This window comes from Rhizobium sp. 01L419, from assembly GCF_056400025.1.
This window is the reverse complement of sequence record NZ_JBFTSM010000008.1, coordinates 1-108,233: the sequence shown is the minus strand read 5'-3', so window position 1 is coordinate 108,233 and position 108,233 is coordinate 1. Positions and strand designations below refer to the sequence as shown.

Here is a 108,233-nt window from a genome sequence, read left to right as displayed (position 1 = left end):
CCACTCGCACCGGCGCCGTGAAATTATCCCGGAGCAGGTGAATGGCATCTGCCACGCGCCGCGTCTGGCTGCCGGGCAGCGCCAGCTTGCAGACCTCGCTGCCATTCTCGCCTGACAGCAGCCAGAAGCTGATCTCGCGCAGGATCGCCTGTCGCAGGATCGGGATAGATTTCGGTGTGTTCAGCATACGCATCAGCCGCAGGATGCAATCCTGCAATTCCGAGCCGAATTGCTGCACAAAAACACCGGGACCGCCTTCGCCCGAAGGCTTCGGCGGAGTTTCCATCGCCTCAAGAACGTCGCGCAAAATGGTGACATCGAGTTCCAGCGTCAGCGCGATCATCGGCCGTTCCACGCTTGCCTCGATCACCTGGCCGAAGGCCGGCATTTCTACGCTGATAACCAGCGCCTGCATGGTTGTATAGGTATAGAGCCGCGCTCCGAACATGATCTGCTTGGCGCCGTCGATGATGATGCAGAGCGCCGGCCGGTAGATCGCCGGCTTCGGCATGGTAAGCGTGGAAGCGCGCATCAGGTAGAAGCCGGGCAGGGCAGTTGTAAACAACCCGTCGCCGCCGCCATGGCTGTCCATGTACTGGTTAAGCACGGTCTTGATTTCATTGGACATCATCATTCTCCGGGTGGCGGCCTTTGCCCGCCATCTTACTCCGTGGAGCGGAGGCGACAACCTATCTGGAGGAATAGGCAAGAAGTTCGAGGCTTTCGGCATTCGAGAAAAGGGGTGTCAGGACCTAGATTCCGGTCATCCAACAAGGAGTAACCGAGATGACCGACCAGAATGCAAATTCCAAGATCGCAATCGTCACCGGCGGCAGCCGCGGCCTAGGCCGCAACACCGTCGTCAGCCTCGCCCGTGATGGCGTTGACGTGATCTTCACTTACAATTCCAAGCGCGCCGAAGCCGATAAGGTCGTTGCGGAGGTTGAAGCGCTCGGCCGCAAGGCGGCCGCCCTGCAGCTCGACACCGGCAATGTCGCGGCCTTCGACGCTTTCGTGGACAATGTCCGCTCGGCGCTGAAGGGCTGGAGCCGCGAGCACTTCAACTTTCTCGTCAACAATGCCGGCACCAGTTACCACGCCTCGATCCTTGAAACGACCGAGGAGGAAATGGACAAGCTCTACAACATCCATTTCAAGGGTGTCTTCTTCCTGACGCAGAAGCTTCTGCCCGTCATTGCCGACGGCGGCCGCATCGTCAATCTCTCCAGCGGCCTTGCCCGCGTTGCCCTGCCAGGCTCCTCGGCCTACGGCTCGCTCAAGGGCGCGGTCGAGGTCCTGACGCGCTATATGGCCAACGAACTCGGTGCGCGCGGCATCGCCGTCAATACGGTCGCACCAGGCGCTATCGAGACCGATTTCAGCGGCGGCATGGTGCGTGACAATCCGGAAATCAACCGCAGGGTCGCTTCGATGACGGCGCTTGGCCGCGCCGGCGTGCCCGATGATATCGGCCCGATGATCGCCTCGCTGCTGACGGAGGCCAACCGCTGGGTCAACGCCCAGCGCATCGAGGTCTCCGGCGGCATGGCGCTCTGAGTTCCTGCTGGGCGGAGGAGAGGGATTGGCGAGCTGAACTTAGGCGTTTGCCGCCAGTGGCTTCTCTGTCCAGCTCTCGGTCCAAAGCGTGCGTAGGCCGTCGCCTTCCCCCTTGAAGAAGACTTCGGTTTCGGCACAGGCCTCCACCCGGTCGCCGCGGAAATTGCGGATGGCCTGCCTGAGTTCGCACCAGGCAACGATATTGGCAGTCTGCGAATAGTAGATCAGCGCGATCGGGCGGATCATCCGCTCGGTCGCGCGTCCCATTTCGTCGCGATAGGAAAGGGTGAGCTTGCGTTCGTCGCGGATCGCCCGTCGCACGATGGCAAGGTCCACGCCTGCGGGCGCGGGGGCGATCGTGCCCCAGGCAAACAGCGCCTTGTTCTCCATCGCCTGTCGAAGGGGCGGCGGCACTGCGCCGGCAAGCTTCTGATTGACGCGCCGCGCTGCAAGCTTCAGTTCTTCGTCGCCGGTGCGCTCCAGCAGTGCCAGCGACAGCACGATCGCTTCCGTTTCCTCGATCGAAAACATCAGCGGCGGCAGATCGAAGCCTGGCCGCATGATGTAACCAATGCCGCGCCCGCCCTCGATCGGCACGCGCATCGACTGCAGCGCGGCGATATCGCGGTAGATCGAGCGCACCGTCACTTCCAGCCTTTCGGCCATAAGGGCGGCTGTCATCGGCTTCTTCGCCAGCCGCAATATCTGTATGATTTCGAAAAGCCTGGAGGCCTTGCGCATTTGACGCCCTTTCTCCAACGCTCCTGACAATACACTGTCAGTTGGTCTCTCGTATAGAGCCACCTATCGAATTGAAATTCAACGGGCTCTGCGAAAAACGCGCTCCAACGAGGGATGGACAACTGACATGAATTACCACGAAAGCCTCTGGCTCTATTTCACTCTTCTCTTCGGTATCATCATCGTGCCGGGCATGGATATGCTCTTCGTGCTCGCCAACTCATTGACGGGCGGCACCAAACGCGGGCTGGCCGCCACCAGCGGCATTATGCTCGGCGGGGCGGTGCATTCGGCCTATGGTGCGGCGGGAGTGGGTATCCTGGTCGCCATGCTGCCGCAGCTCTTCAACCTGCTGCTCTTTGCCGGCGTCGCCTACATGATCTGGATCGGCATTTCCCTGATGAAGAGCTCGATCAAGGTCGAGGCGGTCGGCCCCGGCACGGCTCGCTCCACCTGGAAGGCCTTCCGGCAGGGTGCGGTCACCTGCCTCGTCAATCCCAAGGCCTATATCTTCGTGCTCGCCGTCTATCCGCAGTTCATCAAGCCGGAATACGGGCCGATCTGGCTGCAGGGTCTGATCATGGGCATCATGACCGTGCTGACGCAGCTTGCCGTCTACGGCACGCTTGCCATGACCGCCGGCCGCAGCCGCGATCTCCTGATTTCCAACCCGAACACCACTGCCGTCATCGGCCGTCTTGCCGGCCTGCTGCTGGTCGTCATCTCCGCGATCAGCCTCTGGCAGGGGTGGAAGACAGCGTGATCCTGCCTATTCTTATCACATTGTTTTTATGAGGATCCGGCTAAACGTGACTATGCGACCACATGGATTTTGTCATGATCCCGGTGCAAATTGCCCTCGACCGGCTTCGCCGGTAGAACAATGGAGAGAGAATCATGAATTGGAAAACAGTTGCGGCGGCTGTTGCGTTCGCCGGCATTGCCCTCGGTTCGGTCATCGCCGCCGACGGCACGCATGACGCACGCGTTGGAATGATGAAGCAGATCGGCGGCGCAGCAGGCGCGCTGTCCGCCATCGCCAAGGGCACAAAGCCCTATGATGCTGAAGCCGTGAAGACGGCACTGACGACGATCGCCGCAACGGCGAAGGCTTTCCCGGACCAGTTCAAGCCGGGCACCGAGACGGGCGACGAGGAAGCAAGCCCGAAGATCTGGGAAAACATGGATGACTTCAAGGCACGCGCCGCGAAGCTGTCTACCGACGCCGAAACCGTTCTCGCCCAGCTTCCAGCCGATGCCGCCGGCGTCGGCGCTGCGCTGAATACGCTCGGCGGCAATTGCGGTGGCTGTCATCAGCTCTATCGCATCAAGAAGGACTAGGCGATAGAGCGAACCTGCACGATCCCGTTATCCGCACCGGCCCTTGCCGTCGGTGCGGATCGCCTTATTCTCCTCCGGCACCGGGGCCGGGGAATGCCCTTGATATCGATAGTAAGGAGAGGCGGCGCATGGTCCGCAGGTTCATCCGCTTTGTGCTCTGTCTCATCGGCGTCATCGTGATCGGCGGCGCGGTCTTCTATTTCGTCACGGCGCCCGATCCGCTGCCGGAAAGCCACTGGGCCAGTCTCGGCGCGCCCGACGTTGCGAACGGCGAGAAGGTGTTCTGGGCTGGCGGCTGCGTCAGCTGTCATGCTGCGCCCGGTGCGAAAGACGATGCCAAGCTGACGCTGACCGGCGGTCTCGCCCTGACGAGTCCCTTCGGCACCTTCCATGTGCCCAACATTTCTCCGGATGAACAGGCTGGCATCGGCCGCTGGACGCTGGCCCAGTTCGGCAATGCCATGAAGCGCGGCGTCGGCCCCAATGGGCAGCATCTCTACCCATCCTTCCCCTACGGCTCCTATACGCGCATGAGCGACAAGGACGTCAACGACCTTTTCGCCTATCTGAAAACGCTGCCGAAGAGCAGCAACGTTGCCCCGCCGCACGAATTGCCGTTTCCCTTCAACATCCGGCTGGCGCTGGGCGGCTGGAAGCTACTCTATTTCAACGAGCAGCCGCGCGTCGTGCTCGTTAACGCCGACGAAAAGCTCAAGCGCGGCCAGTATCTGGTCGAAGGCCTCGGCCATTGTGGCGAATGCCATACCCCGCGCGATTTCCTCGGCGGCTTCGTTCGCGACCAGTGGCTCGCCGGCGCGCCGAACCCGGAAGGCAAGGGCCGCATACCCGATATCACGCCGGGCTCGAAGAGCGTCGGCTCCTGGAGCGAGGCCGACATAACCAACTACCTGCAGACCGGCTTCACCCCCGATTTCGACTCCGCCGGCGGCCAGATGGTCGACGTGCAGCAGAACATCGCCCATCTGCCGCAGTCCGATATCGAAGCGATCTCAGCCTATTTGAAGGCCGTACCGAGCAAGTAACGTCTGCTTGGGGCAAGCGCCGCAGACTAGGTTGGTGCTATGAAGCATCCGTCTCTTGAGGAAACCGACGCCGCGATCGCCCGCATGAGGGAGCGGCTTGGTGCGCGCAACGCCGCTCTTGCGCTCTGGTTCGCTGATACAATCGCTGTCATGGAGGCGAAGATTGCCAGCCGCCTCGATGATCCCAACGATATTGCCCAGGCGCGGGCCGCGGCCTTCCTCTTCGTCAAGGCCGCACTTCACCAGTGGGCCATACGGCCAGCACATGAGGTGGCGGTGAAGACCAGCCCGGAAAAAGAGATGCCGACACGGCGACTCGGTATACGCTAGGCCTCAATCACTGGAACGGACGGGTGGCCTTGAAACGGCACGACTGGCAGATCGAAGCGCGTGAATATGCCCGTCAGGAAGAACGCCGTGGCCGGCGTTTCGCGTTCACGCATCTGGCGCCGGAAAGAACCGCGCTCGTCATCGTTGACATGATCCCCTTCTTCGTCACGCCGGGCAGTTATGCCGAAGGCATCGTTCCGAACATTCAGGCGCTTGTTGCTGCGGTGCGCGCCTGCGGCGGGCTGATTGTCTGGGTGGTGCCGGCGCCGAGGCAGACTCATCCGGAGCTGGCGCGCGAATTCTTCGGGGAGGCGATCGCAGAGCTCTACCGCACGTCAGGCGGCGTAGGGCCGATCGAAAGCAGGCTTGCGCCGGATTTCGTCCCGGAACCGCAGGATCTATTGATCGAGAAAACTTCCTACAGCGCCTTTCATCCGGAAAGCGCGCCACTTGCTGCATTTTGAAGGCTCGCGGTGTCGATACGGCTCTCATTACCGGCACGCTCAGCAATATCTGCTGTGAATCCTCGGCCCGCGATGCCTGCAGCAGCGGCTTTCGCGTCGTCATGCTGGCCGATGCAAATGCCGCTCGCCGCGATATAGATCATAACATGGCGCTCTATTCGGTCTATCGCAGCTTCGGCGACGTGCGCACGACAGCCGAGGTTATCGGCCTGCTAGGCGAGGCTCAGGCCGCCTTCGGCTGATGTTCGGCGCCGAGGATCTGCACATAGGTATCGAGTTCTTCACTGCCGAAGCCGAGCGCCCTGTAGATCTCCGCCGTAAACGTGATCGGCGCCGAACCGGACGCAGTCACGATCATGCCTGATCGCACCGCCTGCGGACCGTCACGATAATGCGCCTGGCCGCGATAGCCATCGGCGCCGGCAATGAAATCGGGCGCGTTGCTGGTGTGGGCAATGTCATCGAGCGCACCGGCGCGCGCCAGCGCCAGCGTGCCGCCGCAGATCGCGGCAGTGACCTTGCCTCGCGCGATGAAGTCGTTGATGACGGGCGAAAGGTCGGGCGCCCTCTCTGTTTCCCAGATCGTCCCGCCGCAAATGACCAGTGCATCGAAGGCGTCGCCATGCAGGTTCTCGGCCACTGTATCGGGAGCCACCCGCATGCCGCCCATGGAGCGCACTCCCGCTCCGCCCGGGCTTGCGGTCACGACATCAAAGCCGAAATGGGTGCGGGCGGAGGCAGCAAGCTGCCCCACTTCCCAGTCCGCGAAGCCTTCGGTCAGTACCACCGCCAGTCGGGTCATACTCTTCTCCCTTGCAAGACGCCCAAGCGGCTGGAGCCACTCACGACAGGGACTGCATATAGCGCATGCCGGTGACCGGACGAGGGGTGAAGTCCATCTGTTCGTAGAAGCGGTGAGCCTTCAGGTTGCCGGTTGCGGCGCTGACGGAGAGGTAATCGCAGCCTGCAATGCGTGCGGTTTCGCGGGCGCGGTCGACGAGAAGCTGGCCGGTGCCATGGCCGCGATGACCGTCGCGCACGAAAAGGTGATGCAGGTCCATGCCGCGCTTGCCTTCCTGCGCCCTGTAGAGCGGAACGAGAATGGCATAGCCGATCAGGCCTTCGCTGCCATCGGCGACAATAGCCGAAATCCACGGCGTCGGCCCGAAGAGATCGCGCTCGAGCTGTTCCGGTGTCGAGGCCGAAATATCGCCGTGATGGGTGGCAAGAAGACCGATCATCTCGTGGAGTTCGAGAATGTCACGCGGCTTTGCGGCGCGGATCGTCATGACCGGCGGGCGCATCAGCGAAATTTCGCTGTCTTCGATTTCAAGCATGATCTTCGCGTCCTTTTCGAAGTTTATGCCGTCAGGACGCTGCCGATACAACAAAGCCGCCTGACGGCGGCTTGTTGACATTATGATCTGTCTCGGCCGCCCTTTACAGGTACAGCCAAAAATACGAGCGGTTGTGGTGCGCGTTCTCGATCATGCAGAGATCAATCCTCCGAAACCGCTCGTTTGTCAATGGCGGCTCCGGCAAGATCAGGCCGCATCCGCAGGAGCAGCACAAGCTCCATCGGCGCAGCCGTCGATCTTATCAGCAGGCATTGTTGCCGGAAGGGGAGCGGCCAGCGCCATGCCGATGCGTGCGCCGACCGCAATATCGTCCTCGACGCCAAAGGCATGATGCAGGATCGCCCCGTCACGGCCGATCAGTACGGAGGAGGGCGTTCCCCTGAAACCATAGTGGCGCATTGTCATTGGTATGTCGGACTGCCCGTCGGCCTGATCGACACCGATGGGCGAGGTCAGTCGATATTCATGGATGAAAGCCTTGAGCACAGTCGGCGTCATCGCTTCGTGATGCTCGAAGACCGTGTGCAGGCCGATGACCTGGAGATCCGTGTTGGCGAAGATGCGCTCGATGCGGCGCACTTGCGGCAGGCTTTCGGCCACGCAGCCGGGGCAGAGCAGCTGGAAGCTGTGCAGGTAAATCACCTTGCCACGCAATCCGGCGATGGAGAGCGGTTGAGGCGTGTTGAACCATTCGCTGACGGAAAGTTCCGGTGCGAGTGTCAGATCGGACATGTCGAAATCCTTGGTCGTTGGGCAGGCGCTTGCTTCGCCCGTTGCATCCGGGGCGCAATGGGATAATCCTGCCTGGTGTTTTCTCTTCTCTATTTGCCTGGAGAGAGGAAAGAGCCGGTCCGGCGATGGCAGTCGACGGACCGGCGACCCGCTCACTTTGCAGGCATGACCTTGCCCGGCAGGCTGAGATTGCCGGATGCGACCTTGAAGACATTGTCGACGCAGAGCAGCGGCGCATGCAGGTTGCCGTTGATCTTCAGCCCTGCCGTCACGCCATCATAGGAAGCGCCGACCAGGCCGCCGAGCAGCGACAGCGGAATGGTGACATCGACGCGATCGCCCTTGAGCGCGGTCGGATAGTCGGGGCTGTCGATCAGCAGCGGAACGCCCGGCCAAGTGGCGGGGAGCTTCGGCTTGGCGCCATCGGGAATATCGGTCACCTTCAACCCGCCGGCGCAGGCCTTGTCCTCGTTAAGCACGACCCAGTGCGGATGCCAGACGTCACGGTTCTTGCCCTTATAGGCGGCATCGTCGAAATCGGGATGGAAGGTAACGGCAAGTGCGACGATGCCCTGGTTCTTGTCGAAGCCGATATCGCCACTGTTGAGCGAGGTCGGCCAGACATAGGCATAGACGCCGGAGCCTTCGAATTTACCTGTGACCGCTGGCTTCTCAGCGCCGGCCTCGCCGCGCACGCGGGTTGAGAAGACCGCCTTGTCGCCCTTGGTGACGATCTCAGTTTCGATGATATCGAACGGGGCTTTCACAACGACAGACGGTTCTGCCGTGACGGGATGCGCCATGGCTGAGCCCAGCCAAAGGGATAGCGCTCCGGCGATGGCCGCGCCGGTGATAAATTGTCTCAACATTTTGAATTTCCTTCTCTTTCTAAGTTGCCTGGAGAGTGCGCCTATCCTTTTTCGAAGGCATCCCAGGTGGCAGCCCGGGTTGCCGGATCGGCGGTTTCATGGTCGCGGCAATCGATGCGCAGTTCATTGCTGCCGAAGGCCGCGTTCACGAAATCACAATGGTGCGGCTTGGCAGCACCAGAATGCTGATAAGGGCGGAAATAGCGACAGCTCGCACACATCCGCTGGATCGGTATTGCGTCTGCCTCCTGCAGATGCCGGATCATCTTGACGAGCGACAGCAGCAGGCCTTCCTGCTCGCCGGGAGAAAGCGACCGGGCCGCCTCCATCGCCGCTGTCTCTATCGGCGAAACCGAGCCAAGCGCCGCCAGCCCCTCGGGCGTGATGCGGATTGCCGTTGAGCGCTTGTCATCGGCGACGCTTGCCTTGATGACAAAGCCCTTGCGCTCGAGCGCCCCAATCGAATCCGTCGCCGTCGGCTGCGAGACGCCGAGATGTGCCGCAATCTCTTTCACCCGCGCACCGTTTCGCCCGGCAAGGAAATCGAGGATCGCAAGCTGCGTCGGCTTCAGCCCGGCCTTTTCGGCCTTCGACCATTCATCACTGCGCATCGCGATCGCGATCCGCGAAAGGCCTTCGCTGATGCGGTTGTCGATCGGAGTGGGATCTTTAGGCGTTTCCATGCTCTTAATATATAGGAGTCCTATGTAATTTCAAGAGCGACTGCGCTGCTTCGCCGCTTTCGTTTTTTAGAAAGGCAATATAGGGTACCCCCCTATACTAAATTCGAGATCTCTATGTCCCACACCACCCATCAGAAGAAGAAGCTCATCGCCCGCGTCAGCCGCCTCCGCGGGCAGCTCGAGGCGGTCGAGCGCGCGCTGGAGGCCGAGCGCCCCTGCGGTGAGATCCTCCAGCTTTTGGCCTCCGTGCGCGGTGCGCTGACGGGTCTGACGGGCGAGGTGCTGGACGAGCATCTGCACGAACATGTGCTGCATGCCGCCGACGAAAAGGCGAGGGCGGAAGCGGTCGAGGAAATATCGGAAGTATTGAGAACCTATATCCGCTGAGCCGGATCGATAAGGAGATGGCGATGATATCAGGAACGAATAGCCATGGACATGATCATGTCTTCCTGGGGCAGGACCATGCCCGGAACGAACGTCGCATCTGGTTGGTGATCGCGCTGACGGCAGTCATGATGGTGGTCGAAATCGCCGCTGGTACGGTCTACGGCTCAATGGCTCTGGTGGCCGACGGCTGGCACATGTCCACCCATGCGAGCGCGCTGCTGATTTCGGCGCTTGCCTATCTCTTCGCCCGCAAGCAGGCCCGCAACCCGCGTTTCACATTCGGTACCGGCAAGCTCGGCGATCTCGCCGGCTTCGCGAGTGCCATCATTCTGGCGATGATTGCCCTGCTGATGGGTTGGGAAAGTTTCCTGCGCATCACGTCGCCGGTGCCGATCAGCTTCAGCCAGGCGATTGCCGTCGCCGTCATCGGCCTTGCCGTCAACCTCGTCAGCGCCTGGATGTTGAGCGGTAGCAGCGGTCACCATCATGGACACGGGCATGATCACCATCACGGCCACGATCATGGCCACCATGGTCATGCGGATAACAATATCCGCTCCGCCTATATGCACGTCATCGCCGATGCGCTGACCTCGGTGCTCGCCATTGCTGCGCTCACTTTCGGCAGTCTCTATGGCTGGCTCTGGCTCGATCCGCTGATGGGCATTGTCGGCGCTCTCATCATTGCGCAATGGTCCTGGGGGCTGATGAAATCGTCAGGCGCCGTCCTGCTCGATGTGCTCTCCGAAGGGGAAACGCTGCCGGATGAGATCCGGGGTGCTATCGAGGGCGATGGCGACCGCATCACCGATCTCCATGTCTGGCAGGTCGGCCCCGGCCATCATGCGGCAATCGTCGCCGTGCTCACGCCGCAGCCGCGCGACACGGCCTTCTACAAGGAGAGACTATCGAGCCTGGACGAGTTGTCGCATGTGACGGTGGAGGTCACGCGCGCCGCCTGATCCTGGCCTTAAAGCCGAGATGCCGCCGCAATCAGCCCTTACGCCTGTGTTCCTGATTCCCCGGAGGTCTCTATGAATCACAGCTTCACCCGCCGCAGCTTCATGGGTTCCGCCTTGCTGTTGCCTGCGCTGGGCTTTGCGCCTCGCGTGTACGCTGCGCAGCAGGATGACGATATCGACAAGCGGCTTGCAGCACTTGAAACGCGCATCGGCGGGCGCCTTGGGGTCTCTGTTCTCGACAGCGACACGAATGTCTCCTTCGGCTATCGCGGCAGCGAGCCCTTCGCCATGTGCAGCACCTTCAAGGTTCTGGCCGCCGGCCTCGTTCTCGCCCGTGTCGACAAGGGCGATGAAAAGCTCGACCGGCGCGTCACCTACGGCAAGGACAAGCTCGTCACCTATTCGCCCGAGACCGAAAAGCACGCCGGCGGCGAGGGTATGACGATGGCCGAGATCTGCAAGGCCGGCATTACGCTGAGCGACAACACGGCCGGCAATCTCATGCTGGAAAGTTTTGGCGGCCCGGCTGGATTGACCGACTGGCTGCGTTCCGTCGGCGACGGTACGACAAGGCTCGACCGCATGGAAACCGCGCTGAACGAGGCGACGAAAGGCGATCCGCGCGACACCACGACGCCCGATGCCATGCTCGATACGCTCGGCAACATCGCCCTTGGCTCGGTCCTGGCGGAAGATTCGGCCAATCAGCTTGTCGACTGGATGGTGGCCAATACGACCGGCGGCGCGCGCCTACGTGCAGGCCTGCCCTCCGGCTGGAAGATCGGCGACAAGACCGGCACGGGCGACAACGGTTCGGCCGGCGATATCGCCATCATCTGGCCGCCGAATCGCGGCCCCATCGTTGCCGCAGTCTATATGGCGGAAATGACCGTGAAGATGGACGAGTTCAATCCCGTCTTCGCCGAAATAGGCAAGATGATTACGGAGATTGTGTAGAGGGTTCCCGCCTGGTTTTCTGCGAGTTCATCCGCCACGCTAATTGAAAAGCCGCGATGCAGCATCGCTACTCCGCGGCTCTTCGGATGAAACCTCAGATCAGGCGGCCGAATTTTCGTCCGTGGACTGTGTGGGCGCGGATTGCGCAGTCGTTTGATCCTTGCTGCCGTCTCCGTCGTCTTCGATGCCGGCAAGCTCACGCTTGATCTGCTCGGCGATTTCCTTTTCGATCGCCTCGCGCTGGTCGGCGGGCATGGATTTGAGGTCGTCTTCGGTCAGACCGTGTGCTTCCAGGTATCGGGCACGGATGAATTCGGCCGGGTCCATATTGCTCCATTCAGAGAATTGGTCGACCAGGCTGTCGTGCGCCGCCTTGGCGGCGGCCTCTGCGTCGGAAGGCGGGTTGATGTAGGTCTCGTTGCCGGCCTGCACTGCCCACATCGTATTGGCGATGGACGGCGGGGTCGTGCTCGGCTGCAGCCCGGCGCCGGACTGGTTGCGCGCGCTACCACTGAATTCGTCGGTCTGCTTGTTCTTGGATTTGCCCTGCTCGAAAAGCGAGCCGAGGCCTGAATAAATTGAAAGGCTGCTACCGATTTCCATGAAAAAATCCCCCTGAAAAATCGATAGCAGTATGCTGGGGCAATCCTGCCCCGAGCTTGTGTATCGCTCAGCTGGCACTACGGCAGCGTGTAGGCGATGACGTAGTCGCCCGGTTTGGTGCCGACCGAACCGTGCCCGCCGGCGACCATGACGACATATTGCTTGTTGTCGCCAGTCGTATAGGTCATCGGCGTCGCCTGTCCGCCGGCCGGAAGCCGGGCCTCCCACAGCTGACGTCCGTTCGTCACGTCGTAGGCGCGCAGGTAATTATCGACGGCAGCACCGAGAAAGGCGACGCCCCCCTTGGTCATGACAGGCCCGCCGATGCCGGGCACGCCTATCTTGAAGGGCAGGGGCAGGGGCGTCATGTCATGCACCGTGCCGTTCTTGTGCATATAGGCGATGCGCCCGGTGCGCAGGTCGACGCCAGCGACATAGCCCCATGGCGGCGCCTGGCAGGGGATCTGCAACGGCCCGAGGAACGGACCCATGAAGACGCCGTAGGGTGCCCCGTCATTGCGGTTTAGCCCCTGTTCGCTGCCCTTTTCATCCTGTCCGCGTGGCGGAATATCGGCCGCCGGCACCAGGCGCGAAGTGAAGGCAAGATAGGTCGGCATGCCGAACATCACCTGCCGCTCCGGATCGACTGCGACCGAGCCCCAGTTGAACGTGCCGAAATTGCCGGGATAGACGATCGTTCCCTCCAGCGATGGCGGCGTATAGCGGCCCTCGTACTTGTAGCGATGGAAATCGATGCGGCAGGCAAGCTGGTCGAACAGCGAGACACCCCACATGTCCTTCTCCTGCAGCGGTTCCGGCGAGAAGGTGAGGTCCGAGATTGGCTGTGTCGGCGCCGTACGATCTTCGGGGATCGCCCCATCAGGCGCGGGGATTTCCTTGAAGGGAATGATGGGCTGCCCGGTGCGCCGGTCCAGCACATAGATATCGCCCTGCTTTGTGGAAGCCACCAGTGCCGGAACCGCCGTTCCGTCCTGCTTTGTCAGGTCGAGCAGCACCGGCTGCGCGGGTACGTCCATATCCCAGAGATCGTGATGGACGAACTGCTGCACCCAGCGAAGCTGCCCGGTATTGATATCCAGCGCCACAACGGATGAGGAGAATTTCTCGACATTCTCGCTGCGGTTCATGCCGAGCTGGTCCGGCACCTGATTGCCGAGCGGGATATAGACCATGCCGAGCTGGTCGTCGACGCTGAAGACCGACCAGCTATTCGGCGAATTCGTCGTATAGTGCTGTCCCTCCGGCAACGGCGTCGTCTGGTCCGGATTGCCGGAATCCCAGTTCCAGATCAGCGCGCCGCTGTTGATGTCATAGGCGCGGATGACGCCGGACTGTTCCTGTGTGGAATAATTGTCGTTAACCGCCCCGCCGATGATGATCTTGCCCGCAACGGCAACCGGCGGTGAGGTCGAGTAGTAATAGCCTGCCGGATTGTACTGCATGCCCGTCTGCAGATGCAGCACGCCCTGTTCCGCAAAGCCGGTGCAGACCTGCCCGTTGCTTGCATCGAGCGCAATCAACCGCGCGTCTGAGGTCGGCAGGTAGACGCGCTCCTTGCAGGGCTGGCCGGCCGGTGTCGCCTCATCGCTGTAATAGGTGACGCCGCGGCAGGTCTGGTGCTGACGGTCCGGATTCATGCCGGAATTGGCGTCATACTTCCATTTCTGCTGCCCGTTCCTTGCATCGAGCGCGATCGCCCAATTGTGCGGCGTGCAGAGATAGAGCGTATCGCCCACCTTCAGCGGCGTCACCTGATAGGTTGTTTCGCCGACGTCGTCAGGCCGCTTCACGTCGCCGGTCTGGTAGCGCCAAGCCTCTTTCAGCGTGGAAACATTCTGAACGGTGATCTGGTCGAGCGGTGAATAACGCTGGCCGAACGGTGTGCGCCCGTACTGATGCCATTCGCCACCGGGCACATTGCCGCCGAAGGCCGGCGTGGCGGCAACTGTCTGCGTCGGCAGGTCACCCGCAAGATCGTGCGGATCGGTCGTCATCGAATATACGGCGACAATGATGGCGGCGATGACCGGAATGGCGAGCGGCCAGGGATTGGCGCCGTAATGGGTGCCGGTCGGGCTGCGGAAGCCGAGTGGCCGTCGGATCCAGGGCGTCAGCAGCCAGATCCCGAAGAGGATAATGAGGCCACCGCGCGGGCCTAGCTGCCACCAGTCGAACCCAACCTCCCAGATCGCCCAGGCGAGTGCCACAACCACCAGCACCGCGTACACCCAGAGCGCCACTGCCTTGCGCATGAGCAACAGGCCTGCCGTCAGCAGGAACATCAGCCCCGCGAAGAGATAGAAGACGCTGCCGCCGAGCGTGACGAGCCAGAGCCCGCCGCTGCCGAGCGCCAGTCCGAAAATGATGAAGAGGATGGAGGTAATGACGATTGCCATAAGGCAGTCTCCCGCTGGTTAGCCGGATCGGAGAATGGCGAAAAATATACGCCGATCAGACAGATAGAGCGGGAGGGTTACCTTTCAACCGCCACAATTGGCCGCGGTTGCGGTCGTCGTGTCAGGCTTTTGCAAGCTCGCGGTCGATCGCCGAGACAAGGCGATTGTCGTCAGCCGTCACATCAGGGGCGAATCGGGCAACGACCTTGCCGTTGCGGCTGACGAGGAATTTTTCGAAATTCCAGAGCACTTCGCTGTCGTCAGCCGCGAGACCGGCGCCCTTCAGCCGCTCGCGCATCGGCCCTTCGCCGGTCGTTTCCATGCCGGACCCTGTCAGGTTCTTGTAGAGCGGGTGCTTTTCCGGCCCCTTGACCGAGATCTTGGAGAACATCGGGAAGTCGACGCCGAAGGTGCTGGTGCAGAAATCGAGGATTTCCGCATCCGTGCCCGGCTCCTGTCCCTTGAAATCGTTGGCCGGAAAGCCGGCAATGACGAAGCCTTTCTCGCGCTTGTCGGCATAGAGCTTTTCAAGCCCTTCATACTGCACCGTCAAGCCGCATTTGGAGGCGACGTTGACGATGAGCAGCACCTGGCCGCGATATTCGTTGAGCGTCGTTTCACGCCCCTGAACGGTCTTGACGGGGATGTCGAGAAGGTCGGTCATCACTATCTCCGGTTAATATGGGTCGGTTGATATGGAATTGGCTGAAATCAGGTTCCGCAGAAGGTCTGCAACACCCGCTCTTCGGGCTTCGGCGGGTCCATATAGGCCGCGAATGCCGGCTGCTCGTCATAGGGATGAGAAAGCACGGATAGAAGTGCTTCGAACAGCGAGAAATCGCCATCCTCTACGGCCGCCTCAATCGCCTGCTCGATACGGTGATTGCGCGGAATGAAGGCCGGGTTGACCAGCTTCATGGCTGCGGCTCGCTCGGTGGGCGCCTGTGGATCGCGCAAAAGCCTGTCGCGCCAGCGCCCCAGCCATTCGGCGGCGGCAGTCGGTTCGCGGAAGGTCGATGCGAAGGCGGCCTCGGCCGTTTCGTCGCCCGCAAGCGCCGAAAGCCGCCGGAAGGTCAGCGTGAAATCCGCGCCCTCGGCCTGCATCAGCGCCAGCAGCGCCTGAATGAGATCGAGATCGCCGTCCTCTGCGGAGATCAGGCCGATCTTGCCGCGCATGCCCTGCAGCCAATGGGCGTGGAAGCGCTCGCCATAGGCCTTGATGATGGCATTGGCATGCTCGATCGCCTTGTCTTTGTCGGCATCAACAAGCGGCAGCAGCGCTTCGCCGAGCCGCGCCAGGTTCCATTGCCCGATGCCCGGCTGATTGGCATAGGCGTAACGGCCATGCTGGTCGATCGACGAAAAGACCTTCATCGGATCATAGATATCGATGAAGGCACATGGGCCGAAATCGATCGTTTCGCCCGAGATCGTCATATTGTCGGTGTTCATCACCCCATGGATGAAACCGACCTGCAGCCACCGCGCGATCAGCGCTGCCTGCCGGTCGCAGACGGCCTCATAAAGCGCCAGATAGGGGTTCTCCGTCGCCTTCAGCTCGGGATAGTGCCGTTCGATCACATGGTCGGCGAGCGTCTTGATGCCTTCATCGTCGCCACCAGCGGCAAGATACTGGAAGGTGCCGACGCGGATATGGCTTGCGGCGACGCGCGTGAAGACCGCGCCCGGCAAGATGTCCTCGCGCCGCACGCCTTCGCCTGAAAGCACGGCGGCTAGCGCCCTTGTGGCGGGAATGCCGAGCGCAAACATTGCCTCGCTGACGATATATTCGCGCAGCACCGGGCCGAGCGCGGCCCGCCCGTCGCCCCGGCGCGAAAAGGGCGTCTGCCCTGCGCCCTTGAGCTGGATATCACGGCGCTGCCCGTTGCGGTCGATCACCTCGCCGAGCAGGATTGCTCGCCCGTCGCCGAGCAGCTGCACGAAATGCCCGAACTGGTGGCCGGCATAGGCCATCGCCAGAGGCTCGGCGCCTTCAGGCACGAGATTACCGGAAAAGATCGCCGCACCGTCACGCTTCAGGGCTTCGACATCGAGTCCCAATTCTTCGGCCAGCGGTTCGTTGAGCTTGATCAGCCAGGGTTCCGAAACCTGCGTCGGCGCTTGCGCCGCAAAGAAACGCTGCGGCAACCGCGCGTAGCTGTTGTTGAACGAAAAGGCCGTGTCCGGCCGGTTTTTCTGCAGGGCGGAGGTCATGGCTAATAGGTAGGGCTGCAAGTGCTGTCACGCAAGCCGATTTTGACCCCGGACCATTCCTTCACGAAGGGCAAAAAAGTGCAAGGAATGGTGATCTGCGTTTACCTCTCGGCAAAGCAGCTTTGCCATAAAAGACATAGCGCCGCCATGATTGCAGGCGTATAGCAAATCATCTCCCCTTGGCATCTTTGCCATGTCATCCCCCGCGGCCCTGTCGCCCCGTGTGCTCCGCTGCGCCACTGTGAGTGATCCCTGACGATGTCGGATCAGATTTATCATGCGCCGTTGGCTCGGCGTGCAGCACCCAATTTCCGGGTGATCGCGATGATTGTCGCGAGTGCCATGCTCATGGAAAACGTCGATGCAACCGTGCTGGCGACCGCGCTGCCGACGATGGCACGCGATTTCGGTGTCGACGCCCCGGCCATGTCGATCGCTTTGACCTCCTATCTGCTCAGCCTCGCGATCTTCATTCCCGCCAGCGGCCGCATGGCAGACAGTTTCGGTTCGCGCACCGTCTTCCGCTCGGCGATCGCCGTTTTCGTGATCGGCTCCATCCTCTGTGCCTTCGCGCCGACCTTGCCATTCCTGGTTCTCGCCCGCCTGCTGCAGGGCATCGGCGGCGCCATGATGATGCCCGTCGGCCGCCTCGTCCTGATGCGCAGCGTCGACCGCAAGGATATGGTCAGCGCCATGTCCTGGCTTTTGGTGCCGGCGCTGATCGGCCCGATCGTCGGCCCGCCGCTCGGCGGCTTCATCGTCACCTATCTCGACTGGCGCTGGATCTTCTACATCAATGTGCCGATCGGCATCATCGGCATGATTTTCGTCTCGATCTATATCGACGAGGTGAAGGGAAAGGCCGCCGGCCCCTTCGATACGATCGGCTTCATCCTCTCGGGCATCTCGCTCGGTTCGCTTCTCTTCGGCTTCGAACTGTCGAGCCATGAAGGACAGGCTTCGTTCGCGATCTTCCTGATCGCCATCGGCATGCTTTTCGGCATCGCTTATCTCCGCCATGCCCGCAATCACCCTTCGCCGATCATGGATTTCTCCTTGATGAAGGTGCCGAGCTTCGGCACCTCGGTCATCGCCGGCTCGCTGACGCGCATCACGCAGGGCGCGCAGCCTTTCCTGCTGCCGCTCCTCTTTCAGATCGGCTTCGGTCTTTCGGCCGCTGCTGCGGGCCAGATCGTCATTTCCACCGCGCTCGGGGCGCTTTTCATGAAGCCGCTTGCGCGCGCCGTGTTCCGCCGCGTCGGCTTCCGCAGGAGCCTTGTTATCAACGGCATTCTCGGCACGATCGGTTACGGTCTCTGCGCCGCCTTCCGGCCGGATTGGCCGATGCCGCTGATCTTCATCGCCCTGGTGCTCAGCGCCTTCTTCATGTCGTTCCAGTTCACGGCCTATAATACCATCGCTTATGACGAGATCGGCCAGGATCGAATGAGCTCGGCCACGAGCTTCTACACCACCTTCCAGCAGCTCATGCTGTCGCTCGGCATCTGCATCGGCGCGCTGGCGCTGCATGGATCCATGGCTTTCAACGGTGTCAAAACGCCCGAGCTTGGTGATTTCTCGATCGCTTTCATCGTGGTTGCGATCATTTCGATCACTGCCACCATCTGGAACCTGCGCTTTTCGCCGACCGCCGGCGAAGAAATCAGCGGCTACAGGGGCAAGCAGACGAAAGGCGCCGCAGCCAAAAGCTGAGGCGCCTTCCTCTTCGTCAGAGGCCGACAGGCTCCCGCAATCGCCCGCGCCGCGATGGACGCCCCTTGCGTTGGTCCGCCTGGAGCCCGTAGGCCATGCGGCCGTCGAGGCCCTCGAAAGCTGCAAGATCCATATCCTGCAACGCCACCTCTTCGGCCGACTCCAATTCGGCTTGCGCCTCCTGCCGCCCTGCAATCGCAAGCCACAGATCGCGCCAGCTGTGCTGGCGCATTATTGCCCCAACCATCGTCACTGTCATGCCCTCCAACTGACCCTGTCACGCCGCCTGCGGCAAGCATGCCTCGCAGATCGCCGCGACGTGCCGGTGGTCGGTGCCGCAGCAGCCGCCGAGCACGCGCAGTTGCGGCATGCGGCGAACGAGTTCGCGGTAACGACGGCCGAGATCTTCGGGGTCGCCCGCATCCAGTGTCTCGCTGTTATCAAGCTGCTCGTGGCTCAGGGTCGAGGCATTGGCGCGGATGCCGCCAATGCGCTTCACCCAGGTGCCGCCATGATCGAGTGCTCCTTCGAAATGCGTCGGATGGGCGCAGTTGATCATGTAATAGGCCGGAGATCCGCCGGTCGCCGCATCCGTCGTCTCGATGGCGTCCTGAATGCTGCGGCCGGTCACCAGCCTGCCGTCCGTCTCGAGCGTGAAGGAGATGGCGCAGGGCATGCCGAGCATTTTTGCCGCACGGGCGATGCCGATCGCCTCATCGACGTTGGTCAGCGTGAACGCGGCGACCATATCGGCTTCCGTGCCGGCGAAAGTGCCGATCTGGACGGCGTGGTAGTCCTCCGCCTCGTCGGCACTCATCGCACCCGCCTTGTAGCCGTCGCCGCGCGGGCCGATGGCGCCGCTGATGACGACCGGCTGTTCCGGCTGCTCATAGGCGCGACGCAAGCCCACCAGCAGGTCGACAGCTTCCTCGTTTGCCGCCTGCAGGGCTTCGGTTGTGTATCCGAGCTTCTGGCCCCAGTCGGGATTGGCACGCCACGTGACGGTGTCGAGCACGAAGCCCGTGCCGTGCCGCCGGGCGATATCCAGATAGCGGCGATAGTATCTTTTCGTGCGCTCCCGCCCGTCCTCGGAAGCCAGCAATACGAAGGAGGCGAAATGTGGAAGCTCGATGCCTTCATGAAAGATCATCGTGGTTTCCATACCACCATCGCTAATGAACGTGCCGCCCTTTAGCTGCGGCAGCTCATGCCTGTACTTTGCCATTGCGAAACCTCTCCTGTCGCGGCGCCTGAAATGGCTGCCGTCGATGGATGATGTTCTGACGTTTAAGTTGATGCTAAACTAGGCGACTTACGGTATACTACAGGCGGTTTCGAACTTTTCGGATTGAAATCAATCCCTTGCATGGACCGATGCTGCCGGGGGCGGAGGCGGGCCTGATGTTGCGGAACTGAAAACTGTACCACGAGTACAGGAGGGGAACATGCGAAAGGGCGAGGAAACGCGGAATCGCATCCTTGATGTGGCAGAAGCGGCGGTCTTGCAGAAGGGGTTCGGCGGCACTTCCATCGAGGAGCTGATCGCCGAGACGGGCATCACCAAGAGCGGCTTTTTCTACCACTTCAAGGACAAGAACGAGCTCGCGAAGGCGTTGCTCAACCGCTACATTGAAAATGACGAACGCATCTACGACGAGATCTTCAGCCGTGCGCGCGATCTGATGGACGATCCGCTGCAATCCTTCCTGCTTGGCCTGAAGCTTTTGTCCGAATTGCTCTCCGATCTGCCGAATGGCCATCCCGGCTGCCTCGTGGCGACCGTCTGCTATTACGAGCGGCTGTTCGACCACGAGATACAGGATACCAACCGCAACGCCGTCCTCGCCTGGCGCCGCCGCTTCGGCCGTATGTTCCGCGAGATTATGGCGGTCTATTCTCCGCGCGAGCCAGTCGATGTCGACCAGCTTGCCGACATGGTCTCCTCGGTCCTCGAGGGCGGGATCGTTCTCTCCAAGACGCTGAAGGAGCCGAACACGCTTGCCGAACAGGTGCTGATGTTGCGCATCTTCGTGAAGATGCTCTTCCTGCCGGCAATCGAGTCGCCGCTTGTTGCCGTCAGGCACGACCAGATCTATGGCGCAGCCGGCGGCGGCGGCGGCCGGCTATAGGCGCTACCACGACGTTTTCTCCCTGCAGGGAACCGATAGGTGCCCGCACTGTTATGCCCGCAGTGTAAATCGCAGGGAGAACAGGCAATGGACAGCCCGAGCAGCAACAGCAAGACGATCCATGATCCGCGCGGCAAGTTTCCGAAGCCACCCTTTCCCTCGCAGACCCAGCCCTTTCCGGGGCTCGCCCGCGATATGGAGCCGAAGCCGGACCATGGCGAGACGAGCTATCAGGGCAGCAGTCGCCTTGCGGGCCGAAAGGCGCTGATTACCGGCGGCGATTCAGGCATGGGCCGCGCGGCGGCAATCGCCTATGCGCGCGAAGGGGCCGATGTCGCGATCAGTTACCTGCCGGATGAAGAGCCGGATGCCCGCGAGGTCATCGAACTGATCGAAAGGGAAGGGCGCATCGGCGTGGCACTGCCCGGCGATCTCAGGGATGAAGAAATCTGCCGGAAGATCGTGGCAGACGCGGTGCGCCAGCTCGGTGGACTTGATATTCTCGTCAACAATGCCGGACGCCAGCAGCAGCGCCAGTCGCTTTCGGATATTTCCAGCGAGGATTTCGACGCGACGATGAAGACCAACATTTATGCGATGTTCTGGCTGACGAAGGCGGCATTGCCGTACCTGCGCGAAGGCTCGGCCATTATCCAGACGACGTCGGAACAGGCTTATGATCCTTCCGCCAATCTGGTCGATTACGCCATGACCAAGGCGGCGATGATGAATTTCACCAAATCGATGGCCAAGCAGCTTGGTCCGAAAGGCATCCGGGTGAACGGCGTCGCCCCCGGACCGATCTGGACGCCATTGCAGGTGAGTGGCGGCGCGACACAGGAAAAGCTGGTCGAGTTCGGCGGCAATACGCCACTCGGACGTCCCGGCCAGCCAGCCGAACTTGCCTCGATCTACGTGCAGCTTGCCGCTGCCGATGCGAGTTACGCCACCGGTCAGGTCTATGGTGCAGCGGGCGGAGGTGGACAGCCATAAGCAATTGCAGCAAATGGGTGCAGCGGTTTTGCGTAAAAGGCAAAGTGCTGCAGCATACCAGATACTCTAGCTTTCACCGGCCTCCAGATCTGCCGCCATTTCTGCAAGCTTTCGCACGGTGTTGAGGTTGCGGGATGTCCCCGGCTTCAACGCCGGAAGCTTGAGTTTCGAGCGGCCGGAACCATTTGGATAATGCACATAGATCTCACGGCCGGCGAGCTTCGCCTCCTCGCCATCCGGCGCAACCATCTTTTCCAGCGCATCGGAAGCGGTTGCTTCGGGCAGGAAATAGACCAACAGAAAATTGGGCTTGGCCTGGGGAAAGGGCACATTGGCGACGATGGCATCAAGCTCCTTACGACTGCGCACCATCACGCCCGGCCGCTTGCCCATCGTCCGCCCGAGAGCCGCATCGAGCTTTTCCTCGACCACCTTTTCTGCCTCATCCGAGCGGAAGAGAACATTGCCGCTCTGGATGTAGGTCTTCGCATCGGCAAAGCCGAGCTCTTCGCAGATTGCCTTCAATTCGGTCATGGGGAGAGAGCCGGTGCCGCCGACATTCACGGCTCTCAGCAGCGCGACATAGACGGCCATTTCTCCCTCCATTGATTGTGTGGCGTTCACAGGAACGCCACACCCGATCTTACATCTTGCCTGCCACCTTGATCGCAAACGCATATTCGAATGCGATTTCCTCAAGCCGCTGGAAGCGGCCGGACGCACCGCCGTGGCCGGCATCCATGTTGGTCTTGAGCAGGATGGGCGAGGAACCCGTCGTCTTGTCGCGCAGCCGCGCGACCCATTTTGTCGGCTCCCAATAGGTGACGCGCGGGTCGGTCAGGCCACCGAGAGCCAGGATCGGCGGATAGGCCTTCGCGCCGACATTGTCATAGGGCGAATAGGCGGCGATCTGCTCGTATTCTTCCTTGCTTTCGATCGGATTGCCCCATTCGGGCCATTCCGGCGGGGTGAGCGGTAGGGTGTCGTCGAGCATGGTGTTCAACACGTCGACGAAGGGCACGGCAGCGATCAGGCCGGCGAATTTCTCCGGCGCCATGTTGGCGACTGCGCCCATCAGCATGCCGCCGGCCGATCCGCCCTCGGCGATGATACCAGCGTAGGACGTGAACTTCTCCTGATTCAGATAGTCAGCGGCAGCGATGAAGTCCTTGAAGGTGTTGGTCTTCTTGTCCATCTTGCCGTCTTCGTACCAGGCAAAGCCCTTGTCCTTGCCGCCGCGGATATGGGCGATGGCGTAGACGAAGCCGCGGTCGGCGAGCGACAGGCAGTTGGTGTTGAAGCCGGCGGGGATGGTGATGCCGTAGGCACCGTAGCCATAGAGCAGGCAGGGCGCTGTGCCATCGAGCGGTGTGTCTTTGCGATAGAGCAGGGTGACCGGTACCTGCTCGCCGTCCCAGGCCGGCGCGAAGACGCGGCGGGTGACGTAGTCATCCGGATTATGGCCCGATGGCACTTCCTGCGTCTTGAGCAGCGTGCGCTCGCGGGTGACCATGTTGTAGTCGTAAAGCTGCGAGGGCGTCGTCATCGAGGAATAGGAGAAACGGATGACGTCGGTCTCGTATTCCGCAGCACCGGAAAGACCGAGCGAATAGGCCTCTTCATCGAAAGCGATCGCATGCTCCTCGCCGGTGCGGCGGTCGCGGATCATGATCTGCGGCAGGCCGTCCTTGCGCTCCAGCCACAGCAGGTGGCGGGCATAGGCCATATGACTGATGATGAGGGTACCAGGCTTATGCGGCACGACCTCGCGCCAGTTTTCCTTGCCCGGTCTGTCAACCGGCGCCTCCATGATCTTGAAATCCTTGGCGCCGCCGTCATTGGTCAGGATGTAGAAGACATCACCGCCCTCCGTCAGCGAATATTCGATGCCTTCTTCGCGCGCGGCGACCAGCTTCGGTTCCGCGGTCAGGTCCTTGGTCGAAAGCAGCCGGTATTCGCTGGTCTCATGGTCGTGGATATCGATATAGATGAAGTCGTCGAGCAGCGAGCCGCCGACGCCCATGAAGAAGCCGGCATCCTCTTCCTCGTAGACCAGACGATCTTCGCTCTGCGGCGTGCCGAGAATATGGTGGAAAACCTTCGAGGGGCGGTGGTTCTCGTCGAGCGCCGAATAGAAGAAGCTCTTGCCGTCGGGCGCCCAAACACCGCCGCCGCCCGTGTTCTCGATCACATCGGACAGATCTTCGCCGGTCGCCAGATCGCGAACCCGGAGCGTGAAGAACTCGGAACCCTTGTCGTCATAGCCCCAGATGCCGCGGCTATGGTCCGTGCTGTGATCAATACCGGCGAGACGGAAATAGGCCTTGCCACCCGCTTCCTTGTCGCCATCGAGCAGGATGACGCGAAGCGTCTCGTCCTTCACGTCTCCGTCGCGCGGAATGCGGAAATAGCGCGGCTGCTCGCCGCCGGTGACAAAGGCGGTGCCGTAGGCATAGGCGCCGTCCTTCATCGGCACGGAGCTGTCGTCTTCCTTGATGCGGCCGCGCATCTCGGCAAACAGCACCTTCTGCAGCGGCTTGGTATCTTCCATGGCCGCATTCATATAGCCGTTCTCGGCCTCCAGATGACTACGGATATCAGGGTCGAGGATGGAAGGATCCTTGAACATGGCCTGCCAGTTGTCGGCCCTTAGCCAGGCGTATTCGTCCGTGCGCGTAATGCCGTGGCGCGTGTCGGAGACAGGCCTTTTTTCGGCAGCGGGAGAGGCGGGCAGATTGTTGAAAGCGGACAAGGAAGGCTCCGTGAGGGCGATGTCGGTGGGCAAGAGATAGAGACGCGGCAGGTCGGGATCAAGCGCTTAAGCAATGAAGCGTCTCGAGACACGATGGCCGGCGCGTTGCCTTGATGTCACCACAATATTTAAGAAAGTCCGCTAGCGCCGCGCGAAAATTACACCTTCGTCAGGCCCCGGCATGCTGTCGGCGGCAGTATGAAGAATGCATAACAGTAAAGGTTTCCCCGCAATGCCGAAACGTCTGGTTCTGCTTATGTCGCTCATCGGCCTTGCGGCTTCCTCCGCCTTTGCGGTTGATCCTGCCATCAAGAAGCAGCTCGAAAAGCTCGATCCCGCCACCCGCCTCGAACAGAGCTGCGACACCGAAGCGATGAGCCGCATCAACAAGGACGGCACCGGTTTCCGGCCGGACAAGGTGATTGCCTACACTTTCAAGGATCCGATTCCGAGCGACGACCGGCTGGAAGCCCCCGGCGCCGTCTTCCGCAGCAAGGGCGACTGGTACCACCTTGCCTATACCTGCATCACCGGCCCGCAGCACATCAATGTGCGTGACCTGAAGTACAAGATCGGTGACAAGGTGCCGAAGGATAAGTGGACGAAATATTACCTCTACGATTGAGCGTCACTCTCCCATATTTCCTGATGGGATTTGTGTCTCTCTCGCCCAAAGATCCGGCGCCGTTATCTTGTGTCGGGCACAGGAATGCGGGGAGATTGAGACCCTTCCATTCCTCTGCAGGCGGCATCAGGCCACATGGCTTGGTCTGCCGCTTTGCTTTAAGTTTCACTAGAACATCAACTGCATCTGATTCTTTATGAACCGTATTCTTCTCGCACCCGCGCTGCTGCTTGCTGCCGTCTCGTCGGCATTTGCTGTGGAAACATCTCCGGTCGTACCTGAGCATCCGCCCGGAACGGCAGGTCCGAAGCTGGTGGAGCCGCATCTGCACATCGCCCGTTCCAACATATCAGGCCATGCCCGCGTCGCGCTCACCTTCGATGCCTGCATGGGTGAGGCCGATGAGCGCATTCTGTCCACACTCGTCAATGAGCGCATTCCCGCGACGATTTTCGTGACCGCGCGCTGGCTGAAGCGCAATCCGAAGGCGGTTGCCGCCTTCCTGCAGAATCCCGATCTCTTCGAACTGGAAAATCACGGCGAGAGGCACATTCCGGCGATCGACAAGCCGGTGCTGGTCTATGGCATCGCATCTGCCGGTTCGCCCGAGGCCGTCAGGCAGGAGGTGGAGGGCGGTGCTGCTGCCATGGTCGCTTCGGGCATTCCCGCACCGCGCTGGTTTCGTGGTTCGACCGCCAAATACGATCTCTCGGCCATCGGCCAGATCCGCGCCATGGGTTATCGCATCGCTGGCTATTCCGTGAATGGCGACGGGGGCTCGCTGCTTGGTGCTGCGGTAACGGAAAAGCGCATCTCCTCGGCAAAGGACGGCGACGTCGTCATTTCCCACATCAACCAGCCGACCCACGCGGCCGGTGAAGGCGTCGCCAAGGCGCTCGTCGATCTCAAGGCCAAGGGCACGGAGTTCGTCCGCCTGCAGGATGTTGCCGATACCGGTGACGACAAAACGACTGAGTAGGGGCGGGGCTTACCTCAGCTCTTCCCCAGCACGCACCGAATTCGCCACAAAACTCCGCATAGCCGGCGCATCCCGATCGAGCGCGAAATCCTCGAACCATTCGCGTTGCGTTCCGGCCAGCGTCGCGCCGATCATCTGTGCTGCGAGGTAGGAGAAGGTGATACCGTTTCCGCCATAGCCATAGGCGGCATAGACACCTGCCATGCCAGGCACCGGGCCGATCAGCGGCAGGCCGTCCGCCGTCTCCCCGAAGGTGCCGCACCAGGCATGCTCGACCCGCGTATCGGCTTTCGGCCACAGGCGCTTCAGTTTCTCCCGGATCGCCACGGTCTTCGCGGGTAACTTGCGGTCGCGCTCTTCGGGATCGATTGTGTCGTCATCCTCGCCGCCGGCGATGATGCGGTTATCATCGGTGGTGCGCAGGTAGAGATAAGGATGGCTGTCTTCCCAGAGCAGCGTTCCGTCGCGCCAGAGGTCGTCAGGTTTCTGCGGCACGGTGGCGAGCGCCCAGCTGGAACTCGTGCGGTGCAGCTTCGGCATGTCGAGGCCGGGCATGGAATAGCCGGTCGCCAGCACCACATGCCGCGCCTCGATCACATAGGGGCCATCTGTCACCGCGCTCACATGCCTGCCTTCGCTGTTAAGCGCGGTCACCGAGGCATTGATCAGCCGCGCACCGCGTGAAATCGAGATCTGCAGCAGAGCCCAGGTAAGAAGCAAGGGATCGGCCTCGGCGGAGCCGGGCGAAAGGATCGCCGCATCCCGATCGAACTCATATTGGGTGAAGAGATCGGGATGCTCGAGATAATGCCCCGGCAACCCCGCCCACCGGCGCAATTGCCACTCGTCCAGCAATTCGCGCGCGCCTTCATGATTGTTGGCGAGATAGAGCGTGTTGCGCGGCCGGAAACCGCAGACGATGCCGTGGGCGCCGACCAGCTTGGCAAGCCCCGCGACGGAAGCGGCGCTGCGGCGGTAGATGGCGGCGGCCCGCTCGAAACCATAGAGGATTTCCAGCTCGCCGAGTGTGCGGTCGATCTCCCATTGCAGCATCGCTGTGCTTGCTGCCGTGCTGCCGAACCCCGGCTGCTCGCGGTCGATGACGACGACGGAGAAACCGCGCGCCGTCAGATGTTCCGCCACAAGCGCGCCGGTGATGCCACCGCCAATGATTGCGATGTCCGTCTTGAAGCTCTGTTTCAGCGGATAACAGGTCGGGCGCTTGCCATTCCTGCCCCAGAGCGAGCTGCCGCCCACGAGGTCGTCGTGGTTGACTTCGTTGAGATCGAGATCGGATGGCATCGGCATATCCCGTCGCTATCGATTACTTCGGCAGTTGTGGCTGCGGTTTTTCCTCGATCACGAGTTCCTCGATGATGGTCATGACGATCAGGGAGAGCGGCAGAGCCAGCATCGCGCCGACGGCGCCCCACATCCATGTCCAGAAAATGATCGCGAGGAAGACGACGAACGGATTGATTTCCAGCCGCCGGCCCATGACGGCGGGAAAGATCAGGTTCTCCATGACGAGGTGCACGGTGAAGAAGGCAGCCGCCGGAATGAGGCCGATAATGATGCCGTCATGGGACATGATCCCGGCGATGGCCACGGCAAAGGTCATCATCGTGATGCCGAGATAAGGAATGAAGCTCGAAAGAAAGGCAAAGAAGCCCCACAGCACGGGCATGGACAATCCGCCGGCATAGGCGATGACAGTCATGACGACGCCGAGCGCCACATAGATCAGCGAGGCAGTGGCGAAATAAAAGCCGAGTGCCTGTTCCACCGCATTGATGACTCGGATGGCGGCAAGCCTCTGGGAGCGGCTGCGGAAAGTCATGATGATCGTCTTGCGCAGGTTCGCGCGGCTGGCGAGGAAGAGCAGAAGCGCTGCGAAGAAGATCAGTCCCTGCACGAGCGCCGGCGTCAGGTTCGTCGTCACGACATGAAGCACATTGCCGGTATTTTCCAGGAGCGCATCGATCGACATCGGCCCGCTCTGGAAGGTTGCGGGCGTGATGTGCAGCCATTCGATCCGCTCCAGATAGGGCATGATGCGTTGAGTGGTGCTCTCGATGAAATCAGGCGCTTCATTGGCAATCGTCGACAGGGGGCCGGCAAGCGAATTGACCACCAGAACGATGACGAGCGCGACGGAGAAAGAAAGAATCGCCGCGTTGGCCAGCCGCGGCACACCCAGCTTTGAAAGCTTTTCTGCCGCCATGCCGAGGATCATGCCGACGACCACGGCGAGCGTGATCGGGATCAGGATCAGCGACATCATGTAGACGGCGGCAAGCCCAAGGATGCCGAAGATGCCGATGATGGCCCAGGCCATGCTGACATCGAGCCCGTCCTTCTCGACGCGTCGAACCGGTACCGGCGGCGGTGGGAGCTCCTCTGTAGCTTCCTGCAGCGTTCGTGCCCATGCGCTGGTATGGCGTTCGCCGAGGCGGATCTTGTTTGCCTGTTTCCGGATTCCGTTGGCGATACCCATGTGCGATAAGTCCCAGAAGCCCCATTGCTTCGGCAATCAACGCGCAAGGGTTGCTGCCGGTTCCGCCGGGGGATCGAGGCCTCTAGGCAACCCGCTGCCGGCCGATGAAATCCACGAAGGCGCGCAGCGGCGGCGGCATCTGGCGCCGGCTCGGATAATAGAGATGGAAGCCGGGGAAGGGCGGTGTCCAGTCGTCGAGCATGCTCACCAGCCGGCCGGCGGTGATATGTTCCGCCACGTGATAATCGAAGAGATAGCCGATGCCGATGCCATCGAGCACGGCCCGCAGCATCAGGTCGTTGTCTGTGGTGCTGAGTGGCCCCGAGACGGCCACTTCGAGCTTCTCGTCGCCGCGCTCGAATTCCCAGTGATAGAGGCTGCCATCCGTCGGCCAGCGGGAGACTACGCAAGAGTGGTCGCGCAGGTCTCGCGGCGTGTCCGGCAGGCCGTGGCGCGCGATGTAGCTGGGCGAGGCGACCACGATGAGCCGCATCTCGCCGCCGAGTTTTACGCTCACCATGTCCTTTTCCACCATCTCGCCCAGCCGAATACCGGCATCGAAACGGTCGGCAACGATATCGGAGAGCTTGTCATCCACGATGATGTCGATGACGATATCGGGATAGGCGGCGTGGAAGGGGGCAATCAGCGGTGCCAGCCTGTGTACGATCGCAACGCGCGGCGCATTGATGCGCAACAACCCGGCCGGCGTATCGCGTAGCGTCGAAATATCTGCCACCGCCTGGTCGAGATCGGCGAGCGCCGGCAACAGCCGGGTTAATAGCCGCCGGCCCGCCTCGCTCGGTGCCACACTCCGGGTCGTGCGGTTGAGCAGCCGGATACCCATCCGCTCCTCGAGCGTGCGGATCGTCTGGCTGAGCGCCGACGCTGATATGCCAAGTCGGGCAGCCGCACGGGCAAAATTACCGTGCTCGGCCACAGCGGCAAAAGCCCTGAGTTCCGCATAGTCGCTGCCGCGCATTATGCTCTATTTTCTAAAGAAGCCATGCCAATAATGTAGCATTGTTGCCAGTATCGGCAAGGCGCATCTTCTGTCTGCAACACAGGAGATTTATTCATGACCAACAGACTATCCCTTGACCGCTATCGTCTCCTCGGCCGTTCCGGCCTGCGCGTTTCGCCTCTGTCGCTCGGCGCCATGACCTTCGGAACCGACTGGGGCTGGGGCGCGGATGAAGAGGAGGCGCGCCGTATGTTCGACGCCTATGTCGATCGCGGCGGCAATTTCATCGACACCGCCAACCAATATACGGGCGGCACGTCCGAAACCCTCGTCGGCCGCTTTGCCGAAGGCCGCCGCGACGAGCTTGTCATCGCCACCAAATATACGATTACCTCGCGCCCCAGGGATCCGAACTCCGGCGGCAATCACCGCCGCAGCATGGTCCGTTCGGTGGAAGACAGCCTGAAGCGGCTGAATACCGATTACATCGATCTCTTCTACCTGCACGCCTGGGACTTCACGACCTCGGTCGAAGAGGTCATGCGCGGGCTGGACGATCTCGTCACCGCCGGCAAGATCGTTTATGCCGGCATTTCCGATACGCCGGCCTGGCAGGTCGCGCGCATGCAGACGCTGGCCGACCTTCGCGGTTGGGCGCCGCTGGTGGCTCTGCAGATCGAATACAGCCTGATCGAACGTACGGTGGAGCGCGAACTGATCCCTATGGCCGCTGAACTCGGCCTCGGCGTCATCCCCTGGTCGCCGCTCGGCATGGGTGTCCTCACCGGCAAATATAGTCGTGCCGACCTCGAGATCGGCGGTGGCACCGCAAGTGCCGTCGGCACCCGCAAGAATGTCGCTGCCGGCAACGGTTCGCTGACCGAGCGCAGCCTCGGCATCGCCGAGGTCGTGAAGGAAATCGCTGCCGAGATCGGCAAGACGCCCGCGCAGGTGGCGATCGCCTGGACGCTCACCAACCCGGCCGTAACGTCGCCGATCATGGGCGTGAAGACGATGGCCCAGCTCGAAGACAATCTCGGTGCGCTCGATGTTGTCCTGTCGGATGATCACCGCACCCGGCTGGCCGAAGCAAGCGCCATCGTTCTCGGCTTCCCGCATGATTTCCTCGCCAAACCACTGACGCGCGGCGTCATGTTCGGCGAGGTGACCATCGAGCCCCGTCGCTAAAGTCTGAGGCGTGCAAATGATAAAATGACGCCGGATACGGCGCCATTTGTCGTCTGGATGTTTTGCTTCGAAAGCGCAGCCCCTGCGCGTTCCGATCGCCGTTCGTGCCGCTCCGAAGTTACCGCCCAAGCGCGATCGAAAGCGGGACGGCAATGTAGCCTGACGGCGGTGCCGTCTCCCCTCCGGCCGGAGCGAGTACCGGCGGCGGCAGATTTTCATCTATTTTCGCCGGGCCGATACGGTTCCAGTCGTAGAGGAAGATCTCCTCGTAGAATTTGGCGATTTCGGCATCATAGAAGATCAGGCTCGCATCCCGGTTGAAGCCGGTGCCGGCCGTCGTCCAGTTGTGGCTGCCCATCAGCACGGCTTCGCTGTCGATGATGATTCCCTTGGTATGGCAGTTCTTCTGCTTGCGGATCTTGTTGGTATCGAAGCCGTAATCCTTGGCGTTGCTGATGATGTCGCGGTCCTCGGAGCCGAAGCTGCGGAAGATGATGCGCACGTCGAGCCCGCCTTTCTGCTTTTCGAGCAGCGCATCCAGCAGCCGGCGATAATTGTCGCCCACCGTCCTGGTGTTGAAGCTCTGGTTCTGGAAATAGATCCGGCTCTTGGCCGATTGAATGAACGGCAATACCACGTCGATATAGTTGTCGGGGGTCAGGATCGGCTGCACGTCGATTGTGCGCTCGCCGGTCAGCGGTTGGAAATAGCGCGGCTTTTGAGGCGCTTCGAGCGTGTCCATGGCGAGGTTGGCAGGCAGGAAGACCAGTTGTTCCGACACGATGCCGGCCTCCGTCACCGTCTTGGCCTCTTCCAGATCGCGCAGAATATGATCCTCGTAGAGTTTGCTGAGCTCAGCGTTTTCAAGGATGGCATGCCATTCGCGATTGTAGAGCCGGAGCGCCGATGGAGCGTCATCCTTGTTTGTCAAAGGCGCCACGTTGGGCTGGTTGGAGCTCTGCCAGTTGCCGCTCGAAAGCCACATGGCATTGTGGTCGCGCACGGCGACCTTGATATGGTAGGCGGAATCGAAGATGCCGTTCGTCCCGACGCTCGCCGGCGCGAAATCGAACTTGTTACCCTTTGCATCGCGGATCTGCGCGACCGCTTCGGCATCCGTCAGATCGCCATCGTGCACCTTGCCGCCCATCTGCAGCACCATGGAGATGGTTTCTGCCTGGCCCTTGACAGCATCCAGCACGCCATTGGCGACATTTGTCGCACCGAAATCGTACATGGCAACGACCAGCGACTTGCGGGTCTTCGACAGGAATGGGCCAAGCTGCGGCCAGCTCGCATCGGGTCCGGTATGGATGACGAATTTGCCATTGACCGGGCGCCGGGTCAGCGGCAGATCGGGACGCGGCTTGTAATTCGTATGCCAGCTCGGCTGCGCGGCCTCGTCCATGTCAATGCCGAAGAGATCCTGCGCCGAGGCAACGGTGATGTCGGTGCGCACGCCGTCAATATAATCAGGTAGTTTCGTGCGGCCGCGCGCTTCCAGGGCGCCCAGCTCGAGCTTGCGATTGACCGCGATCACAACGGCGCGCTGATCGGTGATCTCGCCATTCTCGAAGCGATAGCCCGGCTTGATGGCTACAACGTCGTCACGATTGGCAAGCTGAGATCTTGCGCTGCGGACCGCTGTAAATACCTGCTCCTTGGTCGGCATCGGAATCGGCGAGGGGGACGGCGGGTTGGGGCCGGAACCGGTCGTGCTCATGACGATGGACGGCCCCGACGGCGCGTTCGCCGGTCCGCCTGCGAGCGAGGATTGCAACGCCGCAGTGTCCAGTTCGACGGTAATCTTCAGCGGCACCGTGAATGTCACTTTGCTGCCGCTGCCGCTTCCACTTCCATCGCTATTGATCACGGCAATTTCCTCTTTCGGTGGCGGTTGGAGCAATCCTTGGGCACGCTGCAGGCAGCGCCGCAGAACGGCCGCCGGCACCGCGTCATTCTCGATGAATTCGGTTCCGCTGTAGTGAAGCCCCATCACCCTGCCGGTGCCGATGTCGAGCAACGGAGAGCCGGAATTGCCGCCGAGGGTGGAGCAGGAATGGGTGACACGGTTCTCGTCGGCTGCCAGCAGGTTGCCGACGGCGAGCCGCTTCTTGGTGAAGACGCCGCCAAAAATCTTTTCGGCGAGCCTCTGATCGGAGAAGCGGGAATCGCTGGCGGGATAGCCGATTGCGGCAACCGGCAGGTTGCGCACCGGCACCTCGGAGGCAAGGTCGAGCTTCAGACGGCCGACCGGCGAGGATTTCTGTTCCAGCTTCAGGAAGGCAACATCGGGTCCGTTTTCAGGCGCCACCCAGACGACGCGTTCGATCTTCACTTCGTCGCTGGCGGCGTTACCGAATTCCTCCAGGAAATCGATATTGACACCGATCTCGCGGCGCGCGTCGAAGCCGATCTTGAACTTGAAACCGGTGCCGCTTGCTTCCGCAAAAAGGTTGGCCACATGGCGGTTGGTGACGACAAGACCGTCATCGATCACCCATGCCGTTCCGGCATAGTCGCGGTCGGCATTGGTGACGTCGACACGGCCGATCGAAACCATCGCCCGGTCCACGTTCGCAGCGTTGTCCGTGAGGATGCGGCGCCAGGCCTTCGCTTCCTCTCGGGCGCTGTCAATGTCGACGGCATTGTTCCTGACAAGGAAAACCGGCGTACCCACGGCAAAGACGATCGTCTCCAAGTCGCCGACTGGAGGTGGGTCGATATCGACCCCTTCTTCGACTGGCTGATCTCGGTTCATCAATGCGCGTACGCCGCCGTAACGGACGTTCATGGCGCGGCCGGCTTCATCGAGCCAGCCAGGCTTTTGCGCGCTGCTCATCAGCGCGTTGATATCTGCCCGAACATCCGGCGGGCTGGCGGCTGCAACCTGCTCCGCTACCTGCCGGACGCGCTGAGAGTCCTCCACTGTCATTCTGCCTCCTCCGTCCGATGGCGGACGTCTCGTCGGTGTACGATGGGGATTGGCTGCGAAATCTATTGATGGTTGTAAACTGGAACGATACGTCCAGATTATTACAGCGGGATGATGGCGTCGAGCCCTGCGCTTGCGGTCGTCCTGAAAGCAAATATCGGCAAATATGCCGGGACTGTTTTGGAAATTACCTCAAAACAAAAGGACCGTTTCGGCAAAATACCAAAACGGTCCTCTCCAAGTGCCTTAAAAGTTATTCCTTCAGGCCGAGAGCGTCAGCCCGATGCCCCATGGATCTCTCAGGAAGACGCCGCCGTCGCGCTTCTCGCTCCTGATCTCCAGTTCGTCGAGCTTGGCAACGGCCTTGTCGAGCGTTTCCTTGTCGTTGAAACGGATCTTGTAGTCGGAAAGGCCGGTCATGTGGTCGGCGCGCGTGCCGGCGCCGCGGCTGTTCCAGATATTGGCTGCGAGATGGTGGTGATAGCCGCCGCTCGCAAAGAAGCTCGCGCTCGGATAACGCGCCATTACCTTCAGGCCAAGCACGTCGCGATAGAAGGCATCCGCCTGCGGAATGTCGCCGACCTGCAGATGGATGTGACCGATCGCGGTGCCGTCAGCCATGCCGGTCCAGGTATCGTCGGGCGCGCTGTTGTAGAGCGCCTGCAGGTCGAGCCGCAGCGTTGCCATTTCCACCATGCCGTCCGGATGGAACTTCCAGCTCTCATGCGGCCGGTCTGCATAGATTTCGATGCCGTTGCCCTCCGGATCGGAAAGGTAGATCGCCTCGCTGACCAGATGGTCGGACGCGCCTTCCAGCGTGACGTTGTTGTGCGCGGCATGGCGCAGCCAGCGGGCAAGTTCGGTGCGGCTTGGCATCAGGAAAGCGGTGTGGAAGAGGCCGGCGGCATTGCGGGGCGCCTCGCGCGCATTGCTGTCCGTCGTCAGCGTCAGCAACGGCAGGCCGGCGACGCCAAGGACTTCGCCGCTTGCGGTCTTTTCGAGCACCGAAAGGCCAAGCATCTTCTGATAGAAACCGGAAACCGCGGCCAGGTCTTTCACGACCAGATGCGACTGGTCGATATAGGCAGGGCGCGTCAGCGCATAGGAAGTTTCTGATGACGTCACGGAATGATCTCCTGCCCTGGAATTGAAAGGCGTACCGGCGGTGGTGGCAAATGTGCCGCCCGTAGCGAGCGCGAGGAATTTTCGCCGGTCCATTTGCCTGTAAGCTCCCCTCGGCTGCTGTACTTGATGCCTATATGATCTATTTGCATTGTTCACAGAAGGCCAGTTTTTGACGATGAAGCGTTCTGCAAACGTTGACGATCGCTTGGCCCCCACTTGATATCAGTCAATGCGCTTTATCTATCCGAGTAGGAAGTTGACCACGAAGAGCAACACCTCGAGGAGGATCGCATGTACAAGAAGATCATCGTTCCGATTGAAATCGGCAGCATCGATAAGGGCGAGAAGATTTTCCGCAACGCGGCAAAGCTGCTCGACAATGGCGGCGAGATCATCCTCCTCAATGTCGTCGAGGATATTCCGACCTATGTCGCCATCGAGCTGCCGGGAAACATCGTCGAAGATGCCATGAGGGAAGGCCGCGACCGGCTGGATGGCCTCGTCGCCAAGACCGGCATTCCGGCCGCCGTCGAAGTCCGCAACGGCCCGCCAGCCAACGGCATTCTTGCCGCGGCGGACAGCCACGGCGCCGACCTCATCATGATCGCCTCGCATATCCCCGATATCTATAACTACTTCATCGGCGCCACCGCCGACCGCGTGGTGCGCCACGCCAAGTGCTCGGTACTGGTGGATCGGTAGGACGTGAAACCATGGACACGAAACTTCAGGAAAAGATCCTGCGCGACCGCTGGCACGAGCTGACTGCGCGCCTGCGCAAGATCGATACGGACCTCGGCCGCACCAAGGCGGCCGATGACGAAGACCGCGCCATCGAGAACGAGAATGACGAGGTACTGGAAGGGCTCGGCCAGGCCGGTGAGGACGAGTTGCGCGCCATTGACGCCGCTCTCGAACGCATCGCCAAGGGCACCTATGGCACCTGCGCCCGTTGCGGCGCCGAGATATCCGAGGCCCGCCTTGCAGTGCTGCCGCAGACGCCGCTCTGCGAGGATTGTGCGGCAGGCAAGTAAGCGCGTCATCAAAAACGAGCATGGCTCGTCACAAAGATTTAACCTGACGCCACCGGGCGTCAGGTTGCGCCTTTACGAATTCAATGCGACCATCGCATCGCTATGAGTAAGGGTGCGTGCATGGCCGAAATCAACGGCATTCGCTGGGCTTACGACAGATATGAGCTGATCGCCGACGGCATCGTCCACGGCGTCGGTTTGTTCTTTGCCCTGATCGGCGTGACCGTGCTGATCTTCTACGCCACCCTCTGGAGCCCCGCCGGTGCGCTCGCTGCCGCCTGGGTTTACGGTGTCGGGCTGGTGCTGACGCTGGGCATTTCCTTTTCTTATAACATCTGGCCGGTTTCGCGCACCAAATGGTATCTGCGCCGGCTTGACCACTCGGCGATATTCATCCTGATCGCCGCCACCTATACGCCCTTTCTGGAGCGCGGCGCCGACGATCCGCTGCTCCTGGGCATGCTGATCGTCATCTGGGCGATCGCTGCCTTCGGCATTTTCGTCAAATGTGTCTTTCCGGGCAAATACGACAGGCTGGCGATCCTGCTTTATCTCGCCATGGGCTGGAGCGGCGTGCTGGTTGCCGAACCCGTCGCCTCGCGCATTCCCTATGCTTCCATGCTGCTGATCATCATCGGCGGCATCATCTATTCGCTGGGGGTCATCTTCCACGTCTGGGAGAGGCTGCGCTTCCAGAATGCCATCTGGCATGGCTTCGTTGTGGCCGCGGCTGCAGTGCATTATTCGGCCGTGCTGACCTGCTTCAGCCTCTCGGTTCCCGCCTTCTGATCTCTTGCTGATATCTGGCGTTTACATCGGCCCGCGCCCGGCGTATGCCCCGGCAGAAGACCATTCCGAACCGGGCCTGCCATATGACCGATACCGTTCTCATCCGGGACGCCGCCGAAGTCGATCTTGCTGCTATCCGTGATATCTACAATCACGCTGTCGAGCACACGACGGCGATCTGGAACGAAACGCTCGTCGATCTCGACAACCGGCTGGAATGGTTCAAGGCTCGCAAGGGCAGGGGCTTTCCGGTCATCGTCGCCGAAATGAACGGCGAGGTCGCCGGCTACGCCTCTTACGGCGACTGGCGCGCCTTTGACGGCTACCGTCACACGGTCGAGCATTCCGTCTATGTCGATAAGGACTGCCGCGGTGCGGGCATTGGCGAAAAGCTGATGCGCGAATTGATCGCGCGGGCGGGCGCCGGAAATATCCACGTCATGATCGCCGGCATCGAGGCAGAAAATGCCGCCTCCATCAAACTGCACGAGAAACTCGGCTTCCGCATTGCCGGCACATTTTCCGAAGTCGGCATCAAGTTTGGCCGCTGGCTCGATCTGACCTGCATGGAACTGCGCGTGCCGAAGACCTGACGGGAACTTCGAGAGATTGATTGCCGGCAAGGACTAACCATATTTTTATCGTAGTCTGCGCCTTGTAGAAATCTCTGGTAGCGCGACTCGCGGAGGAGAGGTTGATGTTTGGACGCTCGGTGCTCGGTCTTTCGGCTTTCTTGGCCATAACCGCCTATTCGCTGCCCGTTATGGCGGCCAGTTGCGGCAGCACGGCTTCGCCCGAGCTCGACTGGCAGGAGTGCAACAAGAAGAACCTGATGCTGCAGGGCAGCGACCTCCAGGGCGCCAATCTGGCCGGCACGGATTTCTCGCTGACCGATCTCGGCGGCGCCAATCTCAAATCCGTCAATGCCGAAAAGGCGACCCTTGTGCGCGCCTCGCTTGAAGGCGCTACCGCGCAGGGCGCGAACTTCGGAAAAATCGAAGCCTATCGATCGACGTTTGCCAGGGCCATCGCCGATGGTGCAAGCTTTGCCGGTGCGGAGTTGCAGCGGGCCGATTTCACCGGGGCGCAGCTGACGAAGGCCAACTTCGAGAAGGCCGAGCTGGGTCGGGCCAATTTCGACCAGGCGGTGCTGACAGGCGTCAGCTTCGCACTCGCCAATCTCTCCCGCGCCGATCTGACGAGCGCAAGCTTTGAAGGTCCGATCAGTTTCGACCGAGCCTTCATGTTTCTGACCCGCATCGAGGGGCTGGATCTTTCCGCCGCTACCGGCCTGCAACAGGCGCAGATCGACCTCGCCTGCGGCGATTCCTCCACCAAGCTGCCTTCGGGGCTCTCTGTCCCTTCGACCTGGCCTTGCCCGCAGGAGCAGGACTAGAGCAATTGCAGCAAAAAATGCACTACGGTTTGCGTCCGGAATTGCGTGAAAACAAAGAGATAGAGCCTTTCGTGCTCAGGCGAGACGACCGACCGGAATGATCTCGCGCGCCTGCGCATGAAAGGGGCTCCCCTCCCAGTCGCCGTACCAGGCGTCGACGGTCAGCCCGGCATCGCGCATCAAGCCGGAGAGCTTGTCGCGCGACGTATAGAGGATTTTCGAGCGTCCGGAGAAGTGCTCGCCGGTCGAGAGCACGCGATAACCGTTCTCATAGGAAAGAATGCCGGTCGCCTCATCGTAATGCGACCTGTCGGAGGCCTCGATCGCACCGAGGTCTGCATGTTCGAGCTGGCGCACGCTGCCATGGCGTACATCGCGCTTCCCGCGGAAACCGGGATTACGCGTATCGAACACGAACCGGCCGGCCGGGCCGAGATGTGCGGCGATCGTCGCAAGGGCGGCGCGCTGGTCCTCTTCCGTCAGGAAGACCTGGAAGGCGTGCCCCGTCAGCACGATGAGATCGTAACTCTTTCCGAGGCGAACGGTGCGGGCGTCACCCTCGACCCATTCCACCTTATCGCCACCCGCCCGCGACTTGCCGATATCGAGCATCGCTACAGCAGGATCGACGCCGGTGACGATACGCGTCGCGGCAAGGGCGGCCGTCAGTTCGCCGGTGCCGCAGCCGAGGTCGAGCGCAGACTGCGCGCCTTCCGCCAGCTTCATGCAGAAATCGAAATCCGGGCCCCAGCGATTGGCGGTATCGTAGAACTGTGCGAGCGCGGGGTCTCGATAGAGAGGATCATCGGAAATCTTGCTCATTCGCCTGAATTCTTCTCGCTGATGTAGAGATAGCGTTCCACTGTTTCGCCGGCCGCGTTCTGCTTGCTGAAGATCTCCCGTCGCTGATGCACCCGCCCGGCGACCTTCTGCGAGGGGAGATTTTCCAGGCTGACGATACTGACGAGGCGCGACAATCCCATGACTGAGAAGGCATGGTCACGACAGGCAAGGGCGGCTTCCGTGGCATAGCCCTTGCCCCAGTAATCCGGCCAGAGATGATAGCCGAGCTCCGGCTCCATTCCGCGCGATGTCTCCTGCAGCGTGATCCCGCAGTCGCCGAGCAGATCGCCGCTCTTGCGATCGATCATCGCCCAGAGGCCAAAACCATTCTTCTCGTAGCTTCCAAAGGCGAGCCTGTTGAAGAAATCGCGGGTTGCCGCGGCATCCTTCACTGAAGGATAGTACCGCATGCACAGCGGGTCGCCGAAGATGCGTTCAAGCGCCGGCAGGTCCGCAACGGTGATTTCGCGCAACATCAGCCGATCGCTGCGCAGGATTTCCCGGATGATGGCCATTGTTTCATCCCTCTGTCATGGAGCGCGCCTAAGCCGCGCCCACTTCTTCAGTTCGCTTTATACGAGAGGTCCCGCCATGGCATCCGCAAAGATAAGCGTCATCGTCGTCGGCGCCGGCATTGTCGGCGCATCGCTCGCCTTCCATTTCGCCCGCCGCGGGGCCGCCGTCCACGTGGTGGAAGAGGGCGCGCAGGCGGGCAGCGGCGTGACGGCGCGCGCCTTCGGCTGGGTGAATATCATCAACATCGCTCCGGGAGCGGTCAATTACCGCCTGGTGCAGGAGGCGCTCGCCGACTATGCCCGCCTGCAGGCCGATCTGCCGGATGCTTTTGTCGCCGCACGTCCCGGCTCGCTGTTCTGGCTTGGAGGTGCTGCCGAGACCGAGGCCTTCGCCGCAGCCCATCGCGCTGAAGGGACCGATGTCGAACTGGTAAATGCCGCGACCATCACCGCATGGGAGCCCAATCTACGCCAGCCTCCAGCCTGCGCCATGTTCTCGCCTCGCGATCTCGCGCTCGATCCTGCAAGGCTGGCGCGGGACCTGATCGATGCGTCCGGTGCGACTGCCACGTTCGGCCGCAAGGTCGAAAACCTCATCCTTTCGGGTGACAGAGTGAGCGGTGTACGCTTCGCCGATGGCGGCATGGTCGAAGCCGATCTTGTGATCCTGGCAGGTGGAACCGCCGTTGACAAACTGGCAGAAAGCGTCGGCTTCCGCAGCGCCGTCGAAGCCTCGCCCTCGATCATCCTGCGCTATAGTTGCGCCGCGCCCGTCGTAAACCGTATCCTCCGCGGCCCCGGCCTGGAAATCCGCCAGTCGGGGGATAACATACTGCATGTCGCCAAGGGCTATATCGACGATACGGCAGAGAATGCGCCGAAGAGGATTGGCGAACGGATACTCAAAGTGATGCACGAGCGCCTGCACCTGCCGGATGGCGTGGCGCTCGTCGAGGCTGCCGCAGGCTATCGGCCCTTCTTTTCCGACGGAATGCCGCGGCTTGGTTTCCTGCCCGGCATTGAGGGCGCCTATGTCGCCGTCGGCCATCCGGGCGTCATCCTGGCACCGCTACTGGGGCGGCTCGCCGCAGAGCATGTGCTGGACGGGCAGCGTTCGCCGCTCGTTGCTGCCGGCCTGATATGAAAAAGCGGACCCGGCGGGGTCCGCTTTTTCTTTATTTGCCGGGTTCGAAAACCATGGAATGCCCGTTGATGCAGTAGCGCAGGCCGGTCGGCGGCGGCCCGTCCGGGAAGACGTGGCCGAGATGGGCCTCGCAGGTGCCGCAGCGGATTTCCGTGCGCACCATGCCATAGGTGCTGTCGCGATGCTCGGTCACCGAGTCAGGGGAAACCGGCTCGAAATAGCTCGGCCAGCCGCATCCGGCATCGAACTTGGTGTCCGAGCGGAAGAGCGGCGCATTGCAGCCGACGCAGCGGTAGAGGCCGGTCTCGAAGGAATCCCAGTAGGGACCGGTAAAGGCGCGTTCGGTGCCGTGCTCGCGCGTGATGCGGTACTGCTCGGGGGTCAGCAGTTCCTTCCATTCGGCATCGGTCTTGTGAACTTTCGGTGTGGTGGTCGTTTCGGCCATGGAGTGCTCCTTTCGCCGATGGGGGCAATCTCTTTCGTGCGCAAATGTGGTGCGCTGAGCGCGATTGATCAAGTCTGGGATCGGGCCTCGGGATCAAACCGTGCCGTCTCACCGCCCAATTCGCCATCTACTCAATTTGGGGGAAGACGACGAATCACCCGTGCTTTATCTTTAATGTGCCATTAAGCTTAATACTGCGTGTTTCGGGGACAAACGGTGTTTCACACTCTGATTATTGTTCTATACGGCGCAGTCGCCGCGATCGCCTTGGGCATGAGCCTGCTGGAAGGCTGGGTCAATCATGATCGCTGGACGGTGCACCGCATTGCCGGGCTGATCGCCTGCCTTTTCTGGCCGCTGCCGCTTGTTTTCTTCGTCCTGCACGGTTCCGTTTCCCGTCTCGCGACGCGTTTTTCCTGAACGTCAAACCTGCGAACACAGCCGCCTGCATCCATTGCGGGTTGCCGAAATCGCTTGAGGCTATCAGCCGATTCACCTAAGCCTTGGAAAAAGCCGGTTTTGCCGGCCTTCATCCGTGCTGCAGGGAGGGGACATGGCCGATGTCACGGCTCTGACATTTTTGGCCCTGTGTCTGCCGCTGATCGGTGCTCTCGCCGCTCCCTTCATCATCCGCGTCTTGGGCGCAGGCGGCGCCTGGGTGCTCGCTGTCGCCCCTTTGCTCGCCTTCCTGCATTTCCTGCGTCTCGTGCCGCAGATCGCGCGCGGCGAAATCGTAATCGGCGGTTATGACTGGGTGCCGGGCCTGGGCGTCCGCTTTTCCTGGTTCCTCGACGGATTGTCGCTCACCTTTGCTCTGTTGATTACCGGCATCGGCACGCTGATCGTGCTCTATGCCGGCGGATATCTCAAAGGCCATCCGGATCAGGGCCGGTTCTTCTCCTTCATCTTTCTCTTCATGGGCGCGATGCTGGGCGTCGTGATCTCCGACAGCTTCCTGATGTTCTTCATTTTCTGGGAGCTCACCTCGATCACCTCCTTCCTGCTGATTGGTTTCGATCATGAACGAGAAGCGGCACGACGCGCAGCGCTCCAGGCGCTGGTCGTGACAGGCGGGGGAGGGCTGCTGCTGCTCGCCGGCTTGCTCATCCTCTGGGACATGACCGGCGTCGCGCAGCTATCCGACCTGCTGCAGTTCGGCGACGTCGTCAGGGGCAGCCCGCTCTACTTGGCGGCGCTGCTGCTGGTGCTCGGCGGCGCTTTCACCAAGTCGGCACAGTTTCCCTTCCATTTCTGGCTGCCGAACGCCATGGAAGCGCCGACTCCCGTTTCCGCCTATCTGCATTCCGCCACCATGGTGAAGGCCGGCGTCTATCTGCTGATGCGGCTGAACCCGGTCATGGGCGCGACGCCAGCATGGGAGGTCCTGCTGCCCGTCTTCGGTGGCCTGACGCTCGTTGTGGGCTCCGTGCTCGCCATACGCCAGACGGATCTGAAGCTGAAGCTTGCCTATACGACCGTTTCGTCCCTTGGCCTGCTGGTGATGCTGACCGGCTTCGGCTCGGCCTATGCCGTCGAAGCGGCGGTGCTTTATCTGGTGGCGCATTCGCTCTTCAAGGGAGCGCTCTTCATGGTCGCGGGTATCATTGACCATGAGACCGGCACGCGGAACATCACGCGACTTCGGGGCCTGAGAAAGGCCATGCCACTGACCTTCGCGATCGCCATGACCGCCGGAATGTCCATGGCCGGCCTGCCACCTTTCTTCGGCTTCCTGGCCAAGGAGGAAATCTATGCGGCACTTGCCGGTGGCGATCCCTATTCCATCCTCGCCACCGCAGTCGCCATTTTCGGCAATGCGCTGATGTTCGCGATCGCCTTTGCCGTGGCGCTGAGACCCTTCTTCGGCCCGCCGGTCGAGACACCGAAACATCCGCACGAGGCGCCGATCCTGCTCTGGTTCGGCCCGGCCGTTCTTGCTCTGGCAGGTCCGCTTGCCGCACTCTTTTCCGGCGTCACGAATCGCATGATTTCCTCGCCAATGGCTTCCGCCGTGGCGGGCTGGCCCATGGCAGTCTCCATTTCGCTTGTCCCCCATGTCGGCGTGCCGCTTGCCCTGTCCCTGCTGACGATAGGGCTCGGCATCGCCGTCTATTGGCAGCTCGACCGCGCCCGTGCGCTCGTGGCCTATATGCTGCGTTCCGCCCACGGCCCTGATCGTGGTTTCGATCACGCCATCGCCGGGCTTGTCCGTTTCGCCCATCGCGTCATCGGTATCGTCCAGCCGGGACGTCTGGATATCTACGTCGCCTGTACCTTCCTAAGCGTCGCGGCAATTCTGCTCGTGCCGCTCGTCACCCACGGCGAACTTCCGGCGACTTTTGTTTGGCCCAACGACCTGCGCCTCCATGAAGCCGGCATCATGCTCATCGCTGTGCTCGGCCTTCTTGCCGTCCTGATCGCCCGCGACCGGCTGACGGCGATCGTCTCGCTCGGCATTCAGGGTTTCGCAGTTGCGCTGATCTTCCTGCTCTTCGGCGCCCCCGACCTCGCTTTTACCCAGTTCATGGTCGAAACGCTCGCGGTCGTCATCCTCGCCCTCGTCATGACCCGGCTGCGCCTTTCACCGACCGATCCGCGCCACGGCGCCCGCCGTCTCTTCGATATCGCCCTTTCGCTCGCCTGCGGCCTGGGCTTGGCACTACTCCTGATGCGGGCCACGGAGGCGCCGTTCAACACGGCGCTCAGCGATTTCTTCAATGCCCATTCAAAGCTGATCGCCCACGGCGCCAATGTCGTGAACGTCATCATCGTCGATTTCCGCGGTACGGACACGCTCGGCGAAATCGCCGTCGTCGCGGTGACGGGACTGGCGATCCTCGCGCTCATCCGCATTCGCGGCAATACGGAGCGGCGGCTGGCAACGAACGATCCGGACGCGGAGGGCGCAGAATGATGTTTGCCAGCCCGACGCGCTTTCCCAAGCTCCTTCATTCCTGTGCTTGTCACAGGAATCCAGTATGCGCAGGTCCTTGGGCGCCGAAGACCCTTTCCCTTGCAGCGTATGAGGTGTTCACGGCGTGGACGCACAGTGGCTGGATCCCTGAGGCAAGCACAGGAAAGAGGGACAGAGGGTTGCCCCGGACAAACCACTTGAACGTTTGCAATCGGTCTTCTGCCTATCCGGTTACGCCTCTTCATGGAGGCACGCCATGAACACCCTCATCTTCCGCACCATCGCCCCCTTCATCACCGCGCTGATGCTGCTTTTCTCCGTCTTCATCCTGCTGCGCGGCCACAACGAACCCGGCGGCGGCTTCATCGGCGGGCTGATCGCAGCCTCGGCGCTCGCGATCTACGGCATTGCCTTCGGTGTGGAAGCAGTACGCCGGGCGATCCGCTTCCACCCGCTGGCGATTGCCGGCTTCGGGCTGCTGCTCTCCTGCCTCGCCGGGCTGATCTCCGTCCTCTTTGCCGTGCCCTTCATGACCGGCCTCTGGGTCTATCCCGTCCTCTTCGGTGTGGAAGTGCCGCTCTCCACGGTCATGCTGTTCGATCTCGGCGTCTATTTCGTCGTGCTCGGCGCAGTCGCCTCGATTGCGCTGGCACTGGAAGAAAGGGAGGTCGACTGATGGAAGCGCTTTTCGCCATCCTCGTCGGTCTGTTCTTCTCGGCCGCCGTCTATCTGATGCTGTCACGCTTCTCGATCCGCATCATGCTCGGCATTGCCATTCTCGGCAATGCCGTGAACCTTCTGATCTTCACGGCAGGAAGGCTGACCCGGGAAGTTCCGCCGATCATCCCCGCTGGCGCTGACATACTGCCATCGGGTGCCGCAAATCCGCTGCCGCAGGCGCTGATCCTGACCGCGATCGTCATCTCATTTTCCTTCCTCGCCTTCCTGCTGGTGTTGACCTATCGCGCCTATCAGGAGCTCGGCACCGACGATACGACCCGCATGCATGATGCTGAACCTGAAGACCGGCCGCTGCCGCCGTTGGGGTATTGAGGATGGCTGTGCGGATGCTCACCCCCCTCTGCCCTGCCGGGCATCTCCCCCACAAGGGGGGAGATCGACCCGTGGCCCGACCTTCGCACATCGCTGACGTACTGCAGTTTGGGACGCTTCTTGTTTGGGGAAGCCCGCACTTCCGGCCGATCTTCCCCCTCGTGGGAGGCACCGCCTAATGGCCGCCCCCGTCTCCGATCTCTCTGCCGCCATGGTCACCGCTCCGATCCCGCTGGTCCATTGGCTGGCGATCCTGCCGGTCGCGGTTTGCATCAGCCTCGGCGCGCTGCTCTTGATGCTGCGCAGCTTTCCCCGCCTGCAGGCATGGATCGCCATTACCGGCCTCGCCGTTCTCGTGCTTCTCGACGCCGCTCTCCTACGACAGGTCGTCCAACACGGCCCGCTCACCATGGTCATGGGCCGCTGGCTGCCGCCCTTCGGCATCGCTTTCACAGTGGATATCCTTGGCGCGTTGATGGCGCTCGCTGCGGCCATAGTCGCCCTTGCCGCCGGCATCTATGCTCTGTCGGATACGACCGAAAGCGGCCGGAGATACGGTTTTTTCCCGCTGCTGATGCTGCTGATATCAGGTGTCACCGGCGCCTTCCTGACCGGCGATATTTTCAACCTCTATGTCTGGTTCGAGGTGCTGCTCATCTCCTCCTTCGGCCTGCTGATCCTAGGTTCCGAACGGGCGCAGATCGATGGCGCGCTGAAATATGCGGTGCTGAACCTCATCGCCACAACGCTGTTCCTGATATCGGTCGGCATCCTCTATGCGAGCTTCGGCACGCTCAACATGGCCGATATTGCCGAGCGGTCGGCAGGCCTTGCCGGCACCGCGCCATTGATGACGCTTGCCTGCCTCTTCCTGCTCGCCTTCGCCATGAAGGCCGCGGCCTTTCCGGTCAATTTCTGGCTGCCGGCCTCCTATCACACGCCGCGCATTGCCGTTTCCGCGCTCTTTGCCGGCCTGCTGACCAAGGTGGGTGTCTATGCACTGCTGCGCGTCCTCGTCATGCTGCTGCCGGCCGAACGGGATGAACTCAGCCTGCTGATAGCCATAGTCGGTGCCCTGACCGTCCTCGTCGGCGCATTGGGCGCTCTCGCCGAAACCGACCTGCGCCGGCTGCTCGGCTATGTGGTGATCTCGGGCATCGGCAACATGCTGATCGGCGCTGCTCTTGGCACAGTGGACGGCCTGGGTGGCGCCGTCTTTTACGCATTGCATTCGGTCGTACTGATGACGGCGCTCTATCTTCTCGTCGGCGAGGCGGGAAGGCGGGGTGGCTCCTTCTCGCTTGCCGCGCTCGGTGGTCTCTATCGCCAGAACGGCTGGTTCGCGGCGATTTCGTTCATGCTGCTCTTCGCCGCCTGCGGCCTGCCGCCCTTTTCCGGCTTCTGGCCGAAAGTGCTGCTGGTCAAGGCCTCGCTCGATCTTGGTGCCTGGTGGCTGGCCGGCGCGATCCTGCTCGGCGGCTTCCTGCTGACGATCACCATCGGCCGTGTCTTCCTGCTCGCTTACTGGCGTCCATCCCCGCTGCTCCTGCCGCCGATGCGGACCGGCTGGACGGCCGGTTTGCCGCTTGCGGCATTGACGATCCTCGTCATCGGTTTCGGCATCCTGCCGGAGCAATTGCTGCAGCTCGTCCGGTCGGCAGCCGATGGGCTGGCGGATCCCTCCGCCTACATCTTCTCCGTCTTTCCGGAAGGGGCTCTGCAATGATCGTCCTGTTCCTCAGCCTGCCACTTGCCATCGCCTGGGTTGCCGTGACAGGCAGCGCTTCGCCGCATAATTTCGTTCTCGGCCTGGCCCTGTCGCTGCTGTCGCTTGCTGTCGTGCGTGAGGCCTTTGCCCGCCGTTCGCTGCCGCGCCGTATCCGTCCGCTGCGCGTCCTCCTGTTGGCCGGCCTTTTCCTGAAGGAGTTGGCGCTTTCCGCCTGGCGGGTGGCGCTGACGGTGCTGTCGCCGCGCATGCAGCTCACGCCCGGCATTCTTGCATTCCCGCTGAGCGTGACGAGCGATTTCCAGATCGCCCTGCTTGCCAATCTCATCACACTGACGCCGGGAACACTCTCCGTCGATGTCTCCGATGATCGGCGCACGCTCTATGTCCATGCACTGGATTGCGCCGATCCTGAGACGGTCAGGCGCGGCATTGCTGATGGTTTCGAACGCCGCATCATGGAGGCCTTCGGATGATAACGCCCGCCGCCATCGTTTCCGCCGCGGCCATAACAGCGCTTGGCATCCTCTGCGTTGCCTTGCTTGTCACCGTCTGGAGGGTCATCGTCGGCCCCAGCCTGCCGGATCGAATCCTGGCGCTCGACATGCTGACGGGTATCGCGATCGGCTTCATCGCCGTCGTCGCTGTGCGTACCGGCTTCTCGCTTTACATCGATATCGCCATCGCGCTCGGCCTCGTCGGCTTCCTGGCAACGGTCGCCTTCGCCCGTTTCGTGCTCTCGCGCGGAAAGGCGGGAGAAGCTGAGCCTGTGACGCGAAGGAGGAGCGAATGATGATGGACTACGCGCTGGCGATAATCACTGCGGTCCTGCTGCTGGCTGGCGCGTTCTTCGCGCTGGTGGCTGCGATCGGTATCGTGCGCTTGCCGGATCTCTACACGCGCATGCACGCCGCCTCCAAGGCCGGCACGGTCGGTTCCGGCCTGTTGTTGCTTGCCGCCGGGCTTTACTCAGGTGAACTTGCCGTGCTTGTGAGGGCGCTCGCCGGTTTCCTCTTTTTCATCTTGACGGCGCCGGTTTCTGCACACCTTCTTGCGAGAGCTTCGCATAAAACTGGACATTTCCCGGTCCTTACCTCAGTACGTGACGATATGCGAATACGCTAGGATGAGGGCTATTCAGAATTTTAAGCAATTTTACGCAAACTTATGCACTGGAAGCACGAGTAAAGCTTGCTGAACTGCTGACCAATTCTTTGTGATGGATTTTTTTTCTAGGAAAATCACAATTAATAATTGGCCTTTTTGGAAAACGATGCTATTTGAAAAACTAAGTAGAGTTCTGATTGTGAATTAGAATCGTACTGCTTCCAAGTCCCTTAGCCTTGATTGCCAATGTCTAACTGGGTGACGGCCTGGAAGAATACGTAGTAGCTCACTTTCAGGCAGTATTAGCGCAGAAATACGGTCTTCGGAATCTAGGGGTGGATTTCCGGTTTTTCGAAACAAAGGCTGCTGCCTGCTCTTTTGCTGTTTGGCTCTGCGACGAGGGTTCTTTGTCTTTTGGGAGAAGGACCATTTGAGCATGCTAACAGGAGAAAGAATATGACGGATATGGCGACCGGCAATGCGCCGGAGCTGCTTGTGGAACTGACGGCCGATATCGTCGCGGCCTATGTCAGCAACCACGTTGTCCCGGTCAGCGACCTGGCCAATCTGATTTCCGACGTACATTCGGCATTGAGCAACACATCCGTACCGCAGCCGGTGGCAGCGGTCGTCGAAAAGCAGAAGCCCGCAGTCTCTGTCCGCAAGTCCGTACAGGACGAGCAGATTACGTGCCTGGAATGTGGCGGCAACTTCAAGTCCTTGAAGCGTCACCTGATGACGCATCACAATCTCGCGCCGGAAGAATATCGCGAGAAGTGGGATCTGCCTGCCGATTACCCGATGGTGGCCCCAGCCTATGCCGAAGCGCGCTCGCGCCTCGCAAAGGAAATGGGCCTGGGACAGCGCCGCAAGCGCGGTCGCGGCTGAGTATTATACAGCTGGACGATAAAAAGCCGGGCCTGTTGCCCGGCTTTTTTGTATTTGCCGGTCGTCTCATCGAATGACTTTCGGCCCTCGTTATTTATCTTCAAAAAAAGCACGGCAAAAAATGTCGGCCCCGCGATTGCTCATCCGTCTCTAGAGCATGTCGCGCAAAAGTGCGCAGCGGTTTTGCGTTCGGAATTGCGTGAAAACAGAGAGATCGGGCATCTCCGTGTTTCGAAGAAAGCGGAGATCTCAGACAGGCAGGCACTCATGCCGCCGTAAATAAGAGGAGAAGAGACAATGCGCGTAATGGTCATCGTCAAGGCGACAGCAGATAGTGAAGCAGGCGTCATGCCCTCGACTGAACTTCTGGAGGCCATGGGCAAATATAACGAGGATCTGGTCAATGCCGGCATCATGCTGGCTGGCGAAGGCCTGCATCCGTCGTCCAAGGGAAAGCGCGTCGCTTTCGATGGCCCGAAACGCCTCGTCATCGACGGCCCCTTCGCCGAAACCAAGGAACTGATCGCCGGTTACTGGCTGTGGCAGGTCAAGGACATGGACGAGGCGTTGGAATGGATCAAGCGTTGCCCCAATCCGATGCCAGGCCCGAGCGAAATCGAGATACGCCAGGTCTTCGAAGCCGCTGATTTCGGCGAAGCCTTCACGCCGGAGCTTGCCGAACAGGAAGAACGCCTGCGCGAAAAGATGGCTGACGGCAAATAATCCCATCAGGGGATATTATACCCGGGCGCCCGGCGGATTTCCTCCGGGCGCTCAGCCGTATGTGATCGCAGCTCTGTATTATATCGATCACGCGCCTCTCAGGCGGCAGCGCGTACACGCGCTTCCTCGCGGATGCGGTTGACCATCGAGCGCAGCCCGTTGGAGCGCTGCGAGGAGAGGTTTTCGGTCAGCCCGATCTTGGAGAAGATCTCGAAAGCATCGAGAGCAGCGATTTCGGAAGCCATTTTGCCGGAATAGGTCGCGAGCACGATGGCGACGAGGCCGCGCACGATATGCGCATCGGAATCGCCCTCGAAACTCATCAGCGGATTGTCCGGATTGCCAGACGTATGCGTCACCAGCCACACCTGGCTGGCGCAGCCCATGACCTTGTTCTCGGAGGTCTTCTTCTCGTCGGCCAGATCCGGCAGCGCCTTGCCGAGTTCAATGACAAATCGGTAGCGGTCTTCCCAATCGTCCAGGAAGGAGAAATCGTCGATGATCTGGTCGAGGGTCGCCATGCTGTCAGGCCTTTCAGTGTTATCCGTTCATATAGGCGAAGCGACCGCAGATTTGAACCATTAAAAAGAAAAGCCGCGAGGGATGGGCATCCTCGCGGCGCAGCAAAATGCTGAAATAAACAGGGCAGGCACGTCAGGCATGGGGCATCTCCGCGTCATGCGGACCACCGATGCAAGCTTGGATACGGGCGGCGTCGCCCGCAAAAATTCGTCAGATCGCCGGCTTCGGTGTCGGCAGCGGGATCGCGCCGGCCGGAATGGTGCCAGCCGAGATAGTGCCAGTCACGACCCGTTCGGCCGAAACACCCTCGTCTACCGGCGGGCGGTAGGGCTGCGGCAGGTGCGGCATCGGCTGGTTCAGCGCAGCCTGTGCCTCACGCACGGTATTGGTCACGGCGTCCGGCAGGGAAGGAGCGGCGAGCGCCACGGGCGCTTGCGGCACGGCCGACTTTGCGGAAGCCATTTTGGACGCATCGTCCGTGAACTGGCTGTCGAGCAGTTCATAGGCGACACGGGCGCCCTCGCGGGCCCGGTAGCCGAGAGCCGTCAAGGTCTCAGCACCCTTGCTGCAGACCTCGGGTTTTTCGGAGCACATGCCGGTCATATAGTCATAGGCGCCGCTTGCCGCCGTGAAGGCGTCGGAAAGCTGCAATTGCGTGTGGCCGGTATTGTCGCGGCTCTCCGAGCTGAAAACCGAGAGAGCGACGAGTACAAGGCCAAACCAGAATGATCCTTTGATCAGAAACCACATTGTCTTGCCCATCCTGTTTCCCCGTTCGGTCTTGTTGCCGAATCGGGCCGGTTGTCCGGTGTGTTTTCACCCTACCGCCAAGTTGCGAATGCCGCTTTTCGAAACTCGCTGGCATTTGCGGCAAATTTGTCTCGAATTTTAATGATCGGCATTTTCGGGGCATTTCAGTCGAATTCTAACGATCGCCGTTAAGCATGGTGGCAGCCGCTGCCTGCAATTGCTGGGCTTTTGGTCCGCCGTCTTGCCACAGGAGTTAACGCAATGCTGAAATATGAGGAAAATCCGTCGCTTACCTGCTATTAACCACAAAATTCAAAGAGCATTGCGGATGGCCCAAAACGGGACTTTTGGCGTTTTTGGGCTGTGGAGGGCGACTTTGCCTTATCCTTTCTTTAAGCCGCGAGGGCCTATTGTCCGGGTCAATGAAAGGCCTTTTTGGCAGGTATTGCGTGCGTGTATTGAGTGACATTGGCGGACGGGCGACAGCCCTCGTGGACCGGGCAGCGGCAGGCTGGCTTTCCCGGACGAGTGGCGGCGAAGCTGTGCGCCAGAGCGAGCTCGCCATTCTGCGCCGCCTCGTTTTCCTCTCCTCTGCCGCTCTTGTCGCCGCTCCGGTCGGCCTCTCCATCGTCACCAGCCCCGCTGTTGCGCTGCCGGCCGGTGTCGCCACGGTCTGCGCCGCCTTCCTGTTTTCCGCCGTCGGCAGCATCGCCCTTTCCCGCCAGGCTATCCCCCCGAACACAGCAGCAGCGAGCGCCGACGATCTCTTTCTTGAAATGAGCCCGGGCCTCGTGCTCTTCCTCGATCCGCACGGCAGTGTGACGACGGCAGGCGGCCGCGACAAGCGCGACTATCTCGGCTGGATGCGCGATCCGAAGGGCAGGGGTTTCTTCGAGCAGGTGCATGTCTCCGACCGTATCCTCTTCCTGCAGGCGCTGGATGCCCTGCGCCAGGGCGAAGAAAAAACAACCGTCGATATCAGGCTGGAGCGCCCCTCCGTCTCGCGCGATCTTCGTCAGTTCGCTTATCTGCGCATGGATATGACCGCGCGGCGGGATTTGGACGGCATTCTTTCGGCCGTCATTGCCCAGCTGCATGACGTGTCGGTGGAGCAACGGCTTCGCGCCGAGGCGCAGACGCGTGCGGCCGACGCGGAATCGGCCAATGACGCCAAGTCCCGTTTCCTCGCCGCCGTCAGCCACGAGCTGCGCACACCGCTGAACGCCATCCTTGGCTTCTCGGATATCCTGATCGGCGAATATTTCGGCAAGTTCGAAAACGACCGCCAGCGCGAATATGTCGGCCTAGTCCGTGAATCCGGCGCGCACCTGCTCTCCGTCGTCAACACGATGCTGGACATGAGCAAGATCGAGGCCGGCCGTTATGACCTGCTGCTCGAGCCTTTCGATATCGGTGCGTCGATCCGATCCTGTGAATCGATGCTGGCGCTGCAGGCCAAGAGCAAGGGCGTCACTCTGACGAACCGCGTCCAGCGCGGCATCGGCGAAGTGATGGCCGATCAGCGCGCACTGCAGCAGATCCTCATCAATCTCGTCGGCAATGCCGTGAAGTTCACCGAAGCCGGTGGCGTGGTCACCGTCGATGCGGCCATGCGCGACGGCATTCTCAAGCTGACGGTCAGCGATACCGGCATCGGCATTCCCGCCGACAGGCTCGCCACACTCGGCCAACCTTTCGTCCAGATTCAGAATGATTATACCCGCCGTTTCGAGGGCACGGGTCTTGGCCTCTCGCTGGTCAAGGGACTTGTCGCCCTGCATGGCGGCCATTTTGCCATCGCCAGCCAGCCGGGCGAAGGCACCATCATCACCATCGAGATCGCGGCGGATGGTTCCGGCGCCTGCACCGGCGAGGATGCCGGCCATGCGGGGGCGGTCGAGTTTCCGCCACGGCTGAAGGGTGCGGTTGTCGCCGCAGAAGTGGAGGAGGGGCTCTTCGATGGCCGCGCGCAAGCGAAAATCGCCTAAGGGCAAAAAGGGGCGGCAGCAGCCGGGCCTTTTGATGACCGGTGTGGCGGCGCTTGGTGGCGTCGGCCTTCAGGGCGCGAGTGCGCTGGGCGGCCTCGGCCTTCAGGGCGCAGGTGTGCTTGGCGGCGTCATCGGCCGCAATCCCTCCGTTGCCGGTGGCACGATCGCCTTCGTCGTCATCTTCTCTTTCGTCGCCGCCAATGCGCTCTGGTATCAGCCGGGCTCACACCCGCATCCGATCTTCCGCACCCGCGATCCGGGCGCGCCGAACGCCATCGGCTTCCGTCCGCAGACCGAGCCGCAGGGCGATGTCACCACTTTCCGCATCGAGCGGCCGGATGATGCCGGCGCAACGACCGAATCCACGCCGCCTGCTGCAGCCGCCCAGCAGCCGAACCAGCTCGTCATGGATATCCAGAAGGAGCTGATCCGCCGCGGCCTTTATAACGGCAATGCCGACGGCGTCATCGGCCCGCGCACCAGTGCGGCCATCCTCTTCTTCGAGGAAACGGTCGGTATGGCGCAGAGCGGGGATGCGACGCCTGATGTGCTCGCAGCGCTCAGAACCGATGCTGTCGGCCCCTCGACCATTCCCGCCGAAAAACCGCGGGAGGATGTGACGTCGAAGGCGACGGAGGAAGATCCGGTCGCAGCCGCCATCCGCAGCGCCGAAAAGACCGTCAAGACGGCGCCGTCCTCGCCGAAGCAGGTTCCGCTGTCAGGAATTTCCAATGTCGATCTGGTGCTGAAGATCCAGAAGGGCCTGACCAACATGGCCTACGCCAACGTCGGTGTCGATGGAGTGGCAGGCGAACAGACCCGCGCTGCCATCAAACATTTCCAGAAGCACTACAACTTGCCGGAAAATGGCGAGCCGAGTGAAGCCGTGCTGAAGAAGCTCAAGGAAATCGGCGCGCTCTAGGTCAGATCGAAGCCGTGCTGCGCATCACGGCGCCTATTGCCTGATCAGCTCCCTTATCCGCTCCACTGGCGAATTGCCGGACTGGGGCCGAAGCAGCTTGGCCTCATCGCCGATATCGACCAGTCGGCCCACTTCCAAACCGGATGAACCTTCGGCCCTTCATTCCCTGTCGTCAAACTTGCCGCGCCAGGGCTGGCGGCCGGTTCGACAGCCGCAGGAGACGGTAGTCGACGGTCGGCACCCGCCCTTCGACATCGACCACCTCTTCGATCGGGCCGATATTGACGGCCGCCGATGTCCGGTAGCGTTTCGGCGCAATGCCGGTTACGCGCTTGAAGGCGTTGCTGAAGGCGCTTTCGGAGGTATAGCCGAGCGAAAGCGCCAGCGAGGAAACGGGCGTCGAGCCCTCGCGCAACGCCCGTTCGGCAAGGCGCATGCGCCAGGCGGTGAGATAGGTGAGCGGAGCGACGCCCGCGACCGTCTTGAAGCGCAGCGCGAAGCTGGTGCGCGACATGCCGGCCGATTTCGCCAATTCCGAAAGTTGCCAATCGTGCGCCGGGTCCGCATGCATGAGGCGCAGCGCCGGCGCAATCTTTTCGTCGCCGAAGGCGCGCAGCCAGCCGACGGTCAGCGGCTCCGATGTCATGATATGGGCGCGCAGCACCTGCACGAAGATGAGCTGCGAAAGCTGGGTGGAGGCAAGCAGCGCGCCCGGCCGGCCTGCCGCCATTTCCCGCACCAGTTGGTCGAGCAGCCAGCGCAGCACACCGGCTTCCGCAACGGTCGCCCGTACATGGATGACCGGCGGCAGCACGTCGAGCAGCAGCGCCGTACCGGTCGGACCAAGCGCGATATGGCCGCCGATATAGAGGAAGTCCTCGCCGGTGCCGTGCCGCGCCATGCCATTGACCTTCTTGTCCTTGAAGGTTGTGACGGCATCGGCCGGCGTCACCGCAAGATCGGTTGCCAGCACGAAGGAATGCTTGCCGTTGAGCAGGACTACGTCGCCGGCTTCGAGCAGGATCGGCGCGCTGCCATTGTCCAGCACCAGCCAGCACCGGCCCTTGGCCACCGCGCTGATCTTGATGCGGTTCGGCTGCGGAAAGGCGAGTGCCCAGGGGCCGCCGGCAATCAGCCCGCCGGCCATCAGGCAGCGGGCATCGAGCAGACTGAGCATTTCGGAGAGAGGATCACTGGTCATCTTTGTACGATGGCGCAAGAAATCGGGATTTACAAGCATTCAGAATCCCGCTTGCCGGACGTAGATGTTGTCCGACTAGAAAGGAAACACTCGATGTCCACTCCACAAGCTCCCATCGGCTCCGGCTTCGGCGCAGCGTCTACGGCGGAAGAAGTGATTGCCGGCCACGATCTCTCGGGCAAGGTGGCGATCGTCACGGGCGGTTATGCCGGCCTTGGCCTCGAAACTGCCCGCGTGCTGGCAGCGGCCGGCGCCAAGGTTATCGTGCCCGCCCGCAATATCGAGAAGGCCAGGGCCGCGGCCGAAGTCGTTCCCGGCCTGCAGCTCGGTTACATGGACCTGATGGATCCCAACTCCATCGACGATTTCGCCGATCGTTTCCTGGAAGAGGGTGAGCCGCTGCATTTCCTCATCAACAACGCCGCCGTCATGGCCAACCCACTGACGCGCGACAGCCGCGGCTACGAATCGCAGTTTTCCACCAACCATCTCGGCCACTTCCAGCTCACCGCCCGCCTCTGGCCGGCGCTGGTGAAGGCCGAAGGCGCCCGCGTCGTTGCCGTCTCCTCACGCGGTCATGTCCGCTCCGGCGTCGATTTCGACGATCCGATGTTCGACAGCCGCGAATACCAGCCCTATGTCGCCTACGGCCAGTCGAAAACGGCCAATGCGCTTTTTGCCGTCTCTCTGGATGCTTTGGGCGCAAGAGACAACGTGCGCGCCTTCTCGCTGCATCCGGGCGGCATCGTCACGACCGATCTCATCCGTCACCAGTCGCGTGAATATCTGCTCGCGAGCGGCTATATGGATGCCGACGGCAATCCGGTCATCGATCCCGAGAACAACAAGAAGACCATCGCCCAGGGTGCGGCAACTACCATCTGGTGCGCCGTCAGCGACAAGCTCGATGGCATGGGCGGCGTCTATTGCGAAAACTGCGATATCGCCAAGGCCGTGCCCGGTGACTCCGAGGAGTTGCTCGGTGTGCGTCCCTGGGCGACCGATCCGGAACTTGCCGAACGACTCTGGCAGATGAGCGAAAAACTGACCGGCCTCACACAGAGCTGAAACCTTGCGACCTAAGTCTAATCCCCGATATTCTTAGTCAATTGTTAACCATGTTGCTTGAAGCTTCTCTAATATAGCTTGGGGGAGCTCGATCATGCAGGCGCTGAAGGCGGTGGAGGAGAATGCCGCAAGTCCAGTCTATGAACCGGATGGGCCGGATCGCGCCGCGCTTCGCCATATCCTCTCGCGCCTTGCCGAAGAGGCCTCTACGCTCGGCGTCGATCTCGTTGATATTGCCGGCGCCATCCAGGACATGGCGGCAATGTCCGCCCGCCATGCCGCAGCCTTCGACAATGTCACCCGCACGGCCCTGTCGATTGCCGAGACCAACCGCTCCGTCGCCGGTTCCCTTCGCGAGACCGATAGTACCGCCTCCGAAGCCCGCCATATGCTGAAGGAATCGGCCGATCGCCTGTCCGGCTCGGTCGAGGAAATCCGCCACATGGTTCAGTCCTCCGAAGAGATCAGTACGGAAATCTCCGACTTCTCCCGCTCGCTGACCGATGTGGATAAGGTGGCCGCCGAGATCAGCACCATCGCCCGACAGACCAATCTTCTGGCGCTCAATGCGGCGATCGAGGCCGCCCGCGCCGGCGAGGCGGGCAAGGGCTTTGCCGTCGTCGCCTCCGAGATCCGCGCTTTGTCACTGCAGACCTCCAAGGCGACGGGCGCCATTCAGGAAACGCTGGAGCAGCTTCGCGTCAAGATCGACCGTCTCTCGACTGTGGGCGGCGGCGCGCGCAAGAGTGCCGCTGGCGTCAGCGAAAAATCCGAGGCGATGCGCGGCGCCTTCGAAAGCATGGAGCATGTGATTACCCGCATCCTCGATAGCTCCGCCGTCATGGCCAACACGACGGAGGCCGTGGACCGCGACTGCGCCGGCTTCGTCGCCAAGCTCGGCGAAATGTCGGCCGAAGTGCTCGATTCCAACGGCCGGCTGCAGCAGGCGGCAAAACGCGTCGACAGCGTCGTCGGCCTGTCGGAAACGCTGATCCAGCTGACCGCGAGCGCCGGGGTCGAGACAGCCGACCGCCACTGGATCGAACAGGCGCAATCCGTCGCCGCCCGGATATCCCATGCCCTGGAGCGTGTGGTCGCAGAGGGTGGGATCGGCATGGAGAGCCTGTTCAGCCGCCACTATCATCCCATTCCCGGAACCGATCCGGTGCAGATGATGACGCCTTTCACCGAGCTTGCCGACCGCCTGCTGCCGCCGATCCAGGAGCCGGCGGCGGCTTCCGACGAGCGCATCGCCTTCTGTGCCGCTGTCGATGAAAACGGCTACCTGCCGGCCCATAACAAGAAGTTCTCGCAGCCGCAGAAGCCGGGCGACACCATCTGGAATACGGCCAACTGCCGCAACCGCCGCATCTTCAACGATCGCGTCGGCCTGGCCGCCGGCAGAAGCACCGCTCCCTTCCTCGTCCAGACCTACCGTCGGGACATGGGCGGCGGCAATTTCGTCATGATGAAGGATATTTCCGCCCCAATCACTGTCCGCGGCAGGCATTGGGGCGGCTTGCGGCTGGCGGTAAAGGTATAGCGTTGCCGCCACTTGCCGCGCGGTCTATACCGCGCTCATGAGATTACGCGCCGACATCTATGTTTCCGCTCTCGTCCGCCGAGTTTTCTCTGCGGGCGATTTTGCTGCGGTGGAGAAGAAGGGTGCCGAGGAAGCCGGCGCGATCTTCATTCGCCAGCGCTTCCGCGACGGTCTCGAGACCCTCTATGCGCCCGCTCCACAGAGCTTCTTCGATGAGGAGAGCAGCGGCGACCGCCTCTTTGAAATCAGGCTCGAACGCGCCGAGCCGGACAAGGTGCGGGAGATGCTGGACCGCGAGCGCAAGTTCGACCCCGATCTCTGGATTGTCGAGCTGGAGACAGACAAGGTCTCGGAACTCATCCCGATGGCCGGCTGACGGCCTGCCTTGAATTTACGCCAATTCCCGCCTAGTTTACCGCCATCTGCAATACCAACAGGATGTGTGCTCAATGGATATGAACCTGATCGCAACGCCAATTCGCCTTGCCATCGGGGATTTCCATGCCTGCATCCATGACACTTTCCAATCTCTCGTGGTCCACGCCTGACGGCCGGCCGCTTTTCTCCAATATCGATCTGAGCTTCGGCGCCGAGCGCACCGGCCTCGTCGGCCGCAATGGCGTCGGCAAAACCACGCTTTTGAAGCTGGTCGCCGGCGAGTTGCAGCCGCAGACCGGTTCTATCTCGGTTTCCGGCACGATCGGCATCCTGCGCCAGAGCGTGCAGGTCGGGCCGGATGAGACGGTCGCCGATCTCTTCGGGGCGACGGAGCCTCTCGCCATTCTTCGCCGTGCCGAAAGCGGCGAGGCGAGCGCCGACGAGCTTGCTGTTGCAGACTGGACGCTCGAAGCCCGCATCGATGCCGCACTGGAACGATCAGGCCTTGCCGCCAGCCCGCAGACGCTGCTTTCAGCACTGTCAGGCGGTCAGCGCACCCGCGCAGCACTCGCGGCTCTGATCCTCGAGGAGCCGGATTTTCTTGTCCTCGACGAGCCGACCAACAATCTGGATCGCGACGGCCGTGAAGCGGTGATCTCGCTTCTCGGTAGCTGGCGGCACGGCGCCCTCATCGTCAGCCATGATCGCGAGCTCTTGGAGACGATGGATGCCATCGTCGAGCTGACGACGGTTGGCGCCACGCGCTATGGCGGAAACTGGAGCGATTACCGCGCCCGCAAGGCTCTGGAACTGGCTGCCGCCGAGCACGATCTTGCGGATGCCAGGAAACGCGTGGCGGAGGTTTCCCGCACCGCGCAGGAAACGGCCGAGCGCAAGGCGCGCAAGGATAGCGCCGGCAAGAAGAAGGCAGCCAGGGGCGACATGCCGCGGATCATCGCCGGCGGCCTGAAGCGCCAGGCGGAAAATACCAGCGGTGACAATGCCCGCCTTGCCGAGCGCCGCCACGCCCAGGCGCTTGAGGATGCCGAGGAGGCGCGCAAACGCATCGAGATACTCCAGCCGCTTTCCGTCAAGCTGCCCTCGACCGGCCTGCCGCCAAGCAGATCGGTGCTGAGGATCGACGCGGTCACGGCCGGTTACGAGGCGGGCGAACCGATCATCCGCAAGCTGTCCTTCGATATGACAGGTCCTGAACGCATCGCCGTCACCGGCCCGAATGGCTCGGGCAAGACGACGCTGCTGGCGCTGATCTCAGGCGATCTCCAGCCGTGGGAAGGCGCGGTTCGTGTGCTGACCTCATTCTCCATGCTCGACCAGCGCGTCAGTCTGCTCGATCCCAAGGCCTCGATCCGCGACAACTTCCGGCGGTTGAACCCACAGTCGGATGAAAACGCGTGTCGTGCCGCACTCGCCCGGTTCATGTTCCGGGCGGACGCGGCGCTGCAGATCGTCTCGACGCTGTCAGGCGGCCAGCTTCTGCGCGCCGGCCTTGCCTGCGTTCTCGGCGGCGCGGCACCGCCGGCGCTGCTCATCCTCGATGAACCGACCAACCATCTCGACATCGATTCCATCGCTGCCGTCGAAGCCGGGCTGAGAGCCTATGACGGCGCGCTGCTGATCGTCAGTCATGACGAGGTGTTTCTGGAGATGGTCGGCATAACCCGCCGGCTGGAGTTACCGGTGCGCTGAAGCATGTCGCGCAAAAGTGCGCAGCCGTTCTGCGATGACGGCACGCGGAGGCGAGGGCTTGTCTATTCGAAGGAAATGCCGAGCAATTTTTCGCTGAGAGCCCAGAGCCGCTCGGCAGCGTCCGTGTCCATCGCCCAGGGCATCACGCCGCGCAGCTCCTTCGTATCGGCAGGCAGTGCCTCGGCGATATCGCAATCCTCGCAATAGACGCCGCCCATGCCGTCGAGCTGGTGGCTCGTCGCGCACCAGATGGTGGTCGCCGCACCCTGTTCGATCGTCTTGAGGAGCGCGGCAATATGCGCAGGGATATTGCCGTCGGCATCCCGGAAGCCGATCGCTTCCATATCCGCATCCGAGACATAGCGGGTCAACTCGGTCTTGATCGAGCCGGGGTGAACCGAAAAGGCACGCACGCCATGCTCTGCCCCGCGCCGGTCGAGTTCAAGCGCAAAGAGCGCATTGGCCGTCTTCGACTGACCATAGGCTTTCCAGGCATCATAGGTGCGACGCTGATAGTTCGGATCGTCGAAATCGATGGGGGAGAAACGGTGTCCGCCGGAGGAAAGCGCCACGACGCGGGCATTGCCGGAGCGCTTCAGCGCCGGCCAGAGCCATGCGGCAAGCTGGAAGTGGCCGAGATGGTTCGTCGCAAACTGCCGCTCGAAACCTCTGTCGTCATGCGCAAACGGTGTCGCCATGACTCCGGCATTGCCAATGAAAAGATCAAGCGGCCGGCCGCTGGCCGCAAATTCCCGCCCGAAGGCATCGATGGAGGCAGGCGCCGAAAGGTCGAGCGGATAAATCTCGATACGTGGCAGATCTTTGAGTGCCGCCCTGGCCTTGTCGACATCACGCACCGGCACGATGATCGCAGCACCGGCCTTGGAAAGCACCCGCACCGTCTCGAGGCCGAGGCCGGCATAACCGCCGGTGATGACCGCAAGCTTGCCGGTCAGATCGGCATTACCGAGTGCTTCTTCTGAAGTCGTCGAGCGGCCGAGACCGGAGGGAAGGGGATATTGGGAAGTAGGCATGACATCCTCGCATCTGTTTGTGGGCGGTTCGCCCGCTCCTGATGTGGGCTAGACGTAATGCATCGGATGTAGGATTATCCATGCGCTGAAGTCCAATCTATCTGCGTGATCATCCTAAATGCTTGCTGTCGACCCTCTTTCCGATGTCCTGTCGCTGCTCTCTGCCAGAAGCCTGCTCTCCGCCAGCCTCAGGGCCAAGGGTGGCTGGTCGATCCGTTTCGCTTCTGAGGGCGTGAAGTTCAACGCCGTGCTGGAAGGCGGCTGTTATCTGGTTTCCAACGGTGCCGAGCCACGCTGGCTGGAGGCTGGCGATTGCTTCCTGATCGTCAATTGCAGCACGTATGTTCTCTGCAGCGATCCGGTGCTGACGCCGGTGGCGCCGTCCGAGATCTTTGGCCCTGATCATACCGCATCCATCAACGCCGACCTGCCGTGCGAAAGCCTGTTTGCCGTCGGCGGGCGTGTTACTTTCGACGATGCCGATGCCGGCCTGCTCCTCGATGCACTGCCGCCGATCCTTTTCGTCAGCGGCAAGTCGCGGGAGGCGACGGCAATCCGCTGGTTGCTGTCGCGGCTGGGGGAGGAGTGGGATGAGAATCGTCCGGGCGGGTCGGCTGCCGCCGACCATCTGGCCCAGCTTCTCTTCGTAGAGTTGATCCGCGTCTGGTTGCATCAGGCCGATGCGACGACACCAGGATGGCTGCAGGCGCTGGGTGACAGGCGCGTCGGCGCGGCGATCCGTCTCCTGCACGGCGATCCCGCACGGAACTGGCGGCTGCAGGATCTGGCCGAAGCCGCTGGCATGTCACGCTCCAATTTCGCCCTGCGTTTCCGTAAACTCGCGGGCATGGCACCGCTGGATTATCTGCTGCGCTGGCGCATGCGGCTTGGCGCCAAGGCGCTGCGATCAGGCTCGCAGCCGATCTCGGCGATTTCCTATTCGCTGGGTTATCAGTCGGAAAGCGCCTTCAGCAATGCGTTCAAGCGCATCACCGGTGTCGCGCCGCAGCAGTATCGTCGCGATCACTTGAAGGCTGGAGCAGTTCCAGCAAAGGTGCACAGCGGTTTTGCGTTCGGAATTGCGTGAAAACAAAGAGCTGGAACATTGCCGTTATCAGAGGAAAGCGGAAATGTTCTAGCGCGCCCGGCTGACGCTCTTGAGATCGCGCACCGGCGCCTGCCGGATGAAGCGGTAGGCCGGGGTCTGCGCCTGTGCGACGGGAGCCGGCTGGTCGGCTGCGGCTGGCGCTTCCGGATTGTAGGTGTAGCTATCGGCGCGCCGCCATGCGTCCACGCGGGCATGACATTCTTCCGGCTCCAGCGCGTCGAGAACGAGGAAGGCGCGGCTGACATTGTGCGGCACTTCGGCAAGGTGCGGATAGAGCTTCTCCAGCACGAAGACGGAATCGAGGAAGCCCATGCCAAGGCTCGTCAGCGTCGTGGCGAGCTGCTGGCCGGACAGGTCGAGCATGATGCGCTCCGCAAGCCAGCGGCTGGCCGACAGCGCATCGGCTAGCGCAGTGGCGAAATGCGCGGCTTCCCGCGAGCGCGCAAAGCGCACCAGTAGCGCCTCCTGAATATCTGACAGCGAGCGAAGGCCAAGGCGGTCCTCATCATTGCGGCCGAGATGGCCGGCAAGGCTGCGGATGCGCTCGCGTAGCGCCTCTTCATTGGCGATGCGTTGTGCTTCCTGCTGGTCCATTTCGGGCGCGATGGGCATCGGCGAAAGCGGTATGGCGTGTTGTTCTGCGGGGGCAGTGGCAGCGGATGGACGCGGCTCGGCCTGGCGCAGCGCCACCAGCGCGTCGATGACATCAGGCGACAGCGAATCGCGGCTGACGATCGCCTTTACATGCGCAGCACCCTGGGTGCGGGCAATCGTGATCAGCGTGTCGTCATTGATCGCCTTGGAGGAGGTGAGAAAAGGTGCGGCGACCTCTATCGGCTGATTGCCGATGAAGAGCGCAACGGCTGCCGGCATGTTCTCGCATTGGGAAAGGGCTGCCACGGCTTGGCGCCTTGCCTCTTCGGAAGAGGCCTGGAAGAGCGGCATGAAGAGTTCGGCAAACTGGCGCAGTTCGGAGCGTGTCGGATGTGACAGGTTCTCGAAACTGCTGACAGTCGCCATTAACACCACGTCCTTCTTCCTGATGGCCATGGGGCCCTCTAGGTCTCGAAACCGGTCACGCACAAGAACACCCTGAAAACGCAGAACAAGCGGGAAACCATGGGGCCGACAAGCGCTGGCGGGACGCGCGTCAGACCATACGGTTATGAACAAATCCTACACCGGTACAGTTAATGCATGCTGAAGATTCTATTAAAATGCAACAGAAATACACACGTTTCGCGTGTTGCGGCTTGATGAGCCGGCAAAATAAAATCGATCGCCCGGGCGCGGGGCGATTTTCAGTTTTTAAGGATGTGGATAAATAGCCGGCAAATAATCTAAAGACCCTTGCGGCCTCTGAGTGCCGACAGCAGTTTGTCGTGATCGTCATAGCCCGACTGGTAAAGGTCGAGCGCAGTCGAGGCAGCGAATTGCGCTTCGACACTTCTGATGTCGAGATGCTTCTCCGCGCACCACGCATCCAGCGCGCCGCGCAACACATCCAAATCTTCTGAGGTGAATGCGGAACTATACAGAAAGGGCATGGGTTGCTCTCCGTATGACAGCAATAGCACGTAAAATCTCCCAAGCGGCCATCGCTTTAAACTTTTGGCCGATAAGATCACGATACACCCATCGTCTCTTGCCGCAATTAGTATTTTCGTGACGCATTTTTGCAACACCTACCGCGCGGCCGCCGCTTCAGTAAATAAGATCTGTTAACTATATGAATTATTTCTAATTTTATTGGGTGACTTTCAGCCTGACTTTTCTTTTCAGCGGCTGAAACCAAACAACCATTCTGCGCGTTATACCGGCGTCGGGCAGACTGTCCAAAGCAGTGGCTGAATATTAGTAATCTGTTAACGGTCGTGTGTCTCAATTCGGACAGGAACGACGCGATTTGGGATATGGATCGTGGAAGCTCCGCAGCATCACGGTATTTCAATCAGGTGCCGTGAGAAAGGCGCGAATGCCCTCGGTCCGGTTCATCCGGCGCTTGAGGACGCGCTGGCCCGCAGCATGGCGGGCAGGGTGAAATCCATCGCAAGTTCATCCGTCTCGGGCAGTGCATGGAGACGAGAATGGCAATTGTAGTCGCATTGGCGGACCGGTTGCGCGAGGAGCCGCGCCGCACGGGCAAGGAGCCCCGCGAAGCAAAAATCCTCTGGTTCACCGGCGTCCGTTACGAACGGATCGTCGAAACCCCGAAGAAAAATCCGGCGCATTCTGCGCCGCGTGTCAAGAACAAGTAAATCGGAAAACAACTTAAAGTTTGTCGCGATCTTTGAGATCGGCTACGACCCTTTAAGTCCTTGTTTGACGCATGTCGTTATCTCAAAACCGATGTACACTTTTGCGCGACATGCTTTAGCGGGCCTCGAGTTCGTCGCAGCCCGCTTCCGTCAGAAAGGCTCGCGCAGCCTCGTCAAAGCTTGCCTGCGGCGCCAGCGTGCGCAGGACCGCATAGCCCTCGGAATGCGCCATCTCCACCAGGATCGTCTGCTGCAGTTCCTGCGGCAGGTTCTTGCGCAGGTCGGTCAGCTGGATCGGGCTTGCTGCGAGAACGTCGAGCGCGCCACCGACGGAGGTGCGATCGTTCATGCTGAAGACCTCGTTAGAGGCGCTGTCATAAATCGCGATGGACCAGAAGGGCACATTGCCCTTGGCGATGAAATGCACCGGCGCTTCACCCACATCGAAGGAACAGACGGCAGTGCGCACGAAAGGATCGCCATTGGCGAGCCCCGCCTCGTCATAGCGGCTGGTCAGAAGATAAAAATTGTTGGGATCGCCTTCGGCCTCCACCCGCGTTGCGGCATCGCGACCGGTGAAATGCGGCAGCGCGAGAATGATGACGAGGTGCAGAAGGGCTGCGCCGAAAAGCCCCGTTATGACGGCGAAGAACACTCTAAGCATTGCCGCACCCGATCTTGGTGAGCTTTGGCATGGAGAGGTCGATCACCCCGGAGCTGCCCGCCGTTGGCGTGTCGAACAGCGTCAGCACCAGCCGGAACGTGCCAGCCCGCGGCAGCGCCAGCCAGTTGCCGGGCTGGGCATGTGCCGAGATGTCGATGGTGAAGCCGCTGTCTGGCTGGCGCAGCACCGTCCATGAATTCAAAGCGGCCGGCAGGGTCTGCTGCAGGGAGGCGGGGTTGCCGGCATTGTCGGCAGTAAACAGCGTCCACAGCCGCGCCGGCGGCGTCTGGCCGGTGATGCGGTAATGGCAGGCGGCATTCAGCCGCTCGCCGCTGTCGTCCACGCTTGCCGTAAAGGTCAGGCCCTCGGCGCTGCCGTAGAGCAACTTGCCGGCGCGCGCACGGTGCGACTTCGCATAGGGGTCCGCGTCGACGGTCTGGAGCTCCGGAAAGGCTTCCCAGGCGCCGAGCTTGATCGCCCCGAACCCCTGCGTCGCATCCAGCGCATAAAGCGAAATCATGATGCCGCCGCCGAAGGCGACGATCAGCGTGACCAGGATGAAAAGGGGAAACCGAAACACCTTGCGCCCTTGAAGATCAAATCAGTTGAAAGGGTTACCACTGATTCTGGCAGGGTGGAATGCCACCGAACGCTGTGTCCCCCATGTCTTGGCGAACCAGTCATGCCGGTTTGCCAAAAAAGGGGAAGTATCAATCCGCGCTTGCCACCTTCTGTACCTCGAGCGGCGCGGCATCCTTCAGCTTCTCGCCGATGCCCTTGAGAATGTCGGTCGATTGCACCGAGAGCATCCGCGGGCGGACGAGGGTCGGCGTGCCGTCCTTCGGCTTGTTGGCCTGCGCCTTGGCGACATCCTTTTCGGATGGCAGCGGGTTTTCGATGCCGGGAATCGGGCGCAGCGTAACGCCCTGATGGGCATAGTCCATGGCGCGCTTGAAGGTCATGGCTGGCAGCGAGCCGCCGGTCATCTCGTTGGTCGACGTGTAGTCGTCGTTCCCGAACCAGACGGCGCAGGTGTAGTTGCCGGTGAAGCCTACGAACCAGGCATCGCGATAGGCCTGCGTCGTGCCGGTCTTGCCGGCGGTGACGATGCCGTTGTCCAGCGCCGCTTTGCGCGCCGTACCCACATAGGGCACCCGCGACAGCATCTGGTTCATGTAGCTGTCGGCCTGTTCGGAAAGCACCCGTTGGGCGGGCGGTTCGTCATGATCGAAATCGTAGAGAACGTCGCCATCGTAATCGAGGATCTGCGTGATCCCGTGGCGGCGCGACTGGTAGCCGCCGGTTGGGAAAACGGCATAGGCCGTTGCCTGGTCGAGCACTGTCACTTCGGACGTGCCGATCGGGATCGTCACGTCGTCGCGGATCGGCGTTTCGACGCCCATGGCCTTGGCCATGGCGCGGATCGGTTGAATGCCGAGCTTTTCCTTGGCGAGACGCACCGGAATGGTATTAATCGACTGGGCGACCGCGGTTTCCAGCGTGATACGCCCGGCATAACGGTTTGCGTAATTGTGCGGGCTCCAGTTGCCCCAGGAGATGGGCGCGTCGATGATCGTCGTCTTCGGCGTCATCCCGCTCTCCATGGCCACCGAATAGGTATAGACCTTGAAGGAGGAGCCCGGCTGGCGCAGCGCCCTGGTGGCGCGGTTGAACTGGCTCTCGCCATAATCGCGTCCGCCGACCATGGCGCGCACGGCCCCGCCGTTTTCGATCATCACCATCGCGCCCTGCTTGGCGTGATAGGCCTCGCCATATTCGCGCAGCGATGTCTCGACGGAATCATCCGCCGCCTGCTGGATGCCCATGTCGATCGTCGTGCGCACGATCAGCGAGCGCTGGTGGAAGCGCGGCGAAAGGCGCTGCACCTCATCGAAGGCCCAGTCGAGGAAGAAGTCGGGCGATTCCACCTCGTTGCGGTCGACGACAGTGGCGGGATTGCGCCGGGCGGCGATCACCTGCCCCTCGGTCATCAGCCCGCTTTGCACGAGGTTAGTCAGCACCTCGTTGGCGCGGGCACGCGCGGCAGGCAGGTTCACATGCGGGGCATATTTGGCCGGCGCCTTGAAGAGACCGGCGAGCATGGCGGATTCGGCAAGGTTCACGTCGGTGATGTTCTTGCCGAAATAGAATTGCGCCGCAGCAGCAGCACCAAAGGTGCCGCCGCCCATATAGGCGCGGTCGAGATAGGTCGCGAGGATCTCTTTCTTGGAGAGGTTGGCCTCCAGCCATAGTGCTAGAAATGCCTCGGTGATCTTGCGGTCGATCGAGCGCTCGTTGGAGAGGAACAGGTTCTTGGCGAGCTGTTGCGTCAGTGTCGAGCCGCCCTGGACGACTTCGCCGGCCTGGGCATTGGTGACCATGGCGCGGAACAGGCCGATAGCGTCGATGCCGAAATGGTCGAAGAAGCGCCGGTCCTCGGTGGCGATGACGGATTTGATCAGCGAATCCGGCAATTCGTCGATCGGCACGGAATTCTGGTGAATGACGCCGCGATGGCCGATGACGTTGCCGTAGCGGTCGAGGAAGGTCACGGCGAAATCGCCGCGGTTGCGCCAGTCTTCCTTGGTGGATTCGAAAGCCGGCTGGGCGAGCGCCAGCATCAGCACGAAGCCGACGGCGCCGAGCGTCAGCCCTTCGCCGGCGAGTTCGAACACTGCGCGTTTCCAGCCGCGGACACGGAAGCGGCGGAAGAAAATGGTGGTGTCTTCCCAGATCTCGGCGGCGCGGAAGCCGGCGTTCCAGACGGTCGAATCGATCCATGAATCGATGCGCAGCAACAGGTGTCGGTTTTTCGACTGCTGCTTCTGTGGCTTCTTGCCTTGCCCGTTTTCGGGCTCGTCTGGCCCAACATTTGGGTTGTCCGGATCCTGCACGTCCTATATTCCCGCCTGAGCACGCTCGGCGGCCGTGAACCGGACGCAGGAGCGGGGCCTGAAAGGGGCCGCGACTCTCCGGATAGCCGGAGCATGTTGAATAATTGGTTGATTTCGCGGACAAGAACAAGAGAGTTGAACGGTCGTCACGCGAATTTGCGGGCGGCTGTTGCAAGAAACGAGTGATGAACGATCTGCCCTTCTGGAAGCGCAAGACGCTCGCCGAAATGAATGCCGAGGAGTGGGAAAGCCTCTGCGACGGTTGCGGCCTCTGTTGTCTCAACAAGATCGAGGAATGGGATAGCGGCGACGTCTATTTTACCTCGGTCCGTTGCAAGCTGCTCGACAGCGACAGCTGTCGCTGCTCCAGCTATCCGAACCGCTGGGATTTCGTGCCGGATTGCGTGCAGCTCACCAAGGAGAACGTCTCCGAGATCGCATGGCTGCCGCCGACCTGCGGCTATCGCCTCGTCAATGAGGGCCGAGATCTCTATTGGTGGCACCCATTGGTATCTGGCGATCCGGAAACCGTCCACGCTGCCGGCATTTCAGCCCGCGGCCGAACCATCAGCGAAAACGATGTCGATGTCGAGGATTTCGAGGATTATGTCGTTGACTGGCCGCTGACGGTCGGAGAGGACGCCGAAAGAACCCGGGAAGCCGAGGAGAAGGCCGGCTGACCGCTATGGCCAGGTGCCATGTGGGATCTGGAACAGATGCCTTATGCGCGTCGTCAGCGTCGTCGGATGGCTGCCTTCCGCCGATACGCCGGCACTGAAGTGATGTTTCTCGGATTCGATACGGCGCGATAGCAGCAGTCCGAGTTCTTCGGCAAGCGCCGGACGCTCCTGCATGATCGCGGCGAGGTGGTCCTTGGCGATCTCGTAGACGATGACGGATGTCAGGGCGCGGATATTGGCCGGCTCGAGCGCACCCATCAGCACGCCGCGTTCCCCGAAGAGGTCGCCGGGCGCAATTCTGGCGAGTTCGATGATCTCGTTGCCCTCGATCCGTTCCACGACGGCAACGCCGCGCCGCACGATCATCAGGGAGGTCAGCGAGGTGTCCTGCGTCGCGATCAGCGCATCCTTGCGGAAGTTCAGCCGTTTCATGTCGGCTGCAAGCGACTCCTTTTCGTCTTCCGTCAGCGTTGAGAAAAGCGGGATGGCGTTCAGCAGCCGCCAGGCCGAATTCGGGTGCTTTCCGGCGGCTTCCAGCGGATCGGCAACCGGGGGGACCGGCGAGCCGGCCGGTGGCGCAAGCTGCAGGCCTGCCGCCTTGGCATGACGATAGACCAGATCGTAGACTTCGTTGCGGGCGGCGGTCGCTTCGCCCAGTCCGGAGACGCGGAAGGAGAGTTCGAATTCGACGGCATTGCTGTCCAGCCCCGTGATGCTGACAACAGGGGTAGGGGATTTCAGAATGGCGTTGCTGCTCAAAAGCACCGTGCGCATCGTCTCTTCGATGGTCGCCGGCGAGATCGAGGGAGCAACCCGGATCTTCAGCGAGACGCCATGGGCTTCTTCGGGGCTCGTCAGGTTCGTCAGCCGCGCCTTGGCGAGCGCGCTGTTCGGAACGATGACCAGGTCGTTGGTGCCGTTCAGGAGATGGGTGGAGCGCCAGTTCGTCTCCACCACGCGGCCCTGCACGCCGTCGTCGAGGACGATCCAATCGCCGACGCTGTAATGCCGGCCGAGATTGAGCGCGATGCCGGAGAAGACGTCGTTCAGCGTGCTCTGCAACGCCAGGCCGAGCACGATGGCGAAGACACCCGATGTAGCAATCAGCGTGCCGATCGGTACGCCGAAGACGTAAGCTACGACCGAAAGCCCGGCGCCGAGATAGACGATGGCGACGACGAGATCCTGCAGCAGGCGTCCCTCGCGCGGTTTGCGCTCGAAAATCAGGAAGAGCCGCACCGAACTCGCCAGCACCATCGCGCCGCCGATCCACCAGACGGCCTTGGCGACCCCGACGAAAACGCGCCGGAAAAGATCCGTGGCATCGCCCATGTCAGACGTATAGGGCGCAATCTCGTGCTCTACGAGCAGCAGCGTCAGCAGCGCAAAGAAGATGATATTGGCGATTAGCCGGAAAGTCGGATTTCGTCCGAAGATGACCCGTGCCACGGCGCTGAGCAGAACGAGGACAACAAACTGAAACAGCGGATCTGCCAGCATATGCGATGACATGCATTCCATCCTGATTGGGGATGTTCGACCCTATATCACGGATGAAGAAGACCTGTCCTCCAGTAGGAATGGATAGGGAGCGACCGCTGGCGCAGGTCGCTCTCTCTGCTGCGACCGGACACCTGGCGGTTATTTCGCTGTGTATGCCTCCAGCGCCTGGATGAGCTTCAGCCCTGCTTCGGCGCGTGCAGTATTCGGATAGTTCCTGTTTGCCAGCACCGTCAGGCCGATATGCGCCTTCGGCACCAGCACGACATAGGCGCCGAAGCCGTTCGTCGATCCGGTCTTGTTCATCAGTACCGCCCTCTGCGGCGCAAGCGGCTTCGCCCGCTTTTTGACCGGCTGGCTTTCCAGGCTCATCTTGGCGGAGTTGCCGTCGAGAAGCTGCTTGAGCGCGACGGGCCAGGCATATTGCTCCCAGATCATGTCCTGAGTGTAGGAAGCCGTATCGAAATAACCCGTATGCGTCTTCTCGATCGCTGCCGCCAATTCGGGCGCCAGGGCATCCGGCTTCAAGTTGAGTTCCAGCAGATGCACCGTGTCGCGGGCCGTGGTCTTGATGCCGTAGGCCTCGTCGTCGAGGACGCCGGGTCCGACGCGAACCGGCTTGTTGGCCTTGGCATAGCCGAAAGCGTAGCGGTCCATGGCACCAGGCGGAACCGCGATGAAGGTGCTTTTCAGGCCGAGGGCGGGGAACAGCTGCCCTTCAGCCGCCTGCTTGTAGGTACCGCCGAGGCGCTCTCCGGCGATACGCCCGAGAAGGCCGATGCTGACATTGGAGTAGGAGCGCATGGTGCCTGCCTCGTAGGCCGGCTTCCAGCTCTTCAGGTAGGCCATCAACTCGGCATCATCAGTCACGCTATCAGGCACCTGCAGCGGCAGGCCACCTGACGTATGCGTGGCGAGATTGACGAGCGTGATCTTGTCGAAGGCGCTTCCCTTCAGTTCCGGCAGGTAGGTCGAGACCGGCTGGTCAAGGGAAAGCTGACCACGTTGCTCGGCAAGTGCGGCAAGCGTGACATTAAAAATTTTGCTGACCGAGCCGAGCTCGAAGATCGTGTCGCTGGTGACGGGCGCTTTCGTCTCGCGCGAGGCTTCGCCGTAAGTGTAATAGAATTCGGAGCCGTTGATCGTGACACCGACTGCCAGTCCCGGAATGTCATATTCCGTGATCACGGGCTGAAAAATGCGACCTGCTATCTCCCGGAACGCCTTATCCGTCATGCCCGCTGCATGAAGCGGGCTCGCCGACAAGGCGAGAGCGATAAGGCAGTGTCTGATCTTCATGGGCGTTTCCCTTTGTGCGTCCGGCAATATTTCCGGTGCACGGTCGATAGCCTGCCTATTTGCCCCTTCACAAACGATAAGAACTCGCAGGAGACCCTAGTTTTTCTGGGGCTCGAGCGCGGCAAGAAAGAGCCGCAGCTCCCGCTCCACATAGTCGGCGACGGCGCCTTCAGCGGAAAAGCCCCACCAGAGGAGCGATCCCTGCCATTGCGATAGCATCAGCCGGGCAATGGTTTCAGCGTTCTTCCATTCACTGAAACGCTCGGCAAGCGCTGCCGTCAGCGTCGCACCCCAGGCCGCACCACGGGCACGCAGCACCGGATCGCGGAAATCCTCCTGCAGAAGCATCAGCCCTTCCGCGTAAGAGGCGGGATTGTCTCCATAATCCTGCGAAAGGCCGGTCAGTAGTGCGATGCCACCCTCCGGCGTCTTCGCCACATGGTCTGCAAGCCGTGCCGTTTCCGCATCCAGCCGGTCCCAGGCATGAAGCAGGGCGGCACGCAGCATTCCGGCCTTGGTGGCGAAACGCTGCACCAGCGTCGAGCCAGAGAGACCGCTTGCTTTAGAGACCGCGGCAAAGGTCGCCGCCTCCGGCCCCTCGGACTGGATCACCTCCAGCACCATCGAAAGCAGTTGTTCATCAGAAAGCGTGCGCGGACGCGGCATGAAATTTTCCTCTTGCATTCGCCATATTTATGAACGAACGTTCGTTTATATACAAGTAAGCCGGTTTAACCGATCAGATGTTTCTAGCGGGGAGGACAGTGAAGTGACAGCGGATGTGAAGGGAAAGGTGGCACTCGTTGCGGGCGGAACGCGCGGCGCCGGCCGCGGCATCGCAGTAGAACTGGGCGCTGCAGGCGCGACGGTCTATGTGACCGGCCGCACGACTCGCGCGCAGCAATCCGAATATGGTCGGCCCGAAACCATCGAGGAAACTGCCGAGCTTGTGAGTGCGGCCGGCGGGCGCGGCATTGCCGTGCAGGTGGACCACCTGGTCCCCGAACAGGTCGAAGCGCTGGTTGCCCGCATCCGTGCGGAGGAGGGCAGGCTGGACATCCTCGTCAACGATATCTGGGGCGGCGAGCATCTGACGGAATGGGACAAGCCCGTCTGGGAACATTCGCTCGACAAGGGCCTGCGCATGCTGCGGCTTGCGATCGACACGCATTTCATCACCGCCCATTACGCTTTGGCGCTGATGATCGAAAAGCCGGGCGGCCTGCTGGTGGAAATGACCGACGGCACGGCAGACTACAACGCCACCCATTACCGGCTCTGCCCCTATTACGACCTCGTCAAGACGGGCACCAACCGCATGGCCTGGGCGCACGCCAAGGATCTCGCACCCCATGGCGCCACATCAGTCTCGCTTTCGCCCGGCTGGATGCGCTCGGAAATGATGCTGGAAATCTATGGAGTTAAGGAAGAAAACTGGCGTGACGGTACAAAAGTCCAGCCGCATTTCGTCATCTCGGAAACGCCGCGCTTCACCGGACGGGCGGTTGCCGCACTCGCCGCCGATCCCGACCGCAGCAGATGGAACGGCCAGTCGCTTTCAAGCTTCCAGCTGGCCGAAGCTTACGGTTTCAACGATCTCGATGGCACGCGGCCGGATTGCTGGCGTTACCTCGCCGAGGTGCAGGAACCCGGCAAGCCGGCGGATGACACCGGCTATCGGTGATCTGGCGCGCTGCCGTTGAGGATTGATCCCTGGGCGAATCTGCTAGTCTCCTGGCGAACAGGGAGCTCGCATGGCTTTGCGTATCATTTCATTGAATGCCTGGGGCGGCAGCATCCACGCGCCGCTGATCGACTATCTCGCCCACGCGGACGCCGACATCTTCTGCCTGCAGGAGGTGGTGCGTTCAGCGCCCGGTACGCCGGAATGGCTGGAATATCGCGACGGCGGCGTCGTGCTGCCGCAGCGCGCCCATCTCTATGACGAGATTGCCGCCGTTCTGCCCGATCATGACGGCTTCTTCTGCCCGTTTGCGCGCGGTGATCTCTTTCACGGCGAGGCGGTTTTCCCGACAGAATTCGGTATTGCCACTTTCGTGCGCAAATCGCATGCGGTGATCGGCCAGGCGGTGGACTTCATCCATGGCGGTTTCTCGTCCGATGGCTGGGGCGAGCATCCGCGCTCCCGCAATGCCCATTGCATCCGCCTGTTCGATTATGCCGGCGGCTTTTCCGTCACCATCGCCCAGCTCCACGGCCTGCGCGATCCCGCAGGCAAGGGCGATATTCCGGCCCGCCATGCGCAGGCGGATGCGCTTCTCGAACTGATCGAACGCGTCTGGCCGGGCAATGAACGACTTGTCGTCTGCGGCGATTTCAACGTGCTGCCTGATAGCACCACCTTCGAGAAGCTCGGCCGCCTCGGCCTCAACGATCTCGTCACCGGCAGGGGTTTTAACGATACCCGCACCTCGCTCTATCCGAAGGAAGGGCGCTTTGCCGATTACTTGCTGGTGACGCCGGAGGTCGTGGTGGAACGCTTCGAGGTGGTGGAAGCGCCCGAAGTTTCCGATCACCGGGCTCTTCTGATCGATCTGGCCTAACGTAGCTTGAAGTATTTCTCCAGGTCGGCGATCTGCTCGGCATTGAGCTGTCGCACCTTCATGCCGCGCGTAATGATCGAAAGCTTGGCTGCCTCTTCCAGCTCTTCGATCGCGAAGACGGCGGAATCGAGAGTGGCGGCCGAAACGATCGGTCCATGGTTTTCCAGCAGCACCGCGCTGTGTTCGCCGGCGATTTCAGCAATCAGCGGCTTCACATCAGTCGAGCCCGGCCGCGTATAGGGCACGACCGGCACCTTGCCGACGCGCATTACCACATAGGGCGTCAGCGGCGGAATGGCATCGTTGGGATCGGTATCGGCAAGGCAGGAAAGGGCGGTCGCATAGGTGGAATGCAGGTGCACCACGGCGCCCGTCTGCGGCCGTTTCTCATAGAAGGAAAAATGCAGCGGCAGTTCCTTGGTCGGCGCATCGCCCGAGAGGTGCTTGCCGTCGCTGTCGAGCTTCGAAAGCCGCTCGGCATCGAGAAAGCCGAGGCAGGAATTGGTCGGCGTCGCAAGATAGCCGTCGGCGGTGCGAACGGAAATATTGCCGGATGAACCGGCCGTCAGGCCCCGCTCGAAGAGCGATTTTCCCCAGCGGACGATGGCTTCCCGCAGCGCCGTTTCATGCATGGCCGGCAATCCTGTCCAGCGCCTTGGCGAAGAAATCGGGCGAGCCGAAATTGCCGCTCTTTAGCGCCAGCCCGATCGGCCGCATCGGCCGGCCACGCTCGGATACCAGAACCGGTACGCCGGGATCGATCTCCCCACCGATGATCATATGCTTGAGGCCGAGCGCTTCCACGACGGCACCGGAGGTTTCCCCGCCGCCGACGACGATCTGGCGCGTACCGGAATCGGCGAGCCGCTTGGCGAGGCCGCCGAAGAAATCCTCAAGGATCTTCGCCGATTCCTCGCGGCCGAAGCGCTGCTGTACGAAGCTCACGACATCGGGCGAGGTGGTGGAATAGACGATCGGATTGTCAGCTGCGTTGGAGGCCACCCAGCGGGCGGCCTGCTCTACCGACATGGTGCCGCGCACGATGGCTGCGGGATCGATGGAAAGGCCCGGATGGTTCTGCAGGTGGCAGGCAACTTGGTTCTGCGAGGCGAGCGAGCAGGAGCCGCACAGGATGACGCCCGGTCCGCTGACCACAGGCACCTCGGCGGGAACGCCTGATAGTTTGCCGCGCTTGGCGAAATTGCGCACCAGCCCCTGGGCCAGCCCCGACCCGCCGGTGACCAACTCATGGTCGATCACGGCCTCGCCGATCGTCAGCAGGTCGGCATCCTCGATAGCATCGACGACGACGAGGCGGTTGCCATCGGTCAGTTCGTCGCGCAGGCGGCTGCGGATTGCGACCGAGCCTTCGCGCACCGTATCGAGCGTGATGCTGCCGACGCCACCGCGCGTCTGCAGCCGCAGCCAGCGGCGGATGTCAGGATCGGTCATCGGCGTCAGCGGATGGTTCTCCATGCCGGATTCGCTGAGCAGCTTGTCCTTGACGAAGAGGTGGCCCATGAAAACCCGCCGGCCGGTCGCCGGAAAGGCCGGGCAGACGACCGTGACATTGGCGCCCGTCAGCCGCTGCAACGCTTCCGCCACCGGGCCGATATTCCCCTCCGGCGTGGAATCGAAGGTCGAGCAATATTTGAAGAAGATCTGCTCGCAGCCCTGATCCAGCAGCCAGCGCGCCGCGTCCATCGATTGCCATACTGCGTCGTCGACCGATGCCGAGCGCGTCTTCAGCGCCACGACCCCGGCTTCGCAATTCACCTTGCCGCGGCCGGGCCCGACGAACTGCATCGTTGACATGCCGCCTCGGGCAAGGGTGTTGGCAAGATCGCTGGCGCCGGTGAAATCGTCGGCAATGGCTCCAAGCAGCATGTCAGGCGGGCTCCGGCGGTCTGTTGTTCAATTCGTCCTCGATATGGACGCGGATGATGTCGTCAAAGGATGTCTCGGCTGTGAAGCCGAGCGAAAGGGCGCGGCTGGCATCGAAACTCTGCGGCCAGCCGGCAACGATTCTGGCGATATCAGCATCCGGTTCGCGGCGGATCAGCTTGACCGCGTTTTCGCCAGCGACGCGCCGGAGCGCTTCGATCTCCTCGCCGACGGTGGCGGCCAATCCCGGCATGGTCAGCGTGCGGATCTGGCCGAGTGGGGCGGTGTCGAGTTCGGCAGCCGTGAGAAGGAAGCGGATTGCCGCGCGTGGGCTCGCAAACCAGTGGCGCACGCTTTCATCGACCGGCAGCACGGCCTCCTGGCCGATCAGCGGCTCGCGCAGGATGCTGGAGAAGAAGCCGGAGGCAGCCCGGTTCGGCTTGCCGGGGCGGACGGTGATGGTCGGCAGGCGAATGCCGACGCCGTCGAGGAAGCCGCGCCGCGAATAATCGGCAAGCAGCAGTTCGCCGATCGCCTTCTGCGTGCCGTAGCTGGTGAGCGGCGTCAGATGATGCGTGTCACCGATGACCTGCGGCAGCGGCTCGCCGAAGACGGCGATGGAAGAGGTGAAGACGAGCTTCGGGCAATAGGGCTGTTCGGCAAGCCGGATTGCTTCGAGCAGGTAGCGCGTGCCGTCGAGATTGACGCGGTAGCCCTTCTCGAAATCCGCTTCCGCCTCGCCGGAGACGATGGCCGCAAGATGGAAGATCAGGTCCGGCCGGTGCGCGACAAGCTGTTCGGCCGTTCCCGGCAGCGACAGGTCCGCTGCAAGGGTCTCAACCGTGCCGGCGAATTCAGGTTTTTCGGGTACAAAGACATCCGCCAGCACCAGCGAGCCGATGGATTTACCGTTTAAAGTCCCGCGCTCGCACAAAGCACGGACGAGCTTGCGGCCGATCATCCCGGCCGCGCCGATAACAAGGATTTTCATTTGAAGCGGTCCCTCCGACCGAAGACGTGAACGCCAACCGAAAACGCGCCGCCGCCTGAGTCGGCATGGACGGCACGTTTACAGTTAAGACCAGCCGGGCAGGGCTGTCACGCAATTTCAGGCGGAGGAGCCTGTTTGATTGTGGGGTGGAAAGCTCAATCGACCGGCAGCTGGCGCCCGGGCCTTTCGCTCCTATTCGGTTCCCGCAGGGTCCCCAAGGCGGCGTCGGGCATGGATGCTTTTCCACGATGGCGCTTGCTCCACGGCCGGTTTCACGGCAACAAACGGACATGAGCATCCCGACAGAATACCCCTTCGACTTCGACCCCACCTACGGCATGACGCTCGCCGACCTGCGGGCGATCCGCCCGCCGGAGGCGCCGCCGGGCTTCGATGCCTTCTGGCAGAAGCGCTACGCCAGGGCGCTGGCGGTGAAGCCGCAGCCGGTATTGAGCGGAAGCAAGGATACGCATCCGGATTGGCAGGTGCGGGATATCGTCTACACCTCCACCGATAACTTCAGCATTGGCGGCTGGCTGCTCACGCCGCGCAAGGGCGCGGTCAAGCGCGGCCTCGTCGTCGGCCATGGTTATGGTGGCCGCGACCAGCCGGAATTCGATCTTCCGGTCGAAGAGACCGCGATCCTCTTTCCCTGTTTCCGTGGGATGTCGCGCAGCGCCCATCCACCGATCTCGCCGGAAGCGCCCTGGCACGTGCTGCACGATATTGACGATCCCGATCATTACGTGATCGGCGGCTGCGTCGAGGATCTCTGGGTTGCCGTGTCCGCATTGTTGTCGCTTTATCCGGCTCTGTCAGGCCATATCGGCTATAGCGGCATCAGTTTCGGCGGCGGCATCGGCGCGCTCGGCATTCCCTTTGATATCAGGATCATACGCGGTCATCTGACTGTGCCGACCTTCGGAAACCGCAAGCTCTGGCTGACATTGCCGACAGTTGGTAGCGCCCATTCGGTGCAGGACTATGCGAAGACCCATCCCGAGATCCTTGAAAAGCTGCGCCTTTTCGACGCCGCAACGGCCGCGACCCGCATTACCGTACCCATGCTTGCGGCTGTCGCGCTCTTCGATCCGGCTGTCGCGCCGCCCTGTCAGTTCACGGTGGCGAACGCTCTGCCGAAATCAAAATTTAATGAAATCTTCATCCTGGACACCGGGCATTTCGACTATCTTGATAGTGCAGCGCAGCAAACTGCGCTGCGCGAGCGAGTCGGGCGGTTTTTCAGGGGTCTATGAACCGAGAATATCTGCGCTGGTACAGCGATCGGCTCCATCGTGACATGGAGCTCCTGGTGTTCGGCCATGCCGGCGCCAAAGTACTGATGTTCCCAACGCGGGAAGGGCGCTTTTGGGAATATGAAAATCTCGGTATCGTCGCCAGCCTCAGGAGCAAACTCGAGGCCGGCCACTTGCAGCTTTTCTGCATCGAGGGCCTGGCAAATGAGACCTTCTACAACTTCGGCCGTCATCCGGCCGATCGTATCCGCCGCCATATCGCTTTCGAAGAATATGTGCTGAACGAAGTTTTGCCGCTCATGGAGAGCCGCAATAGCCACGAATGCACCATCGTCCACGGCTGCAGCCTCGGCGCCTTCCAGGCCGCCAGCCTCGTCTTCCGCCACCCGCATCTCTTCCGCAAGCTGGTCGCCTTTTCCGGCCGCTACGACCTGACGATGCGGGTCGAATCCTTCTCCGATCTCTTCGACGGCTATTACGACGACACGGTCTATTTCCACATGCCGACGCATTTCCTGCCGGGCCTTTCCAGCGACTGGCGGCTGGAGAAACTGCGGCAGGTCGATATCGTGCTGACCATCGGCAACGAGGATCCCTTCCTCGACAACAACCGCCACCTCAGCCGCTTGCTCGCCGAAAAAGGCGTCGGTCACCACCTGCATTTCTGGGATGGCAGGGCGCACCGCGCGGGTGCCTGGCGCCGGATGGCGCCACTCTATATCTAAGCCGCCGGATGGCGCCGCTCTATATCTAGCTTCTGGCAGTTGCGCCTTACTGCATCAGCGGCTTCTTGAGGAAGCTGTTGCGGTCAGCCGATTTGATGCGCAGCCAGGCTTCGCGGCCGTTCCTCAGCACACGGATGGGGATTTCCGCACCCGCCGGGCCGCTCTTCCAGACCTTGCGGTAGAAATCGGCAAGTCCGTCGACTTCGCCGTCGCGGATTTCCGAGATGACGTCGCCCTGCTGCAGGCCCGCCTGCGCGGCAGGGCTGCCATTGGCAACGCTCATGACGATCACCTCGCCGTTGCTCTCGGCCGAAAAGGCCCCGAGCCAGGGGCGCGGTGGCTTGTCGATCTGGCCACGATGCAGCAAATCGTCGAGGATCGGCGGAAGAAGGTTGATCGGCACGACCATGTTGATGTCGGCGACCTCGTCACCCTGGACCATCTGCAGGCGCAGCGAACCGATGCCGAGCAGCTGGTCCTCGTCACTGACGAGCGCCGCACCGCCCCAGGAGGGGTGAGCCGGCGCGATGAAGATCGCCTCGTCGAGCAGATATTCCCAATAGCCCGCAAATTCCTGCTTGGCGACGATGTTGGCCTGAACGAATTCGCCCAGGCCATCGGCAAAGATCACCGCATCGCCGACCTTCGTCTTGACCTTGTCACCGATTTCGAGCGCCGGCAGGTCCAGAGGCGCCAGCGACTGGATGAGGCCGAAGCCGGTTTCCTGGTCATAGGCCAGCGCATGGCCCGGCACGACCTTGCCGTCGTGGCGGGTCAGCCAGATTTCGTCTGCTTCGGTGATAAGATAGCCGATGGTGAGCACCAGCCCGTTTTCCCTGATGACGACGCCACTTCCTTCCCGGCGGGTGCCCAGCGTATTCGCGGTGAAGGCATCTTCGGGGATGGAGGCGCGAACGGCCACAACTGACCGCAGGATCCTGTCGATATTCATGGTTTCATCCTCGTAAGGCGGGCACAAAGGCTCGGAATGCTGCGAGGGCCGGCAAGGGCCGGACGCATACCATTCCTTGTATAGGTATGAAAGGAAACGCAGTTCTGCAAGACCTGCGGCCTGAGGTCTTTTACCCGTTCTGTCCAGCCGAATCCGCCTCCCGGCCATACTGCCGCGGCGAGCGCTCCATCACCCGCTTGAAGGCGGTGCTGAAGGCGCTTTCGGACTCGTAGCCGAGCGAAAGCGCAATCGTGCTGATCGGCTCGCGGCTATTTGCGAGCCGATCGCCGGCCAGCATCATGCGCCAGCGCGTCAGGTAGTCCATCGGCGCGGCTCCGACCTTCTCCTTGAAGCGCTCGGCGAAGGAGGAGCGCGACATGCCGGTCATGGCAGCAAGCTGCTGCAGCGTCCAGCGCCGCGCCGGCTCGGCATGCATCGCGCCGATCGCCGTACCGATCTGCCTGTCGGCGAGCGCAAAGAGCCAGCCTGTGCCTTCGGTATCGGGTGCTGAGAGATAGAGCCGCAGGATCTGCATCAGCATGATATGCGCCAGATGTTCGGTCATCAGGAAACCACCCGGCCGCCGACCGCGCAGCTCCCGCGCCATCTGGTCGATGGCAAAGCGCAGCACCCAGGCCTGATCCGAATGCTCGCTGACATGGACGACCGGCGGCAATATGCCGACGAGCAGATCCGCGCCGGCGCCGGAAAAGCCGAAGCGGCTGCCGACGAGGAAAAAGGCGCCGCCGCCATTGCAGATCGCCACCCCATCCTTCGCATGCGCATAGATGTCATCGGCCGGGATTGTCGGCAGGCTGCGGTCGCTCATCATCCGGAAGGGCCGGCTCTGTGTCAGCAGGAAACAATCGCCTTCTTCGAGCAGTAGCGGCTCGACACCGTCGACCTCCAGCCAGCAGCCGCCCGAGAGAACGGCATTGAACTTGATGCCCTGCGGCGGCGGAAAATCGATCGCCCAGTCACGCCCGGCATCGAGCCCCAGCGAGACATAGCTGCGCGGCTTCAGCAGCGCCAGCACATCGGAAAGGGGATCCATGGAGAGAGAGGTCATGAGGAAATCCGGACTATCGCAAAGATATCGTGGATTTTAACGCATAGATCGTATGCGCGCCACCGCATTACTCTCCGACCGAAAGCAGAAGGAGATTTTCATGGAACACACTCAACATCCGATCGGCTCCGGTTTCGGCACGCGCTCGACGGCCGATGACGTACTCTCGGGCATTGATCTCTCCGGCAAACTGGCAATCGTCACCGGCGGCCATTCCGGCCTCGGGCTGGAGACGACGAAGGCGCTGTCGCGAGCAGGCGCGCATGTGCTGATCGGCGCGCGTCAGCCGGAAGCGGCGGCCAAGGCGCTCTCGGGCATCGCCAATGTCGAAGTCGACAGGCTCGATCTCTCCGACCTCGAAAGCGTACGCCACTTCGCCGAGCGCTTCGTCGCCTCCGGCCGCAAGGCCGATATCGTCATCAACAGCGCCGGCATCATGGCCTGCCCGGAAACGCTGATAGGGCCGGGCTGGGAGGCACAGTTCGCCACCAACCATCTCGGCCATTTCGCACTCGTCAACCGCCTTTGGCCGGCGATATCAAAGGGAGGCCGAGTGGTCTCTGTCTCTTCGGCCGCCCACGGCATCACGCCGATCCGCTGGGATGATATCCAGTTCACCAATGGTTATGACCGGTGGCAGGCCTATGGCCAGGCAAAGACCGCAAATGCACTTTTCGCTTTGCATCTCGACCTCTTAGGTCGCGAGACTGGCGTACGCGCCTTCTCGCTGCATCCCGGCAAGATCCTGACGCCGCTGCAGCGGCACCTGGAGAAGGAAGACATGGTCGCCGCCGGCTGGATCGATGCCGACGGCAATCCCGCCGACCCTACCTTTAAGACGCCCGAACAAGGTGCCGCGACGCAGGTCTGGGCCGCGAGCTCACCACAGCTTGCGGGTCTTGGCGGCCTCTATTGCGCCAATTGCGATATCGCATCCATCTCGGATGACGGAGCGGAAACCAGCGTGCGCGCCTATGCCGTCGATCCCGACGAGGCGGCCCGTCTCTGGGCGCTCTCGGCGGAACTGACCGGTGTAGACGCCTTCGCTAGATCCTAGGCGTGGATGCCGGGCGCCTCGTAGCCGGTGCGCTCGACATACTCCGTATAGCCACCGCCATACTGCTGGATGCCATCCGGCGTCAGCTCCAGCACGCGATTGGACAGCGCTGCAAGGAAATGGCGATCGTGCGAGACGAAGAGCATCGTGCCCTCGAAATCGGCGAGCGCCTTGATGAGCATTTCCTTTGTGTCGAGGTCGAGGTGGTTGGTCGGCTCGTCGAGCACGAGGAAGTTCGGCGGGTCGAACAGCATGTGGGCCATGACGAGGCGGGCTTTCTCGCCGCCCGAAAGCACGCGGCAGCGCTTGTCCACGTCATCGCCTGAAAAGCCGAAGCAGCCCGCCAGCGCTCTAAGCGGCGCCTGGCCGGCAAGCGGGAAGGAATCCTCCAGCCATTCGAGAACCGTGCGCTCGCCGTCGAGCAGGTCCATGGCATGCTGGGCGAAATAGCCGAGCTTGACGCTGGCCCCCAGTTTCACACTGCCGGCATCGGGATCGGCAGTGCCGGTTACCAGCTTCAGCAGCGTGGATTTGCCCGCACCGTTGATGCCCATGATGCACCAGCGCTCCTTGCGGCGGACCATGAAGTCCAGCCCTTCATAGATGGTGCGGCTGCCGTATTTCTTGTGCACGTTCTTGAGGTTGACCACGTCTTCGCCCGAACGCGGCGCTTGCTGGAACTCGAACGCCACCGTCTGGCGGCGCTTCGGCGGCTCGACACGATCGATCTTTTCCAGCTTCTTCACACGGCTCTGGACCTGCGAGGCATGGCTCGCGCGCGCCTTGAAGCGCTCGATGAACTTGATTTCCTTGGCAAGCATCGCCTGCTGGCGCTCGAACTGCGCCTGCTGCTGTTTCTCGTTCTGCGCTCGCTGCTCCTCATAGAAGCCATAGTCGCCGGAATAGCTGGTGAGTGAGCCGGAATCGATTTCGATGATCTTGGTGACGATGCGGTTCATGAACTCGCGGTCATGCGAGGTCATCAGCAGCGCGCCTTCGTAGGTCTTGAGGAATTCCTCGAGCCAGATCAGGCTTTCGAGATCCAGATGGTTGCTCGGTTCGTCGAGCAGCATCACGTCGGGGCGCATCAGCAGGATACGGCCGAGCGCCACGCGCATCTTCCAGCCGCCCGAGAGCGCACCGACATCGCCGTCCATCATTTCCTGGCTGAAGCTGAGGCCGTCCAGAACCTCGCGGGCCCGGCCTTCCAGCGCATAGCCGTCCAGCTCTTCATAGCGAGCCTGCACTTCGCCATAGCGCTCGATGATCTCATCCATCTCATCCATGCGGTCAGGATCGGACATCGCCGCTTCCAGCTCGCGCAACTCGGCGGCGACGACGCTGACGGGGCCAGCACCTTCCATCACTTCGGCAACCGCGCTACGGCCGGACATTTCGCCGACATCCTGGTTGAAATAGCCGATGGAGACGTGCTTCTCGACCGAGACCTGGCCTTCATCCGGCTGCTCTTCGCCGTTGATCATGCGGAAAAGCGTCGTCTTGCCGGCGCCGTTCGGGCCGACGAGGCCGATCTTCTCGCCCTTGTTGAGGGCTGCGGTGGCTTCGATGAAGAGGATGCGGTGGCTGTTCTGCTTGCTGATATTTTCGATACGGATCATGTCTTACGCGGTGCCTGGGGAGAATTTTGGCGCCCTTATGCCACGGGTTTTCGCCCGTGTCGCAGGTTTTTCGCGTCATGAAGCTGTGATCTTTGCAGCCTGTGTCCATTCCGCACGACTGGAAATCGAGGCGTCCTTCCTTATTATCCCCCAGGGGAGGAGCCCATGACCAAGAAAACATCCGGCAAACCGGCAAAGCCGACGGAACCGAAGCTGCTGTCCGGTGGCAATCCGCAGATCGACAAAGGTGAGGGCGATGGCCCGGTGCAGGCCTATATCAACGCCATGCCCGGCTGGAAAAGCGATGTCGGCCGCCACCTGGACGCATTGATCATGCGCACCGTTGCCGATGCCCACAAGGCCGTCAAATGGAACTCGCCGCTCTACGGCATGAAAGGAAACGGTTGGTTCCTCGCCATCCACTGCTTCAACAAATACATCAAGCTGGCTTTCTTCCGCGGCGCTGCCTTGCAGCCCGTTCCGCCGGGAGAATCCAAGACAGCGCAAACGCGCTACTTCCACATCCATGAAAACGACCCGATCGATGACACGCAGCTCGCTGACTGGATCAGGCAGGCAAGCCTGTTGCCGGGCGAGAAAATGTAAGGAGAGAGACCATGAAGAAAGCGGCGACGACGAAAAAGGAAACGGAACCGAAGGAAGCCTCTCCCTCCGAACGCATCGATGCCAAGATCAGGGAATTGGGCGACTGGCGCGGCGAAACACTTTCCCGCGTCCGAGCGATCATTCGTGAGGCCGACCCGCAAGTGGAGGAGACGTGGAAGTGGAGGGGCGTCCCGGTGTGGGAACACGCCGGCATCATCTGCACCGGCGAAACCTACAAGGCCGTCGTCAAGCTGACCTTTGCCAAGGGCGCTTCCGTGGAGGATCCCTCCAAGCTCTTCAACTCCAGCCTTGAGGGCAATACGCGCCGGGCGATCGATATTCATGAAGGAGAGAAAATCGACGAGGCAGCCCTGACGGCGCTGGTACAGGCCGCGGTGGCGCTGAACACGGCGCGCAAACCGGCATCGAAGAAAGCGAGCGCCTAGAGCAATTCCAGCAAAAGTGCGCAGCGGTTTTGCGTCCGGATTTGCGTGAAAACAAAGAGATGGAGCATTTTCGTGACTCGAAGAAAATGGAAATGCTCTAGTTCGGCGGGCGAAAGGCATCCCGGGGCAACAGCCGGTCATTGCCGATATCGCAGAGCGTCCTATGTGGAGCCTTGCGAATTCATTTCGATTGAAAACCGATAAGACGGAGGCTCTTTTGAAGGGTTACCTTCCCTATCTGGTCGGCGCGCTGGCAGGAATGCTCGGCGCCATTCTCCTGTCCAGCCTGTTGACGCTGACAGGAACGCCACAGCTCATCCTTTTCGCCCTGCTGCCCGTAGTCGGCGGTGCGGTCGTCGAACGTGTCGTCCAGAGCCGCTCCGGCAATTCGTGAGAGCCCATGGGACGGCTGAAGGAAATTGTCGTCGATTGCGATGTGCCCTCCCGCGTCGCCCGCTTCTGGGCCGAAGCGCTCGATGGCTATGCGGTCTTGCCCTACGACGATGAGGAAATCGCCCGCCTTGCAGCGTCAGGCCTGACGCCCGAGACCGACCCGGTGGTGATGGTCGAAGGGCCGGGAACGCGGCTCTGCTTCCATCTTCGCCAGGGAGAGCGTCCGCCCCGTAATCGCGTCCATCTCGATATCGCCAGCCCTGACCGCGAAAAGGAGGTCGCGCGCCTGATATCTCTGGGCGCGACCTTCGTGCGTGAAACGGCCGACTACACCGTGCTGAACGATCCCGAGGGCAACAATTTCTGCGTGACTTCCTGATAGTCTGCGTCAGACAGACTTCATCTCGCCGCCATCCATTCCGGTCATCCAGTGCGCGGCCGGCGAGACAATGAAAGCCATCAGTTTTTCAGCGATCTCTTCCGGCTCGCCGTCGCGGGCAACGCCGGCTTCCTTCGGAAATCTGGCCGTCGCCTCTTCCAGCGTCATGTCGTGCAATGGCGCTCAATGATGGCTGCTTTGTCGGACATGGTGTTTCTCCTGTTCGCGGGTCAGCCGAGGAAATCGCGGATCGCGGCGGCAATCTCGTCCGCATGCGTTTCGAGCGCGAAGTGGCCGGTATCGAAGAATTTGATCACGGCATCAGGAATATCGCGGGCAAAGGCTTCGGCACCCGGCGGCAGGAAGAAGGGATCGTTCTTGCCCCAGACGGCGAGGAAGCGCGGCTTGTGGGTCCGGAAGTAATTCTGGAAGGTCGGGTAGAGCGCCACATTGCTTTTGTAGTCGCCCATGAGATCGAGCTGCACAGTCTCGGCACCGGGACGCGCGAGGTAGAAATTGTCGAGCGAATAACCGTCAGGCGAAATCCTGGCCGCATCGGTAACGCCATGCGTATACTGCCAGATGGTCGTTTCCGGCCCGAGGAACGCCTTCAGTGCCGCGCGGTTTTCTTGCGTTCCATCCTGCCAATAGGCCTGCACCGGGTTCCATGCATCGCTGAGGCCATCGACGTATGCATTGCCATTCTGCGAGATGATGCCCGTGATCCGCTCGGGATGTTTGACCGCCAGGCGGAAGCCCGTCGGCGCGCCATAATCGAAGACATAGACGGCATAGCGATCGAAGCCGACGATCTCGGTAAAGCGGTCGATCGTGTCTGCAATGCTGTCGAAGCTGTTGACGGCGGGATCGTCCGACTGGCCGAAGCCCGGAAGATCCGGCGCGATGATGTGATAGCGATCGGCTAGCAGCGGGATCAGATCGCGGAACATGTGGCCGGAGGTCGGGAAGCCATGCAGCAGCAGGAGCTTCGGAGCGCCCTGGATACCGGCCTCGCGATAGGCGATCTTGATGCCGTCGACGGTGGTGTTGCGGTAGCTGATCTTGGTCATGGGCATGTTTCCTTCAGTTGAGGTGAATGTTGATGCAGTGGGAGATATGTCGGTCATTCAGGCTGCGGCCACCGTTGTCACCGCTTCATGGATGACCTGCAGTGCGGTTACCGCAAAACCCTCGGCGGCAGGCGGTTCGATGACCTTGGCCCAGCCGGAGCCGTCAGCCCAGGCGCCATGGACGAGCACCATATGCATGGTCTGCTGATCAACCGACTGCGACGACATCTGCTTCCCCCTTCTTCGTTCGTAACCTTTTAAGATGGAATAGAATGGTTACTTCCCACGAAGGTAACTTGTCAATCGCCTTTTGACAGGTTACATATGAATCACGTTTTCAAGCGGGCTGCCATGCAGCTCTGGTCCGCAGCGGAATAGGACTTGCAATGGATAACCACTCTCCCGCCCTGTTCCTGGGTGACGCGTTGGCGCTGGATTTCCTGAATTCGGTGGCAACGCCCGTCGATATGCCTGTCGAATGGATCGATGACGGGGAAGGGCTGTTGCGCTGGCTCGATCAGGCAAAGCTGGTTCCGAGGGAAGCGCTTGAAAGCATGCGCATCCAGGCACTTCCGGGCGAACTGGACAAGGTCGCCGATCAGGCGAGGAACCTGCGCGAGTGGTTCCGCGCTTTTGTCCGCGAGCATAAGGGAAAGCAGTTGAAGCCCGATACCCTGGCGGAGCTGGAACCGCTGAACCGCCTGCTTGAACGCGACGAAGGTTTCAGCCGCGTCGTGGCGCGTCAGGCCGACGAAGGCTCGGTTTTCGAATTCCAGCCGATGCGCAAGTGGCGCTCGCCGGAGGCATTGCTGCTACCGGTCGGCGAGGCGCTCGGCCGCTTTGTCTGCACCGAAGATTTTTCGAATGTGAAGGCCTGCGAAGGCCCATCCTGCACCCTGCTGTTTGCCGACCATACCCGTGGTCACCGCAGGCGCTGGTGCAGCATGGCGCTCTGCGGCAACCGCGCCAAGCAGGCCGCGCATCGCCATCGGGTCAGGCAGGCGTAGCCGCCATCTCTTCGATGAGCCGGTCGAAGCCGATGCCGGTGCCACTCTCTCTGATATCGCCATCTTCGACATCGCCGAAAACGGCCTGCTCGGTGAAGGTCATCAGCGTCGTGCCGCCGCGCTCGGTAAACTCGACGGTCACCAACGAGGAGGAGATGCTCCTGCCCGCCGTCAGCATGGTATAGGCATAGACGATGCGCTCGCGGGGGTGGATTTCGAGATAATAGGCGTGCATTGCCTGCTCCGTTCCGTCGGGCATGCGCCATGTCATGCGCTCGCTCCCGCCGATCTCGAAGGCGAAATGATCCTCCATCACCTGCCAGTCGGGATGACAGGCCGTCCAGCGCCGCTTCAGCTGATGATCCGACCAGAAGCGGAAGGCATGCGCCACGCTGCCGGGCAGGTCGCGCTCGATGACGAAGGTGCGGTGATTGACGCTGACACCCATCAGTGATCCTTTTCCTCAGGAGTTTCCGCCATCAGGAGGGCGAGGCGATCGAAGGCTGCATGCATTTCCGCCTGACGTTGATCGATCCACTGGTTGATGGCGCCGAATGCCTGCTGCTGCATGCGATAGGTGCGCACCCGCCCCACCTTTTCCGAAATGACGATGCCGCTTTCTTCCAGAATCCGCAAATGCTTCAGCACGGCCGGCAGGCCGACATTGGCGGGCTCCGCCAGTTCCGTGACGGAGGCCGGCCCCTTCGAAAGCTGCTCCACGAAGCCACGGCGATAGGGATCGGCGAGAGCCTGAAACATCCGGTCGAATTCGGCTGGCGCCAGTTCTGCCATCACATGCCTCAAGATGTCGCGGCCTCAAGATAACGCGCCGGCATCGCCTCCCGATACGGAAACATCGAGAAGTAGGGCTGCGCTTCGGCCAAGACGCGTTTGACGGAAGCACGTTGTAACAGACGCTCCAGATAAGTGGAAAGCGCCTGCTGCTCAGCCGTGAACGGATGCACGATGGAGGCAAAGAACAGCCCCGGCAGAGCCGCGCAATCGGCCATGGTGAAATCATCACCCGTTGCCCAGAGCCTCCCCTGCATATGCGCCTCGATCATCTTATAGGCCTGATCGAGCATTGCCCGTGCTTCGGTAACGCCGTGCGGATCATGGGCGTCTGCAGGCCGGATTCTGTCGATGACGATCTTCTGCATCGGCACGCTGACATAAAGGTCGTAAAACCGGTCCCAGAGCCGCACCTGCAGCAGTTCTTCCGGGTCATCGGGCAGCATCCGCACCGGCCCCGGATAATGGGCCTCCAGGTATTCGATGATGATGCTCGTCTCCGGTATCGTACGCCCGGTCGCCTCATCATGCAGGATCGGGATCTTGCCGACCGGCCATTTGTCGAGCAGGGCCGCAGCCGAGTCCGCATCGGCAAAATTGACGATCCGGTTGTCGAACGCGGTCTCGTTTTCATAAAGCGCGATCAGCACCTTGTGGCAGAAGGAGGCAAGCGGATGCAGGTAAAGGGTCAGCGTCATATGGCACCTATAGTTTCCAATTTTGGAAACTATATCTCGGCCGCAATCGTCACGCAAGATGCTTTCCAATATTGGAAAGTTTTCGATGAGCCTATGCGTATGCCACCCATCCCCTGAAGCTGAAAGCAGCGTAGAACAGACTGACATCTGAAAAGCCTGCCGCGCGCAGCATGGCCTCCTCATCCCCAGGGGCAAGGATATGCAGTCTCTCGCGCATGGCCTTGCGTGCATTGTTCAGCCGGGCAGGGTCCGTTCCATCGGGTGCCCCATAGGCGATATGCCGATCGATCCACATCGATCGCTCCGGCTCCGTTTGCGGGAAGCTCACATGCGCGAGAACAAAGGGCGCGTCCGCTCTCAGGCGAAGGCGAATTTTTCGAAGTATCTCAAGCCGTTGTTCGACGGGAATATGATGGAAGGTCAGCAGGCACGCGGCAGCGTCGAACGGACCCTCGGGCGCGATGTCGATGCTGCCTTCGTGAAAACCTATCCGCCCGCCGTGCTCTCCGGCGACCTGCCTTGCCAGTTGCAGCATGTCGGCGGAGGGATCGACACCGTCAAAAGCCCAGCCCTCATGCGCCTCGGCAAATGCCTTGAGTTCCAGTCCGCCGCCCGCACCAAGCACGAGCACCCGGCCGTTCTCGGGCACACGCTCGGCCATCAGCATGGCCGCCATGCGATGCAGGCTGGAAAAGCCTGGAACCTGTCGTGGCGGGCCTTCAATATAGGATTTGACGGCATCTCCGGTGAAGGGCGATGCGGCCGTGCTGGCCACGGATATGTTCGGGATGCGGGGCAGGCGATCATCTTCTATCATGTAACTTTAATTATTTCATGATAGCCGCAGTGTCAATTTCCGCGCCTATTTCGCGAACTTGCGTGCCCCGGCCACGCAGAGAATGACGGCGACCGTCACCGCGAGCATGCTCCAGCTCACCGTCTCGCGCAGCAGCGTTGCGGCAAGCGCCAGCCCGAAGAAGGGTTGCAAGAGCTGTAACTGACCGACGGCGGCGATGCCGCCCTGTGCAAGGCCGCGATACCAGAAGATGAAACCGATCAGCATGCTGAAGAGCGAAACATAGGCGAGACCCAGCATGGCAGGCGTCTGGATATCCGCGAAGCTCGGTGGCCGATAGACGATGGCGGCGACGATCATGACAGGCAGCGACAGCACCAGCGCCCAGGAGATCACCTGCCAGCCGCCGAGCCGGCGCGAAAGCCTGGCGCCTTCGGCATAACCAAGCCCGCAGACGATGACGGCACCGAGCATCAATGCATCGCCGACGGGCGAGGCGGTCAGCCCCTGCGTCAGCGCAAAGCCCGCCACCAGCGCGCTGCCGAGCAGCGAGAAGATCCAGAAAGCCGGCTTCGGCCGCTCGCCACCCCTGATGACGCCGAAGATCGCCGTCGCCAATGGCAGAAGACCGATGAAGACGATGGAATGCGCCGAGGTCACGTGCTGCAACGCCAGCGCCGTCAGCAGCGGAAAGCCGACGACGACACCGAGTGCGATGACAACAAGTGAGATGAGGTCCTGCCGCGAAGGCCGCTTCTCCCGGAAGATGATCAGCAGGCAGAGCGCCAGGATACCGGCAATCGCCGCTCGCGCGACCGTCAGGAAAACCGGATCAAGCTGCATGACGGCCACACGCGTCGCCGGCAGCGATCCGCTGAAGATCAGCACGCCAATGAAACCATTGATCCATCCGGTCGCTGTGCGATCCATGCGGCACTCCTCTTGTTCGTCCGCTCTTATCGATCTTCCTCACTGGCGCTGCCAGTCACAGTTCGGTACAGTTTGCCGAAACTGTAATGGTAGAAGGACCAGTACGGATGGACGAGCAGAGGCAGGCAAACACACGGGTCGGCATGGTCATGGCGACGATCCGGCAAAGGATTGCCGGGCGCAGCCTGACACCCGGCGCAAAGCTACCCTCGATCCGCGGCCTCTCGGAAACCTTGAAAGTCTCGGCCTCGACGGTCGTCGATGCCTATGAGCGTCTGGTGGCCGAGGGCACGATCCTCTCTCGTCCCGGTTCCGGCTTCTATGTCGCCAGCCAGACGGCGCCCTTGTCGCTTTCGGATATCGGCCCGAAGCTTGACCGCGCCATTGATCCCTTTTGGATATCGCGGCAATCGCTGGAGGCGCGCGACAGCGACTTGAAGCCGGGCTGCGGCTGGCTGCCGCCCTCATGGTTTCCCGAAGATGCCATCCGCCGGACGCTGCGATCGCTCTCCCGCACCGAGGCCGCAAGTCTTTTCGACTACGGCTCGCCGCTCGGCCTCAAGCCGCTGCGCCAGCTCATTATCAGGCGCATGGCAGAGCGCGGCATCGAGGCGGCGCCGGATCAGATCATGCTCACCGAATCCGGAACCCAGGCGATCGATTTCCTCTGCCGCTTCCTGATTGAACCCGGCGATACCGTGCTGGTGGATGATCCCTGTTATTTCAATTTCCATGCGCTGCTCAGAGCCCACCGCGCCAAGGTGGTGAGCGTTCCCTACACGCCCTGGGGCCCGGATATCGAACTCTTCGCCAAGGTGCTCGCCGAGGACAAGCCGCGGCTCTACATCACCAATTCAGCCATCCACAACCCGACCGGCGCAACGCTGTCGCCCGTTACGGCTCATCGGCTGCTGAAGCTCGCAGAACAACACGGCCTCACCATCATCGAGGACGATATCTTCGCCGATTTCGAACAGACGCCGGCACCGCGCCTTGCTGCCTTCGACGGCCTCGGTCGCGTCATCCATATCGGCAGTTTCTCCAAGACGCTCTCGGCCTCGGCGCGCTGCGGCTTCATCGCTGCGAGGCCGGAATGGATCGAAGGCCTGACCGATCTCAAGATTGCAACCTCCTTCGGCGGTGCCCGGCTGAATGCCGAACTGGTGCTGAGCGTGCTGAGCGACGGTGGCTATCGCAAACATACCGAGGGCCTGCGCAGCCGCCTGTCGAAGGCGATGTTCGATGTTACGACCCGGCTGAAAGCCCTTGATATCCGCCCCTGGCTGGAGCCGCAGGCCGGTATGTTCCTCTGGTGTCGCCTGCCTGATGGTCTGGATGCGGCCGTCGTGGCGCGCGCGGCGCTCGCCAACAACGTTGTCCTTGCCCCCGGCAATGCCTTCAGCCTGACGCAATCGGCAACCGGCTTCATGCGATTCAATGTGTCTCAGACGCTTGATCACAGGGTTTTCGAAGTGCTGCGTGACGCGCTCAAACGGGCGGAACGGTCCGCTGGGTAACACGCTGCCGCATGCGCATGTTTTAGGATGACAGGATCGCTGCGCAACAATATACAGTCAATCTAGACCGGATCCGCCGGCCTTGATCATGGATTCTTGGATCACGCATGAAAGACTGGCATCCCGATCTCAGCCGCTCCTCGAGCCCCCGTTATATGGCGATTGCCGATCTGATCGAAATGGATCTGAAAGGCGGGGTACTGGCAGTAGGAGACCGGCTGCCGCCGCAGCGGGAGCTCGCAAAACGCCTCAATATCGATTTCACGACAGTGGCGCGCGGTTATGTGGAAGCGCAGAAGCGCGGGCTAGTGGATTCGCATGTCGGCCGCGGCACCTTCGTGACCGGCGGGCAGGGCAGGGAGCGGCACGACGTTTTCGCCGATACCGCGCCGGATCCGCGCCGGACTTCCGTGGTCGATTATTCGATGAACTTGCCGCCGGAGCCCGACGATCCGGAGTTGGTGAGCCACATGCGCGAAGGCATGGCGGCGGTGGCATCCAATCTCATTCCGCTGCTGCGCTATCAGGGATTTGGCGGTTCCGGCATGGACAAGGAGGCGGCTGCCATCTGGCTTGGCCGCCGTGGGCTGGTGCCCTCGCAGGAGCGCATTTTCGTGACACCCGGCGCCCATCCGGCGCTGCTCGCGATCTTCGGCCTGCTGGCAAAGCCTGGAGAGACCGTGCTGTCGGAAAACATCACCTATCCCGGCATGCGCTCGATTGCCGCCCAGTTGCGGCTCAATCTCTCCGGCCTGCCGATGGATGACGAGGGCATCCTGCCGGATGCCTTCGCGGAGGCCTGCGAGCGGCTGGCCCCAAGAGCACTCTATCTTAATCCGACGCTGCAGAACCCGCTGACGCTGACCATTCCGGAAAAGCGCCGCGAGGAGATCGCCGCCGTCGCCCGCAAATATCATGTGCCAATCGTCGAGGACGATGCCTATGGCTTCATCCCGCTGCATGGACCACCGCCGCTGGCGGCAATCGCGCCTGAGCTGACCTGGCATATCGGCGGCCTTGCCAAATGCATCGGCGCCGGCCTGCGGCTTGCCTATGTGGTGGCGCCGGATACCAAGGCGATCTGGCCCTTCGTCAGTGCCATGCGCACCAATAATGTCATGGCCTCGCCGATAACAGTGGCGCTCGCGACCCGTTGGATCGAGGATGGCACGGCAGACACGATCCTGCGTTTCATCCGCTCGGAGGCAGGCGCGCGCCAGCAGATGGTGGCGAATATCCTGCCTGACGGCAGCTACAAGGCCGATCCGATCAGCTTCAATATCTGGCTGCCGCTCACCAATGGCTGGACCCGCTCGACCTTCGGCAGCCACATGCGCTCCTCCGGCATCGGCGTGGTGGCAAGCGATGCGTTTACGGTGGAGGGGCCCGCGCCCGAAGCCGTGCGCGTCTGTCTCGGTGGACCGATCAGCCGCGAAAGGCTGAAAGGCGCACTCGACTTCATGGCCCACGCGCTGGAAGGTCCACCGGAGATGTCGGCTTCGTTCTTCTAGGGTGGAGCTTCGGGCTCGTAACGCCGGTCCTTCCATCGTCATCAAAGTCAGTAATGAGACCCCGCCCCAACCCCTCCCCATAAGGGGGAGGGGCTTAAGCTACTGCGCCCGCCTGCCACTTCTTCTTCGAGGTTTCAGGACGGATGGGGCGGTGCGACAGGTCAGTCCCTCCCCCTTGTGGGGAGGGGTTTTGACGAACGCGCAATCTCGTCCGGTTAATGATTGGACCTCCCGCCATCCCGCTCCTCTCGCACCTCGCAAACCCCATCCCCAAAATCTCTGCGTCATTCTGACGAATAGACTGGCAAACCGCTTCAATGTAATTATATTGTATGCATACATTATGAGGCATTGAATGGATTTCATCAGTGCCTCGCAACGTCGAAAAGCGAGATCGCCATGGACACCGAATATCCTCCTCTCCCTCCGATGCAGACCGGCATCCGGGGCCGCTGCCCGCGCTGCGGACAGGGACATATGTTCAAGGGTTTCCTCACGCTGAAGAAGGAATGCGAAGTCTGCGGGCTGGATTATTCCTTCGCCGACCCGGCCGATGGCCCGGCCTTCTTCGTCATCTGCTTCGCCTGTGTGCCGAGCGTGCTGCTCGGTGTGTGGCTGGAAGTTGCCTTCTCCGCGCCGCTCTGGGTCCAGTTTCTGGTGACCGGCCCCTTCATGTTCGCCACCTGTATCCCGCCGCTGAGGCCGCTGAAGGGATGGCTGGTCGCAAGCCAGTATTTCTACAAGGCCGAAGAGGGCAAGCTCGCCTGATGTCCGTTCAACCTATGTGATGGGGCGGGAATGAGCGGCTTGCGAGGTCGTACCGGGGCATTGCAGGCTGCCCTGACTCTCAGATCTTGAAGACCTTGTCTATCCCGCGGCGCGGAATGATGATTTCGACAAAGTGGGTGGTGTTGCGTATGAGGCAATGCGCTCCAAGGACCTCCTGGCGGTCGTCGGAAGCGCGATGTACGGTGAGATGGCCGGCGGCTCCGACCTTCTGGTTATCGAAATAACGGATATTTTCGCCGGGATCGCTGGCCGAAAGACTGATGGAAACGACCTTGTTGTCCTTCTTGGTTATTGCCTCATAGTACTTGAACATCAAATCGGTCCGGTCGATGAAGAAGCAGCGGCGCGACGGTGACAGACCGTTGACGTGGACGTGATCCAGCACGTCTCGATGGAAGATGATCGATTCCTTGCTGCCGCGCTGGTTAGGCGAAAAATATTCAACGAAATAGTCATTGATCGCCTGTCCTTGATCGTCTCGGACGTAAATGACGATCTGAAGATACTGATGGAGGGCATTGGTATCGTCAGGCATTGTCTTTCCAAGCTGCTCAGGGGTGCTTGCCGCAGTCGCCTCGCTAATCTTTCGCCAGTCCTCGGCGATCGCAGCATATTCGGCTTTGCCATTGCATTTCAGCGCCTGCAAAATGAGCTTGCCGAGGCGGTCCGAAATGTCTTCGTTGGCCCCGCTTTGTTCGTCCGGCTTTATGATGGAGCTGTGGTCCCTGTCCGGAAGAATTGCAAAAGGGAAGAGCACGTCGCCGGCGCGGACATGCCATGGCACGGGTACAACCTCTGTATCCTTCTCGCTGTGTGAGAAATCCACCGTGAAACCGCGAACGTTGAGGTTGGCGGCTGCGCAGCGAATGGTTCCGTCACTGCCGTTCTCGTTGACGATTTCTCTCAAGACGTCTTCATAACCCTTGGTTCCGATGACGACGAACGGCATGATTTTATCCGGCCCATAGGGGCCGGCAGACTCTCCTGACGGGTCGAGCAGGTCGCGCAGTGCGAGATCCCATTGATATTCGGAGGCGAGTTCCAATCCATTCAGCGTCTGCGTGCCCGTCTGAAACCAATTGTTCCATCCTTTGATGATGCGGCCGAGCATGCTCTTGCCGGTGGAGGCGAGCCGCGAGCCGAAATTGGCCGGCGCCAGCATTACCAGCCTCTTGACCGGGCACTTTGCGGCATCGGGGTAGAAGCGGGAAATCCATTCGCGCGCAACAAGCCCGCCTGTGCTGTGCACGATCATGTCGAAGGGCGGCGTGAGTCGGCGGTTTCTGATCGCCTCGTTGACCGCAATATCCATCCGCGCCGCGACATCTTCGATGCGGACATCGTCATCAAGGGAAATGTAGTCGGCAAGCAGAATCCGTTGCGCATTGAATTTATTTCGAGCAAGAAAATCGCGAAGTGAAGTGAAGGACTGGGCCGTGTCACTCCAGCCATGCAGAATTGCAACATCAGCAGGCATTATTTTCCTCCCATGTTCCGAAATACGAAAATCGGCTCAAAATTATATTTCTTTCAGGTGAGATAAGATCCCAGCGGCGGATCATATACTTATTGTGTGCAATTGGAAGTTTTATTTATTGTTATATGCACGGGATTCTGCACTCGCGAATGCATCGCGGCGCTCTCGAGGTCAGCCAAAATGCCGCAGTCATCGGGCGGCAAGACCTCTTGCAACTAGTGTACCGATAAGTACAATACATAACGAAAGGTACAACCCAACCACGGAGACCAGATATGCCCGCACCGCTTCCCCCCTTCACTCATGAAACCGCAACCCAGAAGGTCCGTCTTGCCGAAGACGGCTGGAACAGCCGCGATCCGCAGCGCGTCTCGCTCGTCTATACGCCCGGGAGCCAGTGGCGGAACCGCGCCGAATTCGTCACCGGTCGCGCTGAGATCGTCGCTTTTCTTACGCGCAAATGGGCGAAGGAGCTGGATTACCGGCTGATCAAGGAACTCTGGGCTTTCACCGACAATCGTATCGCCGTGCGCTTTGCCTATGAGTGGCATGACGACAGCAACAACTGGTTCCGTTCTTACGGTAACGAGAATTGGGAATTCGATGCCGAGGGCTTGATGCAGCGCCGTTTCGCCTGCATCAACGATCTGCCGATCAAGGAATCGGATCGCAAGTTCCACTGGCCGCTCGGCCGGCGGCCCGACGACCATCCGGGCCTTTCCGACCTCGGCCTTTGAGGCTGAAGGTGACCAAAGGTGAGTTGTGAAGACCGTTTATGAACGTGCCGATGTCGTGCCGCTGCTTGCGGAAATCTTCCGCGAGCTCGGCTACGAGGGCACGACATTGAGCCGCATCACCGAGCGCACCGGCATCGGCAAGGGTAGCCTCTATCACTTCTTTCCCGGTGGGAAGGAGGAGATGGCGGCCTCCGTCCTCGCCGATGTCGACGGCTGGTTCGAACGCGCCATCTACGAGCCGTTGCGCCATGACGATGCCAGGGCGGCAATCGATGCGATGTGGGCGAATGTCATGGACTATTTCCGCTCCGGCAGCCGCATCTGCCTCGTCGGCGCCTTTGCGCTGGACGACACGCGCGAGCGCTTCTCGCCGGTCATCCGGGATTATTTCGTCCGCTGGATCGAGGCACTGCGCCAGGCGTTGGTCCGCGCCGGTTACTCCGGGGAGGCTGCTCTTGCGGCAGCCGAAGAGGCGGTATCAGGTATTCAGGGCGCGCTGGTGCTCGCGCGGGCGTTGGATGACAAGGATATGTTTCGCAGGACCTTGGACCGGCTGGCCGGCAGGCTGACTGCGACGAAACGTGAGGGATAGGCGGTGACCGCTGCGTCGGCAGGAGCACGAATGCTGGCAACGCGGGGAAAGCGGGTGAGGGGTCCAGGACGTCCTCACCCGGCAGGATTGTATCTAGGAGTCGTTCTGCGAGGGCAGGCGGACGGGGCGCGGATTCTCGCGCTGCGTGCGTACCTGGCGCCACTCGTTTTCCATCTGGTCGACGACGTGCTGGGGGATCTTGGTCGGAGTTTCTGCGGTGGTCTGCATCGTATACCTCTCTTCCTCAGCAAGGATGTGCTTACGAATTGATGCATCGCACAATAAAAACTGCGTGTAAATAAACCAGCGTCACACTTGAAACGATTTAGTTAATTTCAATCGATTAAGCGAACGTTAACCACAAAAGACCTCTGAGAGCCGTATCATGACTGTCTCGCTCGACCGGCAATTCTTCTTCGACACTGTGCAGCACTCGCTGTTCAAGGGCAGCCTCGCGCCGGGCCAAATCGAGGGCATGAACGCCATCTTTGACTACTGGGACGCGAATTTGGCTACCGCAGATCGGCGCTGGCTGGCCTATATATTAGCCACCGCGTTTCATGAGACGGCTTACACGATGCAGCCTGTGCGCGAGACGCTGGCAACGAGTGATTCGCGCGCCGTCAAGATTCTCGAGGCCGCCTTTGCGGGCGGCCGGCTCTCCTGGGTGAAGACGCCCTATTGGCGGCCGGACGAGGATGGCAACAGCTGGCTCGGCCGCGGGCTGGTGCAGCTGACCCACAGGCGCAATTACGAAGCGATGAGTGAAGTGACCGGCATCGATCTCGTCGCTCGTCCCGACCGGGCGATGGAAATGGCGCCGGCCGTGACGATCCTGATCGAGGGCATGCTGCGCGGCAGCTTCACCAGCCACCGGCTTTGCGACCACCTCAATGAGGAGAGGGAAGACTGGGTCAATGCGCGCCGGATCGTCAACGGCACCGACAGGGCGGAAAAGCTCGCCGGATACGGACAGGCCTTCCTCGCTGCGATCCGCACGGAGCAATGCGGTTCGTGGACTTGATCTAACGCCTTGGCCGGCGAGCTTCCGCGATGTCGAAATCGCTGGAGGCTGATGACGTCCGCCTGCCAGCCGACACGCTATAGCGACGATGGCAGCTGACATTGCCCTGCCGCCCGTTTTCAGCGATAAAATGCATGCCGAGGTGTTGTCGTGAAAGCTCCGAGGCAAAGTCGTGGACCGCTGTTTGAACCGCTTCAGCTACCTTGCGGTTTGACCCTTGATAATCGAATTGCGAAATCGGCGATGTCGGACTCACTCGGCGACGGAACCGGGCATCCGACCGTTGCGCAGATGAGGCTCTATCAACGCTGGGCCGAAGGTGGATTGGCCGTATCCATAATCGGAGAGGTCCAGCTTACCTCCGGCTACGCCGAGAACCCCGGTAACCTGGTGCTCAACGAAGCATCGGACGTCGAACAATTCAGAAAACTTGCTCTGCACGGCAGCCAAAACGGCAGCGGGCTCTGGCTGCAACTCGGTCACGCTGGAGCGCTTGCCTATGCACCGACAAGCCACCCGAAGGGTCCGAGTGCTTTCGACGTGCAAGGCCTGCGTTGCGCGGAAATCACCTTGAAGGAACTAGGCCGATTGCCCTCGCAATATGCAACGACAGCCCGGCTAGCGCAGCAGGCGGGGTTTGGCGGTGTGCAAATTCACGCGGCACATGGATTTCTGCTGAGCCAGTTTCTTTCACCGTTGTTCAACAGGCGGCGCGATGCATACGGAGGGGAGATCGCCCATCGTATGCGGATTCTGCTGGAAGTTATCGAAGCAACCCGGGTCGCTGTCGGACCGGCTTTCCCGATCGCCGTGAAACTGAATTCTTCGGACGAACTAGAAGGAGGGTTCGACGAGGATGACGCTCTCGAAGTGGTGACGGCGCTGGACCGATCTTCGATCGACCTGATCGATATCAGCGGCGGGACTTACTTTCCTGGCGCAAAATCAGCCTCCGACAGGGCGGGCCGGGGGCCCTACTTCCTCGAATTCGCGAAACGCGCACGCGCTGTCACAACCAAGCCTCTTATGCTGACTGGCGGTTTCAAGACTCGCGGGCAGGCCGAAGACGCCGTGGCATGCGGTGCCGTCGACATTGTCGGTCTTGCGCGCGCACTCGCCCTTGAGCCTTCTCTTCCCAATCTTTGGAAAGAAGACCAGAGATCGGAGCCGTCCTTTCCCAGGTTCCCAAACGCTCCGGAGGGTGGGATCACCGCATGGTACACGATGCGGCTCGCCGAGATCGGTGTTGACAACGATCCACCCAATTCCAGCGACCTCGAACAGGCCGTCCGCGACTATGCGGAACGGGACAAGCATCGAACAAAAGTCTGGTTGGCTCACTTTTCCGAGGAGCCAGCCGGAAGCAACTGAAGCCGACGACGCCAGCCTTATCTGGCGGATGGAGCTGTTATCGGTTTCTGACTAATCGCGTTCCATCGTCGCGAGGATAGCGGCCGCCATCCGTTTCGCCTGGCGGCCGGGCTCCGCTGAGCGAACCACTTGGGCTACGGCCGTTGCTCCCTCATGAAGAATATTGATTTCGTCCGCCACACGTCTTGGGTCGCGGAGCCGTGCAGCATGAGCAAGTTCTTCGAAATAGGCGAGCGTCAGGCGCTTGTGCATGCTGGCGGCACGAAACACGGGATCGACCATGTCCTTGTGTTCTCCTGTGGCGGCCATAAAGCTGCAGCCCCTGAAGTCCTTGTCTTTGAACCAGAGCTGCAGAAAGTCGAACGTCAACAAAATCCGCTCTGCCGGATCACTTGCACGCTTTTCCACAAACTCGCGCATCTCACGGCGATCCTCCTCGTCGCGCCGCTCGAGCGCGGCAACGATCAGATCCTCCTTGGTCTCGAAGTGCCGATACAGCGTCGTTTTCGCGACGCCGCTTTCCGCGATAATCAAATCGACCCCCGTTGCCTGGTACCCTTTCTCGTTGAACAGACGGAGGGCCGTTTCAAGAAGATGGTCCCTGATCTCTGATCGCCGCATGTCACACCTCAAACAGAACTGATCTGTAGCGATAGTTAGGTGTTCCAGCAACCAATGGCAATGCACAAGCGCAGACAATTCCTTTGAACACCGCTTTCCGCCGATTGAGCTCGCGGGCTTTCTGCATCGGAGAGCGACGATGATCGCGCTTTCGTGATTTGGAAACGATACAGATCTGTAGTATTTCGTTGCTAACGATACAGGTTGGTATCGTTTCTCCATGGAGGCGAGAAGCCTCTGGAGATCAATTCAATGGGAGAAGGAAATGACCCAAGCTATCAATCATATCGGCAAGCAGCCGAAGTCCAGGAGCACCTTCAACATTTTGCATCTGGCGGACACCTATGGCCGCGCGGCGACAACCGCCGGCCTCTATGTTTCGATCGCCGTGATTTATGCCTGGTTTGGCGGCATGAAATTTACGGCCTACGAAGCGCAGGGACTGGTCGATCTGGTCAGTAACAGCCCTCTTGTAAGCTGGATGTATGCGATCTTCAGTGTGCGAGGCTTTTCGAGCTTTCTTGGCGTCCTGGAACTGAGTATCGGCACACTCATCGCAGCAAGGTTCATTAGCCCGGTTTATTCGTTACTGGGAGGCGCCCTGTCGTCCGGACTGTTCGTCACCACCATCAGCTTCATGATTACGACCCCTGGCGTGGTTGTCCCCGAACTCGGGTTCCCGGCCATTTCGGTCGCCCCTGGTCAATTCCTGCTCAAGGACGTCGGGCTTCTGGCCCTATCGCTCTGGATTGCAATGGATTCCCTTCTCGCGATCCGGTCCGCCAGAGCCTAGATCCGAAAGCCCGGCAGTTAGCCTTTGTGCGAACGCCCTGATCCAGCTCGGATCGGGGCGTTCACCATTCACTGAAAGCGAAACTCGTGCCATTCTGCGAAGCGCGATCTTCTTCTCTGAACGGAGGATTGGTGCCGTGGACGGGTTGCTCGGCGGTGCGGGGGCGAAAGCTTTCGAGACATGGGCGGGTTTCAGCGTTATCGGCACGCTGAGCTTCGTACTCGGCTTTGCGATGAACTACGGTTCGATCTGCACCTTCATCGCTACGACCGAGTTGGTTTCCGAGCGCCGACCTGCACGGTTTCTCGCTTTAGCCGAATGCGCGGTGTGGGCTGCCGTCGGATATATCGTCCTCGATACGTTGCCGGCCATGCAGAGTGGATGGTCTCCCTTGCTTCACATGGTCGGCGCAGCCATCCTCTTTGGCGTCGGCGTATACGTGAACGGTGCTTGCATCTTCGGATCGGTCGGGCATTTTGGCAACGGGGAACTGGAGTTCGGCTTCACGTTCCTCGGAATTCTGGTCATCCTCTCCCTCGATGCAGTGCTCGAACTCCGCCCGGATCCAATGCCAATCAGCGCCGCACCGCCGCTTGCGCTGGAAGCTTTGCTGGTGGTTCTGCCCGCATTTCTCTTTCTGAGACTGGCCGTCTCTTTCAAATCCGAGACGAACTTTCGGCGGCTAACGCTGGCAATGGGTACGATTGGCATGACTTCGGCCACTTTGTCAGCGTTCGCCCCCCGCTTCTCGATCACCACCTCGATTGGATCGATGCTTTCGATCCCGGTGACGAGTTCGCTGATTTTTGTCTGCATGTTCGCAGGCAGTCTCGTTTCGGCGAGAATTCGCCGACATCGTTTTTCGCTAACCTGGCCGACATGGAGAAGTATGTCGCGAAGGATAATGGGCGGCATTCTGATGGGCTTCGGGGCGCTCCTTATCCCTGGTGGAAACGACACGCTCCTGCTCGTCGGCCTCCCGATGGGAGCGTGGCAGGCCTTCCTCGCTTACCTTCTTATGGTAGCGGCTCTTGCCGCGCTGATCGCTAGATTTGGTTCAGCAGCGCAATCTTGGTCGTAACATCCGGCCGGGCCGCGAGGCTCAAGCTTTATCGGTCACTGCGCATACTTGATCTCCGACCTCCGACGCCTCCATCCGCTCGATGAACTTACAGCCTGACGCGGCATTGTGGCCCGGTTGAAGACCCGGTCGGCGCGTGTTATCGCCCGGCTCAGGCCCAGAGAGTTCAAACCCCGCGAACTGCCACAGGAGTGTCCCGCGTGATCCGCCATATCGTCTTCTTCACCGTGCCGGAGGAAAACCGCGAGGCGGTGCGCAAGGGGCTCTCCATACTGACGGGCATTCCGCATGCGCTGAAGCTGGAAATCGGCGAGAACGTCAAGACCGACCAGTGGGGCAATGCGATCGATTTCATCGTTTACGGCGAATTCGAGAATGAGGAGGCGCTCGCCGCCTACAAGGCGCATCCCGATTATGACCTTTCGACCCGTACGGTAAAGCCGCTTAGGGATGCCAGGACCGCAGCCGATTTCGATAGCGACAAGGCGGTCACCAGACCCCTGCAGGATTGACGATGGCCATTGGCGCCGCTTTCGGTGCCGATCTATCCAATTGAAAATGAATAGGAATTTGCGAAAATGTCCTATTGTGTAGCGGATTTTCAGCTAAGCCATTGATAATGAATAAGTGATCCATCGGGCGCCAAAAATATATACAAAAAAATTTCAGCGGGCACTGTCTCTGGTTTGAAATTCTTTACGCGTAATTTTGAGGTCAAGTGAATCACTTATTCATTATCAATGACTTAGCTCCAAAATCACTGCATTGGTGGCTCACTTTTAAAATTCTTATTCATTTTCAAAGAGATAGATAAGAAACTGGAATCGGCGGCGATGACAGATGCACCAATCTGTGAAGGACCGGAAACAACCCTTGAGAAAAAAGGCGCAAACGATTCAGAAGATTGGCGGATTGGCAACGCTGATGGTGCGGCAACGGAGCTCTCCGCGCCAGATGGCAGCGTGCCAGTTCTCAGTTCGGTTCTGAGAACATCATAATCAAAAGAGATTAAAAGCCAGATCTCGAAAGCCAAGCCAGCCTCCGGCAGCCGTGGACGGCTGAACCGCCTCCGGTCAGGCCGGCTGTATGCTCGGTGTTGCGCTGCGCACCAACGCCATCAGCATCAGCACGAAGACCATTGCGATGGCGGCAAGCACGGCGCAGGTGATGATCGTCGGACCGGCGCCGGCGCGGTCGAGGATGGCGGTGAATATGACGGGGGCAATAGCGTTGGCAAGGTTCTGCGGCATCGACAGGCGGGCCGCCTGCAATCCGTATTCCCTGGGCGAGAAGAGGGCGAGCGGCAGCAGCGCGCGGGCAACCGCAAGCACGCCGGAGCCGAAGCCGTAAAGCAGCACGAAGGTGACGAGCAGCGGCGTCGATGGCGGCACGATGAAGAGCATGAGGAAGCTGAACAGCATCAGGCTGACGCCCATCACCGATGTCAGGATCGGATTGCCGCGCTTGCCGAGCAGCATATCGAGCGCGCGCGCCGAAATACCGATCACGCCGCGGGCCGCACCGAGCTGCAACGCAAGGGCGGTCGATGCGCCGGACTGGCGGAAGATTTCGAGCAATGAAGGCGAGACGCCGAAGGTGATGAAGGTGCCGAGTGTGGTCGAAATCGCGATCAGCAGGAAGGCCTTGCGCCGGTCGCCCGGCGTGAGCTCGATCGGCGGCGTTTCGGCGGCAGCCCCATGCGTGTGGCTCGCGACCGGTTTCGGCAGGCCGAAGAGATGCAACGGCAGGCAGACGAAGAATTGCAGGCACGCGCTGACGATGAAGGTGACGCGCCAGCCGAAATTCTCGTTGAGAAGCGTCAGGATCGGCCAGAAGATGGTGGCCGACAAGCCCGTGAACAGCATCAGGATGGCAATGACGCGTTTGCTGTTCGCCCCCTCGCGCTCCACGACGGCCGTGTAGCAGGGTGCCGAAAGGCCGAGCGCCCCGCCGAGCCCGATGACGACCCAGGCGAGGCCATAGACGATGACATTGGTGGCGGCGGCAAGCAGCAGCAGGCCGATCGCGAAGGTGATCGACGAGGCGGCCAGCACCTTGGCCGCGCCATAGCGGCCGAGCCAGCGCCCGGTGGTGGGACCGGCAAATGCGCTGATGACCATCATGACCGTCAGGCCGGCGAAGATCGCTTCATTCGGCAGCCCCAGCGAGGGCGCAATGACGCGGCCCATGACACCAAGCATATCGAAGGTGGTGCCCCAGCCGATAAGCTGGGTGACGGCGAGCACGCCAACCGTCTGCGCCGTACGAAGCGAAAATGATTTTTGCATGGATTCTGGAATGAAATGAATGAAGGTGGACCAAGCGATAGCAGCTTCAACCTGATGGCGAAAGGCGTCGATCGAACAAATCCGGTACGGTTTTTGAAGGCGCCGAGATTTCCCTTGCGGCAGAGTGTGTTAACGGCATTTTCCGCCCATCATTCAGGAATCGCGTATATTTCGCGCAATAGTCGAGAATTGTTCTAAAAAGCCTGCATTGCCGTGCATTCATTTGCCATTCAGGTCGCTTGAGTACATATTCGGGACAAGTTGGCATTACATTGAAAGCACAGCACATGGCCTCTCCTCTGAGCGTCGCAGCATTGGCCGCCGGGCTGGCGGTTTCGGCGCCCTCACCGGACGATACCCACACGCTTGTCCTGCGTGTAGCGCGCGATTGCAGCGCCGCAGCCCAGCAGGTCGTGGACGAGACGGGTGGCCAGCTTCTTTCCGTGCAGCCGGTGGGCGACGCCTGCATCATCACCGTTCTCGTTCAGGGCAATGGCCAGCGTCCGCGCAAGGTGACGGTAAAGGTTCCGATGTAAACGGAATCGGCTTATTCATATCATCAGTGATTTGCAGCGGATGAAGGCGAAGCGATGCGCATTCTGGTAGTCGAAGACGACGTCAATTTGAACCGGCAGCTGAGCGACACGCTGAAAGAGGCGGGGTATGTCGTCGATCAGGCGTTCGATGGCGAGGAAGGCCATTTCCTCGGCGATACCGAGCCCTATGATGCCATCATTCTCGATATCGGCCTGCCCGAACTGGATGGCGTGACAGTGCTCGAAAAATGGCGCGGCGCCGGCCGCACCGTGCCTGTGCTGATCCTGACTGCCCGCGACCGCTGGAGCGACAAGGTGGCCGGGATCGATGCCGGCGCCGACGACTATGTGACGAAGCCCTTCCATGTCGAGGAAGTGCTGGCCCGAATCCGCGCGCTTATCCGCCGTGCGGCCGGCCATGCCTCCTCCGAAATCGTCTGCGGCCCGGTGCGGATCGATACCAAGTCCTCCAAGGCGATCGTCAATGGCGTGGCGCTGAAGCTCACCTCGCATGAATACAGGCTGCTTGCCTATCTCATGCATCACATGGGCGAGGTGGTGTCGCGCACGGAGCTGGTCGAGCATATGTACGATCAGGATTTCGACCGCGATTCCAATACGATCGAGGTCTTCGTCGGCCGCCTGCGCAAGAAGATGGGCGTCGATCTGATCGAAACGGTGCGCGGTCTCGGTTACCGCATCCAAACGCCGACCAATGCGAATTAAGTCGCTCACCGCACGCGTGCTGCTCCTGACCACGGTCTGGTCGACGGTGGCACTGGTGGTGATCGGCCTGTTGATCTCGACACTCTACAGACGAAGCGCGGAGCGGGGCTTTCAGGACCTGCTGCGCGCCCAGCTCTACAATGTCATCAATTCCGTGACGATCGGCGATCAGGGCGCGCTCTCGGGCAGCCCGCAGCTTGGCGACCTGCGTTTCGCCCAGCCGAAAACCGGCTGGTACTGGGTGGTCGAACCGCTCGGCACCTATACGACGGCACCACTCGTTTCGCCGTCGCTCGGTTCGGCGACCATCCCCGTTCTGTCGGTCGTCGAAGCCCCTTTCGACAAGAATTACGAGCGCTATTACCAAGTGACGGACGCCTCCGGAAACCGGGTGCAGGTGGCCGAAACCGAAGTGGTGCTCGACACCGATGGCCGCGCCGCGCGCTTCCGCGTCACCGGCAATGTCGATGTCGTCGAGGACGATGTCCGCAACTTCTCCCACCGGCTCTATCTGGCGCTTGCCGGCTTCGGCGTCGGCAGTCTCATCGTCAATGCGCTCGCCATTCTCTATGGCCTGAAGCCGCTCGACAAGGCGCGCGCAGCCCTTGAACGCGTTCGCGCCGGCGAAAGCGAGCAGCTGAAGGGCGATTTCCCGCGCGAGATCCTGCCGCTTGCCAATGAGGTCAACGCCTTGATCGACAGCAACCGCCGCATCGTCGAGCGGGCCCGCATGCAGGTCGGCAATCTCGCCCACTCGCTGAAGACGCCGATCGCCGTGCTGCTGAACGAGGCGCGCGTGCTTGAAAAGTCGCATGGCGAACTGGTGCGCAACCAGGCCGAGGCCATGCAGGGGCAGGTGCAGTCCTATCTCAACCGGGCGCGCATTGCCGCCCAGCGCGAAACCGTGCTGGCCCGAACCGAGGCCGAGCCGGCGCTGGAGCGGCTGGTGCGCGTCATGCGCCGCCTGAACGTCGAGACCGAATTCGAACTGGTCGTCCAGCCGCCACACCTGGCTGTCGCCATGGAGCAGCAGGATCTCGAGGAGACGGTCGGCAACCTCCTGGAAAACGCCGCGCGCTTTGCCAGGAGCAAGGTGCGTCTCTCGGCGGTCGAAGCCGGCGAGGATGTGAAGGGAATAGAAGCAAGCGCCCGCAAGCATTGGGTCGAGCTTGCCGTCGAGGATGACGGCCCGGGGCTGGAGCCCGACCAGATCCGCGAAGCGCTGAAGCGCGGCCGGCGGCTGGACGAAAGCAAGCCCGGAACCGGCCTTGGCCTCTCCATCGTCACGGAGATTTCCAATGAGTATCAGGGCCGCCTGGAACTCACGCGCGGGGAATGGGGCGGGCTGAAAGCCAAGCTTATCCTGCCGGGTGTGACAAAGGATGTTGCATGAGCAACTGCTTGATGTCACAAAGATAGTGGCAAATGTATAGCATGCTTTGCCTTAATGCTGACACGGGGACGCTGCACTTCGATCGGCTTATGTTGACACCCCTGATCGTGGTTCGATTGCAATGACTCTACGTTGGCAAGGCATGATCGTTTCTTCCCTTATCGTCGCCGTTGCGCTCTCTGGCTGCACGACGACGAAAGGTTCTACGCGCGGTCTTTTCGGCGGCGGCAAGCCTCCGGCTTCGGCCGCTTTCATCGCGGCTTTGCAGGGCGGTATCGTCGGCCACACCGGCGTAGAGCTTGGTGACAGCGACAAGCAGCGGGCGCTGGAAGCTGAATACCGTGCTCTGGAAGGCGCCGGCGTCGGGCAGCCGGTCACCTGGACCGGTCGCGATGCCAAGGGCAGCGTCGTGGTCGCAGCGCCTTATCAGGTAGGCTCGCAGAACTGCCGCCAGTACACTCACACCGTCACTGTCGATGGCAAGGATACGCTAGCACGCGGTGTTGCCTGTCGCAACGAAGACGGCACCTGGTCGCCGCTCGGCTGATCTCTCTTCCCGTTATCTTGCGGCCAATAGCCTCAAATCTTCGTCATTCAGGCATTGGCAGTTGGAAAGGGCGCACGCTTCAAGTATTTGAGCCGATATGCTGTTCTGGATTCTCGTGGCTATCCTGACGGCGGCCGTTGCCGCCATTCTGCTTTACCCTCTTTTGCGTGGAGCGAAGGCGGCCGAAAATACGCGTGCCGGTGAGGCTGCCGTCTATCGCGACCAGTTGCGCGAACTCGACAGGGATCTCTCGGGCGACCTGATCAGTGCTGACGAGGCCGATTACGCCCGCGCGGAGATCGGCCGCCGGCTGATCGCCGTTTCCGGTGTTGCTCCGGCCGAAGAAGGCAAGCCTGCAAGGCATCACCGCCTGACTGAAGCCTTCATCGTGCTGCTCCTGCCGGTCATTGGGCTCTGTCTTTACATGAATACCGGCAGGCCCGACCTGCCGTCCCAGCCGCTGGAAGCCCGGCTTGCCAATCCCGGCAATGATATGGCCGTTCTCGTCGCCAAGGCGGAGCGGCATCTGGCGCAGAATCCTGACGACGGCAAAGGTTGGGATGTGCTGGCGCCGATCTACTTCAGCACCATGCGTATTTCCGATGCCGAGACCGCCTATCGCAACGCCATCCGTCTGCTTGGCCCAAGCCCCGCGCGCCTCGACGGTCTTGCCGAAACGCTGATGGCGATCGCCGAAGGTGTGGTGACGGAAGATGCGCGCCAGGTGCTGGAACAGTCGCTGTCTCTGGAGCGGAACAACCCGCGTGCGCGTTTCTACATCGCGCTGAGCCTGGAGCAGGCTGGCCGACCGGATGAGGCGCGGGGTGCCTTCGAGGATCTCGCCAGGCAGTCGCCGGCCGATGCGCCGTGGCTGCCGCTGGTCAACGAGCACATCGCCAAAAACGGCGGCACAGCGGTCGCCCCTGCAGGCGAGGCTGCCGCACAGCCTGCGGCTCCGGGCGGCCCGACGGCCGAAGATGTCGCAGCAGCCGAGACGATGAACAGCGGCGACCGGCAGCAGATGATCCGCGGCATGGTGGAGAGCCTGGATGCCAAACTGTCTGCCGATCCCAACAATTTCGAGGGCTGGATGCGCCTTGTCCGCTCTTACGCCGTATTGAACGACAAGGATCGCGCCGCGACCGCCCTGAAGCGCGGGCTTGCGGCCTTCCCGGCATCGGGCGATCAGGGCAAACAGCTCCTGGCGCTCGGCAAGGAACTCGGCCTCGCGACGGAAGGATCGGTGGAATGACGCGCAAGCAGAAACGCCTGGCGGTGATTGCCGGCGGCATGAGCTTCATCCTTGTCGCCGTGCTGCTCGTCATGTTCGCCTTCAGCC

General features: G+C 61.2%; 120 protein-coding genes and 1 pseudogene (1 of these 121 running past the window's edge). 67 read left to right on the top strand and 54 right to left on the bottom strand.

The features are described 5' to 3' along the window. Positions 1–628, bottom strand: partial view of an AraC family transcriptional regulator gene (locus AC1DUP_RS17280; RefSeq protein WP_113311718.1) — the 5' portion only. The gene continues 287 nt to the left of window position 1, outside the view; the window shows 628 of its 915 coding nt (coding positions 1–628); it begins with the start codon at positions 626–628; the stop codon falls past the left edge of the window. 158 nt (positions 629–786) lie between these two features. Here AC1DUP_RS17280 and AC1DUP_RS17275 point away from each other — a divergent pair, with 158 nt between their 5' ends. Then, positions 787–1,557 carry an SDR family NAD(P)-dependent oxidoreductase gene (locus AC1DUP_RS17275; protein ID WP_477833347.1) on the top strand — a complete coding sequence of 257 codons (771 nt, stop codon included), beginning with the start codon at positions 787–789 and terminating at the stop codon, positions 1,555–1,557. 39 nt (positions 1,558–1,596) lie between these two features. On the opposite strand, the gene AC1DUP_RS17270 is transcribed toward AC1DUP_RS17275, so the two are convergent. Beyond that, positions 1,597–2,298: a helix-turn-helix transcriptional regulator gene (locus tag AC1DUP_RS17270; protein ID WP_113311720.1), complete on the bottom strand. Its 702-nt coding sequence runs from the start codon at positions 2,296–2,298 to the stop codon at positions 1,597–1,599. A 127-nt stretch (positions 2,299–2,425) separates the two neighbouring features. Here AC1DUP_RS17270 and AC1DUP_RS17265 point away from each other — a divergent pair, with 127 nt between their 5' ends. From AC1DUP_RS17265 to AC1DUP_RS17240, 6 genes are all read left to right on the top strand, one after another. Further along, a complete protein-coding gene (locus AC1DUP_RS17265; RefSeq protein ID WP_113300283.1) occupies positions 2,426–3,061 on the top strand; it encodes a LysE family translocator in 636 nt (211 codons plus the stop codon). 134 nt (positions 3,062–3,195) lie between these two features. Then, on the top strand, positions 3,196–3,639 hold the full coding sequence (locus AC1DUP_RS17260; RefSeq protein WP_113311751.1) for a cytochrome c: 444 nt from the start codon (positions 3,196–3,198) through the stop codon (positions 3,637–3,639). A 128-nt stretch (positions 3,640–3,767) separates the two neighbouring features. Then, positions 3,768–4,682, top strand: coding sequence for a cytochrome c (locus AC1DUP_RS17255; RefSeq protein WP_477833344.1), 915 nt, complete (start codon positions 3,768–3,770; stop codon positions 4,680–4,682). A 39-nt stretch (positions 4,683–4,721) separates the two neighbouring features. After that, a complete protein-coding gene (locus tag AC1DUP_RS17250; RefSeq protein ID WP_477833342.1) occupies positions 4,722–5,012 on the top strand; it encodes a hypothetical protein in 291 nt (96 codons plus the stop codon). Between the two features lie 23 nt (positions 5,013–5,035). After that, positions 5,036–5,476: a cysteine hydrolase family protein gene (locus AC1DUP_RS17245; protein WP_477833340.1), complete on the top strand. Its 441-nt coding sequence runs from the start codon at positions 5,036–5,038 to the stop codon at positions 5,474–5,476. Continuing rightward, positions 5,473–5,718 carry an isochorismatase family protein gene (locus AC1DUP_RS17240; RefSeq protein WP_477833338.1) on the top strand — a complete coding sequence of 82 codons (246 nt, stop codon included), beginning with the start codon at positions 5,473–5,475 and terminating at the stop codon, positions 5,716–5,718. Before AC1DUP_RS17245 ends, AC1DUP_RS17240 begins: the two co-directional genes overlap by 4 nt. On the opposite strand, the gene AC1DUP_RS17235 is transcribed toward AC1DUP_RS17240, so the two are convergent. The 5 genes from AC1DUP_RS17235 to AC1DUP_RS17215 all read right to left on the bottom strand — a co-directional run bounded on the left by AC1DUP_RS17235 (position 5,700) and on the right by AC1DUP_RS17215 (position 9,118). Beyond that, the gene (locus tag AC1DUP_RS17235) at positions 5,700–6,278 is read right to left on the bottom strand and encodes a type 1 glutamine amidotransferase family protein (protein ID WP_113300286.1); all 579 of its coding nucleotides are present in this window, start codon (positions 6,276–6,278) and stop codon (positions 5,700–5,702) included. The two genes, AC1DUP_RS17240 and AC1DUP_RS17235, sit on opposite strands and share 19 nt — an antisense overlap. Before the next feature lie 40 nt (positions 6,279–6,318). After that, the gene (locus AC1DUP_RS17230; RefSeq protein WP_477833335.1) at positions 6,319–6,813 is read right to left on the bottom strand and encodes an N-acetyltransferase family protein; all 495 of its coding nucleotides are present in this window, start codon (positions 6,811–6,813) and stop codon (positions 6,319–6,321) included. Positions 6,814–7,020: 207 nt separating this feature from the next. Beyond that, positions 7,021–7,566 (bottom strand): redoxin family protein, encoded by a 546-nt coding sequence (locus AC1DUP_RS17225; protein WP_115035513.1) that lies wholly within the window; start codon positions 7,564–7,566, stop codon positions 7,021–7,023. Between the two features lie 152 nt (positions 7,567–7,718). Next, positions 7,719–8,435, bottom strand: a complete 717-nt coding sequence (locus AC1DUP_RS17220) for a hypothetical protein (RefSeq protein ID WP_113300287.1) — start codon at positions 8,433–8,435, stop codon at positions 7,719–7,721. Between the two features lie 41 nt (positions 8,436–8,476). Then, complete coding sequence (locus tag AC1DUP_RS17215) at positions 8,477–9,118, bottom strand: MarR family winged helix-turn-helix transcriptional regulator (protein WP_115035512.1); 642 nt, start codon at positions 9,116–9,118, stop codon at positions 8,477–8,479. 114 nt (positions 9,119–9,232) lie between these two features. Between AC1DUP_RS17215 and dmeR the strand changes: the two genes are divergently transcribed. The 3 genes from dmeR to bla all read left to right on the top strand — a co-directional run bounded on the left by dmeR (position 9,233) and on the right by bla (position 11,427). Then, positions 9,233–9,505, top strand: coding sequence for a Ni(II)/Co(II)-sensing transcriptional repressor DmeR (gene dmeR, locus AC1DUP_RS17210; RefSeq protein WP_113311727.1), 273 nt, complete (start codon positions 9,233–9,235; stop codon positions 9,503–9,505). A gap of 23 nt (positions 9,506–9,528) precedes the next feature. Beyond that, the gene (gene dmeF, locus AC1DUP_RS17205; protein ID WP_115035511.1) at positions 9,529–10,470 is read left to right on the top strand and encodes a CDF family Co(II)/Ni(II) efflux transporter DmeF; all 942 of its coding nucleotides are present in this window, start codon (positions 9,529–9,531) and stop codon (positions 10,468–10,470) included. Positions 10,471–10,542: 72 nt separating this feature from the next. Beyond that, a complete protein-coding gene (gene bla, locus AC1DUP_RS17200; RefSeq protein WP_113300291.1) occupies positions 10,543–11,427 on the top strand; it encodes a class A beta-lactamase in 885 nt (294 codons plus the stop codon). A 99-nt stretch (positions 11,428–11,526) separates the two neighbouring features. On the opposite strand, the gene AC1DUP_RS17195 is transcribed toward bla, so the two are convergent. The 4 genes from AC1DUP_RS17195 to AC1DUP_RS17180 form a co-directional block, all read right to left on the bottom strand. Next, complete coding sequence (locus AC1DUP_RS17195) at positions 11,527–12,030, bottom strand: hypothetical protein (protein WP_477833331.1); 504 nt, start codon at positions 12,028–12,030, stop codon at positions 11,527–11,529. Between the two features lie 77 nt (positions 12,031–12,107). Continuing rightward, complete coding sequence (locus AC1DUP_RS17190; RefSeq protein ID WP_477833329.1) at positions 12,108–14,447, bottom strand: glucose/quinate/shikimate family membrane-bound PQQ-dependent dehydrogenase; 2,340 nt, start codon at positions 14,445–14,447, stop codon at positions 12,108–12,110. A 121-nt stretch (positions 14,448–14,568) separates the two neighbouring features. Next, on the bottom strand, positions 14,569–15,111 hold the full coding sequence (locus AC1DUP_RS17185; protein WP_162747223.1) for a glutathione peroxidase: 543 nt from the start codon (positions 15,109–15,111) through the stop codon (positions 14,569–14,571). 47 nt (positions 15,112–15,158) lie between these two features. Continuing rightward, positions 15,159–16,661: a protein adenylyltransferase SelO gene (locus AC1DUP_RS17180; RefSeq protein ID WP_477833326.1), complete on the bottom strand. Its 1,503-nt coding sequence runs from the start codon at positions 16,659–16,661 to the stop codon at positions 15,159–15,161. A 258-nt stretch (positions 16,662–16,919) separates the two neighbouring features. Here AC1DUP_RS17180 and AC1DUP_RS17175 point away from each other — a divergent pair, with 258 nt between their 5' ends. Then, complete coding sequence (locus AC1DUP_RS17175) at positions 16,920–18,374, top strand: DHA2 family efflux MFS transporter permease subunit (protein ID WP_113311734.1); 1,455 nt, start codon at positions 16,920–16,922, stop codon at positions 18,372–18,374. Between the two features lie 16 nt (positions 18,375–18,390). Here the strand turns inward: AC1DUP_RS17175 and AC1DUP_RS17170 are convergent, their stop codons facing one another. Further along, positions 18,391–18,633, bottom strand: coding sequence for a hypothetical protein (locus tag AC1DUP_RS17170; RefSeq protein ID WP_477833324.1), 243 nt, complete (start codon positions 18,631–18,633; stop codon positions 18,391–18,393). Positions 18,634–18,651: 18 nt separating this feature from the next. Further along, on the bottom strand, positions 18,652–19,599 hold the full coding sequence (locus AC1DUP_RS17165; RefSeq protein WP_477833322.1) for a homocysteine S-methyltransferase family protein: 948 nt from the start codon (positions 19,597–19,599) through the stop codon (positions 18,652–18,654). 220 nt (positions 19,600–19,819) lie between these two features. Here AC1DUP_RS17165 and AC1DUP_RS17160 point away from each other — a divergent pair, with 220 nt between their 5' ends. After that, positions 19,820–20,503, top strand: coding sequence for a TetR/AcrR family transcriptional regulator (locus tag AC1DUP_RS17160; RefSeq protein WP_477833320.1), 684 nt, complete (start codon positions 19,820–19,822; stop codon positions 20,501–20,503). A gap of 87 nt (positions 20,504–20,590) precedes the next feature. Then, complete coding sequence (locus AC1DUP_RS17155) at positions 20,591–21,496, top strand: SDR family oxidoreductase (protein ID WP_477833318.1); 906 nt, start codon at positions 20,591–20,593, stop codon at positions 21,494–21,496. Between the two features lie 66 nt (positions 21,497–21,562). Here AC1DUP_RS17155 and AC1DUP_RS17150 read toward each other — a convergent pair whose 3' ends face one another. Next, on the bottom strand, positions 21,563–22,090 hold the full coding sequence (locus tag AC1DUP_RS17150; RefSeq protein ID WP_115035505.1) for a DUF1697 domain-containing protein: 528 nt from the start codon (positions 22,088–22,090) through the stop codon (positions 21,563–21,565). 49 nt (positions 22,091–22,139) lie between these two features. After that, on the bottom strand, positions 22,140–24,248 hold the full coding sequence (locus AC1DUP_RS17145; protein WP_477833316.1) for a S9 family peptidase: 2,109 nt from the start codon (positions 24,246–24,248) through the stop codon (positions 22,140–22,142). 232 nt (positions 24,249–24,480) lie between these two features. Between AC1DUP_RS17145 and AC1DUP_RS17140 the strand changes: the two genes are divergently transcribed. Next, complete coding sequence (locus AC1DUP_RS17140) at positions 24,481–24,873, top strand: DUF930 domain-containing protein (RefSeq protein ID WP_113300302.1); 393 nt, start codon at positions 24,481–24,483, stop codon at positions 24,871–24,873. A 196-nt stretch (positions 24,874–25,069) separates the two neighbouring features. Continuing rightward, entirely contained in the window at positions 25,070–25,852 is a 783-nt protein-coding gene (locus AC1DUP_RS17135) for a polysaccharide deacetylase family protein (protein ID WP_477833314.1), read from the top strand. Between the two features lie 9 nt (positions 25,853–25,861). On the opposite strand, the gene AC1DUP_RS17130 is transcribed toward AC1DUP_RS17135, so the two are convergent. The 3 genes from AC1DUP_RS17130 to AC1DUP_RS17120 all read right to left on the bottom strand — a co-directional run bounded on the left by AC1DUP_RS17130 (position 25,862) and on the right by AC1DUP_RS17120 (position 29,331). Continuing rightward, complete coding sequence (locus AC1DUP_RS17130; RefSeq protein ID WP_477833312.1) at positions 25,862–27,154, bottom strand: NAD(P)/FAD-dependent oxidoreductase; 1,293 nt, start codon at positions 27,152–27,154, stop codon at positions 25,862–25,864. Between the two features lie 22 nt (positions 27,155–27,176). After that, positions 27,177–28,349 carry an AI-2E family transporter gene (locus AC1DUP_RS17125; RefSeq protein ID WP_113300305.1) on the bottom strand — a complete coding sequence of 391 codons (1,173 nt, stop codon included), beginning with the start codon at positions 28,347–28,349 and terminating at the stop codon, positions 27,177–27,179. 82 nt (positions 28,350–28,431) lie between these two features. Beyond that, positions 28,432–29,331, bottom strand: a complete 900-nt coding sequence (locus AC1DUP_RS17120) for a LysR family transcriptional regulator (RefSeq protein ID WP_477833310.1) — start codon at positions 29,329–29,331, stop codon at positions 28,432–28,434. Positions 29,332–29,427: 96 nt separating this feature from the next. Here AC1DUP_RS17120 and AC1DUP_RS17115 point away from each other — a divergent pair, with 96 nt between their 5' ends. Further along, positions 29,428–30,501, top strand: a complete 1,074-nt coding sequence (locus AC1DUP_RS17115; RefSeq protein WP_477833308.1) for an aldo/keto reductase — start codon at positions 29,428–29,430, stop codon at positions 30,499–30,501. Positions 30,502–30,619: 118 nt separating this feature from the next. Here the strand turns inward: AC1DUP_RS17115 and AC1DUP_RS17110 are convergent, their stop codons facing one another. Together AC1DUP_RS17110 and AC1DUP_RS17105 are read right to left on the bottom strand one after the other, a co-directional pair. Then, positions 30,620–33,436, bottom strand: a complete 2,817-nt coding sequence (locus tag AC1DUP_RS17110) for a phospholipase D-like domain-containing protein (RefSeq protein WP_477833306.1) — start codon at positions 33,434–33,436, stop codon at positions 30,620–30,622. A 261-nt stretch (positions 33,437–33,697) separates the two neighbouring features. Then, positions 33,698–34,654: a VOC family protein gene (locus AC1DUP_RS17105; protein ID WP_477833304.1), complete on the bottom strand. Its 957-nt coding sequence runs from the start codon at positions 34,652–34,654 to the stop codon at positions 33,698–33,700. 198 nt (positions 34,655–34,852) lie between these two features. On the opposite strand from AC1DUP_RS17105, the gene AC1DUP_RS17100 reads away from it, so the two are divergent. The 5 genes from AC1DUP_RS17100 (at position 34,853) to AC1DUP_RS17080 (ending at position 37,780) form a co-directional block, all read left to right on the top strand. Then, complete coding sequence (locus tag AC1DUP_RS17100) at positions 34,853–35,263, top strand: universal stress protein (RefSeq protein ID WP_113311745.1); 411 nt, start codon at positions 34,853–34,855, stop codon at positions 35,261–35,263. Between the two features lie 11 nt (positions 35,264–35,274). Beyond that, the gene (locus AC1DUP_RS17095) at positions 35,275–35,595 is read left to right on the top strand and encodes a TraR/DksA family transcriptional regulator (protein WP_113300310.1); all 321 of its coding nucleotides are present in this window, start codon (positions 35,275–35,277) and stop codon (positions 35,593–35,595) included. Positions 35,596–35,715: 120 nt separating this feature from the next. Next, positions 35,716–36,384, top strand: a complete 669-nt coding sequence (gene trhA / locus AC1DUP_RS17090; RefSeq protein ID WP_113300311.1) for a PAQR family membrane homeostasis protein TrhA — start codon at positions 35,716–35,718, stop codon at positions 36,382–36,384. Positions 36,385–36,428: 44 nt separating this feature from the next. Beyond that, positions 36,429–36,977 (top strand): GNAT family N-acetyltransferase, encoded by a 549-nt coding sequence (locus AC1DUP_RS17085; RefSeq protein WP_113300312.1) that lies wholly within the window; start codon positions 36,429–36,431, stop codon positions 36,975–36,977. Between the two features lie 104 nt (positions 36,978–37,081). Next, positions 37,082–37,780 (top strand): pentapeptide repeat-containing protein, encoded by a 699-nt coding sequence (locus AC1DUP_RS17080; RefSeq protein WP_477833300.1) that lies wholly within the window; start codon positions 37,082–37,084, stop codon positions 37,778–37,780. A gap of 75 nt (positions 37,781–37,855) precedes the next feature. Here AC1DUP_RS17080 and AC1DUP_RS17075 read toward each other — a convergent pair whose 3' ends face one another. Together AC1DUP_RS17075 and AC1DUP_RS17070 are read right to left on the bottom strand one after the other, a co-directional pair. Further along, on the bottom strand, positions 37,856–38,602 hold the full coding sequence (locus AC1DUP_RS17075) for a class I SAM-dependent methyltransferase (protein ID WP_115035497.1): 747 nt from the start codon (positions 38,600–38,602) through the stop codon (positions 37,856–37,858). Next, positions 38,599–39,138: a GNAT family N-acetyltransferase gene (locus tag AC1DUP_RS17070; RefSeq protein WP_477833298.1), complete on the bottom strand. Its 540-nt coding sequence runs from the start codon at positions 39,136–39,138 to the stop codon at positions 38,599–38,601. The genes AC1DUP_RS17075 and AC1DUP_RS17070 overlap by 4 nt, the downstream gene beginning before the upstream one ends. Positions 39,139–39,214: 76 nt before the next feature. On the opposite strand from AC1DUP_RS17070, the gene AC1DUP_RS17065 reads away from it, so the two are divergent. Next, entirely contained in the window at positions 39,215–40,282 is a 1,068-nt protein-coding gene (locus AC1DUP_RS17065) for an NAD(P)/FAD-dependent oxidoreductase (RefSeq protein WP_477833296.1), read from the top strand. Positions 40,283–40,313: 31 nt separating this feature from the next. Here the strand turns inward: AC1DUP_RS17065 and msrB are convergent, their stop codons facing one another. Continuing rightward, the gene (gene msrB / locus AC1DUP_RS17060; protein WP_477833294.1) at positions 40,314–40,727 is read right to left on the bottom strand and encodes a peptide-methionine (R)-S-oxide reductase MsrB; all 414 of its coding nucleotides are present in this window, start codon (positions 40,725–40,727) and stop codon (positions 40,314–40,316) included. A gap of 216 nt (positions 40,728–40,943) precedes the next feature. Here msrB and AC1DUP_RS17055 point away from each other — a divergent pair, with 216 nt between their 5' ends. The 10 genes from AC1DUP_RS17055 (at position 40,944) to AC1DUP_RS17010 (ending at position 49,138) form a co-directional block, all read left to right on the top strand. Next, positions 40,944–41,147, top strand: a complete 204-nt coding sequence (locus AC1DUP_RS17055; protein WP_113301590.1) for a hypothetical protein — start codon at positions 40,944–40,946, stop codon at positions 41,145–41,147. A 133-nt stretch (positions 41,148–41,280) separates the two neighbouring features. Next, positions 41,281–43,641 carry a putative monovalent cation/H+ antiporter subunit A gene (locus AC1DUP_RS17050; RefSeq protein WP_477833292.1) on the top strand — a complete coding sequence of 787 codons (2,361 nt, stop codon included), beginning with the start codon at positions 41,281–41,283 and terminating at the stop codon, positions 43,639–43,641. A gap of 256 nt (positions 43,642–43,897) precedes the next feature. Further along, positions 43,898–44,317: a Na+/H+ antiporter subunit B gene (locus tag AC1DUP_RS17045; protein WP_113310028.1), complete on the top strand. Its 420-nt coding sequence runs from the start codon at positions 43,898–43,900 to the stop codon at positions 44,315–44,317. Next, the gene (locus AC1DUP_RS17040; protein WP_113301593.1) at positions 44,317–44,694 is read left to right on the top strand and encodes a Na+/H+ antiporter subunit C; all 378 of its coding nucleotides are present in this window, start codon (positions 44,317–44,319) and stop codon (positions 44,692–44,694) included. The genes AC1DUP_RS17045 and AC1DUP_RS17040 overlap by 1 nt, the downstream gene beginning before the upstream one ends. Before the next feature lie 178 nt (positions 44,695–44,872). Continuing rightward, positions 44,873–46,420, top strand: coding sequence for a Na+/H+ antiporter subunit D (locus AC1DUP_RS17035; protein ID WP_477833291.1), 1,548 nt, complete (start codon positions 44,873–44,875; stop codon positions 46,418–46,420). After that, positions 46,417–46,896 carry a Na+/H+ antiporter subunit E gene (locus tag AC1DUP_RS17030; protein ID WP_477833290.1) on the top strand — a complete coding sequence of 160 codons (480 nt, stop codon included), beginning with the start codon at positions 46,417–46,419 and terminating at the stop codon, positions 46,894–46,896. Before AC1DUP_RS17035 ends, AC1DUP_RS17030 begins: the two co-directional genes overlap by 4 nt. Next, a complete protein-coding gene (locus AC1DUP_RS17025; RefSeq protein WP_113301597.1) occupies positions 46,893–47,213 on the top strand; it encodes a cation:proton antiporter in 321 nt (106 codons plus the stop codon). Before AC1DUP_RS17030 ends, AC1DUP_RS17025 begins: the two co-directional genes overlap by 4 nt. Continuing rightward, positions 47,213–47,545 carry a monovalent cation/H(+) antiporter subunit G gene (gene mnhG / locus AC1DUP_RS17020; RefSeq protein ID WP_113301656.1) on the top strand — a complete coding sequence of 111 codons (333 nt, stop codon included), beginning with the start codon at positions 47,213–47,215 and terminating at the stop codon, positions 47,543–47,545. Before AC1DUP_RS17025 ends, mnhG begins: the two co-directional genes overlap by 1 nt. Before the next feature lie 438 nt (positions 47,546–47,983). Next, entirely contained in the window at positions 47,984–48,415 is a 432-nt protein-coding gene (locus AC1DUP_RS17015; protein WP_007821525.1) for a Ros/MucR family transcriptional regulator, read from the top strand. 297 nt (positions 48,416–48,712) lie between these two features. Next, a complete protein-coding gene (locus AC1DUP_RS17010; protein ID WP_037105219.1) occupies positions 48,713–49,138 on the top strand; it encodes a YciI family protein in 426 nt (141 codons plus the stop codon). A gap of 98 nt (positions 49,139–49,236) precedes the next feature. On the opposite strand, the gene AC1DUP_RS17005 is transcribed toward AC1DUP_RS17010, so the two are convergent. Next, positions 49,237–49,659 carry a SufE family protein gene (locus tag AC1DUP_RS17005; RefSeq protein WP_477833289.1) on the bottom strand — a complete coding sequence of 141 codons (423 nt, stop codon included), beginning with the start codon at positions 49,657–49,659 and terminating at the stop codon, positions 49,237–49,239. Between the two features lie 211 nt (positions 49,660–49,870). After that, the gene (locus AC1DUP_RS17000; RefSeq protein WP_477833593.1) at positions 49,871–50,410 is read right to left on the bottom strand and encodes a DUF5330 domain-containing protein; all 540 of its coding nucleotides are present in this window, start codon (positions 50,408–50,410) and stop codon (positions 49,871–49,873) included. Between the two features lie 422 nt (positions 50,411–50,832). On the opposite strand from AC1DUP_RS17000, the gene AC1DUP_RS16995 reads away from it, so the two are divergent. Further along, entirely contained in the window at positions 50,833–52,398 is a 1,566-nt protein-coding gene (locus AC1DUP_RS16995) for a sensor histidine kinase (protein WP_477833288.1), read from the top strand. Beyond that, the gene (locus AC1DUP_RS16990; RefSeq protein WP_113301600.1) at positions 52,370–53,320 is read left to right on the top strand and encodes a peptidoglycan-binding domain-containing protein; all 951 of its coding nucleotides are present in this window, start codon (positions 52,370–52,372) and stop codon (positions 53,318–53,320) included. Before AC1DUP_RS16995 ends, AC1DUP_RS16990 begins: the two co-directional genes overlap by 29 nt. Before the next feature lie 172 nt (positions 53,321–53,492). On the opposite strand, the gene AC1DUP_RS16985 is transcribed toward AC1DUP_RS16990, so the two are convergent. Then, entirely contained in the window at positions 53,493–54,560 is a 1,068-nt protein-coding gene (locus AC1DUP_RS16985) for an AraC family transcriptional regulator (RefSeq protein WP_477833287.1), read from the bottom strand. Between the two features lie 54 nt (positions 54,561–54,614). On the opposite strand from AC1DUP_RS16985, the gene AC1DUP_RS16980 reads away from it, so the two are divergent. The 4 genes from AC1DUP_RS16980 to AC1DUP_RS16965 all read left to right on the top strand — a co-directional run bounded on the left by AC1DUP_RS16980 (position 54,615) and on the right by AC1DUP_RS16965 (position 59,220). After that, positions 54,615–55,589, top strand: a complete 975-nt coding sequence (locus AC1DUP_RS16980; RefSeq protein WP_477833286.1) for an oxidoreductase — start codon at positions 54,615–54,617, stop codon at positions 55,587–55,589. Positions 55,590–55,683: 94 nt separating this feature from the next. After that, positions 55,684–57,132, top strand: a complete 1,449-nt coding sequence (locus AC1DUP_RS16975) for a methyl-accepting chemotaxis protein (protein WP_477833285.1) — start codon at positions 55,684–55,686, stop codon at positions 57,130–57,132. A gap of 37 nt (positions 57,133–57,169) precedes the next feature. Beyond that, the gene (locus AC1DUP_RS16970; RefSeq protein ID WP_113301604.1) at positions 57,170–57,508 is read left to right on the top strand and encodes a DUF1491 family protein; all 339 of its coding nucleotides are present in this window, start codon (positions 57,170–57,172) and stop codon (positions 57,506–57,508) included. Positions 57,509–57,633: 125 nt separating this feature from the next. Next, entirely contained in the window at positions 57,634–59,220 is a 1,587-nt protein-coding gene (locus AC1DUP_RS16965) for an ABC-F family ATP-binding cassette domain-containing protein (protein ID WP_477833284.1), read from the top strand. A 62-nt stretch (positions 59,221–59,282) separates the two neighbouring features. Here the strand turns inward: AC1DUP_RS16965 and AC1DUP_RS16960 are convergent, their stop codons facing one another. After that, a complete protein-coding gene (locus AC1DUP_RS16960; protein ID WP_477833283.1) occupies positions 59,283–60,254 on the bottom strand; it encodes an oxidoreductase in 972 nt (323 codons plus the stop codon). A gap of 118 nt (positions 60,255–60,372) precedes the next feature. Here AC1DUP_RS16960 and AC1DUP_RS16955 point away from each other — a divergent pair, with 118 nt between their 5' ends. After that, entirely contained in the window at positions 60,373–61,341 is a 969-nt protein-coding gene (locus tag AC1DUP_RS16955) for an AraC family transcriptional regulator (RefSeq protein ID WP_477833282.1), read from the top strand. A 48-nt stretch (positions 61,342–61,389) separates the two neighbouring features. Here AC1DUP_RS16955 and AC1DUP_RS16950 read toward each other — a convergent pair whose 3' ends face one another. Further along, the gene (locus tag AC1DUP_RS16950; protein WP_477833281.1) at positions 61,390–62,445 is read right to left on the bottom strand and encodes a DUF2336 domain-containing protein; all 1,056 of its coding nucleotides are present in this window, start codon (positions 62,443–62,445) and stop codon (positions 61,390–61,392) included. Positions 62,446–62,702: 257 nt separating this feature from the next. Continuing rightward, the gene (locus AC1DUP_RS16945) at positions 62,703–62,909 is read right to left on the bottom strand and encodes a hypothetical protein (RefSeq protein ID WP_477833280.1); all 207 of its coding nucleotides are present in this window, start codon (positions 62,907–62,909) and stop codon (positions 62,703–62,705) included. A gap of 540 nt (positions 62,910–63,449) precedes the next feature. On the opposite strand from AC1DUP_RS16945, the gene AC1DUP_RS16940 reads away from it, so the two are divergent. Then, positions 63,450–63,620, top strand: a complete 171-nt coding sequence (locus AC1DUP_RS16940; protein WP_477833279.1) for a hypothetical protein — start codon at positions 63,450–63,452, stop codon at positions 63,618–63,620. Between the two features lie 115 nt (positions 63,621–63,735). Here AC1DUP_RS16940 and AC1DUP_RS16935 read toward each other — a convergent pair whose 3' ends face one another. The 3 genes from AC1DUP_RS16935 to AC1DUP_RS16925 all read right to left on the bottom strand — a co-directional run bounded on the left by AC1DUP_RS16935 (position 63,736) and on the right by AC1DUP_RS16925 (position 67,178). After that, positions 63,736–64,284 carry a DUF1254 domain-containing protein gene (locus AC1DUP_RS16935; RefSeq protein WP_113301610.1) on the bottom strand — a complete coding sequence of 183 codons (549 nt, stop codon included), beginning with the start codon at positions 64,282–64,284 and terminating at the stop codon, positions 63,736–63,738. Then, entirely contained in the window at positions 64,277–64,864 is a 588-nt protein-coding gene (locus AC1DUP_RS16930; RefSeq protein ID WP_113509772.1) for a DUF1214 domain-containing protein, read from the bottom strand. The genes AC1DUP_RS16935 and AC1DUP_RS16930 overlap by 8 nt, the downstream gene beginning before the upstream one ends. Before the next feature lie 130 nt (positions 64,865–64,994). Continuing rightward, positions 64,995–67,178: a PBP1A family penicillin-binding protein gene (locus AC1DUP_RS16925; RefSeq protein ID WP_115035477.1), complete on the bottom strand. Its 2,184-nt coding sequence runs from the start codon at positions 67,176–67,178 to the stop codon at positions 64,995–64,997. A 185-nt stretch (positions 67,179–67,363) separates the two neighbouring features. On the opposite strand from AC1DUP_RS16925, the gene AC1DUP_RS16920 reads away from it, so the two are divergent. Continuing rightward, positions 67,364–67,858, top strand: coding sequence for a YcgN family cysteine cluster protein (locus AC1DUP_RS16920; protein WP_113301613.1), 495 nt, complete (start codon positions 67,364–67,366; stop codon positions 67,856–67,858). Positions 67,859–67,861: 3 nt separating this feature from the next. Here AC1DUP_RS16920 and AC1DUP_RS16915 read toward each other — a convergent pair whose 3' ends face one another. The 3 genes from AC1DUP_RS16915 to AC1DUP_RS16905 form a co-directional block, all read right to left on the bottom strand. Then, positions 67,862–69,370, bottom strand: coding sequence for a mechanosensitive ion channel family protein (locus AC1DUP_RS16915; RefSeq protein WP_477833278.1), 1,509 nt, complete (start codon positions 69,368–69,370; stop codon positions 67,862–67,864). A gap of 129 nt (positions 69,371–69,499) precedes the next feature. Further along, a complete protein-coding gene (ampC, locus tag AC1DUP_RS16910; protein ID WP_477833277.1) occupies positions 69,500–70,657 on the bottom strand; it encodes a class C beta-lactamase in 1,158 nt (385 codons plus the stop codon). 96 nt (positions 70,658–70,753) lie between these two features. Further along, positions 70,754–71,323: a TetR/AcrR family transcriptional regulator gene (locus AC1DUP_RS16905; RefSeq protein ID WP_477833276.1), complete on the bottom strand. Its 570-nt coding sequence runs from the start codon at positions 71,321–71,323 to the stop codon at positions 70,754–70,756. A gap of 103 nt (positions 71,324–71,426) precedes the next feature. On the opposite strand from AC1DUP_RS16905, the gene AC1DUP_RS16900 reads away from it, so the two are divergent. Next, positions 71,427–72,341, top strand: a complete 915-nt coding sequence (locus AC1DUP_RS16900; RefSeq protein ID WP_113509776.1) for an SDR family oxidoreductase — start codon at positions 71,427–71,429, stop codon at positions 72,339–72,341. Between the two features lie 70 nt (positions 72,342–72,411). Next, a complete protein-coding gene (locus AC1DUP_RS16895; RefSeq protein WP_477833275.1) occupies positions 72,412–73,221 on the top strand; it encodes an endonuclease/exonuclease/phosphatase family protein in 810 nt (269 codons plus the stop codon). Here AC1DUP_RS16895 and otnC read toward each other — a convergent pair. From otnC to denD, 3 genes are read right to left on the bottom strand one after another with little or no spacing between them, the layout of a single operon-like run. Beyond that, complete coding sequence (gene otnC, locus AC1DUP_RS16890) at positions 73,218–73,853, bottom strand: 3-oxo-tetronate 4-phosphate decarboxylase (protein WP_113310046.1); 636 nt, start codon at positions 73,851–73,853, stop codon at positions 73,218–73,220. The genes AC1DUP_RS16895 and otnC overlap by 4 nt on opposite strands. Further along, positions 73,846–75,108: a 3-oxo-tetronate kinase gene (gene otnK / locus AC1DUP_RS16885; RefSeq protein ID WP_113301619.1), complete on the bottom strand. Its 1,263-nt coding sequence runs from the start codon at positions 75,106–75,108 to the stop codon at positions 73,846–73,848. Before otnK ends, otnC begins: the two co-directional genes overlap by 8 nt. A 1-nt stretch (position 75,109) precedes the next feature. Continuing rightward, a complete protein-coding gene (gene denD / locus AC1DUP_RS16880; RefSeq protein ID WP_113310047.1) occupies positions 75,110–76,096 on the bottom strand; it encodes a D-erythronate dehydrogenase in 987 nt (328 codons plus the stop codon). A gap of 290 nt (positions 76,097–76,386) precedes the next feature. On the opposite strand from denD, the gene AC1DUP_RS16875 reads away from it, so the two are divergent. After that, positions 76,387–77,352, top strand: coding sequence for an acetylxylan esterase (locus tag AC1DUP_RS16875; protein ID WP_477833274.1), 966 nt, complete (start codon positions 76,387–76,389; stop codon positions 77,350–77,352). Beyond that, positions 77,349–78,077, top strand: a complete 729-nt coding sequence (locus AC1DUP_RS16870; protein ID WP_477833273.1) for an esterase family protein — start codon at positions 77,349–77,351, stop codon at positions 78,075–78,077. The genes AC1DUP_RS16875 and AC1DUP_RS16870 overlap by 4 nt, the downstream gene beginning before the upstream one ends. A 46-nt stretch (positions 78,078–78,123) precedes the next feature. Here AC1DUP_RS16870 and AC1DUP_RS16865 read toward each other — a convergent pair whose 3' ends face one another. Both AC1DUP_RS16865 and AC1DUP_RS16860 read right to left on the bottom strand, forming a co-directional pair. Beyond that, positions 78,124–79,029 carry a S1C family serine protease gene (locus AC1DUP_RS16865; RefSeq protein WP_477833272.1) on the bottom strand — a complete coding sequence of 302 codons (906 nt, stop codon included), beginning with the start codon at positions 79,027–79,029 and terminating at the stop codon, positions 78,124–78,126. Between the two features lie 130 nt (positions 79,030–79,159). After that, the gene (locus AC1DUP_RS16860) at positions 79,160–80,083 is read right to left on the bottom strand and encodes an AraC family transcriptional regulator (protein ID WP_477833591.1); all 924 of its coding nucleotides are present in this window, start codon (positions 80,081–80,083) and stop codon (positions 79,160–79,162) included. A 115-nt stretch (positions 80,084–80,198) separates the two neighbouring features. Between AC1DUP_RS16860 and AC1DUP_RS16855 the strand changes: the two genes are divergently transcribed. Next, complete coding sequence (locus AC1DUP_RS16855; RefSeq protein WP_477833271.1) at positions 80,199–81,155, top strand: SDR family NAD(P)-dependent oxidoreductase; 957 nt, start codon at positions 80,199–80,201, stop codon at positions 81,153–81,155. Here AC1DUP_RS16855 and AC1DUP_RS16850 read toward each other — a convergent pair. Next, positions 81,152–82,774 (bottom strand): ABC-F family ATP-binding cassette domain-containing protein, encoded by a 1,623-nt coding sequence (locus AC1DUP_RS16850; RefSeq protein WP_113310052.1) that lies wholly within the window; start codon positions 82,772–82,774, stop codon positions 81,152–81,154. The two genes, AC1DUP_RS16855 and AC1DUP_RS16850, sit on opposite strands and share 4 nt — an antisense overlap. 165 nt (positions 82,775–82,939) lie before the next feature. Here AC1DUP_RS16850 and AC1DUP_RS16845 point away from each other — a divergent pair, with 165 nt between their 5' ends. The 4 genes from AC1DUP_RS16845 (at position 82,940) to AC1DUP_RS16830 (ending at position 84,598) form a co-directional block, all read left to right on the top strand. Then, entirely contained in the window at positions 82,940–83,380 is a 441-nt protein-coding gene (locus tag AC1DUP_RS16845) for a DUF1801 domain-containing protein (RefSeq protein ID WP_477833270.1), read from the top strand. Positions 83,381–83,391: 11 nt separating this feature from the next. After that, positions 83,392–83,826 (top strand): DUF1801 domain-containing protein, encoded by a 435-nt coding sequence (locus tag AC1DUP_RS16840; RefSeq protein ID WP_477833269.1) that lies wholly within the window; start codon positions 83,392–83,394, stop codon positions 83,824–83,826. Between the two features lie 217 nt (positions 83,827–84,043). Continuing rightward, positions 84,044–84,220 (top strand): hypothetical protein, encoded by a 177-nt coding sequence (locus tag AC1DUP_RS16835; RefSeq protein ID WP_477833268.1) that lies wholly within the window; start codon positions 84,044–84,046, stop codon positions 84,218–84,220. A 6-nt stretch (positions 84,221–84,226) separates the two neighbouring features. Continuing rightward, a complete protein-coding gene (locus tag AC1DUP_RS16830; RefSeq protein ID WP_477833267.1) occupies positions 84,227–84,598 on the top strand; it encodes a VOC family protein in 372 nt (123 codons plus the stop codon). A 9-nt stretch (positions 84,599–84,607) separates the two neighbouring features. Here the strand turns inward: AC1DUP_RS16830 and AC1DUP_RS16825 are convergent, their stop codons facing one another. The 3 genes from AC1DUP_RS16825 to AC1DUP_RS16815 are packed head-to-tail and all read right to left on the bottom strand — an operon-like array spanning position 84,608 to position 85,896. Next, entirely contained in the window at positions 84,608–84,775 is a 168-nt protein-coding gene (locus AC1DUP_RS16825; protein ID WP_477833266.1) for a hypothetical protein, read from the bottom strand. Between the two features lie 53 nt (positions 84,776–84,828). Then, positions 84,829–85,668, bottom strand: a complete 840-nt coding sequence (locus AC1DUP_RS16820) for an alpha/beta fold hydrolase (protein WP_477833265.1) — start codon at positions 85,666–85,668, stop codon at positions 84,829–84,831. Between the two features lie 57 nt (positions 85,669–85,725). Then, positions 85,726–85,896, bottom strand: a complete 171-nt coding sequence (locus AC1DUP_RS16815; protein ID WP_477833264.1) for a hypothetical protein — start codon at positions 85,894–85,896, stop codon at positions 85,726–85,728. A 158-nt stretch (positions 85,897–86,054) separates the two neighbouring features. Here AC1DUP_RS16815 and AC1DUP_RS16810 point away from each other — a divergent pair, with 158 nt between their 5' ends. Continuing rightward, positions 86,055–86,675 carry a CGNR zinc finger domain-containing protein gene (locus AC1DUP_RS16810; RefSeq protein WP_477833263.1) on the top strand — a complete coding sequence of 207 codons (621 nt, stop codon included), beginning with the start codon at positions 86,055–86,057 and terminating at the stop codon, positions 86,673–86,675. On the opposite strand, the gene AC1DUP_RS16805 is transcribed toward AC1DUP_RS16810, so the two are convergent. The 5 genes from AC1DUP_RS16805 to AC1DUP_RS16785 form a co-directional block, all read right to left on the bottom strand. Beyond that, positions 86,662–87,123: an SRPBCC domain-containing protein gene (locus AC1DUP_RS16805; RefSeq protein ID WP_477833262.1), complete on the bottom strand. Its 462-nt coding sequence runs from the start codon at positions 87,121–87,123 to the stop codon at positions 86,662–86,664. The genes AC1DUP_RS16810 and AC1DUP_RS16805 overlap by 14 nt on opposite strands. Next, positions 87,123–87,467, bottom strand: a complete 345-nt coding sequence (locus AC1DUP_RS16800; protein ID WP_477833261.1) for an ArsR/SmtB family transcription factor — start codon at positions 87,465–87,467, stop codon at positions 87,123–87,125. The genes AC1DUP_RS16805 and AC1DUP_RS16800 overlap by 1 nt, the downstream gene beginning before the upstream one ends. Positions 87,468–87,475: 8 nt before the next feature. Continuing rightward, positions 87,476–88,165, bottom strand: coding sequence for a glutathione S-transferase family protein (locus AC1DUP_RS16795; protein WP_115035464.1), 690 nt, complete (start codon positions 88,163–88,165; stop codon positions 87,476–87,478). 91 nt (positions 88,166–88,256) lie between these two features. After that, on the bottom strand, positions 88,257–88,982 hold the full coding sequence (locus AC1DUP_RS16790; RefSeq protein WP_477833260.1) for a class I SAM-dependent methyltransferase: 726 nt from the start codon (positions 88,980–88,982) through the stop codon (positions 88,257–88,259). A gap of 45 nt (positions 88,983–89,027) precedes the next feature. Further along, a complete protein-coding gene (locus AC1DUP_RS16785; protein ID WP_113301636.1) occupies positions 89,028–89,891 on the bottom strand; it encodes a DMT family transporter in 864 nt (287 codons plus the stop codon). Positions 89,892–89,977: 86 nt separating this feature from the next. Between AC1DUP_RS16785 and AC1DUP_RS16780 the strand changes: the two genes are divergently transcribed. The 3 genes from AC1DUP_RS16780 (at position 89,978) to AC1DUP_RS16770 (ending at position 93,687) form a co-directional block, all read left to right on the top strand. Beyond that, positions 89,978–91,408 (top strand): aminotransferase-like domain-containing protein, encoded by a 1,431-nt coding sequence (locus AC1DUP_RS16780; protein WP_477833259.1) that lies wholly within the window; start codon positions 89,978–89,980, stop codon positions 91,406–91,408. Between the two features lie 107 nt (positions 91,409–91,515). Further along, positions 91,516–92,919 carry an aminotransferase-like domain-containing protein gene (locus AC1DUP_RS16775; protein ID WP_477833258.1) on the top strand — a complete coding sequence of 468 codons (1,404 nt, stop codon included), beginning with the start codon at positions 91,516–91,518 and terminating at the stop codon, positions 92,917–92,919. Between the two features lie 399 nt (positions 92,920–93,318). Next, complete coding sequence (locus AC1DUP_RS16770; RefSeq protein ID WP_113301639.1) at positions 93,319–93,687, top strand: DUF983 domain-containing protein; 369 nt, start codon at positions 93,319–93,321, stop codon at positions 93,685–93,687. 79 nt (positions 93,688–93,766) lie between these two features. Here AC1DUP_RS16770 and AC1DUP_RS16765 read toward each other — a convergent pair whose 3' ends face one another. After that, the gene (locus AC1DUP_RS16765; protein WP_477833257.1) at positions 93,767–95,185 is read right to left on the bottom strand and encodes an esterase/lipase family protein; all 1,419 of its coding nucleotides are present in this window, start codon (positions 95,183–95,185) and stop codon (positions 93,767–93,769) included. Positions 95,186–95,460: 275 nt separating this feature from the next. On the opposite strand from AC1DUP_RS16765, the gene AC1DUP_RS16760 reads away from it, so the two are divergent. After that, positions 95,461–95,922, top strand: a complete 462-nt coding sequence (locus tag AC1DUP_RS16760) for a nuclear transport factor 2 family protein (RefSeq protein WP_113310065.1) — start codon at positions 95,461–95,463, stop codon at positions 95,920–95,922. A gap of 25 nt (positions 95,923–95,947) precedes the next feature. Beyond that, positions 95,948–96,514 (top strand): TetR/AcrR family transcriptional regulator, encoded by a 567-nt coding sequence (locus AC1DUP_RS16755; protein ID WP_113301643.1) that lies wholly within the window; start codon positions 95,948–95,950, stop codon positions 96,512–96,514. A gap of 93 nt (positions 96,515–96,607) precedes the next feature. On the opposite strand, the gene AC1DUP_RS16750 is transcribed toward AC1DUP_RS16755, so the two are convergent. After that, positions 96,608–96,742 (bottom strand): hypothetical protein, encoded by a 135-nt coding sequence (locus AC1DUP_RS16750; protein WP_477821735.1) that lies wholly within the window; start codon positions 96,740–96,742, stop codon positions 96,608–96,610. Between the two features lie 157 nt (positions 96,743–96,899). Here AC1DUP_RS16750 and AC1DUP_RS16745 point away from each other — a divergent pair, with 157 nt between their 5' ends. Then, positions 96,900–97,538, top strand: a complete 639-nt coding sequence (locus AC1DUP_RS16745) for a hypothetical protein (RefSeq protein ID WP_477833256.1) — start codon at positions 96,900–96,902, stop codon at positions 97,536–97,538. Between the two features lie 150 nt (positions 97,539–97,688). Further along, the gene (locus tag AC1DUP_RS16740) at positions 97,689–98,909 is read left to right on the top strand and encodes an NADH:flavin oxidoreductase/NADH oxidase family protein (RefSeq protein ID WP_477833255.1); all 1,221 of its coding nucleotides are present in this window, start codon (positions 97,689–97,691) and stop codon (positions 98,907–98,909) included. A gap of 51 nt (positions 98,910–98,960) precedes the next feature. On the opposite strand, the gene AC1DUP_RS16735 is transcribed toward AC1DUP_RS16740, so the two are convergent. After that, complete coding sequence (locus AC1DUP_RS16735) at positions 98,961–99,530, bottom strand: TetR/AcrR family transcriptional regulator (protein WP_477833254.1); 570 nt, start codon at positions 99,528–99,530, stop codon at positions 98,961–98,963. Positions 99,531–99,795: 265 nt separating this feature from the next. Here AC1DUP_RS16735 and AC1DUP_RS16730 point away from each other — a divergent pair, with 265 nt between their 5' ends. The 3 genes from AC1DUP_RS16730 (at position 99,796) to AC1DUP_RS16720 (ending at position 101,916) form a co-directional block, all read left to right on the top strand. Further along, positions 99,796–100,323 (top strand): YkgB family protein, encoded by a 528-nt coding sequence (locus tag AC1DUP_RS16730; RefSeq protein WP_477833253.1) that lies wholly within the window; start codon positions 99,796–99,798, stop codon positions 100,321–100,323. Between the two features lie 232 nt (positions 100,324–100,555). Beyond that, positions 100,556–101,404 (top strand): YeeE/YedE thiosulfate transporter family protein, encoded by an 849-nt coding sequence (locus tag AC1DUP_RS16725; protein ID WP_477833252.1) that lies wholly within the window; start codon positions 100,556–100,558, stop codon positions 101,402–101,404. A gap of 200 nt (positions 101,405–101,604) precedes the next feature. Continuing rightward, positions 101,605–101,916, top strand: a complete 312-nt coding sequence (locus AC1DUP_RS16720) for a Dabb family protein (protein ID WP_477833251.1) — start codon at positions 101,605–101,607, stop codon at positions 101,914–101,916. 245 nt (positions 101,917–102,161) lie between these two features. On the opposite strand, the gene AC1DUP_RS16715 is transcribed toward AC1DUP_RS16720, so the two are convergent. Both AC1DUP_RS16715 and AC1DUP_RS16710 read right to left on the bottom strand, forming a co-directional pair. After that, positions 102,162–102,437 carry a hypothetical protein gene (locus tag AC1DUP_RS16715; protein WP_477833250.1) on the bottom strand — a complete coding sequence of 92 codons (276 nt, stop codon included), beginning with the start codon at positions 102,435–102,437 and terminating at the stop codon, positions 102,162–102,164. Between the two features lie 40 nt (positions 102,438–102,477). After that, positions 102,478–103,692, bottom strand: coding sequence for an MFS transporter (locus AC1DUP_RS16710; protein ID WP_477833249.1), 1,215 nt, complete (start codon positions 103,690–103,692; stop codon positions 102,478–102,480). Positions 103,693–103,979: 287 nt separating this feature from the next. On the opposite strand from AC1DUP_RS16710, the gene AC1DUP_RS16705 reads away from it, so the two are divergent. From AC1DUP_RS16705 to AC1DUP_RS16680, 6 genes and pseudogenes are all read left to right on the top strand, one after another. After that, positions 103,980–104,228 carry a hypothetical protein gene (locus tag AC1DUP_RS16705; RefSeq protein WP_113301650.1) on the top strand — a complete coding sequence of 83 codons (249 nt, stop codon included), beginning with the start codon at positions 103,980–103,982 and terminating at the stop codon, positions 104,226–104,228. A gap of 54 nt (positions 104,229–104,282) precedes the next feature. Next, entirely contained in the window at positions 104,283–104,954 is a 672-nt protein-coding gene (locus tag AC1DUP_RS16700; protein ID WP_113301651.1) for a response regulator transcription factor, read from the top strand. Continuing rightward, the gene (locus AC1DUP_RS16695; protein ID WP_477833248.1) at positions 104,944–106,347 is read left to right on the top strand and encodes an ATP-binding protein; all 1,404 of its coding nucleotides are present in this window, start codon (positions 104,944–104,946) and stop codon (positions 106,345–106,347) included. Before AC1DUP_RS16700 ends, AC1DUP_RS16695 begins: the two co-directional genes overlap by 11 nt. Positions 106,348–106,468: 121 nt before the next feature. Beyond that, a complete protein-coding gene (locus AC1DUP_RS16690) occupies positions 106,469–106,894 on the top strand; it encodes a hypothetical protein (protein ID WP_113301653.1) in 426 nt (141 codons plus the stop codon). 97 nt (positions 106,895–106,991) lie between these two features. Then, entirely contained in the window at positions 106,992–108,146 is a 1,155-nt protein-coding gene (gene ccmI / locus AC1DUP_RS16685; protein WP_477833247.1) for a c-type cytochrome biogenesis protein CcmI, read from the top strand. Beyond that, positions 108,143–108,233: pseudogene (locus AC1DUP_RS16680) on the top strand (cytochrome c maturation protein CcmE); the annotation flags it as partial. The gene ccmI and the pseudogene AC1DUP_RS16680, both read left to right, overlap by 4 nt.

Bases quoted from the DNA above. Each gene is read 5' to 3' on its own strand.
- AC1DUP_RS16975 (WP_477833285.1), top strand. From the start codon at position 55,684: ATGCAGGCGCTGAAGGCGGTGGAGGAGAATGCCGCAAGTCCAGTCTAT.
- msrB (WP_477833294.1), bottom strand. From the start codon at position 40,727: ATGGCCGAAACGACCACCACACCGAAAGTTCACAAGACCGATGCCGAA.
- AC1DUP_RS17050 (WP_477833292.1), top strand. From the start codon at position 41,281: ATGGCCGATGTCACGGCTCTGACATTTTTGGCCCTGTGTCTGCCGCTG.
- AC1DUP_RS16990 (WP_113301600.1), top strand. From the start codon at position 52,370: ATGGCCGCGCGCAAGCGAAAATCGCCTAAGGGCAAAAAGGGGCGGCAG.
- AC1DUP_RS16700 (WP_113301651.1), top strand. From the start codon at position 104,283: ATGCGCATTCTGGTAGTCGAAGACGACGTCAATTTGAACCGGCAGCTG.
- AC1DUP_RS16695 (WP_477833248.1), top strand. From the start codon at position 104,944: ATGCGAATTAAGTCGCTCACCGCACGCGTGCTGCTCCTGACCACGGTC.
- AC1DUP_RS16985 (WP_477833287.1), bottom strand. From the start codon at position 54,560: ATGCTTGTAAATCCCGATTTCTTGCGCCATCGTACAAAGATGACCAGT.
- AC1DUP_RS16725 (WP_477833252.1), top strand. From the start codon at position 100,556: ATGAACTACGGTTCGATCTGCACCTTCATCGCTACGACCGAGTTGGTT.
- AC1DUP_RS16855 (WP_477833271.1), top strand. From the start codon at position 80,199: ATGGAACACACTCAACATCCGATCGGCTCCGGTTTCGGCACGCGCTCG.
- AC1DUP_RS16970 (WP_113301604.1), top strand. From the start codon at position 57,170: ATGAGATTACGCGCCGACATCTATGTTTCCGCTCTCGTCCGCCGAGTT.
- AC1DUP_RS17185 (WP_162747223.1), bottom strand. From the start codon at position 15,111: ATGACCGACCTTCTCGACATCCCCGTCAAGACCGTTCAGGGGCGTGAA.
- AC1DUP_RS17265 (WP_113300283.1), top strand. From the start codon at position 2,426: ATGAATTACCACGAAAGCCTCTGGCTCTATTTCACTCTTCTCTTCGGT.
- AC1DUP_RS17065 (WP_477833296.1), top strand. From the start codon at position 39,215: ATGGCATCCGCAAAGATAAGCGTCATCGTCGTCGGCGCCGGCATTGTC.
- AC1DUP_RS16735 (WP_477833254.1), bottom strand. From the start codon at position 99,530: ATGCGGCGATCAGAGATCAGGGACCATCTTCTTGAAACGGCCCTCCGT.
- AC1DUP_RS16790 (WP_477833260.1), bottom strand. From the start codon at position 88,982: ATGATAGAAGATGATCGCCTGCCCCGCATCCCGAACATATCCGTGGCC.
- AC1DUP_RS16760 (WP_113310065.1), top strand. From the start codon at position 95,461: ATGCCCGCACCGCTTCCCCCCTTCACTCATGAAACCGCAACCCAGAAG.
- AC1DUP_RS17120 (WP_477833310.1), bottom strand. From the start codon at position 29,331: ATGCGCGGCAGCGACTATGCGGAACTCAGGGCTTTTGCCGCTGTGGCC.
- AC1DUP_RS17235 (WP_113300286.1), bottom strand. From the start codon at position 6,278: ATGACCCGACTGGCGGTGGTACTGACCGAAGGCTTCGCGGACTGGGAA.
- AC1DUP_RS17095 (WP_113300310.1), top strand. From the start codon at position 35,275: ATGGACACGAAACTTCAGGAAAAGATCCTGCGCGACCGCTGGCACGAG.
- AC1DUP_RS17140 (WP_113300302.1), top strand. From the start codon at position 24,481: ATGCCGAAACGTCTGGTTCTGCTTATGTCGCTCATCGGCCTTGCGGCT.
- AC1DUP_RS16710 (WP_477833249.1), bottom strand. From the start codon at position 103,692: ATGCAAAAATCATTTTCGCTTCGTACGGCGCAGACGGTTGGCGTGCTC.
- AC1DUP_RS17030 (WP_477833290.1), top strand. From the start codon at position 46,417: ATGATCGTCCTGTTCCTCAGCCTGCCACTTGCCATCGCCTGGGTTGCC.
- AC1DUP_RS16705 (WP_113301650.1), top strand. From the start codon at position 103,980: ATGGCCTCTCCTCTGAGCGTCGCAGCATTGGCCGCCGGGCTGGCGGTT.
- AC1DUP_RS16965 (WP_477833284.1), top strand. From the start codon at position 57,634: ATGCCTGCATCCATGACACTTTCCAATCTCTCGTGGTCCACGCCTGAC.
- AC1DUP_RS17230 (WP_477833335.1), bottom strand. From the start codon at position 6,813: ATGCTTGAAATCGAAGACAGCGAAATTTCGCTGATGCGCCCGCCGGTC.
- AC1DUP_RS16820 (WP_477833265.1), bottom strand. From the start codon at position 85,668: ATGACCAAGATCAGCTACCGCAACACCACCGTCGACGGCATCAAGATC.
- bla (WP_113300291.1), top strand. From the start codon at position 10,543: ATGAATCACAGCTTCACCCGCCGCAGCTTCATGGGTTCCGCCTTGCTG.
- AC1DUP_RS16895 (WP_477833275.1), top strand. From the start codon at position 72,412: ATGGCTTTGCGTATCATTTCATTGAATGCCTGGGGCGGCAGCATCCAC.
- AC1DUP_RS17220 (WP_113300287.1), bottom strand. From the start codon at position 8,435: ATGTTGAGACAATTTATCACCGGCGCGGCCATCGCCGGAGCGCTATCC.
- AC1DUP_RS17100 (WP_113311745.1), top strand. From the start codon at position 34,853: ATGTACAAGAAGATCATCGTTCCGATTGAAATCGGCAGCATCGATAAG.
- AC1DUP_RS16845 (WP_477833270.1), top strand. From the start codon at position 82,940: ATGACCAAGAAAACATCCGGCAAACCGGCAAAGCCGACGGAACCGAAG.
- AC1DUP_RS16745 (WP_477833256.1), top strand. From the start codon at position 96,900: ATGACTGTCTCGCTCGACCGGCAATTCTTCTTCGACACTGTGCAGCAC.
- AC1DUP_RS17260 (WP_113311751.1), top strand. From the start codon at position 3,196: ATGAATTGGAAAACAGTTGCGGCGGCTGTTGCGTTCGCCGGCATTGCC.
- AC1DUP_RS16805 (WP_477833262.1), bottom strand. From the start codon at position 87,123: ATGGGTGTCAGCGTCAATCACCGCACCTTCGTCATCGAGCGCGACCTG.
- ampC (WP_477833277.1), bottom strand. From the start codon at position 70,657: ATGAAGATCAGACACTGCCTTATCGCTCTCGCCTTGTCGGCGAGCCCG.
- ccmI (WP_477833247.1), top strand. From the start codon at position 106,992: ATGCTGTTCTGGATTCTCGTGGCTATCCTGACGGCGGCCGTTGCCGCC.
- AC1DUP_RS17130 (WP_477833312.1), bottom strand. From the start codon at position 27,154: ATGCCATCCGATCTCGATCTCAACGAAGTCAACCACGACGACCTCGTG.
- AC1DUP_RS16690 (WP_113301653.1), top strand. From the start codon at position 106,469: ATGACTCTACGTTGGCAAGGCATGATCGTTTCTTCCCTTATCGTCGCC.
- otnK (WP_113301619.1), bottom strand. From the start codon at position 75,108: ATGCTGCTTGGAGCCATTGCCGACGATTTCACCGGCGCCAGCGATCTT.
- AC1DUP_RS17025 (WP_113301597.1), top strand. From the start codon at position 46,893: ATGATAACGCCCGCCGCCATCGTTTCCGCCGCGGCCATAACAGCGCTT.
- AC1DUP_RS16830 (WP_477833267.1), top strand. From the start codon at position 84,227: ATGGGACGGCTGAAGGAAATTGTCGTCGATTGCGATGTGCCCTCCCGC.
- AC1DUP_RS17225 (WP_115035513.1), bottom strand. From the start codon at position 7,566: ATGTCCGATCTGACACTCGCACCGGAACTTTCCGTCAGCGAATGGTTC.
- AC1DUP_RS16995 (WP_477833288.1), top strand. From the start codon at position 50,833: ATGAAAGGCCTTTTTGGCAGGTATTGCGTGCGTGTATTGAGTGACATT.
- AC1DUP_RS17160 (WP_477833320.1), top strand. From the start codon at position 19,820: ATGCGAAAGGGCGAGGAAACGCGGAATCGCATCCTTGATGTGGCAGAA.
- AC1DUP_RS17275 (WP_477833347.1), top strand. From the start codon at position 787: ATGACCGACCAGAATGCAAATTCCAAGATCGCAATCGTCACCGGCGGC.
- AC1DUP_RS16945 (WP_477833280.1), bottom strand. From the start codon at position 62,909: ATGCCCTTTCTGTATAGTTCCGCATTCACCTCAGAAGATTTGGATGTG.
- AC1DUP_RS17180 (WP_477833326.1), bottom strand. From the start codon at position 16,661: ATGACCTCCGCCCTGCAGAAAAACCGGCCGGACACGGCCTTTTCGTTC.
- AC1DUP_RS16865 (WP_477833272.1), bottom strand. From the start codon at position 79,029: ATGAATATCGACAGGATCCTGCGGTCAGTTGTGGCCGTTCGCGCCTCC.
- AC1DUP_RS17215 (WP_115035512.1), bottom strand. From the start codon at position 9,118: ATGGAAACGCCTAAAGATCCCACTCCGATCGACAACCGCATCAGCGAA.
- AC1DUP_RS16795 (WP_115035464.1), bottom strand. From the start codon at position 88,165: ATGACGCTGACCCTTTACCTGCATCCGCTTGCCTCCTTCTGCCACAAG.
- AC1DUP_RS17005 (WP_477833289.1), bottom strand. From the start codon at position 49,659: ATGGCGACCCTCGACCAGATCATCGACGATTTCTCCTTCCTGGACGAT.
- AC1DUP_RS16870 (WP_477833273.1), top strand. From the start codon at position 77,349: ATGAACCGAGAATATCTGCGCTGGTACAGCGATCGGCTCCATCGTGAC.
- AC1DUP_RS16780 (WP_477833259.1), top strand. From the start codon at position 89,978: ATGGTAGAAGGACCAGTACGGATGGACGAGCAGAGGCAGGCAAACACA.
- AC1DUP_RS17115 (WP_477833308.1), top strand. From the start codon at position 29,428: ATGACCAACAGACTATCCCTTGACCGCTATCGTCTCCTCGGCCGTTCC.
- AC1DUP_RS16840 (WP_477833269.1), top strand. From the start codon at position 83,392: ATGAAGAAAGCGGCGACGACGAAAAAGGAAACGGAACCGAAGGAAGCC.
- mnhG (WP_113301656.1), top strand. From the start codon at position 47,213: ATGATGGACTACGCGCTGGCGATAATCACTGCGGTCCTGCTGCTGGCT.
- AC1DUP_RS17085 (WP_113300312.1), top strand. From the start codon at position 36,429: ATGCCCCGGCAGAAGACCATTCCGAACCGGGCCTGCCATATGACCGAT.
- dmeF (WP_115035511.1), top strand. From the start codon at position 9,529: ATGATATCAGGAACGAATAGCCATGGACATGATCATGTCTTCCTGGGG.
- AC1DUP_RS17165 (WP_477833322.1), bottom strand. From the start codon at position 19,599: ATGGCAAAGTACAGGCATGAGCTGCCGCAGCTAAAGGGCGGCACGTTC.
- AC1DUP_RS17080 (WP_477833300.1), top strand. From the start codon at position 37,082: ATGTTTGGACGCTCGGTGCTCGGTCTTTCGGCTTTCTTGGCCATAACC.
- AC1DUP_RS16765 (WP_477833257.1), bottom strand. From the start codon at position 95,185: ATGCCTGCTGATGTTGCAATTCTGCATGGCTGGAGTGACACGGCCCAG.
- AC1DUP_RS16960 (WP_477833283.1), bottom strand. From the start codon at position 60,254: ATGCCTACTTCCCAATATCCCCTTCCCTCCGGTCTCGGCCGCTCGACG.
- AC1DUP_RS17045 (WP_113310028.1), top strand. From the start codon at position 43,898: ATGAACACCCTCATCTTCCGCACCATCGCCCCCTTCATCACCGCGCTG.
- AC1DUP_RS17175 (WP_113311734.1), top strand. From the start codon at position 16,920: ATGTCGGATCAGATTTATCATGCGCCGTTGGCTCGGCGTGCAGCACCC.
- otnC (WP_113310046.1), bottom strand. From the start codon at position 73,853: ATGCATGAAACGGCGCTGCGGGAAGCCATCGTCCGCTGGGGAAAATCG.
- AC1DUP_RS17135 (WP_477833314.1), top strand. From the start codon at position 25,070: ATGAACCGTATTCTTCTCGCACCCGCGCTGCTGCTTGCTGCCGTCTCG.
- AC1DUP_RS17105 (WP_477833304.1), bottom strand. From the start codon at position 34,654: ATGGACCGGCGAAAATTCCTCGCGCTCGCTACGGGCGGCACATTTGCC.
- AC1DUP_RS16915 (WP_477833278.1), bottom strand. From the start codon at position 69,370: ATGTCATCGCATATGCTGGCAGATCCGCTGTTTCAGTTTGTTGTCCTC.
- AC1DUP_RS17040 (WP_113301593.1), top strand. From the start codon at position 44,317: ATGGAAGCGCTTTTCGCCATCCTCGTCGGTCTGTTCTTCTCGGCCGCC.
- AC1DUP_RS16875 (WP_477833274.1), top strand. From the start codon at position 76,387: ATGAGCATCCCGACAGAATACCCCTTCGACTTCGACCCCACCTACGGC.
- dmeR (WP_113311727.1), top strand. From the start codon at position 9,233: ATGTCCCACACCACCCATCAGAAGAAGAAGCTCATCGCCCGCGTCAGC.
- denD (WP_113310047.1), bottom strand. From the start codon at position 76,096: ATGAAAATCCTTGTTATCGGCGCGGCCGGGATGATCGGCCGCAAGCTC.
- AC1DUP_RS17150 (WP_115035505.1), bottom strand. From the start codon at position 22,090: ATGGCCGTCTATGTCGCGCTGCTGAGAGCCGTGAATGTCGGCGGCACC.
- AC1DUP_RS16920 (WP_113301613.1), top strand. From the start codon at position 67,364: ATGAACGATCTGCCCTTCTGGAAGCGCAAGACGCTCGCCGAAATGAAT.
- AC1DUP_RS16730 (WP_477833253.1), top strand. From the start codon at position 99,796: ATGACCCAAGCTATCAATCATATCGGCAAGCAGCCGAAGTCCAGGAGC.
- AC1DUP_RS16775 (WP_477833258.1), top strand. From the start codon at position 91,516: ATGAAAGACTGGCATCCCGATCTCAGCCGCTCCTCGAGCCCCCGTTAT.
- AC1DUP_RS17070 (WP_477833298.1), bottom strand. From the start codon at position 39,138: ATGGCCATCATCCGGGAAATCCTGCGCAGCGATCGGCTGATGTTGCGC.
- AC1DUP_RS17000 (WP_477833593.1), bottom strand. From the start codon at position 50,410: ATGTGGTTTCTGATCAAAGGATCATTCTGGTTTGGCCTTGTACTCGTC.
- AC1DUP_RS17125 (WP_113300305.1), bottom strand. From the start codon at position 28,349: ATGGGTATCGCCAACGGAATCCGGAAACAGGCAAACAAGATCCGCCTC.
- trhA (WP_113300311.1), top strand. From the start codon at position 35,716: ATGGCCGAAATCAACGGCATTCGCTGGGCTTACGACAGATATGAGCTG.
- AC1DUP_RS16980 (WP_477833286.1), top strand. From the start codon at position 54,615: ATGTCCACTCCACAAGCTCCCATCGGCTCCGGCTTCGGCGCAGCGTCT.
- AC1DUP_RS16850 (WP_113310052.1), bottom strand. From the start codon at position 82,774: ATGATCCGTATCGAAAATATCAGCAAGCAGAACAGCCACCGCATCCTC.
- AC1DUP_RS17255 (WP_477833344.1), top strand. From the start codon at position 3,768: ATGGTCCGCAGGTTCATCCGCTTTGTGCTCTGTCTCATCGGCGTCATC.
- AC1DUP_RS16935 (WP_113301610.1), bottom strand. From the start codon at position 64,284: ATGCTTAGAGTGTTCTTCGCCGTCATAACGGGGCTTTTCGGCGCAGCC.
- AC1DUP_RS17170 (WP_477833324.1), bottom strand. From the start codon at position 18,633: ATGACAGTGACGATGGTTGGGGCAATAATGCGCCAGCACAGCTGGCGC.
- AC1DUP_RS17155 (WP_477833318.1), top strand. From the start codon at position 20,591: ATGGACAGCCCGAGCAGCAACAGCAAGACGATCCATGATCCGCGCGGC.
- AC1DUP_RS16770 (WP_113301639.1), top strand. From the start codon at position 93,319: ATGGACACCGAATATCCTCCTCTCCCTCCGATGCAGACCGGCATCCGG.
- AC1DUP_RS17075 (WP_115035497.1), bottom strand. From the start codon at position 38,602: ATGAGCAAGATTTCCGATGATCCTCTCTATCGAGACCCCGCGCTCGCA.
- AC1DUP_RS16815 (WP_477833264.1), bottom strand. From the start codon at position 85,896: ATGTCGTCGCAGTCGGTTGATCAGCAGACCATGCATATGGTGCTCGTC.
- AC1DUP_RS17270 (WP_113311720.1), bottom strand. From the start codon at position 2,298: ATGCGCAAGGCCTCCAGGCTTTTCGAAATCATACAGATATTGCGGCTG.
- AC1DUP_RS17010 (WP_037105219.1), top strand. From the start codon at position 48,713: ATGCGCGTAATGGTCATCGTCAAGGCGACAGCAGATAGTGAAGCAGGC.
- AC1DUP_RS17190 (WP_477833329.1), bottom strand. From the start codon at position 14,447: ATGGCAATCGTCATTACCTCCATCCTCTTCATCATTTTCGGACTGGCG.
- AC1DUP_RS16750 (WP_477821735.1), bottom strand. From the start codon at position 96,742: ATGCAGACCACCGCAGAAACTCCGACCAAGATCCCCCAGCACGTCGTC.
- AC1DUP_RS17250 (WP_477833342.1), top strand. From the start codon at position 4,722: ATGAAGCATCCGTCTCTTGAGGAAACCGACGCCGCGATCGCCCGCATG.
- AC1DUP_RS17035 (WP_477833291.1), top strand. From the start codon at position 44,873: ATGGCCGCCCCCGTCTCCGATCTCTCTGCCGCCATGGTCACCGCTCCG.
- AC1DUP_RS16955 (WP_477833282.1), top strand. From the start codon at position 60,373: ATGCTTGCTGTCGACCCTCTTTCCGATGTCCTGTCGCTGCTCTCTGCC.
- AC1DUP_RS17110 (WP_477833306.1), bottom strand. From the start codon at position 33,436: ATGACAGTGGAGGACTCTCAGCGCGTCCGGCAGGTAGCGGAGCAGGTT.
- AC1DUP_RS16800 (WP_477833261.1), bottom strand. From the start codon at position 87,467: ATGGCAGAACTGGCGCCAGCCGAATTCGACCGGATGTTTCAGGCTCTC.
- AC1DUP_RS16810 (WP_477833263.1), top strand. From the start codon at position 86,055: ATGGATAACCACTCTCCCGCCCTGTTCCTGGGTGACGCGTTGGCGCTG.
- AC1DUP_RS16860 (WP_477833591.1), bottom strand. From the start codon at position 80,083: ATGGATCCCCTTTCCGATGTGCTGGCGCTGCTGAAGCCGCGCAGCTAT.
- AC1DUP_RS16940 (WP_477833279.1), top strand. From the start codon at position 63,450: ATGGCAATTGTAGTCGCATTGGCGGACCGGTTGCGCGAGGAGCCGCGC.
- AC1DUP_RS16905 (WP_477833276.1), bottom strand. From the start codon at position 71,323: ATGCCGCGTCCGCGCACGCTTTCTGATGAACAACTGCTTTCGATGGTG.
- AC1DUP_RS17015 (WP_007821525.1), top strand. From the start codon at position 47,984: ATGACGGATATGGCGACCGGCAATGCGCCGGAGCTGCTTGTGGAACTG.
- AC1DUP_RS17195 (WP_477833331.1), bottom strand. From the start codon at position 12,030: ATGGAAATCGGTAGCAGCCTTTCAATTTATTCAGGCCTCGGCTCGCTT.
- AC1DUP_RS16785 (WP_113301636.1), bottom strand. From the start codon at position 89,891: ATGGATCGCACAGCGACCGGATGGATCAATGGTTTCATTGGCGTGCTG.